The 115,343-nt window shown below is 45.9% G+C and carries 94 protein-coding genes (1 of these 94 cut by a window edge); 80 read left to right on the top strand and 14 right to left on the bottom strand.

What is annotated here, in order from left to right:
• The first annotated feature begins 117 nt into the window (after window positions 1-117).
• From AC58VC_RS02190 to gyrA, 7 genes are all read left to right on the top strand, one after another.
• The gene (locus AC58VC_RS02190; protein WP_497367233.1) at window positions 118-1,953 is read left to right on the top strand and encodes an ABC transporter ATP-binding protein; all 1,836 of its coding nucleotides are present in this window, start codon (window positions 118-120) and stop codon (window positions 1,951-1,953) included.
• A complete protein-coding gene (locus tag AC58VC_RS02185; RefSeq protein ID WP_497367232.1) occupies window positions 1,950-3,797 on the top strand; it encodes an ABC transporter ATP-binding protein in 1,848 nt (615 codons plus the stop codon). The genes AC58VC_RS02190 and AC58VC_RS02185 overlap by 4 nt, the downstream gene beginning before the upstream one ends.
• A gap of 1,255 nt (window positions 3,798-5,052) precedes the next feature.
• Window positions 5,053-5,868: a GDSL-type esterase/lipase family protein gene (locus AC58VC_RS02180; RefSeq protein ID WP_497367231.1), complete on the top strand. Its 816-nt coding sequence runs from the start codon at window positions 5,053-5,055 to the stop codon at window positions 5,866-5,868.
• Between the two features lie 13 nt (window positions 5,869-5,881).
• Complete coding sequence (locus AC58VC_RS02175) at window positions 5,882-6,847, top strand: ABC transporter ATP-binding protein (protein ID WP_497367230.1); 966 nt, start codon at window positions 5,882-5,884, stop codon at window positions 6,845-6,847.
• Between the two features lie 15 nt (window positions 6,848-6,862).
• Complete coding sequence (locus AC58VC_RS02170) at window positions 6,863-7,855, top strand: DUF2705 family protein (protein WP_497367885.1); 993 nt, start codon at window positions 6,863-6,865, stop codon at window positions 7,853-7,855.
• 64 nt (window positions 7,856-7,919) lie between these two features.
• Window positions 7,920-9,887, top strand: a complete 1,968-nt coding sequence (parE, locus tag AC58VC_RS02165; RefSeq protein ID WP_497367229.1) for a DNA topoisomerase IV subunit B — start codon at window positions 7,920-7,922, stop codon at window positions 9,885-9,887.
• A gap of 24 nt (window positions 9,888-9,911) precedes the next feature.
• Window positions 9,912-12,353 carry a DNA gyrase subunit A gene (gyrA, locus tag AC58VC_RS02160; protein WP_497367228.1) on the top strand — a complete coding sequence of 814 codons (2,442 nt, stop codon included), beginning with the start codon at window positions 9,912-9,914 and terminating at the stop codon, window positions 12,351-12,353.
• Here the strand turns inward: gyrA and AC58VC_RS02155 are convergent.
• On the bottom strand, window positions 12,344-12,511 hold the full coding sequence (locus AC58VC_RS02155; protein ID WP_186456217.1) for a hypothetical protein: 168 nt from the start codon (window positions 12,509-12,511) through the stop codon (window positions 12,344-12,346). The genes gyrA and AC58VC_RS02155 overlap by 10 nt on opposite strands.
• 255 nt (window positions 12,512-12,766) lie before the next feature.
• Here AC58VC_RS02155 and AC58VC_RS02150 point away from each other — a divergent pair, with 255 nt between their 5' ends.
• Window positions 12,767-13,171, top strand: a complete 405-nt coding sequence (locus tag AC58VC_RS02150) for a MarR family winged helix-turn-helix transcriptional regulator (protein WP_145655982.1) — start codon at window positions 12,767-12,769, stop codon at window positions 13,169-13,171.
• 27 nt (window positions 13,172-13,198) lie between these two features.
• On the opposite strand, the gene AC58VC_RS02145 is transcribed toward AC58VC_RS02150, so the two are convergent.
• From AC58VC_RS02145 to AC58VC_RS02135, 3 genes are read right to left on the bottom strand one after another with little or no spacing between them, the layout of a single operon-like run.
• A complete protein-coding gene (locus AC58VC_RS02145) occupies window positions 13,199-13,912 on the bottom strand; it encodes an RluA family pseudouridine synthase (RefSeq protein ID WP_497367227.1) in 714 nt (237 codons plus the stop codon).
• Between the two features lies 1 nt (window position 13,913).
• Window positions 13,914-14,780, bottom strand: a complete 867-nt coding sequence (locus tag AC58VC_RS02140) for a class I SAM-dependent methyltransferase (RefSeq protein ID WP_497367226.1) — start codon at window positions 14,778-14,780, stop codon at window positions 13,914-13,916.
• Between the two features lie 54 nt (window positions 14,781-14,834).
• On the bottom strand, window positions 14,835-15,956 hold the full coding sequence (locus AC58VC_RS02135; RefSeq protein ID WP_497367225.1) for a peptidylprolyl isomerase: 1,122 nt from the start codon (window positions 15,954-15,956) through the stop codon (window positions 14,835-14,837).
• Between the two features lie 180 nt (window positions 15,957-16,136).
• On the opposite strand from AC58VC_RS02135, the gene glgB reads away from it, so the two are divergent.
• The 6 genes from glgB to cls all read left to right on the top strand — a co-directional run bounded on the left by glgB (window position 16,137) and on the right by cls (window position 23,756).
• Complete coding sequence (gene glgB, locus AC58VC_RS02130) at window positions 16,137-18,095, top strand: 1,4-alpha-glucan branching protein GlgB (protein ID WP_497367224.1); 1,959 nt, start codon at window positions 16,137-16,139, stop codon at window positions 18,093-18,095.
• Window positions 18,085-19,233, top strand: coding sequence for a glucose-1-phosphate adenylyltransferase (locus AC58VC_RS02125; RefSeq protein WP_497367223.1), 1,149 nt, complete (start codon window positions 18,085-18,087; stop codon window positions 19,231-19,233). The genes glgB and AC58VC_RS02125 overlap by 11 nt, the downstream gene beginning before the upstream one ends.
• Window positions 19,234-19,239: 6 nt before the next feature.
• Window positions 19,240-20,349: a glucose-1-phosphate adenylyltransferase subunit GlgD gene (gene glgD / locus AC58VC_RS02120; protein ID WP_497367222.1), complete on the top strand. Its 1,110-nt coding sequence runs from the start codon at window positions 19,240-19,242 to the stop codon at window positions 20,347-20,349.
• Window positions 20,350-20,439: 90 nt separating this feature from the next.
• On the top strand, window positions 20,440-21,870 hold the full coding sequence (gene glgA, locus AC58VC_RS02115) for a glycogen synthase GlgA (RefSeq protein WP_497367221.1): 1,431 nt from the start codon (window positions 20,440-20,442) through the stop codon (window positions 21,868-21,870).
• 126 nt (window positions 21,871-21,996) lie between these two features.
• Entirely contained in the window at window positions 21,997-22,191 is a 195-nt protein-coding gene (locus tag AC58VC_RS02110; protein WP_497367220.1) for a hypothetical protein, read from the top strand.
• A gap of 110 nt (window positions 22,192-22,301) precedes the next feature.
• Window positions 22,302-23,756, top strand: coding sequence for a cardiolipin synthase (gene cls / locus AC58VC_RS02105; protein ID WP_497367219.1), 1,455 nt, complete (start codon window positions 22,302-22,304; stop codon window positions 23,754-23,756).
• Between the two features lie 69 nt (window positions 23,757-23,825).
• Here cls and AC58VC_RS02100 read toward each other — a convergent pair whose 3' ends face one another.
• Both AC58VC_RS02100 and AC58VC_RS02095 read right to left on the bottom strand, forming a co-directional pair.
• The gene (locus tag AC58VC_RS02100) at window positions 23,826-24,254 is read right to left on the bottom strand and encodes a VOC family protein (RefSeq protein ID WP_497367218.1); all 429 of its coding nucleotides are present in this window, start codon (window positions 24,252-24,254) and stop codon (window positions 23,826-23,828) included.
• 99 nt (window positions 24,255-24,353) lie between these two features.
• Window positions 24,354-25,547, bottom strand: a complete 1,194-nt coding sequence (locus tag AC58VC_RS02095; RefSeq protein ID WP_497367217.1) for a helix-turn-helix domain-containing protein — start codon at window positions 25,545-25,547, stop codon at window positions 24,354-24,356.
• A gap of 160 nt (window positions 25,548-25,707) precedes the next feature.
• Between AC58VC_RS02095 and uidA the strand changes: the two genes are divergently transcribed.
• The 18 genes from uidA (at window position 25,708) to speD (ending at window position 55,072) form a co-directional block, all read left to right on the top strand.
• Complete coding sequence (gene uidA, locus AC58VC_RS02090) at window positions 25,708-27,504, top strand: beta-glucuronidase (RefSeq protein ID WP_497367216.1); 1,797 nt, start codon at window positions 25,708-25,710, stop codon at window positions 27,502-27,504.
• A gap of 62 nt (window positions 27,505-27,566) precedes the next feature.
• Window positions 27,567-28,184, top strand: coding sequence for an MFS transporter (locus tag AC58VC_RS02085; protein ID WP_497367215.1), 618 nt, complete (start codon window positions 27,567-27,569; stop codon window positions 28,182-28,184).
• 1 nt (window position 28,185) lies between these two features.
• Entirely contained in the window at window positions 28,186-28,305 is a 120-nt protein-coding gene (locus AC58VC_RS02080) for a hypothetical protein (protein WP_497367214.1), read from the top strand.
• Window positions 28,306-28,692: 387 nt separating this feature from the next.
• Entirely contained in the window at window positions 28,693-29,178 is a 486-nt protein-coding gene (locus tag AC58VC_RS02075; RefSeq protein WP_497367213.1) for a DUF6530 family protein, read from the top strand.
• Between the two features lies 1 nt (window position 29,179).
• Window positions 29,180-30,379: an MFS transporter gene (locus AC58VC_RS02070; protein ID WP_497367212.1), complete on the top strand. Its 1,200-nt coding sequence runs from the start codon at window positions 29,180-29,182 to the stop codon at window positions 30,377-30,379.
• Window positions 30,380-30,535: 156 nt separating this feature from the next.
• Window positions 30,536-31,402 (top strand): AraC family transcriptional regulator, encoded by an 867-nt coding sequence (locus AC58VC_RS02065; protein ID WP_497367211.1) that lies wholly within the window; start codon window positions 30,536-30,538, stop codon window positions 31,400-31,402.
• Between the two features lie 159 nt (window positions 31,403-31,561).
• Entirely contained in the window at window positions 31,562-33,364 is a 1,803-nt protein-coding gene (locus AC58VC_RS02060; RefSeq protein WP_497367210.1) for a sensor histidine kinase, read from the top strand.
• A 9-nt stretch (window positions 33,365-33,373) separates the two neighbouring features.
• Entirely contained in the window at window positions 33,374-34,702 is a 1,329-nt protein-coding gene (locus tag AC58VC_RS02055; protein ID WP_497367884.1) for an ABC transporter substrate-binding protein, read from the top strand.
• A 16-nt stretch (window positions 34,703-34,718) separates the two neighbouring features.
• Window positions 34,719-35,498, top strand: coding sequence for a response regulator transcription factor (locus tag AC58VC_RS02050; protein ID WP_497367209.1), 780 nt, complete (start codon window positions 34,719-34,721; stop codon window positions 35,496-35,498).
• Between the two features lie 133 nt (window positions 35,499-35,631).
• Window positions 35,632-36,990 (top strand): ABC transporter substrate-binding protein, encoded by a 1,359-nt coding sequence (locus AC58VC_RS02045; RefSeq protein WP_497367208.1) that lies wholly within the window; start codon window positions 35,632-35,634, stop codon window positions 36,988-36,990.
• Window positions 36,991-37,059: 69 nt separating this feature from the next.
• Window positions 37,060-37,986 (top strand): carbohydrate ABC transporter permease, encoded by a 927-nt coding sequence (locus AC58VC_RS02040; protein ID WP_497367207.1) that lies wholly within the window; start codon window positions 37,060-37,062, stop codon window positions 37,984-37,986.
• 7 nt (window positions 37,987-37,993) lie between these two features.
• Window positions 37,994-38,809 carry a carbohydrate ABC transporter permease gene (locus tag AC58VC_RS02035; RefSeq protein WP_497367883.1) on the top strand — a complete coding sequence of 272 codons (816 nt, stop codon included), beginning with the start codon at window positions 37,994-37,996 and terminating at the stop codon, window positions 38,807-38,809.
• A 27-nt stretch (window positions 38,810-38,836) separates the two neighbouring features.
• Complete coding sequence (locus AC58VC_RS02030) at window positions 38,837-39,865, top strand: S-layer homology domain-containing protein (RefSeq protein ID WP_497367206.1); 1,029 nt, start codon at window positions 38,837-38,839, stop codon at window positions 39,863-39,865.
• A 47-nt stretch (window positions 39,866-39,912) separates the two neighbouring features.
• The gene (locus AC58VC_RS02025) at window positions 39,913-41,085 is read left to right on the top strand and encodes a cohesin domain-containing protein (protein ID WP_497367205.1); all 1,173 of its coding nucleotides are present in this window, start codon (window positions 39,913-39,915) and stop codon (window positions 41,083-41,085) included.
• 237 nt (window positions 41,086-41,322) lie between these two features.
• Complete coding sequence (locus tag AC58VC_RS02020) at window positions 41,323-47,229, top strand: GH92 family glycosyl hydrolase (protein ID WP_497367204.1); 5,907 nt, start codon at window positions 41,323-41,325, stop codon at window positions 47,227-47,229.
• 89 nt (window positions 47,230-47,318) lie between these two features.
• Window positions 47,319-50,480 carry a GH92 family glycosyl hydrolase gene (locus AC58VC_RS02015; protein WP_497367203.1) on the top strand — a complete coding sequence of 1,054 codons (3,162 nt, stop codon included), beginning with the start codon at window positions 47,319-47,321 and terminating at the stop codon, window positions 50,478-50,480.
• Entirely contained in the window at window positions 50,477-54,115 is a 3,639-nt protein-coding gene (locus AC58VC_RS02010) for an immunoglobulin-like domain-containing protein (protein ID WP_497367202.1), read from the top strand. The genes AC58VC_RS02015 and AC58VC_RS02010 overlap by 4 nt, the downstream gene beginning before the upstream one ends.
• A gap of 144 nt (window positions 54,116-54,259) precedes the next feature.
• A complete protein-coding gene (gene speD / locus AC58VC_RS02005) occupies window positions 54,260-55,072 on the top strand; it encodes an adenosylmethionine decarboxylase (protein ID WP_477502785.1) in 813 nt (270 codons plus the stop codon).
• 64 nt (window positions 55,073-55,136) lie between these two features.
• On the opposite strand, the gene AC58VC_RS02000 is transcribed toward speD, so the two are convergent.
• Window positions 55,137-56,318: an MFS transporter gene (locus AC58VC_RS02000; RefSeq protein WP_497367201.1), complete on the bottom strand. Its 1,182-nt coding sequence runs from the start codon at window positions 56,316-56,318 to the stop codon at window positions 55,137-55,139.
• A 186-nt stretch (window positions 56,319-56,504) separates the two neighbouring features.
• On the opposite strand from AC58VC_RS02000, the gene AC58VC_RS01995 reads away from it, so the two are divergent.
• The 10 genes from AC58VC_RS01995 (at window position 56,505) to AC58VC_RS01950 (ending at window position 65,750) form a co-directional block, all read left to right on the top strand.
• Window positions 56,505-57,392 carry a LysR family transcriptional regulator gene (locus AC58VC_RS01995; protein WP_497367200.1) on the top strand — a complete coding sequence of 296 codons (888 nt, stop codon included), beginning with the start codon at window positions 56,505-56,507 and terminating at the stop codon, window positions 57,390-57,392.
• A gap of 228 nt (window positions 57,393-57,620) precedes the next feature.
• The gene (locus tag AC58VC_RS01990) at window positions 57,621-58,829 is read left to right on the top strand and encodes a M20 family metallopeptidase (protein WP_497367199.1); all 1,209 of its coding nucleotides are present in this window, start codon (window positions 57,621-57,623) and stop codon (window positions 58,827-58,829) included.
• Entirely contained in the window at window positions 58,826-60,238 is a 1,413-nt protein-coding gene (locus AC58VC_RS01985; RefSeq protein WP_497367198.1) for a YfcC family protein, read from the top strand. The genes AC58VC_RS01990 and AC58VC_RS01985 overlap by 4 nt, the downstream gene beginning before the upstream one ends.
• Window positions 60,239-60,627: 389 nt before the next feature.
• Complete coding sequence (locus AC58VC_RS01980) at window positions 60,628-60,867, top strand: type II toxin-antitoxin system HicB family antitoxin (RefSeq protein ID WP_497367197.1); 240 nt, start codon at window positions 60,628-60,630, stop codon at window positions 60,865-60,867.
• Between the two features lie 35 nt (window positions 60,868-60,902).
• A complete protein-coding gene (locus tag AC58VC_RS01975) occupies window positions 60,903-61,628 on the top strand; it encodes a hypothetical protein (RefSeq protein WP_497367196.1) in 726 nt (241 codons plus the stop codon).
• Between the two features lie 109 nt (window positions 61,629-61,737).
• The gene (locus tag AC58VC_RS01970) at window positions 61,738-62,004 is read left to right on the top strand and encodes a DUF8617 domain-containing protein (RefSeq protein ID WP_497367195.1); all 267 of its coding nucleotides are present in this window, start codon (window positions 61,738-61,740) and stop codon (window positions 62,002-62,004) included.
• A 107-nt stretch (window positions 62,005-62,111) separates the two neighbouring features.
• On the top strand, window positions 62,112-62,579 hold the full coding sequence (locus AC58VC_RS01965) for a hypothetical protein (protein ID WP_497367194.1): 468 nt from the start codon (window positions 62,112-62,114) through the stop codon (window positions 62,577-62,579).
• Window positions 62,580-62,776: 197 nt separating this feature from the next.
• A complete protein-coding gene (locus AC58VC_RS01960) occupies window positions 62,777-63,157 on the top strand; it encodes a hypothetical protein (protein ID WP_497367193.1) in 381 nt (126 codons plus the stop codon).
• Window positions 63,158-63,192: 35 nt separating this feature from the next.
• Entirely contained in the window at window positions 63,193-63,549 is a 357-nt protein-coding gene (locus AC58VC_RS01955; RefSeq protein ID WP_497367192.1) for a hypothetical protein, read from the top strand.
• A gap of 125 nt (window positions 63,550-63,674) precedes the next feature.
• Window positions 63,675-65,750, top strand: coding sequence for a thioredoxin domain-containing protein (locus tag AC58VC_RS01950; protein ID WP_497367191.1), 2,076 nt, complete (start codon window positions 63,675-63,677; stop codon window positions 65,748-65,750).
• Window positions 65,751-65,891: 141 nt separating this feature from the next.
• Here AC58VC_RS01950 and AC58VC_RS01945 read toward each other — a convergent pair whose 3' ends face one another.
• The 3 genes from AC58VC_RS01945 to AC58VC_RS01935 all read right to left on the bottom strand — a co-directional run bounded on the left by AC58VC_RS01945 (window position 65,892) and on the right by AC58VC_RS01935 (window position 68,679).
• A complete protein-coding gene (locus tag AC58VC_RS01945; RefSeq protein WP_157324647.1) occupies window positions 65,892-66,050 on the bottom strand; it encodes a DUF1540 domain-containing protein in 159 nt (52 codons plus the stop codon).
• A gap of 425 nt (window positions 66,051-66,475) precedes the next feature.
• A complete protein-coding gene (locus AC58VC_RS01940) occupies window positions 66,476-66,784 on the bottom strand; it encodes a hypothetical protein (protein ID WP_497367190.1) in 309 nt (102 codons plus the stop codon).
• A complete protein-coding gene (locus AC58VC_RS01935) occupies window positions 66,757-68,679 on the bottom strand; it encodes a glycosyl hydrolase family 18 protein (RefSeq protein ID WP_497367189.1) in 1,923 nt (640 codons plus the stop codon). The genes AC58VC_RS01940 and AC58VC_RS01935 overlap by 28 nt, the downstream gene beginning before the upstream one ends.
• Before the next feature lie 181 nt (window positions 68,680-68,860).
• Here AC58VC_RS01935 and AC58VC_RS01930 point away from each other — a divergent pair, with 181 nt between their 5' ends.
• The 9 genes from AC58VC_RS01930 (at window position 68,861) to AC58VC_RS01890 (ending at window position 79,551) form a co-directional block, all read left to right on the top strand.
• On the top strand, window positions 68,861-69,394 hold the full coding sequence (locus AC58VC_RS01930) for a DUF309 domain-containing protein (protein ID WP_497367188.1): 534 nt from the start codon (window positions 68,861-68,863) through the stop codon (window positions 69,392-69,394).
• Entirely contained in the window at window positions 69,391-70,119 is a 729-nt protein-coding gene (locus AC58VC_RS01925; protein WP_497367187.1) for a response regulator transcription factor, read from the top strand. The genes AC58VC_RS01930 and AC58VC_RS01925 overlap by 4 nt, the downstream gene beginning before the upstream one ends.
• Complete coding sequence (locus tag AC58VC_RS01920) at window positions 70,112-71,566, top strand: sensor histidine kinase (protein ID WP_497367186.1); 1,455 nt, start codon at window positions 70,112-70,114, stop codon at window positions 71,564-71,566. The genes AC58VC_RS01925 and AC58VC_RS01920 overlap by 8 nt, the downstream gene beginning before the upstream one ends.
• Window positions 71,567-71,666: 100 nt before the next feature.
• A complete protein-coding gene (locus AC58VC_RS01915; RefSeq protein WP_497367185.1) occupies window positions 71,667-72,269 on the top strand; it encodes a hypothetical protein in 603 nt (200 codons plus the stop codon).
• Between the two features lie 15 nt (window positions 72,270-72,284).
• A complete protein-coding gene (locus AC58VC_RS01910) occupies window positions 72,285-74,012 on the top strand; it encodes an efflux RND transporter periplasmic adaptor subunit (protein ID WP_497367184.1) in 1,728 nt (575 codons plus the stop codon).
• Between the two features lie 27 nt (window positions 74,013-74,039).
• The gene (locus AC58VC_RS01905; protein ID WP_497367183.1) at window positions 74,040-74,759 is read left to right on the top strand and encodes an ABC transporter ATP-binding protein; all 720 of its coding nucleotides are present in this window, start codon (window positions 74,040-74,042) and stop codon (window positions 74,757-74,759) included.
• The gene (locus tag AC58VC_RS01900) at window positions 74,756-75,934 is read left to right on the top strand and encodes an ABC transporter permease (protein WP_497367182.1); all 1,179 of its coding nucleotides are present in this window, start codon (window positions 74,756-74,758) and stop codon (window positions 75,932-75,934) included. Before AC58VC_RS01905 ends, AC58VC_RS01900 begins: the two co-directional genes overlap by 4 nt.
• 22 nt (window positions 75,935-75,956) lie before the next feature.
• On the top strand, window positions 75,957-78,146 hold the full coding sequence (locus tag AC58VC_RS01895) for a hypothetical protein (RefSeq protein ID WP_497367181.1): 2,190 nt from the start codon (window positions 75,957-75,959) through the stop codon (window positions 78,144-78,146).
• 826 nt (window positions 78,147-78,972) lie between these two features.
• The gene (locus tag AC58VC_RS01890; protein ID WP_497367180.1) at window positions 78,973-79,551 is read left to right on the top strand and encodes a nitroreductase family protein; all 579 of its coding nucleotides are present in this window, start codon (window positions 78,973-78,975) and stop codon (window positions 79,549-79,551) included.
• A 242-nt stretch (window positions 79,552-79,793) separates the two neighbouring features.
• On the opposite strand, the gene AC58VC_RS01885 is transcribed toward AC58VC_RS01890, so the two are convergent.
• Together AC58VC_RS01885 and AC58VC_RS01880 are read right to left on the bottom strand one after the other, a co-directional pair.
• Window positions 79,794-80,363, bottom strand: coding sequence for a beta-class carbonic anhydrase (locus AC58VC_RS01885; protein ID WP_497367179.1), 570 nt, complete (start codon window positions 80,361-80,363; stop codon window positions 79,794-79,796).
• Between the two features lie 52 nt (window positions 80,364-80,415).
• Window positions 80,416-80,739 (bottom strand): iron-sulfur cluster biosynthesis family protein, encoded by a 324-nt coding sequence (locus tag AC58VC_RS01880; protein WP_497367178.1) that lies wholly within the window; start codon window positions 80,737-80,739, stop codon window positions 80,416-80,418.
• Between the two features lie 155 nt (window positions 80,740-80,894).
• On the opposite strand from AC58VC_RS01880, the gene AC58VC_RS01875 reads away from it, so the two are divergent.
• From AC58VC_RS01875 to AC58VC_RS01795, 17 genes are all read left to right on the top strand, one after another.
• The gene (locus tag AC58VC_RS01875; RefSeq protein WP_497367177.1) at window positions 80,895-82,415 is read left to right on the top strand and encodes a carboxypeptidase M32; all 1,521 of its coding nucleotides are present in this window, start codon (window positions 80,895-80,897) and stop codon (window positions 82,413-82,415) included.
• Between the two features lie 146 nt (window positions 82,416-82,561).
• A complete protein-coding gene (locus AC58VC_RS01870; protein WP_497367176.1) occupies window positions 82,562-83,575 on the top strand; it encodes an ABC transporter substrate-binding protein in 1,014 nt (337 codons plus the stop codon).
• Between the two features lie 44 nt (window positions 83,576-83,619).
• Entirely contained in the window at window positions 83,620-84,390 is a 771-nt protein-coding gene (locus tag AC58VC_RS01865; protein WP_497367175.1) for an ABC transporter ATP-binding protein, read from the top strand.
• A complete protein-coding gene (locus tag AC58VC_RS01860) occupies window positions 84,387-85,229 on the top strand; it encodes an ABC transporter permease (RefSeq protein WP_497367174.1) in 843 nt (280 codons plus the stop codon). The genes AC58VC_RS01865 and AC58VC_RS01860 overlap by 4 nt, the downstream gene beginning before the upstream one ends.
• Window positions 85,230-85,297: 68 nt before the next feature.
• A complete protein-coding gene (locus AC58VC_RS01855) occupies window positions 85,298-86,257 on the top strand; it encodes an aromatic acid exporter family protein (RefSeq protein WP_497367173.1) in 960 nt (319 codons plus the stop codon).
• A gap of 114 nt (window positions 86,258-86,371) precedes the next feature.
• Entirely contained in the window at window positions 86,372-86,938 is a 567-nt protein-coding gene (cotE, locus tag AC58VC_RS01850) for an outer spore coat protein CotE (RefSeq protein ID WP_497367172.1), read from the top strand.
• Between the two features lie 108 nt (window positions 86,939-87,046).
• On the top strand, window positions 87,047-88,516 hold the full coding sequence (locus AC58VC_RS01845; protein ID WP_497367171.1) for a putative amidoligase domain-containing protein: 1,470 nt from the start codon (window positions 87,047-87,049) through the stop codon (window positions 88,514-88,516).
• Between the two features lie 206 nt (window positions 88,517-88,722).
• Complete coding sequence (gene mutS, locus AC58VC_RS01840; RefSeq protein ID WP_497367170.1) at window positions 88,723-91,350, top strand: DNA mismatch repair protein MutS; 2,628 nt, start codon at window positions 88,723-88,725, stop codon at window positions 91,348-91,350.
• Window positions 91,351-91,400: 50 nt separating this feature from the next.
• Entirely contained in the window at window positions 91,401-92,840 is a 1,440-nt protein-coding gene (locus tag AC58VC_RS01835) for a S41 family peptidase (RefSeq protein ID WP_497367169.1), read from the top strand.
• 6 nt (window positions 92,841-92,846) lie between these two features.
• Window positions 92,847-94,862 carry a DNA mismatch repair endonuclease MutL gene (mutL, locus tag AC58VC_RS01830; protein WP_497367882.1) on the top strand — a complete coding sequence of 672 codons (2,016 nt, stop codon included), beginning with the start codon at window positions 92,847-92,849 and terminating at the stop codon, window positions 94,860-94,862.
• A gap of 109 nt (window positions 94,863-94,971) precedes the next feature.
• On the top strand, window positions 94,972-95,643 hold the full coding sequence (locus AC58VC_RS01825; protein WP_497367168.1) for a class I SAM-dependent methyltransferase: 672 nt from the start codon (window positions 94,972-94,974) through the stop codon (window positions 95,641-95,643).
• A complete protein-coding gene (gene miaA, locus AC58VC_RS01820; protein ID WP_497367167.1) occupies window positions 95,637-96,605 on the top strand; it encodes a tRNA (adenosine(37)-N6)-dimethylallyltransferase MiaA in 969 nt (322 codons plus the stop codon). Before AC58VC_RS01825 ends, miaA begins: the two co-directional genes overlap by 7 nt.
• Window positions 96,606-96,671: 66 nt before the next feature.
• On the top strand, window positions 96,672-96,911 hold the full coding sequence (gene hfq, locus AC58VC_RS01815) for an RNA chaperone Hfq (protein WP_127451633.1): 240 nt from the start codon (window positions 96,672-96,674) through the stop codon (window positions 96,909-96,911).
• 142 nt (window positions 96,912-97,053) lie between these two features.
• A complete protein-coding gene (locus AC58VC_RS01810) occupies window positions 97,054-99,645 on the top strand; it encodes a transglycosylase domain-containing protein (protein ID WP_497367166.1) in 2,592 nt (863 codons plus the stop codon).
• Between the two features lie 47 nt (window positions 99,646-99,692).
• Window positions 99,693-100,400 (top strand): peptidylprolyl isomerase, encoded by a 708-nt coding sequence (locus AC58VC_RS01805; RefSeq protein WP_497367165.1) that lies wholly within the window; start codon window positions 99,693-99,695, stop codon window positions 100,398-100,400.
• A 54-nt stretch (window positions 100,401-100,454) separates the two neighbouring features.
• Entirely contained in the window at window positions 100,455-101,156 is a 702-nt protein-coding gene (locus tag AC58VC_RS01800) for an alpha/beta hydrolase (protein ID WP_497367164.1), read from the top strand.
• Entirely contained in the window at window positions 101,128-101,835 is a 708-nt protein-coding gene (locus AC58VC_RS01795; RefSeq protein ID WP_497367163.1) for a YdcF family protein, read from the top strand. Before AC58VC_RS01800 ends, AC58VC_RS01795 begins: the two co-directional genes overlap by 29 nt.
• A 280-nt stretch (window positions 101,836-102,115) precedes the next feature.
• On the opposite strand, the gene AC58VC_RS01790 is transcribed toward AC58VC_RS01795, so the two are convergent.
• Window positions 102,116-102,985: an SDR family oxidoreductase gene (locus AC58VC_RS01790; protein ID WP_497367162.1), complete on the bottom strand. Its 870-nt coding sequence runs from the start codon at window positions 102,983-102,985 to the stop codon at window positions 102,116-102,118.
• A 38-nt stretch (window positions 102,986-103,023) separates the two neighbouring features.
• Window positions 103,024-103,824 (bottom strand): GNAT family N-acetyltransferase, encoded by an 801-nt coding sequence (locus tag AC58VC_RS01785; RefSeq protein WP_497367161.1) that lies wholly within the window; start codon window positions 103,822-103,824, stop codon window positions 103,024-103,026.
• 156 nt (window positions 103,825-103,980) lie between these two features.
• Between AC58VC_RS01785 and AC58VC_RS01780 the strand changes: the two genes are divergently transcribed.
• From AC58VC_RS01780 to glnA, 12 genes are all read left to right on the top strand, one after another.
• Window positions 103,981-104,460 carry a GNAT family N-acetyltransferase gene (locus AC58VC_RS01780; RefSeq protein WP_497367160.1) on the top strand — a complete coding sequence of 160 codons (480 nt, stop codon included), beginning with the start codon at window positions 103,981-103,983 and terminating at the stop codon, window positions 104,458-104,460.
• Window positions 104,461-104,476: 16 nt separating this feature from the next.
• Entirely contained in the window at window positions 104,477-105,478 is a 1,002-nt protein-coding gene (lplA, locus tag AC58VC_RS01775; RefSeq protein WP_497367159.1) for a lipoate--protein ligase, read from the top strand.
• Window positions 105,479-105,510: 32 nt separating this feature from the next.
• Window positions 105,511-106,137 carry a histidine phosphatase family protein gene (locus AC58VC_RS01770; RefSeq protein ID WP_497367158.1) on the top strand — a complete coding sequence of 209 codons (627 nt, stop codon included), beginning with the start codon at window positions 105,511-105,513 and terminating at the stop codon, window positions 106,135-106,137.
• A 26-nt stretch (window positions 106,138-106,163) separates the two neighbouring features.
• Entirely contained in the window at window positions 106,164-106,475 is a 312-nt protein-coding gene (locus AC58VC_RS01765; protein WP_497367157.1) for an antibiotic biosynthesis monooxygenase family protein, read from the top strand.
• A gap of 137 nt (window positions 106,476-106,612) precedes the next feature.
• Window positions 106,613-107,581, top strand: coding sequence for an AAA family ATPase (locus tag AC58VC_RS01760; RefSeq protein ID WP_497367156.1), 969 nt, complete (start codon window positions 106,613-106,615; stop codon window positions 107,579-107,581).
• Window positions 107,582-107,753: 172 nt separating this feature from the next.
• Window positions 107,754-109,235 carry an FTR1 family iron permease gene (locus AC58VC_RS01755; protein ID WP_497367155.1) on the top strand — a complete coding sequence of 494 codons (1,482 nt, stop codon included), beginning with the start codon at window positions 107,754-107,756 and terminating at the stop codon, window positions 109,233-109,235.
• A gap of 31 nt (window positions 109,236-109,266) precedes the next feature.
• The gene (locus tag AC58VC_RS01750; protein ID WP_497367154.1) at window positions 109,267-110,427 is read left to right on the top strand and encodes an imelysin family protein; all 1,161 of its coding nucleotides are present in this window, start codon (window positions 109,267-109,269) and stop codon (window positions 110,425-110,427) included.
• Between the two features lie 28 nt (window positions 110,428-110,455).
• Window positions 110,456-111,727, top strand: coding sequence for an iron uptake transporter deferrochelatase/peroxidase subunit (gene efeB / locus AC58VC_RS01745; protein ID WP_497367153.1), 1,272 nt, complete (start codon window positions 110,456-110,458; stop codon window positions 111,725-111,727).
• A gap of 183 nt (window positions 111,728-111,910) precedes the next feature.
• A complete protein-coding gene (gene hflX / locus AC58VC_RS01740) occupies window positions 111,911-113,233 on the top strand; it encodes a GTPase HflX (RefSeq protein ID WP_497367152.1) in 1,323 nt (440 codons plus the stop codon).
• Window positions 113,234-113,268: 35 nt separating this feature from the next.
• Window positions 113,269-114,489 carry a methionine gamma-lyase family protein gene (locus tag AC58VC_RS01735; protein WP_497367881.1) on the top strand — a complete coding sequence of 407 codons (1,221 nt, stop codon included), beginning with the start codon at window positions 113,269-113,271 and terminating at the stop codon, window positions 114,487-114,489.
• 97 nt (window positions 114,490-114,586) lie between these two features.
• Window positions 114,587-114,997 carry a MerR family transcriptional regulator gene (locus AC58VC_RS01730; protein WP_145655132.1) on the top strand — a complete coding sequence of 137 codons (411 nt, stop codon included), beginning with the start codon at window positions 114,587-114,589 and terminating at the stop codon, window positions 114,995-114,997.
• A 38-nt stretch (window positions 114,998-115,035) separates the two neighbouring features.
• Window positions 115,036-115,343: the 5' end (the start) of a type I glutamate--ammonia ligase gene (gene glnA, locus AC58VC_RS01725; RefSeq protein ID WP_328803597.1), read on the top strand. Its footprint extends 1,033 nt past the window's final position; only the first 308 of its 1,341 coding nucleotides appear in the window; its start codon is at window positions 115,036-115,038; its stop codon lies off the right edge, out of view.

The raw sequence follows: 115,343 nt of genomic DNA, 5'->3' as shown, positions 1-115,343 counted from the left end.
GAATATATCACGCATTCTTCTGATTGCCCGCATATAGGGATGGTGTTAAGATTCATTAAGTATTAAAACGCTTACCTAGCTTTTCCAAATTCACCTTCTTGAGGAGGGGTCACCAAAGTGGATGTATTCAGGCAACTGAAGCCCTATTTTTGGCCAGAGAAAAAACTGTTTTTTTTAGCAATTCTATGTTTAGCTTCAGCAACTGCATTAGGTCTCGTTTATCCGAATTTACTCCGGTATCTGATCGATGACGTGATCGCAAAAAAGCAATTTGAACTCGTTCCGAAATTAGCGATTGTTGTTGTGATTGTCGTATCGATTAAGGGGATGCTTCAATTCCTGCATGGCTTGTGCGGGGGCCGATTGGGCAACCGAGTTGCGTATCATTTGCGGAATGCGCTCTACAACAAGCTGCAGTATTTGTCCTTTCAGTACTACGATCAAGCAAGAACAGGGGACTTGATGTCCAGATTGACAGCTGATTTGGAAGCAATCAGGCAATTTATCGGCTTTGGTTTCGCTCAACTGCTAAACGTGCTACTTATGCTGATTTTCGGCATGAGCATGATGTTCTCGATCAATTGGAAGTTAGCCTTATTAACGATGATTTCGATGCCATTTCTGGCGTTTACGGCAATTCGTTTTGAAGGTAAGATTCATCCTGCTTTCCGGATGGTGCGCCAATCGCTTAGCTCGATGACAACCGCGGTACAAGAAAACATTACAGGGGTTCGGACAGTCAAATCGTTCGCGCGTGAGGCTCATGAGGTGGATAAGTTTTCAGCTCGTAATGAGGACTATAAGGCGATGAACATTGAAAGTTCCGGGATCTGGGCGAAGTATTTCCCAATCATGGAAATTCTGGCGAATCTGAGCGTCGTTATGCTGCTTGGTGTCGGGGGTTACATGGTTATCCAGAATACGATTTCTCTTGGTGAGCTAGTGGCTTGCTTCAGCTTAATCTGGTACATCATCGGCCCGATGTGGGGACTTGGCTTCCATATCAACAACTTTACGAATACGAAAGCTTCTGGTGAGAAAATTCTTGATATTTTGCATCAATATTTACATGTGAAAGATCAAGCTGATGCAACCATCTTAAAAAGCAGTGAAGTGCAAGGAAATGTACGTTTCGACAATGTTACGTTTGCTTATCCAGAAAAGCAGCCAGCTTTATATGACTTCAGCTTGGATGCTAAGCCAGGCTCCGTAATCGGACTGCTCGGCAGCACGGGTTCAGGTAAAACAACAGTGATTTCACTGCTGATGAGAGCGTATAACGTGAAAGACGGCCGAGTGATGCTTGATGGCAAAGATATTCGCTCCTTAGAGCTTGAAAGCTACCGTAATCAGATTGCGACTGTTTTCCAAGAAACGTTCTTATTCTCCTCCACTATTCTTAACAATATCGCATATGGACGCAAAGATGTCACGATGGATGAAATTATTCGGGCAGCGAAACTGGCTAAAGCGCATGATTTCATTTCTGAGCTGCCAGAGGGCTATGACACGGTTGTCGGTGAGCGAGGATTAGGTTTATCAGGTGGTCAGAAGCAGCGTATTGCCATTGCTAGAGCACTGATCAAAGATCCCAAAATTCTGGTGCTTGATGATGCAACTAGCGCTGTTGATATGGAAACAGAACACGAGATTCAAGCAGGTTTTAGTGAGGTCATGCAGGGAAGAACGACATTCATTATAGCCCATCGGATTTCATCCTTGAAGCATGCTGATGAAATTATCGTACTCGATAAAGGAAGAATCGTTCAAAGAGGCAAACATCATGAGCTTCTGCAGCAGGGCGGCCTTTACCGTCAAACTTACGATATTCAATATGCTGATCAGCCTAAGAAAGCGGTTCAAGATGATCAAGTAGCTGCAGCCAAAGATACAGAATTAGATGCGAAAACGCGAAACCATTCCTCTTTGCAAGAAAGAAGGTTAGCACATTGAGTACGAAATCGAATCAAGCCGAGGCGTCAGCCAAGATCGAAGATTCTCAAGTCGGACAGCGATTTGTCTACCAAGACGATGAGTTGATCGATAAGCCCTTCGACTGGGGGCAATTGAAACGTTTATTTAGTTATATGAAGCCGTATAAGAAACAAATGCTCCCGATTATCATCATTATGATGTTAGTTGGAGCCATTACCAAGCTGACGGTACCGTTACTGATCAGAGAAGCGATTGATAAAGCTATTATACCTAAAAGTACAAACTTACTGTTAATCATTGTTGGTATCATGCTAGGTGTATATATCATTCAATGGCTGGCAAATACGTTCCGAATTAAGTATACGAATATGATTGGACAACGTGTTATCTATGATTTACGGCACGATTTGTTCAGCCACATTCAAAAGCTATCATTCCGATTCTTCGATACGCGTCCAGCAGGATCTGTTCTTGTTCGTGTAACGAACTATGTGAACTCACTGCAAGATTTGTTTACGAACGGGGTCGTCAACCTGTTGATTGATGTCGTGCAGCTGGTTGGGATTATTATTATTTTGCTGACCTTTAATTTTAAATTAGGTGCAGCCATTATTGTGACGGTTCCTATCATGTTCATGATCTCTACCAAGCTGCGCAAAAAAATTCGCCATGCTTGGCAGGATGTAACAATGAAGCAATCGCGGCTTAATGCCCATTTGAATGAGTGTATTCAAGGGATTAAGGTCACCCAAGCTTATTCGCAGGAAAAAGAAAATATTCAGTTTTTCACCAAAATGAATATGATCAACCGTATGTCATGGAATCGCGCTTCCATGCTCAATCAGTCGTTCGGTCCCCTCATCGAGATAACTGGAGCTATCGGTTACTGCATTCTATTCTGGCTGGGTGCTTATTTAATCCAAACGGAGGAAATTTCAGTCGGGTTGCTAGTTGCCTTCGCTACTTACATAGGCTATTTCTGGGAGCCAATTACGCGCCTAGGTCAAATGTATTCCCAATTGCTCATTGCGATGGCTTCTGCTGAGCGGATCTTTGAGTTTATCGATGAGAAGCCATCTGTCGCTGAACTTGAAGGTGCGAAAGACCTGGCTAACATCCAAGGAAATGTGAAGTTTGAAAATCTCGTATTCGAGTACGAGGCTGGTCGTCCGGCTCTTAAAGGTTTTAATCTGGATGTGCATGCAGGACAATCTATTGCCTTAGTAGGGCATACGGGATCTGGTAAAAGTACGATTATGAATTTGCTTTGCCGATTCTATGATCCCACAGAAGGTCGTATTATGATTGATGGCGTAAACATTCGGGATGTTACGATTCAAAGCTTGCGTTCGCAAATAGGCGTCGTACTACAGGATACGTTTATATTCTCGGGGACGATTCGAGATAATATCCGTTTCGGTCGGTTAGATGCAACAAATGAAGAGGTTGAAGAGGTTGCTAAAGCCGTTCATGCTCATGATTTTATCGTCAGCTTACCCAATGGTTATGACACAGAAGTACAGGAACGCGGTAATGTGTTATCAATGGGGCAACGTCAGCTGATTTCCTTTGCGAGGGCACTGCTAGCGAATCCGCGAGTGCTCATCCTGGATGAAGCGACAGCTAGTATTGATACGGATACGGAGCTGAAAATTCAAGAAGCTCTCAAAACGCTCCTTGCAGGCAGGACGTCCTTCATTGTGGCACACAGGCTGTCGACGATTCGGAAAGCGGACAAAATCGTTGTCCTGGATCATGGCCGCATGATGGAAATCGGCAATCATGATGAATTGATGAAGGAGCAAAAAATTTATTACGGCTTGATTCAAGCGCAGTATAAGTTTTTGCAGGATGCTGTTTAGTTTTTGTTCTAACAACGATAACCTGGCGGTGATGTTCATACCGCTAGGTTTATTTTATTAGGTTAAAAGCGGGGAGGTGCATGCCCAAACCTTCGTACTACGATTAGGATCAGCATGGTGGGTGAAAGTTTTCAGCAGTAACCACTACACCGCCATGACAACGTAAGCTTTCGGCACGACTGCACCTCAACAACTGAACCCCGTGATACGTCACATTCGACAAACTGAGCCCCGTGATACGTTACATTCCACAAACTGAGCCCCGTGATACGTTACATTCCACAAACTGAGCTCCTTCTGGTACTCTACATCATCTGCTAACGGACTCACAAGCCGCTATTCGTCCAAATTAGCCCATTTTGAGAATCTAACGGACCTAGGAGCTGTTATTTCTGGAATTTACAGCGGTTTTAACTAGTTTCATGACGATTAGGGTTCCCTGTGTCCGTTAGAGCTCAAATTAACTCTAAAAGTAACCAATAGCGGCACCTCAGTCCGTTAGAGCATTGTATCCACAACAACATGGACTGGCGCCATTCGTAAGTTGAAAACCACGAACTCCACCAACAGTAACCCCGCGACCCAACCAACAGTAATACCGCAACACCACTAACAGTAACCCCGCGATGCAACCAAAAGTAACAATGCGACATCAAGACACAAGCCACCAACAGAACCCCCGCGATAAGAAACACACTATCAAAATTAACCTGCAGCAGGCCACACTCCACGAACTGAACCCGTCCCGCACTCTACATCTTCTGCTAAAGGACTCACGAGCCGTTATTCGTCAAAACTAGCTCATTTTGAGAATCTAACGGACCGAGGAGCTGTTATTTAAGGGATTAACAGAGGTTTTAACTAGTTTCATGACGATTAAGGTCCCCTGTGTCCGTTAAATTCCAAATTAGCCCTAAAAGTAACCAAAAGCGGCACCTCAGTCCGGTTAGAGCATTGTATCCGCAACGACATGGACTGGCGCTACTCTTAAGTTGAAAGCACGAACCCCACCAACAGTAGTACCGCAACGCACAACAGTAACCTCGCAACACCAACAACAGTCACAAAAGGGCGACCACCCCCACACCAGACAAACATAATTGAGGCTGTTTGAATGATGGCCAAGTATGTTATACTAAAAAAACGAACATATGATCGATTTTTACGAAGCGCAAATTTGCAACGTTTGCAAATTTATTCTAGAAGCTATACTCTTAGTATGAATTATGCCATTTATTCGCAGGAGGGGACATTCTTGAGATCATCTCGCTTCATATGGGGGACAATTGGCTTAACCGCATCGATTACGACGATTGTTTTCGCTGTAGGATTTGCATACGCGGCGAATCAGATATGGTTTCCGAAAGCTTCTGGAACGCTTCAATTGGCGACAGAGGCTCCGAAGAAGGAATCGATGATTGAAAGCAAAGCCAAGCTGCAAATTGTTGCGCTCGGCGATTCATTAACGGCAGGAACGGGCGATAATACAGGCAAAGGTTATGTGGGCCGCGTCCGTGAAAAGCTGGAAAAAGAGACAGGCAAACCAGTATTTGTGCTTAATAATTTAGCTATTCCAGGCTACAAGAGCGACCAGCTTTTAGCTGATCTGGCGCTAAAGAAGACACAGGATGCGCTTGCGCAGGCAGATATTGTGTTGCTCACCATCGGCGGCAATGATATTTTTGCAGGTGGAGATGGACTTTTTACAGGCGATAACCAGACCGAGTTTAACCCTGAAGCAGCGGTAAGCCGTGTGGCTCCGGCGCTTGATAAAATGCAGAAAATTCTCGAAACTATTAATAAGGCCAACCCTAAGGCTACCGTGATGTACGTAGGCTTGTATCATCCATTCCTAGATTTGGATCCCAAACAAGAAGGATCGCTCATTGTACAGCGCTGGAATAATGGTGTTTTCGAGATGATCAATCGTTATCCGCAAATGGTCATTGTCCCGACTTATGATTTGTTTGAACAAAATTTGATTAAATATTTGTCTTCGGCTGATCATTTTCATCCTAACGGGGATGGTTATGAGCGGATTGCAGATCGAATTTTACAAATTCTGAAGTAATGGGGGCAGCAAAGTGACAGAAGCAGTAATCGTTCCTGAGACCGTATTGTCCGTGAAAAATTTGAAAAAGAAAATTAAAAATAAAGAGATTATCAAAGGAATTTCCTTCGATGTTTATGCCGGAGAAATCTTCGGTTTCCTAGGTCCCAATGGATCAGGGAAAACAACAACAATTCGGATGCTCGTTGATTTAATTCGACCGACGGAAGGGACCATTCACATTTGTGGATTCGACGTCCGCAAAGAGCATAATCAAGCCATGCGTCACGTTGGCTGTATTGTTGAGAACCCTGAGCTGTATTCGTACTTGACAGGATGGGAAAATCTCGAGCACTTTGCAAGAATGCTGCCAGATGTTGACGAACAGAGAATTCAAGAGGTCGTTGAAATTGTTTCCATGGATGGGCGAATTCATGATAAAGTACGCACATACTCCCTTGGAATGAGGCAACGGCTTGGTATTGCGCAAGCGCTTCTTGGTCGACCTAGTTTATTAATATTGGACGAGCCCACCAATGGACTTGATCCGCAAGGTATCAAGGAAATGAGGGAATTTATTCAGCGTTTGGCGGCTGATGGATTGAGCTTGTTTGTATCAAGTCACCTTCTGAGCGAGATTCAGCAAATGTGTGACCGTGTAGCGATTATTAGCCATGGACAAGTCATTCAAGTAGGAGCGGTAGATGAGTTGATTGCGCAAGGCGGTAAAGTGGTTTGGTCCGTGTCTCCGGCCGATAAGGCTGAGGGGCTTCTCGATGCGTCGCCACTTGTGAATGCGATTGAGGAAGTTGGACCCGTAGATGCTATACATACCCATTCTTCGGTGAGACAAATTGTTACCCAAATGGATAAAGAGCATGTCCCGCAAATAAGTAGGCAATTGATGGAAGCAGGAATTAGCCTCTACGCTGTAGAAATCAAGAACCCAACGCTGGAAGATTTGTTCTTGAGCCTAACCGAGGGTGAAACCATACAATAGGGGACGGTGAAAGAAATGCGTATTCTGTATGAACTCGTCAAAAATGAATGCATCAAAATGATCAAGAAAAAACGATTTTATGTGATTATCCTGATTCTGCTTGCCCTTATTCCTATGTTTACTTATGCACAAATGCGTGTGGCTCAAAATACACAAAAGCAATTTGGAACGACAGACTGGAAGGCGGATCAGCGACAGAAAATTATTGATTGGGAGAAGCGTTTAAGCTCTGCTCGTACACCGGATGAATGGAAACAGCAGCTTAAAGTGCAGATACAGATTGCTAATTATTATCTGGAGAAGGATGTTGATCCAAGCTCACCGAATGCCGTTACTTTCACGCGCGAGTTTGTCAAAAATGCCGTCTCTTTATTCATTCCGCTGATCATCATGGTCATTTCGGCAGATATCGTATCATCCGAGCATTCTACGGGGACTATTAAATTATTGTTGACAAGACCGGTCCGGCGATGGAAAATCCTATTGAGTAAATTAATAACTGTTATTTTCTTTACTTCGCTTACGGTTCTGTCGACTGGCGCGCTGTGTTACTTGATTTCTGGCCTTGTTTTCGGCTATAACGGATGGACAATGCCAATTTTTACTGGCATTCAGATCAATGGCACAGATGTCGATTTCAGTCTGGTAAGAGCAGTTGATCAGTGGTTCTTCCTCTTGATGGAGTTTGGATTAGTATGGTTTGCGGCAATTGTCGTCGCACTCATGTCGCTAATGATCTCAGTTCTCATTCGATCAACAGCTGCTGGTATGGGGGTCATGCTTGCAGTCTTAATTTCGGGGACGATTCTTTCGAACATGGTGTCATCTTGGGAAACAGCGAAATATTTGTTTATGGTCAACTTGGACTTAACCAAGTATCTTACGGGAGGTTTGCCACCGATAAAAGGTATGGATTTAGCCTTCTCGCTAAGTGTTCTAAGCGTCTGGGCCGCAATTTCGCTGATTGTTTCCTTTACTGTTTTCTCTCGCAAGGATATATTGAATTAACAAGATACAAAGGAGTCGCGGAACTCCTATCAAAGAACCCTATATTAGAAAAAGGAGGGCTTCAATGACTGAGCAACTAGAATTTGCTAATGGAAAAGCCCCAACATCGGATTATGATGTCGATGATATTCAAGTACTGGAAGGGCTTGTCGCTGTTCGTAAAAGACCAGGGATGTATATCGGCAGCACGAGTTCTTCTGGTTTGCACCATTTGATTTGGGAAATTGTCGATAATGCGGTAGATGAGCATCTTGCCAAACACTGCTCCAAAATCAGTGTGACCATACATAAAGATCAGTCCATCACAGTGCAAGATAACGGTCGAGGTATTCCGACAGGTACGCATAAAACAGGAGTTCCTACACCGCAAGTTGTTTTTACGATTCTTCATGCCGGAGGCAAGTTCGGAGGTTCTGGGTACAAGAAATCCGGAGGATTGCACGGCGTTGGTGCTTCGGTTACGAATGCTCTCTCTGAGTGGCTGGAAGTTGAGATTTACCGTGACAGCAAGATTCACAAAATGCGCTTTGAATACCGGGTTGATGATGCAGGTATCGAGCATGTTGGTGAACCTGTTACCAAGCTTGAAGTCATAGGCAATACGAACCGCACAGGGACCAAAGTTACGTTCAAGCCGGACAAACGCGTATTCCAAGGCGGGACTACCATTTCGTACGATACTTTATCTGAGCGATTGCAGGAGATTGCCTTCCTGAATTCAGGTTTACTCGTTAATTTGAAAGATGATCGCACGGACAAACAAGATTCGTTCCAGTATGAAGGCGGCGCAAGCCAATTCGTTGAATTCCTGAATGAAGAGAAGACGGTGCTTCATCCCGTGATTCATTTTGCTTCTGAGAAGGACGAAATTGAAGTGGAAGTGGCTCTTCAGTACAATGATGGCTACACAGAAACGATTGCTTCATTCGTGAACGCGATCCCAACCCGCGGCGGAGGTACGCACGAAACGGGTTTCAAGACGGCATATACGAGGGTCATGAATGAATATGCACGTAAAGCGGGCATTCTCAAAGAGAAGGATAAAAATCTTGACGGTACCGACCTAAGAGAAGGTATGATGGTCGTGATCAATATTAAGATGGGCGATGTCGAATTCGTCGGTCAAACGAAGGATCAGCTTGGAAGCGCTATTGCAAGAAGTGCGGTTGATGCGGTTGTTTCCGACAAAATGACGGTGTTTCTGGAAGAAAATCCGCAAATCGCGCAGATGATGCTGAAGAAGGCAGTTCAAGCCTCCAAAGCACGTGAAGCTGCTCGCAAAGCTAGGGAAGAAATTCGCAGCGGGAAAAAAGGGAAGAGCGAGAGCTCGAATCTAGGCGGTAAGCTAACCCCTGCGCAATCCAAGGATTTGCAGCGTAACGAATTGTTCGTCGTTGAGGGAGATTCTGCCGGAGGTTCTGCGAAGCAAGGCCGTGACTCCAAGCATCAAGCTATTTTGCCGCTGAAAGGGAAGCCAATGAATCCCGAAAAGGCAAAACTTCTCGACATTATGAAAAACGACGAGTATAAAGCGATCATCGCAGCGATCGGAGCAGGAGTCGGCTCTGAGTTCGAAGTTGAAGAAATGAACTATGGTAAAATTATCATTATGACGGATGCTGATACGGACGGTGCGCATATCCAAGTGCTGCTCCTGACGTTCTTCTACCGCTACATGAAGCCTATGATTGATGCAGGTAAGGTGTACATTGCACAGCCGCCGCTTTATAAAGTGACTAGAAAAGGCAAAAATGGCGGATATAAATATGCATGGACCGACGAACAACTGCAACAAGTTGTGAAAGAGCTTGGCAAGAATACCGAATTACAGCGGTACAAAGGACTAGGTGAGATGAATCCGGAGCAGTTATGGGAAACAACCATGAACCCCGAGAGCCGGCAGCTGCTGCAGGTTCAAATTGAAGACGCAGCGAAGGCGGAACGCCGAGTAACAACCTTAATGGGTGATAAAGTTGATCCGCGTAAACGTTGGATTATCGAGAACGTCGATTTTACCGAATATGTAGAGTAGACCAAAAAGAGTGGTGACTGAAAGTTGGGTATTTTAGAAGAATTTTTACCAGCCTATCTAGAGGAGATCGTTGGCGATCGATTCGGGCGTTATTCCAAATACATTATCCAGGATCGTGCGATCCCGGATGTTAGAGACGGCTTGAAGCCTGTACAACGACGTGTTCTGTACGCGATGTACGATTCAGGGAACACCCCTGATAAACCTTACCGCAAGTCCGCAAAAACCGTCGGTGATGTGATGGGGAACTATCATCCACATGGAGATGCCTCTATTTATGATGGCATGGTTCGTATGGCACAGCCATGGAAAATGGGTCATACACTTGTGGATGGCCATGGCAACTGGGGATCTCTTGATGATGATCCGCCGGCAGCAATGCGGTATACCGAAGCTAGGCTCTCTGAAATTGCGATGGAGCTGCTTCGTGACATTGAGAAACGTACAGTTATGTTCAAAGATAATTTCGATAACTCAACGAAGGAGCCTGTTGTGCTCCCGGCGCGTTATCCGAATCTGCTTGTAAACGGTGTAAGCGGCATCTCGGCAGGTTTTGCGACTGAAATTCCGCCGCACAACTTGCGTGAAATTATTGATGCTTGCACAGCGATGATCGACAAGCCTGAGATTACAGTTGACGAGCTAATGATGATCGTCAAAGGTCCGGACTTCCCTACCTCTGGTATCATTATGGGGGAAGACGGTATTCGTGAAGCTTATCGCACTGGCAAAGGTCGTATCTACATACGGTCCAAAACAGCGATCGAAGACATGCGCGGTGGAAGACAGCAAATTGTGATCACTGAAATTCCGTATCAGGTCGTGAAATCTCGCCTCGTTACTGCCATGGAGAACATCCGCCTTGAGAAGAAAGTTGAAGGCATCGCGGAAGTTCGAGACGAAAGTGGACGTAATGGTTTACGGATCGTCATTGAGCTGAAGAAGGAAGCGGATGCGCAAGGGATTTTGGCTTACTTGCTGAAGAAGACGGATTTGCAAGTAACCTACAATTTCAATATGGTTGCTATTGTTAACAAAGCGCCGCGCCAATTGGGTATTCGTGAAATTCTGGAAGCTTACATTGGGCATCAAAAGGAAGTTGTCACTTTCCGTTCCCAATATGAGCTTGAGAAAGCGGAAGACCGCGCTCATGTGCTGGAGGGGCTTGTCAAGGCGCTTAACATTTTGGACGAAGTGATCGCAACGATCAAAGCGTCCAAAAATCGCCAGGATGCTCAAAACAACCTGGTCGAGAAATTTGGCTTTTCTGAGCGTCAAGCGGACGCCATTCTAGTCTTGCAATTATACCGGTTAACGAACTTAGAAATCACAACCCTTGATAAAGAGTTGAAAGATGTTGAAAAAACAATTGCTTATTTGCGCGGCATTTTGGGCAGCTTAAAAAAGCTGTTAGGTGTCATTAAAGATGAAATGGGCGAAATCCGGAAGAAGTACGGGATCGAGCGCCGCTCGGCCATTCAGGGCGAGGTTGAGGAGCTGAAAGTTAATCTCGAAGTGCTCGTCAATCCGGAAGATGTCTTCGTAACGCTTTCTAACGAAGGTTACTTGAAACGTACTAGCAAGCTTTCGTTTACGCGATCAGGCGGAGAACTGGAAAATACAGGTCTCAAAGAAGGCGACTACTTGCGCTTCTTGCTCGACGTAAATACGATTGAGAGCTTGTTGATCTTCACGAAGAAAGGCCAGTATTACTTACTGCCTGTCCATCAAGTGCCAGAGTACAAGTGGAAAGAAAATGGTACCGCGATCGTCAATGTCATCCCAATCGCCAAGGAAGATCGCATCGTCAATGTGATTCCGATCAAAGGGTTTGATGATCCAACGAAATCACTTGTGTTCGTCACCCGCAAAGGCCAAGTGAAGCGTACGGAGCTCAAAGAGTACATGACGAATCGTTCCAATGGACTTGTCGCCTGTAAGATTGCTGAGCAAGATGAAGTGCTTCATGTGCATCTCAGCGACAATACGAAGGAAATCTTGCTTGTAACGAAACTCGGCATGAGTATTCGCTTCCGTGAGGAAGAAGTAAACCCGATGGGCCGTGCGGCCGCCGGTGTGCGCGGCATCCAGCTCAAAGAAGACGATGATGTCGTCTCGGCTGAGTGGATTTACGGGGATGAAGGGGAAGTACTCGTCATTTCGGACCTCGGGTATGCGAAGCGATCCCTTGTGGTCGATTATCCGATTCAAGGGCGTGGAGGAAAAGGTATTTTAACCTTTGAGTTTAAGGAAGGCAAGCGTGTGAGACCGAATGGAACAGGTTTAATCCGAACATTCATTGTGAAAATGGATTATCAGATTACAGCTGTGATGAGTAATGGAGAGAAGCTTCGCTTCTCAACGGAGACAGCGCCTCTGGAAGATCGTAAAGCGCAAGGCAAGCAGCTTATACCTGTTACCAAAACAGAATCCATTATAGATATATTGCGGTTCCCTCAGTCATAACTGATTGAAGGTGGATCCAGCTTCTCCATCAGATTAAAAGCTAACTCTAATAAGACCCACAGGGGCATCGGTTCGTCTAATCGATCCAGCCACTGTGGGTCTTTTAGCATGCCGGCCTCGAGTGCCTTTTTGCCAAGCTCCATTTTCCAATCATCCACTTTGAACCACTCCTTAACCTGATCTGCAAAACTAACTGCTTCACAGTATATGTCAGATGTGGGCGGAATGTTAAAAAGTAATGAAGTCATTCTTCAAGTTCGGACAAAGTTGTGGACGACTCGACAACATGCCACAGCGTGTCCCTGAAATGTGCAGCTTTTGTAGGAAAGTATTAACGGCATTAACCTTTTAACCATTGAAAATGCGTGCTATACTTGCGTTATAGTAGATGTTGGAAGCGAGATGATGTGAGGTTGTATTCCGATGAGTTTGGAAAGCTGTGGCTGAAATTGTCTAAGGAATTGAAGAGCCAGATGGAAGTAGGATTAGCACCTACGATTACAGAAGGGCAACTTAACGTATTAGAATTACTTATGACGAACGAGCGAATGAAGCCTTCAGATCTAATCGAATATGTATCTACAACACCTGCAGCGGTTACAACGCTATTAGATCGTATGGAGAAAAGTGAATTAATCGTGCGGGTGCGGGATGAGAAAGACCGCCGTATCGTTTGGGTCCACGTAACAGACAAAGGAAAGACGGAATGCGAGCGAGGTACGTTAGTCCGAGAACAACTGCTGGACACCTACCTGAGCCGCGTTTCCGCCCATAATCAGAAACTGCTTATTTATTTGTTGGGGAAGGTCGCCAATTAATTGCAGAGGCGGCTCCCAGGGTTGAATTTACAATTCTGGGATTGTAAATTCACTCCATGGCCGCTGCACAGGTGGCAGCGACCGAAAGTGCATCGTCTCTTTGAGTGTTGGATGCTCAAAGGACAGAGCCGTCGCCCAGAGCGCTAGCTGCTGGCCGGGCTTGTTGACCGCGCTACCGTAGCGCTGGTCGCCGTACAAGGTGCAGCCGATGGCAGCCAGCTGCACGCGGATTTGATGCGGCCGCCCGGTGTGCAGCTTGATCTGGATCAAGCTGAGACCGTCTTGGCTGCCGAGCAGCTTATAATCCAGCACAGCCTCCTTGGCTTCGTGCTGGCCCGGTTTGACAACGCTGACGGTATTCGTCCGCGTGTCCTTCCAGAGCCAGTGACGCAGCGTAGCGGTCGGCTGTGGCGGTTTGCCATGCACAATAGCGACATACGTTTTGTCGAGATGCCTAGTTCTTACCGCGTCAGACAGCCGTGATGCGGCTTTTGACGTTTTGGCGAAGACCATTACGCCGCCTACAGGACGGTCAAGCCGGTGGACAAGCCCGAGGTACACATTGCCAGGCTTGTTGTGCCGGTGCTTGAGATCTGCCTTCAGGACGTTCAGCAGATCAGGATCACGCGAGTCGTCCTCTTGCGTTGGCATGTTCACGGGCTTCTCTACAACGAGAATGTGGTTGTCTTCGAAAAGTATCGGAATTTGCGATGCTCCCGAACCATCTTTCGCTCCAGTCATCTTACGACTCCCAGCGTCCCAGAATACCGCAAGGGAGCATTAAACCGGAGTGAGTGATCGGCAGGCCGATTTCGCCACTTGAGATCGTACCGCCATGTTTGCTTTTCATCGCCATCGTTAAGATATTTTGGAGTACGGTAGCCGAGATACCTGTTGTATAAGAGTTAATTAACAGGAATAAAGGATTATCGGTCAAAATGGTCTGGCAGGTTTGAATGAAAGGGAAGAGGTCATCTTCAAGTTTCCAAGTCTCGCCATTAGGTCCGCGCCCGTATGAGGGAGGATCCATGATGATCGCATCATATTTGCTGCCGCGGCGCTGTTCTCTTTGCACGAATTTGAACACATCATCCGTAATGAAACGTACGGGGCGGCTGCCCATATTGCTGAGATGCAGATTCTCCTTCGCCCATTGTACAACACCTTTGGAGGCATCAACGTGGCAAACCTCTGCTCCTGCATAAGCGCAGGCTAGGGAAGCTCCGCCTGTATAAGCGAACAAGTTCAATACCTTGATCGGTCTTCCGGCGTTTTGGATTTTATCCATCATCCATTTCCAGTTGACGGCTTGCTCAGGGAATAGGCCTGTATGCTTGAAGCTAGTTGGTTTAATATAAAATGACAGCTTCTGGTCATAGGTGATGGTCCAGCGTTCCGGCAGTTCAGCATTCTGCTGCCACTGTCCGCCGCCGCTGGAGCTGCGGTGATAATGAGCATCGGCTTGACGCCATGCAGGTGTTTCTTTTTCCAAAGGCCAAATGATTTGCGGATCCGGTCTTCTAAGTACGATCGTGCCCCAGCGTTCAAGCTTTTCGCCGCCGCCGGTGTCGAGAAGTTCGTAATCTACCCAGTCTTTTGCATAAAACATGTTGCATTCCATCCTTCAACTTGTATACTTTAACAAACATCCATTGTACACCATTTATTCACTTAAATCGATCTTTTCAATCAAACCGGGTAATTCTTTTTCTACAAATTGCTGGTACAGCGCTTGTTCCAGTGATCCTCTTAACGAGTCCTTGACGGAATCGAAAGATTTCACAGATCTGGACTCGACTTTGATTACATGATAACCAAATGTTGTCTCAACAGGGTCGCCTACAACTCCAATCGGTTGCTCAAGCGCAGCTTTCTTGAATTCAGGCACCCAATTGCCAACTTCTGCATCTGCATAAAGTCCGCCCGTTTCTTTGGAACCAGGATCGTCTGTTAGTTCTTTAGCCAACTTCGCGAAGTCTTCGCCATTCTTAAGTTTTTGTTGTGCATCCTTAGCAAGCTTAAGCGCTTCTTCTTTCGTACGGTTCACGGTCTTGTCCTCGTTTGTTAAACCAAACAAAATATGGCGGACGGAAGCAATCGTATAAAAATCTTTATCTTGTTTGAGGTTGTCATCATATTTGGCTTTCACTTGTGCATCGGTGACGCTGGACTTGATATAGTTTTCTACTGTTAATCTGCCGACGAGGTAGTATTGGAGTTCAGTTTCAGCGACTTTGAAGTTTTTCAATTCTTCTAGAAACTTGGCTTCGCCATTTTGGGCTTTCCAAGTCGCCATTTGAGCAGATGCTGTACCTTTAGCCGCTGTCTGATCAGCTTCGGAAGATTTACCGTACAGAATTCTATATTGAATTAATTGGGATAAAACACTTTTTTGATACTCAGGGTTATCCTTTGAAGCCGTATGGTTAGGATTGAAAATGGCCTGCATCGCAAAGAAAGTATCAAACTCACCTTTTGTTACCGAACCGCCTTTATAGGTTGCAACGACTTTTTTCGGATTGGTTCCGATCCAAATGGTTTCATTTTCTTCATCCCATTCGACTTTTTTTCCTAGCGCTTCGCTAACGAAGCGAAGAGGGACGTAAGTAGAACCTTCATAAACAAAACCTTTTCCATCTGTAGGCACTTTTTCGACACCATCAAACATATATTTGATGCTGCGGAAGGCCACTTCAATTTGACTGCTAGCCGCAAAAGCAGCTGTACCGCTAATTAACGAACCGATCGTTAAACCTACGATTAGTCCTTTCACCTTGTCTTTCATAATCTGGTTTCCACCTTTCAATTGACTGTCACTTAAGTAATTCACCTAGGATAAAGGATTTTCCTTTTTTTAATATGAGGGATTGAAGGATTTCTCGACCTGCTTGTTGTATTTGTACTGTATGTGATTAATTGTTACATCCATATTTTGAAGAAAAAGGTCGATTATGGGAGGGATAACATGGGGGCAAATGTTGGTACACCCAGCTCAGAAGATTTGTTTCTACTTCATGAAGGATCCCTGTATCACAGCTATCGCATTCTAGGGGCGCATGTTAGCAAAAGAAAAGGTTATGAGGGAGTTCGTTTCGCTGTATGGGCGCCTAATGCCAAACAGGTCAGCTTGCTCGGGGATTTCAACCAATGGCAGTCCGGTAAACACCGCATGGAGAAATTCAGCTCACTCGGGGTTTGGATGCTTTTTGTTCCTGAGGCAAGTGAAGGTGATCATTATAAGTACGAAATTCAAAGCGAGACAGGTCAAATTTTGTTGAAAGCTGACCCTTACGCCTTTTATTCGGAAGTACGCCCAGGTACAGCGTCTCGTATTGTCGATCTGGAAGGCTACGAATGGCAGGATGAGGCCTGGCAAGAGCAGAAGAAATCGGCTCCCGCTTATAACAAGCCTTTGTCGATTTATGAGGTGCATCTAGGTACGTGGCGCAAAAAAGATAGACATAGCGAAGAATTATATACCTATGACCAGCTTGCGGACGAGTTAGTCGATTATGCCGTGGAGATGGGTTATACACATATTGAGGTTATGCCGCTAGCTGAGCATCCGTTTGACCGCTCATGGGGCTATCAAGCGACAGGTTATTTCTCTGTAACCAGCAGGCACGGTTCGCCAAAGGCATTCATGCATTTCGTCGATCGTTGTCATCAAAAAGGGATTGGCGTCATCATGGACTGGGTCCCCGGTCACTTCTGCAAGGATGCTCATGGCTTGAGGCAGTTTGACGGAAAGCCGCTTTATGAATATCAAGACCCGCGCAAGGCCGAGAAACTGGAATGGGGGACACTTACATTTGATTTTGGCAGGCCGGAAGTGCAAAGCTTTCTTATTTCAAACGCCATATTTTGGATGGACATGTACCATATCGATGGTATCCGGGTTGATGCTGTAGCATCCATGCTGCACTTGAATTTCGGTAGATGGAATGAGAAGCCCCTTAAGAACCAATGGGGCGGGGATGATAATCCCGAAGCCGTCGCTTTCTTAAGAAAGCTGAATCAAGTTGTCTTCTCTTATTATCCAGATGCCCTAATGATGGCAGAGGATTCCACAGATTGGCCACTCGTTACAGCACCTGTGCATGATGGTGGGCTTGGATTTAACTATAAATGGAACATGGGCTGGATGAACGATATGCTGCGCTATATGAAGCTGGATCCCATTCATCGCAAATATCACCATAAACTGATTACTTTCTCCTTTATGTATGCCTTTAGCGAAAATTATGTTTTACCGTTTTCTCACGATGAGGTTGTCCATGGGAAACGTTCACTCCTGCATAAGATGCCAGGCGATTATTGGCAGAAATTCGCCAACCTGCGCGTTTTATACGGATATATGTCAGGTCACCCAGGCAAAAAGCTGCTGTTCATGGGCAGCGAATTCGGTCAATTCGACGAATGGAAAGACCAGGAGGAAGTGGATTGGTTCCTGCTGGACGGTTATGAGAAGCATGAGCAGATGCATGTTTATGTGAAGGCGCTCAATCAATTTTATTTGGACCAGCCGGCTTTATGGCAAAAGGATCATAGTCCAGACGGTTTCAAATGGATTAATCCGCATGATGAGAGCCAAAGTGTTGTTACTTTCATGCGTAAAGGAAACATGGCTGAGGATGATCTGATTCTCATCTGTAATTTCACGCCAGAGGTCCACCCTGATTATCGAATCGGTGTTCCACGCTACGGGATGTACGAGGTTGTTTTTAACAGCGATGCGCCTGAATTTGGCGGTTCTGGCCAAGGAAATAAGCTGCCAATCACAAGTGAAAAAAGAAAATATCACGAACAGCCTTATAGCTTATCTCTGTGTATTCCGCCGCTTGCGGCTGTTTATATAAAATGTGTGAAAGAATTCCAACTAGAGAAAACGAAGTTGAAGGGGGAAATCAGAGATGCGCAGTAAAGAATGTGTTGCCATGCTCCTCGCTGGTGGAGAAGGACGAAGACTAGGCGTGCTAACGAATAATTTGGCCAAACCAGCTGTTCATTTTGGCGGGAAGTACCGTATCATTGATTTCACCCTTAGCAATTGCACGAATTCAGGTATCGACACCGTTGGTGTCTTGACGCAATATCAACCTCTCGTGCTCAACACGTATATTGGAATCGGCAGTTCGTGGGATTTGGACCGCAAATATGGCGGTGTCACTGTATTGCCTCCGTTCATGGAGCAAAAAGGCGGAGATTGGTATAAAGGAACCGCGAATGCGATCTACCGCAACATTGGATTCATTGAGCAGTATGATCCGGAGTATGTACTGATCATCTCGGGTGATCACATTTACAAAATGGATTATGATAAGATGCTTTCCTACCACAAAGAGAAGAAAGCTGACGCAAGTATTGCCGTTATTGAAGTGAAATGGGAAGAAACCAGCCGTTTCGGAATTATGAGTGTGAACGAAAATCAGGAAATAACTGAATTTGCCGAAAAACCAAAAGAAGCGAACAGTAACTTAGCTTCGATGGGTATTTATATTTTTAACTGGAGTGTTCTAAAATCGTATTTGATTGCGGACGAGGAGAATCCGGATTCCAGTAAGGATTTCGGGAAAGATATTATTCCGATGATGCTGCAAAATGAAGCCAGATTGTATGCCTATCCATTCGAGGGGTATTGGAAAGATGTCGGTACCATCGATAGCTTATGGGAAGCAAATATGGATCTGCTCGATGATAATAACGAGCTGAACCTTAATGATAAAGATTGGCGTGTGTACTCCCAGAATCCATACCAGCCTGCTCAGTATGTGGCGCCTACAGCGAATATCAAGCGTTCACTCGTGAATGAGGGCTGCGCGATTTTTGGAGATGTCGATCATTCTGTCTTGTTCTTCGGTGTCCAAGTTGGGGAAGGCAGTCAAATTCGTGACTCGGTTATTATGCCGAATGCGAAAATCGGCAACAATGTAACGATTAACAAAGCGATTATTGGTGAAAACACGGTCGTAGAAGATGGCGCTGTTGTAGATGGTCACGGTGAAATTACACTCATAGGCGGCAATGAACGAGTACTAGCTACTGCCAAACAGAAGGGATGATCTCAGATGAAACATGTAATGGGTGTAATTAATTTAGTGAATGAACCGGACGATTTGGAAGAACTGACCTATTTCCGGTGCCCTGCTTCAGTACCATTCGGCGGACGCTATCGGTTAATTGATTTTACATTGTCGAACATGGTGAATTCTGGGATTGATAATGTAGCCGTATTTACACAGCACAAGTACCGTTCCTTGATGGATCACCTTGGATCCGGGAAAGAGTGGGATTTGGACAGAAAGCGTGGAGGATTGTTCGTGCTTCCATCCGTCATGGATGAGCCGACGGGCATTTCTCGCGGAGATTTGTACCAATTCTACAGCCATCGGGATTATTTCTACCGCGGTAAAGAAGAGCTGGTTATTATTTCTCGCAGCCATATGGTATGCAACCTTGATCTGCGCGACGTTATCCGTCATCACGAGGACACGCAAGCAGACATTACTGTCATCTATAAGCAAACGGATGAGGATATTCAAGGTAAGTTCCGCCGCCTGGCCGTCAAAGATAACGGACAAGTGACGCTTATGGAAGATCACACGGGAAGACTGCGGACAAATAACATTTCCATGGAAATGTATATTATGAGCAAAGCGTTGTTACTCGACATGGTAGAATCTTGCTTGGCTCAAGGTTATGACCACCTGGTTCGTGATGGCATCATGAAAAATATTGATAAGCTTAGCGTGTATGGCTATAAATTTGAAGGACATGTCGGCATCGTGAACTCGATTCAAGGCTATTACAAGCACAGCATGCAGCTGTTGAATCCCGTGATCTGGAGAGAATTGTTCTTCCAGAAGAATCTGATTTTCACGAAAGTAAAAGATGAGCCGCCTGCGAAATATTTGGAGTCTGCCGCAACCAAAAACGCGCTGATCGCGAACGGTTGTACGATTGAAGGTAAGGTAGAGAATAGTATTTTGTTCCGCGGGGTGAAGATCCGTAAGGGTGCCTACGTGAAAAACAGTATTATCCTCCAAAACTGCGAAATCGAGGAGAATGTTATTATTGAGAATGCGATTCTCGATAAGGATGTTTTCATCTCACGCGGTCGCGTTCTTACTGGAGACAACAAAGCACCGTTCATCGCGGCAAAAACCAAAGTGATCTAATCGGTATCGTTCTTGCGCAGATAACTAGATATAATCCGAAAAGCCTGCCTCCCCAAAGGCGGCTTTTCGACTATCAGGAGGAGTGGAAAGATGAAAGTACTCTTTGCAGCTTCAGAGGCTGTTCCTTTTATCAAAACAGGAGGTCTAGCTGACGTGATCGGTTCACTGCCTAAGGAGCTCACCCAGCAAGGACTGGATGTGCGGGTTATTTTGCCTAAATATGGCGGGATTCCAGCCAAGTACCGGAATGCGATGACAGCGGCCGTGAAGCATGATATCTATGTCGGTTGGAGAAAGCAATATATCGGAATTGAAGTCCTGCAGCAGGATGGTGTCACTTTTTATTTCGTGGATAATGAATATTATTTCAACCGTCCTGGCATTTATGGGTATGGCGATGAGGCAGAACGGTTTGCTTTCTTCTGTAAAGGCGTTATCGAAACATTGCCGCTGCTCGACTTCCAGCCGGATGTCATCCACTGCCACGATTGGCAAACGGGTATGATTCCTGTACTGCTGAAGGCTCATTATCAACATCTTCCATTCTATAGCGAGATCAAAACGTTAACGACCGTTCACAATTTAAAATACCAAGGTGTGTTTAGTCAATCGTTGTTTAGAGAGTTGTTTGGTCTATCTGACGATCACTTTACGGGCACAGCGCTTGAACTGCATGGAGGGGCCAGCTTCCTCAAGGGTGGGCTTCTATACTCGGACGCTATTACAACAGTGAGCCAGACTTATGCCGAAGAAATACAAACACCCTATTTTGGTGAAAATTTGGATAGCTTGCTGCGCCACCGCAAGGATCAACTGACGGGCATCGTGAACGGTATTGATTATGACGTATTTGATCCCATGAATGATCCTCATCTGGTGTCTACGTACCGAGATTCGCTGCCCAAAAAGCAGTTGAACAAGACAGCACTCCAGGAGCGCTTAGGATTAGAAGTGAGAGATGATGTGCCGATGATTGCCTTGGTAACCCGTTTGGTGCAGCAAAAAGGGCTAGATCTCATTCAGCATGTTCTCACGGAAATTCTGTCGTTAGACATCCAGCTTGTCGTGCTTGGGACTGGCGAATACGACTATGAGGAGATGTTCAAGCAAGCGGCTAAAAAGCATCCTGATAAAGTAGCGGCTCAGATCTGCTTTGACGAGGCTTTGGCGCATCAAATCTATGCATCTTCCGACTTGTTCTTAATGCCCTCTCAATTCGAGCCTTGCGGTATTGGACAGCTGATAGCACTGCGCTACCGCTCTGTGCCGATCGTTAGAGAAACTGGCGGGCTGAAGGATACTGTTCTGCCCTATAATGAGTTTACAGGCGAAGGCACGGGCTTCTCCTTCCGCGATTACAATGCGCATGATATGCTGCATACGATCCGCCGAGCGGTCTTTTTCTACAAAAACGATCGAGACGCTTGGCTGAAAATTCAGCAGAACATGAAAAAAGGCGACTTTAGCTGGAAGAAATCCGCGCAGCAGTACATCGGACTTTATAAGGAAATGGTCAAATAAATGAAAAAACAGGACTGGAGGCTCATAGCTTCCAGTCTTTTTTACCTATTTCCTCTTCATTTATCATTTACAAATGACGATAAGTATGTTGTCAGGTGAAAATGGTGAGGGAGGCAGTTGTTAATAATGAGCCGGGCTACAGATTGTTTAACAGACGCAGATATGTATCTTTGCATGTTATTTCAAACACCTGTTGAGGTGTGGTTTGACGATGAATTAGAAGACTCAGGAACACTCATAGAAGCGTATTCGGATGATGTCATTAAAGTAGGCGGCGTTTACTATCTAAGGAAGCTATGCCTAATTAAAAAAATAGCATAATGCAAGAGCAACCTCGTATTCTTAGTTAGAATACGAGGTTTTTTTCGAAATTGCCGAAAATAAGGTATAATATTCCTGATCCACCGACATCAACGGTTAGGAGTGGCAAAATGGATTGGATATCGCACGCGCTTACTGTACTTTTTATCGTTAATATTTTACTTGCTCTTACGGTTGTATTCTTAGAACGCCGGAACGTGGCTGCTACTTGGTCATGGCTGATGGTGCTTCTGTTCATTCCAATTCTCGGCTTTCTGCTCTACGTGATGCTAGGACAAAATCTAAGCCGCAGGAAGCTGTATAAATGGAACCAGCGCATGCAGGAAAGAATGCAGACCGTCATCTCTGAGCAGCGGGAGCAGCTGATGAATGGGACGATGACTTATCTAGATCCTATGGTCAACGAATACCGTCATTTGATTTATTTGAACGTGTCCTCCAATGACGCATTTCTGACCCAGGATAACGGCGTCCATATTTTCACGGATGGCATAAGCAAATTCAGCGATTTACTCTTGAAAATCGAGGAAGCGAAAACGCATATTCATATGCAGTATTACATTGTGAAGAATGATGCGCTTGGGAAGAGAATCATTCAGGCGTTAACGAGAAAAGCGGAACAAGGTGTCATCGTTCGTTTTTTGTATGATGATATTGGTTCACGATCTTTGAAAGATTCCTTTTTTCGTGATTTTCTGAAAGCCGGGGGGCATAAAGCTGCCTTTTTCCCATCCCGAATACCTTATTTGAACTATCGGGTGAATTATCGCAATCACCGGAAATTGGTCATTATTGATGGCCAAATTGCTTATATGGGCGGGTTCAATGTGGGGAATGAATATCTCGGCATGGATCCTAAGTTTGGGTTTTGGCGAGATACCCACTTGCGTCTAACGGGAAGCGTGGTTCGCGCGCTTCAGTCCCGTTTCATCCTGGACTGGAATTTAGCCTCTGCGATGCCAGTCGAAGTCGATCCGTGCTATTTTCCAGAACGTGGAGAAAGAAGTGCTTTGCAGCAGGTGCCTATGCAGATAGTAGCCAGTGGGCCTAATGAAGAATGGCCGCATTTTGTGTATACATTTCTCAAAATGATTCACATGGCCAAAAAGCGGATCCTGTTGCAGACGCCGTATTTTATTCCAGAAGAGAGCATGCTCAATGCTTTGCGCATTGCAGCGTTGTCAGGAATCGATGTTCGTATTATGATTCCAGAGAAAGCAGATCACTTGTTTGTGCATTGGGCTTCTCTGTATTATGTGGGGGAATTGCTTCGTGCCGGAGTGAAATGTTACCTCTATGATTATGGGTTCTTGCATGCGAAGACGATTATTATCGATGGGAAAGTGGCATCAGTAGGGACGGCTAACTTCGATATTCGCAGTCTGCGGCTTAATTTCGAGACGAATGCGCTTATGTATCACGAGGAAACAGCGAAAAAGCTGGAAGCTACGTTTTGGAAGGACATGGAAGGGTGTATGGAACTGACGTTGAAGGAATATGAGAAACGTTCCCTACGGATACGATTCTTGGAGTCCATTTCGAAATTGATCTCTCCCATTTTATGAACTAAAAAAAAACACCTCATTCTTCCTAGAAGGAGAAGAGGTGTTTTTTTGCATGCGATTGCTATGTCATTAATACACGGTTTCACCGCTATCATAATTAAACTGCCATTGGATGCCAAATTTGTCTTCCAAGCTCCCATAGCATTTGCTCCAAAAAGTTTCCTGTAATTCCATTCCTACTTTGCCGCCTTCTTTTAGCTTATGGAATGCGGACTTGATTTCTTCGACATCTTTGCTAACCATGGATAAGGAGATATTGTTTCCAGCTACAAAAGGCATGCCTGGGAATACGTCAGAGAACATCACTGTACTGCCGCTAATCGTAAGTCTAGCGTGCATGACTAGGGATTTCGCCTCTTCTGGGAGAGGGTATGCTGGGTCTGATGGCGTATCGCCAAAGGCCATGATTTTCGGTTGCTCTGTACCAAATACTTCTGCATAATACTCCACCGCTTCACGACAATTTCCATTGAAATTCAAGTAAAAATCTAATGCCATTTGTATCACTCCTCATATTTGTTTATTTTCATATTATTCCCATATTGTATCATTTAACTTGTCCTTAATCCAACCTAAAGAAGGCAAAGCAGGCTGGATTCAGCTTTTTTGAAATTGCGTTGGTGTCACTCCCGTGATTTTTTTGAAAATACGAGTGAAGTAGCCGGCATCATCGAAGCCAATAGATTCGGCAATCCATTTGATGGATAATTCGCCATTTCTCAGTAAAGGCTTTGCTTCTTCAATCCGCTGTTTCTGCTGGAAGTCTGTCACTGTCATTCCTGTTTCCTTCTTGAATTGCCTTGAAATATGTGCCGGATGTGCGTGGCACTCCTCGGAAAGTTCCTCTAAACTTAATGGTTTATTGTAACGCAGGGAAACGAATTGAATGACTTTTTGAACGAGGGGGGAATACCCCTTTACAGCATGCAGGCGTACCAGCTGACAATATTCGTCAAACAGGAGTGTCATTAATTTATCAAGCGTTTGGATCGTTTCGGTCCGTTCGATTTGTTTGGCGAATTTCTCAGAGATCTGATTCAAGAAAAAGGGTTGTACATTCGCATTTCTTGCGGCTACTCGCAGCAATGTATTTAAAATAATGAGTGCATTTCTTAAGGCTCTAACCGGCCTGTTTGGAAATCTTTCGGAGAAGTCATACAGATTTTTCATTTTGAAGCGCACTTTTTGCAAAGTTTCATGATCGCCATGCTGAACGGCTTGGATCATTTCTTGTTCAATTTGATAACGTAATTCAATCAGGTCGATATAAACTTCATCGGATTGCTGCAGCATGAGTTCGACTTTTCTCTGACGGGGGGATGGGTCGGGCTGCGCTTGGTGTTCTAATTCCCGTATATCGGCTTGCGAAATGCCTTCGATTTGCTCGAAAACATTGGCCATGCTTTGAACCCTCGCACCGCTAATTAATTTCATCCCTCGGTAAAAAACTTCTAGTTCAATTCGTTTTCCTTGATCCAGTTTGAATTTCGCGTATAGTCGATTGACATCTGGAACCTGCAGTAAGAAAGGCCCAGTGACTACGATCTTGGTGCGTTCCTCTTGGATTCGAAAAGCTTTGGCTAAGTAGGTAAATCCCCATGTATTCGTGTATTTGCAGCATTGTCCAGGGGATTGTTGGGCTTCCGAGCAAAGGAAAGCGATGTCCTCCTTCAGCCACTCACTTAGAAATTCAGGGGTTCGATCATGCTCATGACGCAACAAAACGGTTCCGCTGCTGGTCAGAACGATGGTATTGATATCAGTTAAGTGAAAAAATGTAGTACTTATCACTGACAGGTGGAGTGGTTGTACGGTCATAAGATTCTCCCTACTTTGAAATAGAGTGTTAAAATAATCCCTTAAATGCATTTTACGTCCTACTGTGTATACGATTCTCTTAGTATAATCTTATTGGTTGAGTTTGAAAATCAGATGAAAAGGAGCGGGTGTTATGTTATATCCAATCGCATCAGAGTCTCGGGGAATAATAGATCTTAGTGGGATTTGGAAATTTAAGCTGGATTTTGGAAAGGGCTTTCAAGAGAAGTGGTTCGCTACTGCGCTTACGGAGACCATCCCAATGTCAGTGCCGTCGTCCTTTAACGATGTAGGTGTTACAGCCGATATACGAAACCATGTTGGCTGGGTCTGGTATGAGCGTGATTTCACCGTATTAAATTTGCTGATGTCAGAGCGTATTGTCTTGCGCTTTGGTTCAGCTACTCATCAAGCCATGGTTTATGTGAATGGTAAACCTGTTATGGAGCATAAAGGCGGTTTCACACCATTTGAGGCGGAAATCAATTCTTTTTTAACAACTGGGCATAATCGGTTAACGGTTGCTGTGAACAATATCGTGGATGAGACAACACTGCCTGTTGGCATCTACAGTGAGCAGGAAGTTCCAGGACGTGGTATTGTCGCGAAAAACAGCCCGAATTTTGATTTTTTTAATTATGCAGGCATCCATAGACCGGTGAAGATTTATACGACACCACATGTATATGTGAGAGATGTGACTATTCTAACCAATTGGAACGAACAGAAGGGGATTGTTCAGTATGAAGTGGACATAACGGGGAAAGGGCAAGTGAAGGCAACCGTAGTCGATCAGTCGGGCGTTGTCGTAGGAGAAAGCAGTGGATATCAGGGGATAATCGAAATCGATGAGGTGACCCTGTGGGAGCCTCTGAAAGCCTATTTGTATACGCTTAAAGTTGAGATTAGCGACAATGGACAGCTTGTCGACGTGTATGAACAGCCTTTCGGTGTAAGAACGGTTGAGGTGAAAGACGGGAAATTCCTGATTAATCATAAACCGTTTTATTTCAAAGGGTTCGGGAAGCATGAGGATTCTGCGATACATGGAAGAGGATTTAATGAAGCGGTTAATGTTCTCGATTTCCGCTTAATGAAGTGGATCGGTGCCAATTCGTTCCGTACAGCCCACTACCCTTATTCCGAAGAATTAATGAGGCTAGCTGACCTGGAAGGGCTCGTTGTGATTGACGAGACGCCTGCTGTCGGACTGCACCTTAATTTCATGGCTATGTTCGGCAATGGTCCGAAACGGAAAACATGGGAGGTCCTTCAAACAAAGGAGCATCACCAGGAAGTTATTCGGGAACTCATTGCGCGGGACAAAAATCACGCTTGTGTCGTTATGTGGTCTATTGCGAACGAGCCGGCCTCGGAAGAAGAGGGAGCGGATGCTTACTTCAAGCCGCTTGTCGAGCTTGCCAAAGAGCTTGATCCGCAAAAAAGACCTGTGACCATAGTCACACACCTTATGTCAACACCGGATACCTGTAAAGTGGCAGAGCTTGTTGATGTGCTTGCGCTCAATAGGTATTACGGCTGGTATGTGCAAAGCGGTGATATGAAAGCAGCCAAGATCAAGCTGCGCGAGGAATTGAGCGGCTGGGGCAAACGCTGCCCAGGTAAGCCGATTATGATGACCGAGTATGGCGCAGATACGGTTGCTGGCTTGCATGATGTTGACCCTGTGATGTTTACGGAGGAGTTTCAGGTCGAGTACTTGCGTGCCAACCACGAAGTATTTGATGAATTTAACACCTTCGTCGGCGAGCAGGTTTGGAATTTTGCAGATTTTAACACGTCCCAAGGGATTATGCGGGTTCAAGGAAATAAGAAAGGCATTTTCACACGGGATCGGAAGCCGAAATATGCCGCTCACGAGCTGCGCAAAAGATGGCTGGCTATTCCAGAGTACGGGTATAAGCAATAGCATCCGAGCATAAGCTGGGTTATTTGTTCGGCGATTTCGGGAATGATTTCTTCTTTATCCTGGTGAGCTCATTCTTAATGGTCTATTACACGGACATTTTCAAGATTCATGCGGCGGCGATAGGTCTAGTATTTGTAATCGCAAGACTTTGGGATGCTATTGCAGATGTGCTATGGGGGCGGTTCATCGACACGAGAAAAGCGGGGATTCAAGGCGAATTTCGGCCTTGGATCTTCCGAATGTCTTTTCCGCTTGTCTTATCAGGTATTCTCATGTTCGTGAAAATTCCAGGGATGTCTGATGATTTCTACATGGCCTATGCGTTTGTCACTTATCTGGTTTGGGGCACGCTATACAGCACAGTCAATATTCCGTATGGGTCCATGGCGTCTGTGATTACGAGCGATTCGGTCGAGCGCACAACATTATCGACATTCCGGACGATGGGGGCTATGCTCGCTAGTCTAAAGCAGATTCTAACAGGTTCATACTGGCAGCCATGGGTACACAAATTTGGTAAGAAGGAGATTGCCGCAGCTGGTATGCTGCTTTCATCTGTCGTCTACCTTACTTTGTATTTCCTGCCTAATTTGACGACGTGGCAATTCGTGATCATTTCCGCTGTTGGGATGTTTGGCTTTGCTTTCTTCAATTTAGTCGTATGGGCTTTTTGTCACTGATGTGATTGACTATCAGGAGTATGTGACTGGCGTGCGGGAAGATGGCACCGTGTATGCCGTTTATTCCTTTGCCCGCAAGGTTGGCCAGGCGCTTGCTGGCGGGATCGGCGGCGGCACATAGCGGAACCTGAGGGCACTATTTGTGCCTCGGGCCTGTTCGAGAGCTTTTCGGGGAACTGTAGGGCCTTATTTCTAAGTAGTTGGCGGAATATCAGCCAAATACTTAGAAATAAGGGACCACAGTTCCCCTTCGGTGCATAAAGGGGCTATTTCACAGAAATAGCGCCCCGTAGTTCCCCACAGCCGTGCGTCAGCCTCGGCTTGAGCAGAGCCGCCAAGTTGGCAGGGGGCTGGCGGCGGCAATAGCGGAACCTGAGGGCACTCGTGTAAAAATTAACAATCCGCTGCTACATATTGACTTTTTCCAAACATCGGGATAGAATTTGGTTTGTGAATTAGTAAATTACTAATTTACTAAATTACTAAATGAAAACGAGGAGATAACCAAATGAAAATACCTACATCGTTAAAACATAAGCCCGTTATTGTTTCCGAAAACTATGAGCAAGTGGATGGCAGATACGCCGCCGGTACGTCCGATGCGAAAGGGCTCTCTTTAGGACTAGCCCAATGGAACGACAGAGGGAAGGTCGACATTTCGGCCAAAGTCTGGAGATACACAGGGGAGAAATGGTCCAGACAATCGGAAGAACTGCCACTGCATCGCGTCCTCGACCTGGCCATACTTGTAACAAGAAGCATGCTCTATTTCCGCGAAGAGGCGTATCGAAATAAGAACTTGTACGATCCTGAGAACCCGGTGATTGACCGTGTCGGTCTGCAAGGAGATGCGATGACTGTAGCGGTCTGTACAGATAACGAAAAAATCAATGAAGACATTCAACTATTCAGCCAAGCGCTTAGTGAAGATGATGAGCTTAATGGCGAACGTCTGCGTACGCTGTCTAGAATTTTAAAAGATATGGGGTATTAACGTGTTTACGAATCGATATGTGCGAACGATTATCCTTTCGCGGGTGTTCCTGCAATTAGGTGTTTGGATAAGAAATTTTGCCGTACTTTTATATGTTACTGATATTACGAACAATGATCCTAAGTATGTGTCACTCATCTCCGTCGTTGAATTTGCTCCTATATTTTTATTCGCGATCATCGGAGGGACATTTGCAGATCGCTGGAAACCCAAACGAACGATGGTTTGGAGTGACTTTTTATCAGCGGTTTCCGTGGTAGCCGTGCTACTCGCTCTTGTGATGGGTGAATGGAATGCGTTATTAATTGGAACACTGATCTCTGCGAGTTTATCTCAATTTTCGCAGCCCTCCGCGATGAAGCTCTATAAGAAACATGTTGCAGGTGACAAACTGCAAAGTGTGATGGCGCTATCGCAATCCTTGATAGGCATCTTTACTATTGTGGGTCCGATCATTGGTGTCTTTGTTTTCATGCAGTTTGGTATAAAGGTTTCCCTTCTGTTGACGTTTTTATTTTTCCTGACGTCTGCCATTATCCTATCGTTCTTGCCTCGTGACACAGATGATGTGAAGGCTAATCATACAGGTAGTTTTGTGTCCGAGATGAAAGCTGGAATAAGTTATGTATGGTCTAACCGTTCTTTACGAACCCTAGGTGCAACATTTGCTGCTTCAGGGCTTGCGGCGGGAATGATTCAGCCCCTTATGATTTTCATCACGATTGAAAACTTAGGTCAGGATAAAGCATTTATACAGTGGTTTCTTATGACGAATGGCGCGGCAATGCTGATTGGTGGAGCCTTCATCATGACTGTAGCCAAGAAAGTAAAACCGCAAGTGTTGCTTGCGATAGGCTTGATGGTTAGCGCCATATGCACCATTGCAGTCGGAGCATCGAAGATATTGCTTCTATCCTTTGCGCTCCAAGCACTCAGCGGATTATTTTACCCCTGCGTCCAAGTCGGCATTCAAACACTTCTGATGAAAAACACAGAAGCCGCTTATATGGGAAGGGTCGGAGGCGCCATAACCCCCATTTTTATGGGAATGATGGTGGTGGGCATGTCGATTTCTGGGTATTTAAAAGATCTGTCCTCACTTTTTGCGGTCTATGTGCTTAGCGGCTGTCTGCTCATCGTTGGAGCTTGGCTGTTATTGCCGATCATGAAGGAGAAACAGGCGCGGGCACAAAGTTTTTGATGTTCTTTCCAACTAGGCTGTCCGGGCGGGTTATTAAACCTGAAGGCAGCCTCTTCTTCTTTTAGTCAAGAACCCTGCCGCATTGTACACGAAAAGTCGGACGTAGACTTCGGACTTTTGCTATTTTATAGATAAGAGAGGGAGGTGAGTTTGAAGATGCTTGAGAACGTGAATGGTGCATTGTCTTATATCGAAGAAAATCTGACGGATGAGATTGATTTCAAAGAAGCAGCCAGATTAGCGATGTGCTCGGAGTTTCATTTCAAAAGAATGTTCTCGTTCCTCGCAGGTGTCTCGCTATCGGAATACATTCGCCGCAGAAGGCTTACGCTTGCCGCATTTGAGCTTAACCATAGCCCCATAAAGATCATTGATTTGGCGGTAAAATATGGCTATAACTCGCCAGACTCGTTTACCAGAGCCTTTCAAAGCCTGCATGGGATAACGCCGACGGAGGCAAGAGAGACGGGGCAAACGTTAAAAGCTTATCCGAGACTGACCTTCCAACTCACGATTCAAGGAGGAGATGTCATGAACTACCGGATTGAGGAAAAAGAAGCTTTTCGCATCGTTGGACTTAAGAAAAGAGTGCCCATTATTTTTGATGGTGTGAATCCAGAAATCGCAGCCATGTGGGGAAGTTTAAACGCGGGGCTGATTCAAGAGCTCAAATCGCTTTCGAATGTGGAGCCAAAAGGGCTAATTAGCGGGTCCGCAAACTTTTCAGAAGGGCGGATGGAAGAGAAAGGAGAACTCGATCATTATATCGGAGCAGCAACCACGTTGGAATGCCCGGATCATCTAGCTTCTCTTGAAGTTCCTGCCTCCTCGTGGGCTGTATTTGAGGCTGTAGGTCCTTTTCCAGAAACACTTCAACAGATATGGGGTCGCATCTATTCCGAATGGTTTCCATCGTCGAGTTATGAACAGTTGGATGGTCCAGAGATATTGTGGAATGAAAGTAAAGACGTAACATCCCCTAATTTCAGAAGTGAAATATGGATTCCTGTTTCGAAAAAGTAAGATGGGCTGAATGGTCTAACGTGTAGAGGTGGTGCTTCTTAAGCATCATTTCTTTTTTTTTGCAACATTTTATTATTTTTTATGTGATCTTTCACTTGTTTCGACAAACATTTCAAATTGAACGTGATAGATTATTCGTGTATTTAAACGGTGGAAAGGGTGAGCGCTTTCAATAATGTCAGCAAACTGATCTCTATTCGCACAATCTTGCTGTCTGTTTTTCTTTTGCTCATGATTCTTCCGCTAGTCGTAATTACCTATATTACCTATAAAAAGGAAAATGAATTATTCCAAAAGCAGGTTAGTCAGTACTTGCTGCAGACGGTGGGGCAGACTCAGCGGGCTTTGGATGCTAATCTCTCCGAGATTGATCGGCTTACTTGGACGTTGTTGTATGAACAGTCGCTTGATTTCTTAAACGGCCCCTTGGACTCCGCTTATCCGTTGTTCGAAGCCAATCAAAAATTTAAAAATATGGTGTATTCCAATTTATTTCGTGGCAGATTGGAGCACATCCGAGCCATCTATTTTATTACTGCAGGACATGAGGTTCTTTCGACAGAAAATTTATTTTACACGTATGAGCAAGTGGATCGAGTCAATATTCAATTTGTTATGGATCAGATTGAACGTCAGCCATTAAAGATGAACTGGTTTAGTGATAAAAGGTCAATTTACCGGCTAAAGGACGGTTTCGAAACGCCAGTTCGCGCGTCCGTCACCGCTGCCAGGCGGCTCATTGACAGTAATACAGCAAAGCTTAGAGGTTATTTATTTGTTCAATTTAACGACCGTTTTATTAGTGAGCATTTGCGAAACGTTCAAATTGGTTCAACAGGCTCGCTATTAGTCACGGACGCATCTGGCGATGTGATTTATCAGCAAGATCCTCAGCTGTCTCATAATAATAAAATAAGCCAAGCCATAAATGCCTTGCCATCTCAAGGCCAAGGGCTGCAGATTGTCGATGGCAAATGGCTTCTCGCCTTCGACACGTCCCAAATAAGTGGATGGAAGATGACGGCGGTCGTTCCCATCAATGAATTAATTGGCCCCAATCAGAAAATATTGCGGTACTTGTTGATGATGTCGGCAATCGGTGCGTTAGTCGCGGTAATCGTCTCGTTTCTCTTAGCTACAGCCATTTCTAAGCCCGTTATTAACCTTGCCAGATTAATGACATTCGCTGCGAAAGACAATCTTCATGTGCGGGATACGTTAGGACCCATTCAAGAGATCAGCATCTTGCAATTTAGTTTTAACCGGTTGATGGACCGAATTCAAACGTTGATTCATGAGAATGAAAAGCAGCAGAAGGAAAAACGCGAGGCTCTACTTCAAGCGCTGCAAATGCAGATCCATCCTCATTTTTTATATAATACGCTGGATATGATTTATTGGATGGCGAAGAAGCACAAAGCAGAATCCATCAGCAAGCTGGTTACGGCTTTGGGACGTTTTTTCCGGTTCACTTTAAATGCCGGCCAGGAGTGGACACTACTAGGGAAAGAACTTGAGCATGTGGAGAACTATTTGCAAATTCAATCCTTTCGGTACAGAGACAAGCTATACTACGAAATTGAGATAGATCCTGAAGTTACCTATGTAAGGGTGATGCCGCTTATTCTGCAGCCGCTAGTTGAAAACGCTTTAGAACATGGCATATCCAAAAGTCAGGATGGCGGGAAGGTAAGGATTAAAGCCTTTCGAAGCGAAGAGAAGGTGCTTATTGTCATATCGAATACGGGCAGGCAAGTTGATCTGGAGCATGTCCGGTTTTTGCTGCAGAATGCTGCTTCAAACGCCCATGTGGGGCTGCGAAATGTGCAACAAAGAATTCAGACAGCTTTCGGAACAGAATATGGCATTGAGGTAGCAGCTGGTGAGGATCAAGGCGCGTTGGTAACGGTTACAATCCCTTATCGATTGTCTTCGTTCCAGGAGGATCAAGAGGGGGCATAGCATTTGAAAATGCTGCATTTCAATAGATTGATGTTGGTATCGTTCGTCTTGCTTCTAGTCTGGGCGCTGAGCAGCTTGCTATTGCTGGATCGGGTCACAGTGGACTCTCCTAAAGCAGTAGCGAACCCCCAAAAAATAAAAGTGTTGATTCGTACGGGTACGGAATCTACCGCGATGCGGCAAATTTCCCAGACGTTTGAAGCGGATACGGGCATTCAGGTGGAGTTTATCGAATTGGGGAGAGATGTGTATTTTACCTCCGTTGGCACGCAGCTGCTCGCAGGAACAGAGTCGTTCGATATTGTCTCTATTCCCAATACATCGATTGCACAATTCGCGGCGGTACATGCCATTCTTCCACTAGATTCCTTCATGAATGATAATAATTTGACCGATATCCAGTCGTTTGATGTTAGCGATTTTTTGGCCACGTACAAATATCAAGATACGACATATGCACTGCCAACGGATATTAGCACGCACTTCCTGTATTATCGAAGCGACTTAATTCCAAGTCCACCAGAAACCTGGGACGAATTGTTCGAATTAGCCAATACGTATACCAAAAGCAAGAACCCCACTTCCCCCACGAGATGGGGCCTGGCAATGCCTGCTGTAGTGCCGGAAGAAAGATCCAAGATCTTCGCTTCTTTGTTATGGTCATACGGCGGCGATGTGCTGAATGAAGAGGACGGGAACGTCTTGTTGGATCGAGAGGAATCGATTCAAGCCGGTAAATATATAGAGAAGCTGGTCCAAGAGAAGGTAGTTCCACAGGATTTGCTAAGCTGGGATTTTACCAGAACTCGTGACGCTTTAATAGCTGGGGAGATCGCCATGGCCGCTCCATATTGGAATGCGGCGTATCCCATGATCAAGCAAAATAACGATCCGAATAAAGACGCAATCAAAATTGCGTTAATCCCTGGCACCAAGGATCAGCTTGGCCATATTAAGCGTGTGCCGTTTCAGCATGGCTGGACGCTCGCCATTAATGCAAGTTCCAGAAATTCTGTGGACGCCTGGAAATTTCTCCAGTATGCAACTGGAAAGCGCGGTGGAATGATCTATGCCCAGCAGGGGGGAGTTCCCGCAAGACGCTCTATACTAGCCGATCCATCCTTTGAGGTGACAAGACCAGACTTTGCATTAATTTTGAAAAGCATGGATATGGCCAAAATTGAGCCTTCGATCAGTTATTATCCAGCAATGGTGGAAATCGAAGAAAGGGCTTTGGCCAAAATCATTACATCTTTTGCCAAGCCGGAAATATCTTTTAAAGATGCAGCTAATGAGTTACGTCAGCTTTCTATGAAAATGAATGGAAATTTGAAGTAGGATGGAGGATGACTCGATGAACGCGACCGTTTGCCGTGCCGTGATTATTGATGACGAAACCTGGATTCGTGAAGGCTTAAGCGAGCATATCAATTGGGAACTGCTGGGGATCGAGCTGGTTCAAGTCTTTCAAGACGGCCTCGAAGCTATCCGCTATATGGAGGACCACCCCGTCGACATTCTGTTGTCGGATATTCGGATGCCTAATATGACTGGTCTTGAATTAGTTGCTAGATTGCGCGAATTAGAAAAAGAAAGTCGAATGCTGTCGAACACGAAGGTTATTTTCCTTAGCGGGTATGGTGATTTTAAATATGCCCAAGAAGCACTTCGTTTAGGAGCTGTGGATTACCTGCTTAAACCTTCGGATGTGGAAGAGATTGAGGTAGCTTTGCAGAAAGCAAAGATGCTGTGTGCGAATGAGGCAGCTGCGCCAGACAAAAATTCACAGGATCAGAAGGTCGCTGAGGAGCCCAGCTCTTATTTGATCAAGAAAGCACTTCAAATGATGGGTGCCAGGTTCACAGAGGATCTGCATCTCAATCAGATTGCCGATGAATTGTTCGTGACCTCGAATTATTTGAGCAGGCTGTTCCGCCAAGAAACAGGCAAATCGTTCAGTGATTATTTATCCCAGCTGCGGATAGAGAAAGCCTGTGAACTTCTTGGCAGCAGCAACCTCAAGATTTATCAGATTGGGGAGTCTGTCGGTTATCCTAACCCCCGCTATTTCAGTGAATGGTTTCAAAAGCAAAAGGGGATGTCGCCTGGCGATTACAGGTCAAAGCATGCCTAATTAACAGGGATTGCGTTTTGTGCAAAAAAACAGAATAAAAGATAGATTTACCTCATTAAAAGTATTTCCTCAATTGAGTAAGATAATTTTGTAAAGCGGTTTCATACAAAAGCGATCTGAAAGGGGAAGTACTGTGAAACGTAAATTATCTTTGATTCTTTCGGCTGTAACATTAACAAGTTCACTTCTTACGGCATGCGGCTCCAACACCAATGAGGCGACTAACAGTCCGGCTCCAACTCCGGCTGCGGCCGCAAACACGCCTGCCGCATCAGCAGCGCCCGCTACTCCGGCTCCGGCTGCTACCAAGAAGCAAGTGGAAATCTTCAGCTGGTGGACAGGTGCAGGTGAAGAAGCGGGTCTTCAAGGACTTATTAAACTGTTCAAAGATAAATATCCGGACATTGAAGTGATTAATGCGGCTGTTGCCGGCGGTGCCGGAACCAATGCCAAAGCTGTTCTCGCCAGCCGCATGCAGGGCGGAGATCCGCCTTCAGCGTTCCAAGTTCATGGCGGAGCAGAGCTGAATACAGGCTGGGTGGCTGCCGCTAAAGTCAGCCCATTGAACGACCTGTACGACAAGGAAGGCTGGAAGGATAAGTTTCCGAAGGACCTGATCGAGATGGTCAGCAAGGACGGCAACATCTATTCGGTACCGGTTAATATTCACCGGGGGAATGTTATTTTCTATAACAAGAAAATTTTTGACCAAAATGGTTTGAAAGCGCCTACGACTTTTGATGAATTTATTAAGGTAGCGGACGCCTTGAAAGCGAAGGGCATCACGCCTTTGGCACTCGGTGATAAAGAACCGTGGACTGCTACTATGTTGTTCGAAAACGTGTTGCTTGGCGAATTTGGTGCTGACGATTACAAAAAGCTGTGGACTGGCGAGATTCCGTTTGATGATGCTCGCGTGAAAAAATCACTCGAAACATTTAAAAAGATGCTCTCTTATACGAATAAGGACCATGCAGCACGTAACTGGCAGGATGCCGCCCAGTTGGTAGCCAAAGGTGAAGCCGCAATGAACAACATGGGAGATTGGGCAAAAGGATATTTCACGACGGATTTGAAATTGAAAGTGAACGAAGATTTTGGATGGGTTGCATCCCCGAATACAGACGGTACTTTCATGGTCGTGACGGATACGTTTGCATTGCCGAAGGACTCCAAAGATCAAGCGACGGCTAAAGAGTTTCTGAAGGTTCTTGGCTCGGTAGAAGGTCAAGATGTATTTAACCCGCTGAAGGGCTCCATTCCGGCAAGAGTTGATGCGGATGTTTCCAAATACGATATTTATGGGAAAACGACGATTGAAGATTTTAAAAAGAGCAAGCTTACTCCAAGTATGGCCCACGGCTCAGCAGCGCCTGAAGGTTTTACGACACAAGCCAACCAAGCGATTAATATCTTCGTGACTCAAGGCGATGTAGAACAAGCGGCAAAAGCACTTAAACAAGCACAAACTGCCAATGGCATGAAGAAATAGGTTTGAAAAATCGACAGGGCCAGATGTTGAATTTAGGCATCTGGCCCTGTTTTTCTGGAGTGTGAGTAGATGAACGCTTTTCGTTGGAAGTCGGAAAAGCTTGTGCCTGTCGCAATGCTGCTGCCGTCTTTAATTGCAATCGCCATATTTGTGTATGGTTTTATCGCCTGGACCGGTTACGTATCGCTATCCGAGTGGAACACACTTGTTAAGAACCTGACTTTCGCTGGATTCAGCAATTATGCTTTTCTATTTCAAGATTTCCGGTTTCAATCTGATTTAAGAAATACGGTGATGTTTACCGCTCTATTCATCGCAGGCGGGATGTTTGTCGGCTTGTTTTTGGCGGTCATGGTAGACAGGAAGATAAAAGGGGAAGCTTTTTTTCGAAACATATTCGTATTCCCAATGGCACTTTCTTTTGTCGTAACCGGGGTTGTGTGGCAATGGATTTTGAACCCAACGACGGGGGTTAACTTACTGCTGAAGTCGCTTGGCGTTACGAATGTGCCCAATTGGTTCATTAGCACAGAGATTATACCCAAAATCTCAATGGGCCAGATCGATTTTGGCCTACCAGTAGCCATTATCGCTGTTGTTATTGCGGCCATCTGGCAAACGTCGGGATTCGCAATGGCTATGTATTTGGCTGGATTAAGGAACATATCCGAAGAACTTCGCGAAGCAGCACGGGTGGATGGTGCAACGGAATGGCAGGTGCTTCGGAAGGTGATCTTGCCGCAGCTGAAGCCAATTACGATGAGCTTGATTATTATTTTGGCGCACATATCCTTAAAGATTTTTGATCTCGTCTATGCCATGACTGGACCTGGTGCGATGTTTGTTACGGATGTACCGGGCGTGTACATGTTTGAAACGACATTCCGCGGAAATCACTATGCCCAAGGCGCAGGAATCGCCATGATTATGCTGCTGCTTGTCTCTTTGTTAATCATTCCTTACTTAATTTCCAACTTGCGCAAGGGGGAGGATTAAGATGTCAATGGAGCGCGTGAATCGTTCGCTGTTATATGTAGCACTAATCGTTCTGGCGATTCTTTATCTGGTTCCGGTTTATGTCATGCTGATTACGAGCGTCAAGGGACTGAACGAAATTACACTCGATAAAATGTGGGCGCTGCCTGAGTATTTTAACTTGAAAGGTTATCAAGAAGCGCTCAAGAAGCTGATCCCGAATTTGATGAACAGCTTTTTGCTGGCTATCCCAGCTACGTTGTTATCTTCCCTGTTAGGGTCATTAAACGGCTACATCTTATCAAAATGGAAGTTTAAAGGATCAAACTTTTTATTTTCACTGATGTTATTTGGGATGTTCATCCCTTACCAAAGTATTCTTATCCCATTAATTCAGTTCTTGCAATCCATTAAGTTATACAACACGATTCCTGGATTAATTCTCGTTCATGTCATCTACGGTCTGCCCATTTGCACGTTGATGTTTCGCAACTTTTATGTGGGAATCCCAACGGAAGTGCTGGAGTCAGCCAAAATCGATGGAACCGGATTTTTCGGTATTTATCGGTATATCATGATCCCTCTTTCATTAACGGGATTTGTTGTAGTAGGGATATGGCAATTCACTAGCGTTTGGAACGAATTTCTGTTTGCCGTTACACTGACAACTCAGAAGCAGCAACCGATCATGGTTGCACTGCAAAATCTGTCAGGCAGCCAAATCGTGCAGTGGAACGTACAGATGGCAGGAGCAATATTGGCCGCATTACCCACGCTGCTTGTTTATATTTTCTTGAGCAAGTATTTTATTCGAGGGCTCCTCGCAGGTTCGATTAAAGGATAATAGAAGGCTCAGAAAGGAAAGATCTGCATGAAACGTAAATTGCTTTATATCCATCTGATTCTCATCTTTTGTATATTGTTGGTTCCGATGTCCACTTGGGCGGCAGACCTCAATACGTACACGCTAACCATCAGTAATGATAAACCTGAGGTAGGGAAAGACAAAGAACTGAAAGTTACGGTCACAGGGGATAATCTTCAGGATATTTACGCTTATGAAGTGAATTTTGTCTATGACACCAACCAACTACGATTTAAGGATGCGAAAAGCGCAATCACCGGTTTTTCCATTCCTGCTATCGTGAAAGATAATCAGATTCAATTTGCAAGTACCAAAGTTGGTAAGGTTGCCGGGGAAAGCGGGAAGGTTCCTCTATGCACACTCACTTTCGAACCGATTGGCAAAGGTCAAGCAGCGGTAGAACTTACAGACGTGAAGCTTGTCACCAGCAAAATGGTTTCCACGAAACAAAATGCGAGCACACAGATCGCTATGGATATCAGAAACGACAATGCGGCTATGTTTCGTGATATTGCAGGGCACTGGGCGAAAGAGGCGATTGAAAAAGCAGCGAAACTGGGCTTTGTCAACGGTTACGAGGATGGCACCTTCCAGCCGGATGGACTTGTTACACGCGCAGAGTTCGCAACAATGCTAGCTCGTGCGATTCATTTGCCGCTAAAGGACAATGCACAGCTTGCCTTTGCAGACCAGTCTTCCATACCGGCGTGGGCCAAATCAAGCATCTCCTCAGCAGTAGACGCCGGCATTGTGTCGGGGTATGAGGACAACACGTTCCGTGCAGGCCAAATGATCTCCCGAGCCGAAATCACCACAATGATCGTGCGTGCTTCAGGTATTCAGGCAGACGAGAATCAAATATCGACTTTTGGCGATAAAGATCAAATTCCTGCGTGGGCCAACGCTTACATAGCAGCTGCTGCTGAAGCTGGGTTGATCCAAGGCAAGGGAGATAACCTGTTCATGCCGAATGACAATGCGACCAGGGCAGAGGCGGTCACACTCATTCTATCTTTGCTTGATTATAAGAAGTGACATGCAGCTATTGATTCATACATAAAGCCTAGAGAGGATATTAGGCAATGAGAAAAAGGAAAAGGTATAGGACGTATCTTGTATATGCGCTTCTCATTCTTTTATCGGCTAATTGGTTCGCAGATCGCTCACTTGCCAAAGCCGAGGAAGCCATCCATGCCACCTTGTCCGGTGAGGACAAGGTGCAGGCTGGTCAAGCCTTTAATCTGACCTATGGATTGAAGGGTGTCACAGATGATGTCTACGCCCAGGATATAACCGTCATTTATGATGCTGAGCAGTTGGATTTTAACGGTGTGGACTCATTGAAGGATAATTTCTCTATAGCTGGTCTGTCCGAAACGCCTGGACAAGTCCGGATTATTGCGGTAAGTCATGGGGCGAAGTATGCCATTCACGAAGATAGTGAGTTGCTAACGCTTCGCTGGACTTCTATATCGCTTAATCATGCTGCCATGACCAATGTGACTATAAGCAATGCAGTCGTATCAAATGGCGACGGCGTGGAAATCAACGTAAGCGGAGCGACACATACGGTTTCCATCCGTAACTCCCAGCCTGAGGATTTGAATGGAGACAACAAATTCTCGATTGGAGATTTGGCGATTGCAGCAGCTTCGTATGGTAAAACATCGGCTGACTCCGATTGGGCAAACCATGTGAAGGCAGATCTCCATGCCGACGGCAGGATTGATATTTTGGATTTGGTTGTCATAGCCAAAGCCATATGGAATAGCTTGCCGAATACACCTGTGCCTCCAGAATGGACGGCGGAAAAACGGCTTGACGTATCCGATGTATCGTGCACAGGAGTGACGTTAAATTGGTCTGGGGCGACCGATCCAGTCGGATTAACCGGCTATCAGGTCTATCAGGATGGAGAAGCTTTAGGCACCGTGACGGGAAGTGTTTATCAATACACGATTACGGCTCTGAAGCCGAATACGATGTATACCTTTAAGGTGGAAGCGGGTAATGCATCCGGGCTGTGGAGTACAAATGGTCCAAGTGTTACTGTCACCACACAGGCAAATTCATCATCCAGTGACTTAAATAGTGACAACAGAATTTCTGTGGGAGATCTGGCCATAGTTGCGGCGTCTTACGGCAGTTCGTCAACCGATGACGATTGGGCGAAGCACGAGCGAGCGGACATTAGTCGAAACGAGAAAGTGGATATCGAGGATCTGGCCATGATAGCTAGTGAGATTTTTCGTTGAAGGCACAAAATGAGGGGAGAGGCGGTTCGCTGCCCCCCTTTTTGTTTACTTGGATGACGCTGGAATAGAAATGTGATTATTTTATCGGAAGAAAAGATAGATTTACCGCATAGTTAAAGCCAGGCTCTTTCAGTAAGATATGTATGGGGAAGCGCTTACAGGTGATCATCGAAAGGAGGCTGCTTGAGTCTTAAAGGTTAGGATGGCTTTGAAAACAATAATGGGAGGTTTTCTGGAATGGGTAACCGGAAAGCTAGGAAATTTCTGGCTATGGCAACAAGCTTTACACTTCTAGCAGGGTCATTGTATCTGCCTACGAATCAACGGGCATCAGCTGCTCCTGCTGCAGAAGGAACCGATTTCGCCTCATCATTCGAGGCTAGTGATCCCCTTGTATCATGGGAAAATACAGTGGAGTCAGACATCGATGGGAATCCTTTGAAATCCGGTATTGATGGGAACACGCCTTTTGCGGGAATTCCGGGCAGCATTACGAATAAGGTCGTTGAAGTAACAGCAAGAGGAGAGTTCGCGTCATCAGGTGAAGTAGCAGGCAATTTGATTGATTCAAACACGAATTCCAAATGGCTGGATACAAGCGCGACTAGCTGGGTAAGATTCAAGCTTAGCGAGGCGTCTGCAGTCGTGAGATATGCCTTGACCTCAGCGAATGATTCGGCTGGAAGGGACCCTAAAAACTGGCAGTTTGAAGGCTCCAATGACGGCAGCACCTGGACGGTACTTGATACGAGAACCAACCAGACGTTCAGCGAACGTTTTCAGACGAAAGTATATGACTTCGCGAATGAAATACCTTTTACCTATTACCGGTTAAACATTACAGCGAACAGCGGCGATTCTTACATACAAATGTCCGAGTTCCAGATTTCCAATGGCATCATTCTCCCTCCACCTCCACCAGCAGATATGAAGTCGTATGTCACGAACGGACCGTCAGGCCTTTATAATGCGAAATCCAACGTAGGGTGGACTGGGGCAAAAGCTTTTACCTATTCCGGAACCCACTTGGTTGATGGCAGAGCTTACTCCTACAATAAAGTTTATGATGCTAATATTACCGTGACGCCAACTACAGAACTTTCCTATTATATTGCTCCTGAATTTACGGATAAAGCTCAGATGGATTACTCCAGCACTTACGCAGCGGTTGATCTCGCTTTCTCAGATGGCACTTATCTGCATAATCTTGGTGCACTGGATCAACATGGCATTAAACTTAATCCCCAAGATCAAGGAAATTCCAAGACACTGTACAACAATCAATGGAATTTCAAAAAATCCAACATCGGGGCTGTTGCCGCCGGAAAAACAATTAAACGCATTCTAATTGCTTATGATAACCCGACAGCGAAGGTGGGAACAGGCTTCAAAGGAACGATTGATGATGTCAAAATCGAGGGCACACCTACAATTGCCAATTATAACCGACTCTCCGATTATGCCAACATCCTCAGAGGCACGCAGTCCAACGGAACTTTCTCCAGAGGAAATAATATTCCAGCCGTTGCCGTACCGCACGGATTTAATTTCTGGATACCCAAAACAAATGCAAGCTCGGATTGGGCTTATTATTACAACCAAAGCAATAACGCAAACAACTTACCTACGATTCAAGCTTTTGCATTAAGTCATGAGCCAAGTCCTTGGATGGGAGATCGCCAAACGTTCCATGTGATGCCTTCCGACACCGTGGGAACTCCGAATATTAACCGCACGACACGGGCATTACCTTTCAAGCATGAGAACGAAATTGCGAAGCCTTACTACTACGGCGTTACTTTTGAGAACGGTCTCAAAACAGAGTTTACGCCTACTGATCATGCGGCTATGTTCCGATTCACGTTTGCTGGAGATTCGTCTAATCTGCTTTTTGACAACCAAAGCAATAGTGGCGGTATTACGCTGGATGCTGCTAACAACGCAATTTCTGGCTACTCCGATCAAAAAAGCGGTCTTTCTACAGGCGCAACACGCATTTTCATCTATGCGACCTTCGATAAGCCTGTAACCGCAAGCGGCAAACTGACGGGTAGTGGCGGTGGTGGAACGAATGTGCAGGCCTACTACAAATTCGATACCACGACGAATAAAGTAGTCACCATGAAGATTGCAACTTCCTTAATCAGTCTTGATCAAGCCAAGAAAAATCTTGAGTTAGAAATCAGCCCAACCGATACATTTGAAACGATTAAAGATAAAGCTCAGACACAGTGGGATCAACAAATGGGCATTATCCAGGTTGAAGGTGCTTCTGAGGATCAACTGATCACTTTATACTCCAACATGTACCGTTTATTCTTGTATCCGAACTCAGCGTTTGAAAATGTTGGTTCGAATGAAGCGCCGGTATACAAACATGCGGATCAAACGCCGATTACGACATGTTCAACAAGTACAGCAACAACATCATGCGCCAAAATTAATGATGGCAAAATTTATGTCAACAATGGTTTCTGGGATACGTACCGCACGGCATGGCCAGCGTATTCCTTGCTGGCGCCGACGAAGGCTGGAGAATTCATTGACGGTTTCGTTCAGCACTATCGGGATGGCGGATGGATTTCCAGATGGTCCTCTCCTGGTTATGCCAACTTGATGGTAGGAACAAGCGCGAATGTTGCTTTTGCGGATGCCTATTTGAAAGGTGTTACGAACTTCGATGTTCAGAGCTTCTATCAATCCGCGTTGAAAGACGCTGCGGTTACTCCGCCGAATGCCAATGTGGGCAGAAAAGGGATGGCAACTTCCGTTTTCGATGGCTATACAAATACGGATACAGGCGAAGGATTGGCTTGGGCCGTGGATGGTTACATCAATGATTACGGTATTGCAAACCTGGCCGATGCGCTAGCTAAGAAAAATGATTCGAGCGATGCTTATAGCACTCACTACAAAGATGACCAGCAATATTACATCAATCGGGCACAAAATTATATCAACATGTTTAATCCGAATTTAGGATTCTTCAACGGCAGAACCGCAAGTGGTGCTTGGCGATCCACGCCTGCGAATTTTGATCCTAGAAATTGGGGCAGCGATTATACGGAAACGAATGCTTGGAATATGGCTTTCCATGCTCCGCAGGATGGCCAAGGTTTGGCAAATCTGTACGGCGGCAGAGGGAAGTTGGCTGACAAATTGGATCAATTCTTCAGCATACCGGAACCCGCTTCCAGCTCCAATGCTGGTTCCTATGGCGGTGTCATCCATGAAATGACAGAAGCCAGAGATGTCAGAATGGGGCAGTACGGGCACAGCAATCAACCGTCACACCATATTATGTACATGTATAACTACACTGGGCAGCCTTGGAAAACTCAAGAGAAAGTTCGCGAAGCGTTAGACCGGTTATACCTCGGCAGCCAAATCGGCCAAGGGTATGCAGGCGATGAGGACAATGGTGAAATGTCTGCATGGTACATTTTTGGAGCGTTAGGCTTCTATCCGCTCAAAATGGGTAGTCCTGAATATGCCGTTGGCGCACCATTGTTCAAAAAAGCAACGATTCAACTTGATAATGGAAAAAAACTCGTTGTCAATGCGCCGAATAACAGCAAAGAGAACAAGTACGTTCAAAGCCTGAAAGTGAATGGTGAAGCGTACACGCAAACATCGCTTCCGCATGCTGTAATCGCAGCAGGAGCTACGCTTGACTTCGAGATGGGACCTGCACCTTCGACATGGGGAAGCGGCGAAAATGACGTGCCGACATCCATTACCCAAGGTTCGGATGTACCTGCTCCACTGAAAGATTTGACAGATAAATTGGTTGCTCAAGGATTTGCGAAAGTGACCGACAGTACGAATAGCTCCACAATCGGTAACTTGTTCGATAATAGCTCGAACACCCGAGCTACCTTAAACAGCACGACGCCATGGATTCAGTATCAATTCCTTGGCTCGAAAAAGCAGGCCGCCATGTATACCCTGACTTCAGGCAATACAGACGGCGATGCGAAAAGTTGGATGCTGAAGGGTTCGAATGACGGCCAAAATTGGACCGTATTGGATCAAAGAACGAATGAAACTTTTGCATGGCGTTCGTATACCCGGCCTTTTGCCATACAAACTCCAGGGAAATACGAATTCTACCGATTAGAGGTCACAGAGAATTCGGGAACGCTCTCCACTTCACTAGCTGAAATTGAGCTTCTGGGTTATCCGACTCCACCTGTAAACGATGAAACGGCAGTAGCGGAGACAGTTAAAGGCCTAGATTTAGGCAACACCAGCGCTGTGACTAAGAAGCTGACATTACCTAGCGGCAACTTTGAATTTGGCACAACCATTACTTGGGTAAGCTCCAATCCAGCCATTGTCTCTAACGAAGGGAAAATCATCAAGCGTCCTGATTTTGGACAGCCGAATGCAAGCCTAACGTTGACGGCAACAGTCAATAGGGGCAGCGTAAGCGCGACGAAGGTCATAACGGTTACCGTGCTTGCTCTAAATGAAACGGATTTAAGCTATGAAGCTGGCGTCGATTTCAAAACGGGGCTTGAACCAGGCGATGTCATGCCGACTTGGGAAAACCGTACGATCGAGTCGAAGAACATAGGCGAGTTCTGCTGTGGAATCGGCGGTATTGAAACAAAAGCTGGCACACCAGGACGAAATAGCAGCACAACTGCAATTCTCTATTCCGGCAATGCGACAAACGCTGAAGAGAACTATGCTTATAATCAAATGTTTGATGCTGATTTTGACATTAAGCCGTCAACTGTCCTTTCTTATTGGATTAATCCAGAAGGCAGTGCAGGAACCGTCTTACCTGGCAATGCAAGAACAACAAGCCAGCATTACGCAGTAGACTTGCTGTTCACTGATGGTACGTACTTGCATAACTTAGGTGCCGTCGATCAAAACGGTGTCGGTGTTAATCCGCTCGCACAAGGAAATGGCGGTAAACTTGTTTCTGATCAATGGAATTTTGTAACGTCCAATATCGGAGCGGTGGCAGCTGGGAAAAGGGTAGATAAAATTCTCATTTCCTTTAATGCAACGGTTAAAACGGGATATTCACGTGGATACTTCGATGATATTTCCATCGAACACGGCAAGAGCGAGGCAAGTGCATTCTTAGCCGGCAGCTCGGCCGTTTCGGCTGGTCAAACGTTTGATTTGACGTATGGATTAGGTGGAGTGACACAAAACGTATATGGTCAAGATATGACATTTACGTATAACTCGGACATCTTTGAACTGATTTCTGATAAATCGGTGAATGAAGAAGAATTCGTTATCGTGAGTAAGAACGCAGTTCCCGGTCAAAGCAGATACCTTGCCGTTCATCTTGGGGCCAGAGCTTCCCAGCCAAACGGTGCACTGTTGACGCTTCAATTCAAAGCGAAGACTTCTGAGCTTGGCGCAGCCGGCACAATCGCTGTATCCAAACTTGTTGTTGCCGACGGAGAAGGTAAAGAGACGGAAATGCCTAACGTTTCGAAATCGATAAGCATTAAAGCTGTGGATAAAACAGCTCTGAATAGCCTGATCACAGAAGCGCAAGCGGTACATGATGCGGCTGTGGAAGGAACCAAATACGGCCAATATCCGATAGGTTCCAAAGCTATTCTGCAAGCAGTTATCGATACGGCGAAAGCAGCTGCAGCGAACATGCAAGCTACACAGGATGAAGTAGAATTAGCAAGAGCGCAGCTGAGCACAGCTTTGCAAACGTTCAAGAATGCAATCAATAGCACAGTGGATAAAACAGCGCTTAATACATTGATTGCAGAAGCACAATCCAAACATGATGCAGCCGTAGAAGGCACCAAAACCGGCGAATATCCTGCAGGCGCTAAAGCACTTCTGCAAGCGGCCATTCACACAGCTAGTCAGATCGCAAGTGATGCAGCTTCTACGCAATCTCAAGTAGATCAAGCTGTGACAGAACTGAACTCGGCTCTGCAAGGCTTCCTTGCGTCCGTGAATACACGCGTGCCAGAGGATATGAATGGCGACGATAAGTTTACCATTGGTGACTTGGCCATTGTGGCTTCTTATTATGGTAAAAATCATCTGGATGCCAATTGGAACCTGTACAAAAAAGCGGACTTGAGTGGCGATGGCGAAATTGATGTCGCAGATCTTGCGATCATTGCCAGCAAAATTTTAAATTAATATCTACATGTCGGGAGGATGGCGGGCGGCAAACGTCTTCCTCCCGATTTTTCACATGGTCACATGGAAAAAACTTGGAGGTGATCGAAATGATAAGAAAGACGGTCAGGAAATCGTGCAGTCTTTTGCTTTGTTTTGTGCTGCTGTGGGGCATTATGTTCATCCCGCCGACATTCGATCAATCTGCAGAAGCTGCGGCACCAAGCTTTTATGCAGGATTTGAAAGCAAAGAGGCTACACAGCCAAACTGGGAAGATGAAAGCGAATCGAGCAACCAGGTGAGTCAAGCAGTATCCAGAATTTCCAACGAGTTGCACCAATCTGGTAAAAAAGTTTTGCTTTATGCGGGTAAAACAACCGGTACTAAATCGGCTTACGCTTACAATAAAATGTTTGAAGTCAACATTCCTGTTAAATCCAATACTACTTTGTCCTATTGGATTTATCCTCAAAACCGCACAATGTTAGACGGAACTGAGCAGAATCATGGGAAAAACAGCACCTATGTCGCTGTAGATCTTGCTTTTGAAGATGGAACCTATCTGCACAGTTATCAAGCATTAGATCAGCACGGCATTGCAATGAGCCCCGAAGAACAAGGCAAAGGCAATCAATTAGCGTTAGACACATGGAATTTCATTACTTCGAATGTTGGTTCAACTGCAGCGGGGAAAACGATTAAACGCATCCTCATTTCATACGAACAAAGTGGAAATGCAGGAACATATCGAGGGTTTATCGATGAAATTCAAATTCGTAACTCCGAATTCGATCCGTCGGCCTATGCCAATCCGTTGTTAGGATCACAAAACAATAAGCTGGATATTGTCGGCTTCGGAGGCAATCGGGGAAATACATTTCCAGGTGCGGTAGTGCCATTCGGTATGATCCAATGGAGTCCAGACACCGGTTACAACGACCTTGGTTCTGGCAAATCGCCTTTGGGTTCGGGATATGATTATGATCGCAAATCAATTGCAGGATTCAGTTTGACGCATATCGACGGACCTGGCTGTGATATTGCGCAGAACATCCCTTTTTTACCTGTAGTAGGCAAAATGGGAAAATCTCCAGCAACGCATTTCGAGGACTATGCCTCACCTTTTCAACGTGAAAATGAAATCGCAATACCCGGTTATTACAGCGTTTTGTTGGATAAATACAACATAAGATCGGAATTTACAGCAACCGAGAGAACGAGTATCGGCAGATTCACCTATCCGGCCTCTACGCAGGCGATGATGCTAATTAATACGGGTATTAACGGCACGGGCGTTAGGGATGCCAATATCCAAATTGATAAAAATAGCAGCATGGTGACTGGGTATGTGAATGCTGGCGGATTCTGCGGCACCAAGGGGAGCGGCACATTAGCTGAAAATACGAACAACTACACCGTTTATTTTGCTGCAGAGTTCAGTCAACCGTTCACAGAGGTCGGTACCTACAAAGGTTCTCAAATTACGAAGGATAAGCCATCCGAACAATCTGAAATTCCCAATAATCGTAAGGTAGGCGGGTATGTCAGGTTCGATACATCCGATCAAAAAGAGGTTTATGTCAAGGTTGCGATTTCCTATACCGATATGGAGCATGCCAAGATGAACCTAAGAACGGAGAATCCAGGCTGGAACTTCGAATCTGTCAAACAAACAGCGCAGGCCAAATGGAAAATGGCGCTCAGTAAGATTGAAGTCACTGGAGGGACTGAGAAGCATAAACGGATGCTTTACTCCTTTCTGTATCATTCCTTGATCCACCCGAATGTGTTCAGCGATGTGAACGGCGATTATAGAGGGTTCGATCAAAAGATTTATAATACGGGTGGAAAATATACCCATTATTCAACGTTTTCCGGATGGGATGTTTATCGAACACAGATGCAGTTAATCGGACTTCTGTATCCGGATATAGGATCAGATATTGCGCAATCCTTCGTCGATGATGCGAAAAGCAGAAGCGGGTTTTTACCGAAGTGGAGTATTGCCAATTCTGAAACGAATGTGATGAATGGGGATCCCGCTTCGATTACGATCTCCAACATGTACGCTTTTGGAGCAAGAAATTTTGATTTACAAGAAGCTTTGAAGGTCTTGGACTTTCATGCATCGACTCCATCTAGCTTAAATGGACGGTTTAATCTGGCTGACTATTTGCAGCTGGGCTACATTCCCATTGAAAGAGGCGGATGGGTGACTGGATATATTCCGGAATATAATAATGCGGACTTCGCGATCGCGCAGTTTGCCAAAGCGTTAGGCGATGAGGAGAAATATAATACGTATTCGAACCGCTCGCAGAGCTGGATGCTTTCGTTCAAAGATGGCTATCTTCAACCGCGACTGGCAAACGGAAATTTCGAGAGCAGCTTTGATCCGGCTAGTGAGCACGGCTTCCAAGAAGCCAATTCAGCTCAATACACATGGGTGCTTCCTTTTAACTACAAAGGATTATTCGAGAAGATGGGCGGTCTGGAAGCAGCAAGAACACGGCTCGATTTCTTCTTCCAGAAATTGAATGCAGGTTCGACTGAGCCGCACTCATTCCTTGGTAATCAACCGAGTTATGGTATTCCTTGGGCTTACAACTTTGCCGGGCAGCCTTGGAAAACCCAGGAGATCGTGCGCAAGGGCATGTTTGAGCTGTTCCATGATGGACCTGCGGGTCTGATCGGCAACAATGATTTGGGAGCGGGCTCTGCGTGGTTCGTTTTGGCAGCACTTGGGTTGTACCCTTCGATTCCGGGGATCGGTGGCTTTTCGATGCATGCCCCCCTATTCGAGGAAACGATCCTTCATTTAAGCGATTGCAAACAAATCAGGCTGATCGGTAATCAGGCTTCAGAAGAAGCGAAGTATATCCAGGATTTAAAACTGAACGGCCATAACTATGACAGCACCTGGCTGCCATACGATTATATCAAGGACGGTGCTGTTCTTGACTTTACGCTCGGCACAACGCCAAATACAAGCTGGGGTACGAATCCGCCAGATCCGTTAGCACCGACTTCCAAGGGAGATTTCGCCGCTCAAGTCGCAGTTGCTTGTACAAATTACACACCAATAAACAATACCGCTCAAAAGGCGCCAGATTCGAACCATTCGGACGACACGGAGTCATTGGTTTCCGTGTTGAACACTAAAGTTGCAGCTACCGAAACTACAGCCGGATTTAGCAGCGTGGCACATCAGTGGAAGCTTGTCCAGATGCCTAAATCAAACGCCAGGTACAAGGGGGTTTCTGGAAGATGACGAAACGGCTTTTTAGTATTTGGCATGTTCTGATTTGCAGCCTATTGATGGTCTGCCTGCTTCCGATTGTAACCGTGCAAGCTGCTCCAGGAGATTTGATCAACGTCGCCCTAGCTAACAATATGACTGTTAAGTTCAGTAAAGAAAATCAGCCTAGTGAAACAGCTGTGAAATTATTCGATAACAATGTCAATACGAAGTGGCTTGCTGTGCAAACAACGAATGTTTGGGTGCAGGCGCAATTCAATTTCGGGGACACGCAAGCGATTAGAAAGTATGCCATGGTGTCTGCCAACGATGCCCCGACAAGGGACCCGAAGAACTGGCGAATCGAAGGTTCGAATGATGGCATGAACTGGAACGTGCTGGATGAGCAAAGCAATCAATCCTTCAGCGCACGTTTACAAACGAAAGAGTATACGATTGCAGATGGCAAAGTGAAGGAGTACGCCTATTACCGGTTATTCATTCTGACGAACAACGGTGAGTCGACGAATACGCAATTAGCAGACTGGAAATTGTACGCTGCCGAGCTTGATGACAATACTTCTGTTTCATCAGCAGTTGCTGCGCTCGACTTAGGAGATACAACGGCTTTGACGAAAGGAGTCATCCTTCCAACAACGTTTAGGAAAGGCACAACCATCACGTGGGAAAGTTCGAATCCCGGCGTAATCAGCAACACGGGAAAAATCGTGAAGCGTCCGGATCTCGGCCAGCCGAATGCTCAGCTCACACTGACAGCAACAGTGAAGAAAGGCTCTGCGTCGCAAACGAAGCCGTTTTCTGTGAATGTACTGGCGATGAGAGAGGCCGATTATCAATATGATGCGGGGATTGATTTTGATTCAGGCTTTGAATCGGAGGATATCGCTCCAACGGATACCACGGGTCCGGCTAACACGTACAGGATATTATCGTTGACGCAAAATGTTGGTGAGTTTTGCTGCGGGATCGGCGGCATGGAATCAAAAAAAGGAACTGGCGCGCACAATGGCGCAGCTGCGCTCCAGTTTTCTGGAAATGCTTTGGATGCTGATCAATCCAATGCTTTCAATCAAATATTTGATACAGAGATTCCAGTTAAGGCTTCGACTGCCTTATCTTACTGGGTGTTTCCGGAGAAGGAGTCCGATGTTCTGTCGAATTTGACTAGAACAACAAGCAAATACGTGGCACTTGATCTCTTGTTTACGGATGGCACTTATCTGCACGATTTGGGTGCTAAAGATCAGAATGGCATTGTCCTGCATCCGAATGCCCAAGGGAAAGGGGGCTTTGTCCTCGAAGATCAATGGAATTTAATCACGACCAACATCGGAGAAGTAGCGAATGGGAAAGTCATCGATAAAATTTTGTTCGGATTTGATTCCAGCGGTACTGTACAAGGATTTTTTCGCGGTTCTGTTGATGATATCACTATTGATCACAATTCGACGGTTGGAGAAAGGGATACCATCGCAGTTCATGCCGCGAAAGCAGCACTTAGCTTAGGCGATACGTCCGGAGTTTCACATGACTTGAGTCTGCCTGTTGCAGGCGAACAGCAAACAAGGATCACATGGGAAAGCTCGAATTCGCTTCTCATGAGCGATACGGGGCATATTGTAGGCAGACCTATTCAAGGTGAGCCAAGCGCTGAGTTGAAACTGACGGCTACCCTGATAAAGGGTGACTCGATCACGACGAAGGTTTTTCTCATTAAAATACTTCCCTTGGACGACGCAGAAGCGGTGGACTTGGATAAAACTGCACTCGAATTAGGAGATATGAGCGCAGTGGCTGATGATTTGATTCTGTCGACAAAAGGCAAATATCGATCGGCTTTCTCATGGCACTCATCAAATCCAACTGTGATTGACGATGCTGGGCATGTTTCTCGACCGCCCGCTGGTCAACCGAACGCGGTGGTCACATTAACGGCTACAATCACCAGTGGAGGAGTAGCGGCAGACAAACCGTTCGTCATAACGGTGGTTGCCCTAGGAGATAGCGGAGATGTAGCGGCAGACAAGGCGGAGCTTGAACTTAGCAGCAACAATACGGTGACCAGTAATGTGTACCTGCCAAGCATTGGACGTTTCGGTTCGAAGATTAACTGGGTAAGCTCCAACCCTGCTGTACTTAGTGAATCCGGGCAAGTTACACGACCCGGTGTTGGGCAGCCGGATGCTGGGGTCATGCTGACAGCCACATTGACCAAAGGTGCAGATAGCGTGGCGAAGGCATTCACCCTAACGGTTAAGGCATTAAGTGCTGATGAGGAAAGTGTGATATCGGCTGCAGCAGCGCTTCATTTGGGGAATACGAATTCAGTAGAGAACGATTTGTTCTTGCCGATCAGTCTAGATGTGATGCCAGAAGTAGTCATTACGTGGTCAAGTTCAGATCCGGGAGTGATTGATTTCCATGGTAATGTCGTGCGGCCTTGTTATGGTGATCCGAATGTAACGGCAGTGCTGACGGCTAAGATTAGCAGGGGTTCTTCAAGCATCACGAAATCTTTTAACATCACAGTCAATGCACGGGGTGACGTCGAAGAACCTTTAAATGACGATGCGGCCTTAAGCAGCATCACAATTGACGGGGATTCATTATCCGGGTTTAATCCAAATACGTTAGCCTACACGGTTGAACTGCCGGAAGGCGAAGGCCAAGTACCAACGGTTGCAGCAACAGTAGCAGATCCGAATGCAACGTTGGTGGTGACTCAGGCTGATAAATTACCGGGCCAAGCGATAATCGTGGTTACGGCAGAAGACCGATCAACACAGAAAACGTATACGGTTGATTTTAAAATTAAAGAAGCTCCTACCGGAAACATAGCGTTTTTATTCGGTGTTGATCAAGTCAATTCGGGTGCAACTTTTGATCTTACTTATGATTTGAGCAGCGTGAGCCATAACGTCTATGCGCATGACTTGATCTTCACGTATGACGCTGCGGCAGTGGAGTTTATCTCCGCAAAATCGTTACAAGAAAATTTCCTCTTCGTAGATAAGAAGGAAACCTTAGGTCAAGTCCGTGTTCTTGCGGCAAAAATGGGAACAGATAAAGATCCTCTTGTGAACGGTTTGATTAGTCTGCAATGGAAAACCAAACCTTCCTTGTTATCTGTATCCACAGCTATTACACTGACTAATGTCATTATTTCAGACGGTGAGGGTGTCGAAGTCAATGTAGCTGGCGCTACACATCTAATTCAAATAAACAGCGTAGATAAATCCGTGCTAAATGGACTTATTGAGCAAGCGAAAGCAAAGCACGATGCCGCGGTAGAAGGCACAAATGTCGGCCAATATCCGGTTGGCTCGAAGGCAGTTTTACAAACTGCAATTATTACAGCAAAGGCCGTAGCAGATAACGCGGCAGCAAGTCAAAGCCAAGTGGATCAAGCCTCAGCCGAGTTGAATGTTGCGATCCAAGTATTCATGGCATCCATGCATACACAGACGCCAGGTGACTTGAACGGAGATAACACTTACAGCATTGGTGATTTGGCAATGATGGCAGCGTATTATGGTAAAATGTCCGATGATCCGAACTGGCAGCTGTACAAGAAAGCTGATCTCACGAATGATGGGAAAATTGATATAGCTGACTTGGCGATTGTCGCAAATATGATTCTAGGCTAGAAGTTAATCCTGAGGTGGTGTCTCCGTGACATCATCTCTTTTTTTACCTGTCTAAAAATGGAATAGAAGCTGCGCAGTGATCACATCCTAAGGCTAGCTATATAACAATATCAGCGAAAACCATCATTAGAAGGGGGAGTATCGGTGAAATTAACATCAGAGCAGCGCATTACCTTGCATGGTTTTAATAATTTGACCAAATCGCTAAGTTTTAACATGTACGATATTTGTTTTACGAAAACCAAGGAAGAGCGTGAAGCCTACATCGCTTATATAGACCAGCAGTACAATGCAGATCGTTTGACAGCGATATTGAAGTCTGTTGCCGACATTATCGGCGCCCATGTGCTGAACATCTCCAAGCAGGACTACGATCCGCAAGGATCAAGTGTAACCATGCTGGTGTCGGAAGGCCCGATTGAGAAAGAGCCGAATGAGTCCTTCGAGGAATCACCGGGGCCGCTCCCAGAAGCCGTTGTCGCACATCTCAACACTAGTCACATCACCGTACATACCTATCCGGAATACCACCCTGACGAGGGGATTAGCACATTTCGAGCCGACATTGACGTATCCACCTGTGGAGAAATTTCGCCGCTCAAAGCGCTGAACTACCTGATTCGATCCTTTGACACGGACATTATGACGATGGATTATCGAGTAAGAGGTTTCACACGCGACATCGTAGGGCACAAGTTATTTATTGACCATGAAATCAGCTCCATCCAGAACTACATTCCGAGTGAAATCCAAGAGATGTACCAAATGATTGATGTGAACGTGTATCAGGAAAATATTTTTCATACGAAATGTAAGCTTCGAGAGTTCGATTTGAACAATTATTTGTTCGGCTACACCAAGGATTCACTGAGCAAGGAAGAGCAGCTGGAAATTGAGAAGAGCGTGAAGTGGGAGATGGACGAGATTTTTTACGGTAAAAATATGGTCTTTACTTGATATAAATATAAAAACCGCTCATAAGGGAATATCCCGATGTGAGCGGTTATTTGTTTTTATCCAGCTAGTCTGGTTGAATAAGCTTCGACTTTTTATTGCCGATTTTAAACTGGATTAAAATCATTACGGCTACCAATATCGACATGCCCATAAGTGCAGGAGGAAAGCTGCCAGCATAATCATGGATAGAGCCTACAAAAAAGGGACCCATAGCAGCAAAGATGTACCCGCCTGATTGCGTCATTGCTGATAACGCGCTTGCTTCCTCCGTAGTGGATGTTTCATCAATAGGCAGCATTAACGCCATTGGGAACAGTCCACCTGCGCCGATACCCAGAAAAATACAGGTTAGCCACGGGGTCACGGGAAGCTGGAGCATAATGAGCCCGATTAGCTCCATAACCGAGCAGCCAATCAGCCAGAGCATTCTGTGTTGAAAGCGGCTGACCAGAATTGGAATGACGAAGCTGACTGGCATTTGCACGGCAGTAAATAAGGTTAAGATCATGCCAGCCGTTTGTTTCCCGTAGCCCATTTCCTGCACCATGGGGGCCAGCCAGGCGGTAAGTGAGTAAAAGATAAAGGCCATCAACCCGAAAAAGCAAGTCAGTAACCAAGAACGTTTATTCGATAATGGAAGCTTCAATCTAGTTGATTTGGGCATGGGCCCAGGCTCCATAGATTCAGGTAATGTCGGGGCTTTCCGGACTGGTCTCCACCAGAAGCATAAAGCTATGAAAGCCAGAACAGACCAAGATGCGACGGAAGCCTGCCAGGAATGGTTAAACAAAGTCTGCAGAGGCACGGACAAAGCGGATCCAAGAGCGGCACCGACAACAAGTGCCATAGAATAGACCCCGACGATAGAGGGTGGGTTGGCAAAATTTCCTTTGATAAACCCGGACAACAAAGGCCCAATTATGGCAATCCCGATGCCGGCCAGGAAGGCAGTCACGAGCATCAACCATTCAGAGCTAACCAAAAATCTAGCGGCAGTAGCAAGGCCAATGAGCAGGAGACAATAGGCAATTGTCCTTTCAATGCTCCATCGATTGCCTAATTTGACGGCTGCAGGAGCAAAGAATCCCATACAGAGTACTGGCAGGGAGGTCAATAGACTAGCGCTGGAGCCGCTCATGCCAAGCGCATCCTGAATCGTTCCAAGTAGAGGAGAAACAGAAGTGATGACTGGACGCAAATTAAGTGAAGCGAGAAATAGGGCAGTGATCAGAAAAGTAAAGCGCATTATCCGTCATCTCCATGATTCGTTAAAGATTAATCAGCTTAGCCTACTACACGTGTGCAACGCTAAAGACTGTTTCCTTATTATGTATTTAGGCAAAGTGTAATATGTGTTTCGTATTTTGGCATTAACTTTGTTAGTATGCTAAGCTTCAGAGATAGGCAAAAAAATCCCAAAGGAGGGTGATCTTTGAACGAGAAGGATTGCATTATGCTGCAGTATCTTGCAGAGGAACAGAGCTTGACGAAAGCGGCGGAACGCCTTTACATCACGCAACCCGCGCTGTCCTATAGGATTCAGCAGTTAGAGAAAGACTTCGGGGTTTCCATCATCGTGAAATCCTCTAAGGGGACCAGGCTTACCCCAGAAGGTAAATACCTGGTTTCTTATGCAAAGAAGACGCTAGTAGAATTGAATAAAATGAAGGATAACATTCTTAGCTTGCGAAATGAGGTTAAAGGGACATTAAGACTGGGAGTTGCCAGTTACTATGGGCTATATAAGCTTCCGCCGCTGCTCAAAAGGTTCAAAGAGTTTTGTCCAGACGTACAATTCAATGTGACATCCGCTTTAAGTCCGGAGATTCTAGAGCTGCTTCACCAGGAAGAAATCCATGTGGGTGTCATTAGAGGAGACTACCCGTGGTTTGATGCCAGATGTCTCCTGCATGACGAACATATTTACATCATTTCCAAAGATGACATTGATTTAGATAACCTTCCGAACTTGCCTCATATCTACTATAAAGAACCTAGAATTAAAACAATGAGTTCCATGCAGTCACCCTTTAGCGAAACAATTCAAGCCTGGTGGCATGAACGATATAGCTCGCCGCCTACGATTACAATGTGGGTAGACTCCTATGAAACTTGTAAGGAAATGGTGAAGCAGGGGCTTGGCTACTCGATTGTTCCTGGTGTTTTTGTCACACCGCAAGATGGATTGAAAACCATTGATCTAGTTCGAAAGAGTGGAGAACCAATCAAACGAAACACATGGATGATCTACCGGGAATCAACGCTAGAACTTGCGATTGTTGATAGATTTGTGCAATTTATGAAAAGCCAATATGTTTAAGCTTAAATACAGTGCCACTCGGCAGTGTATTTTTTTGCGTTCTATTGTCTCTACTTCAATGGGTCATAAAAAAATTTAAGGGGTTGGCCAAAAAACAATCGATTGTACTTATATATTTGAAGCCGATAAAATAATATTCATTATGTTACATAATTATTCATTTATTCAGTGGTTTTATCCGTGCAGATAAGTAGATCATCATGTGGATTTGATAGGGGGATTAGAATTATGCAAGAGAATTTGGATGTAATCAAGAACAAACAACAGATTGAACAAGCGGTAGATTCGCTAGACGAGCAGCTGCGCCGTATATCTATGCAAATTCATACGAATCCGGAACTCAGCTTTCATGAACATAAAGCGAAGATGTGGTTGGTTGAACCGTTACTAGAAGCGGGATTCGAGGTAGAGCAAGGAATTGCGGGCCTAGAAACTTCGTTTCGCGCTACTTGGGAAGGACAAGCTGGAGGTCCAACGATTGCCCTTCTAGCCGAGTATGATGCGCTTCCTGCGATTGGCCATGCTTGTGGTCATAACTTAATTGGGACTGCATCCGTAGGTGCCGCGCTGGCTTTGAAGGCAGCACATCCGGATCTACCGGGAAAAATCGTTGTTTTAGGGACACCTGCGGAAGAAGAGGGCGGCGGTAAAATCATCATGTGCAACGAAGGGATTTTCGATGACATCGATGCTGTGATGATGTGCCATCCGCAGAATAAAACGATGGTTCTGCGCGGAGCCCTAGCTTGTGTGGATGCGACGTTCACCTTTCATGGCAAGCAAGCACACGCTTCGTCCTCGCCAGAGAAAGGAATCAGTGCGCTGGATGCACTAATCAATGCCTTCGTGGCGATCAACTCGATCCGTCAGTTTGTGAAAGAAGATGTGAGAATTCATGGCATTATCACCAAAGGCGGAGATGCTCCGAATGTCGTACCGGAGTTGTGCGAAGCTGTATTCATTTTAAGAGCGTCGACGGTCGAAGAATTGGAAATTGTAAGAGAAAAAGTATACCGGGCCGTTCGCAGCTCGGCAGAAGGCGTTGGAGCTACCGTTGATATTACGGAAGGGTTAATTTATGCGGAGCGGAACAACAATAAAGCTTTGGCTCAATTGTTTCAAAACAATCTGGAGCAGATGGGCATCGAAGTATCCGAACCGCCACTTAAGGGAGGCGTCGGCTCCTCCGATATCGGAAATGTGAGTCAGATGACGGCAACTATTCACCCGTACATTCGACTTGGAGATGCCACGACGCATACGCCGGAGTTCGCTCAGTTGGCGGGCTCGGAAGAGGGCATGATTGAGCTAAATCGAGCGGCTAAGGCGCTAGCCCTTACCGCGTATGATTTATGTGTCGACAAGACGGCTATGCAGCGCGTGCGCAGCGAGTTTACGCTTTGGAAGCAAAATAGAGAGGGGGGTAACGGGCAGTGAATAGTATAACAAAAGATAGTTCTCGCAAATGGTTTAAAATGCCTCATACCTTTGTCATCTTATTTATCCTTGTTTTCGTAGCAGCAGCATTAACGTATACAATTCCTTCGGGGAAATTTGAACGTGTAAAAGATCAGGCGACTGGAAAATCCTTGCTAGTAACAGGGTCGTATCATCAGGTTGATTCGAGTCCCGTTAGTCTGATTGAGATTCCGAAGGCAATCGTCCACGGATTGGTGTCTTCAGCAGATGTCGTTTTCTTTATTTTCATTATTGGCGGGGCGTTTCAAATCATTTCGTCGACAGGCACGATTGAGGCGGTAACTTCCAGGGTGGCAAAAACGTTTGCCAATAAAGGCAGATGGGTGATTCCGATCTTCATTACCCTGTTTTCCGTTGGCGGCTTTACCATGGGGATGTCCACCGAAGTCATGGTCTTCGTACCTATCGGGATCGCGATTGCCCGTGCGCTCGGTTTCGATGCTTTGACAGGCACGGCGATGATATCCTTGGGGGCATCTTGTGGCTTTACAGCTGGGATCCTGAACCCATTCAATGTTGGTTTGGCTCAGGCTATCGCGCAAGTTCCGATGTTCTCAGGGGCTTGGCTGCGAGTTATTTTACTGATTTGCTTGATTACAGTGACAAGTCTTTATTTGATTCGATATGCAGGCAAAGTAAGAAAAGATCCGACCAAAGGGCTTGTTTATGATTTGGAACAGTCCGTATCGGGCGAGAAAGTAGACTTATCCAAGCTGCCAAGCATTCAGCTCAAGCACTACCTTACAATTGCTGCTGTGATCATAGGTTTCGGTCTCGTGATTTGGGGTGTTTCGAAAAAAGGCTGGTGGATGGAGGAACTCGGTGCGTTATTCTTGACCATGGGGATTGTCTCCGGCTTCTGTGCAGGTTATGGTCCAAGTCGTATCGCCAGCGAATTCGTCAAAGGCGCAAGCAGCATTACCTACGGCGCGTTCATCATTGGTATTGCCAGAGGCATCATGGTCGTACTTGAACAAGGAAATGTCATTGACAGCATCGTGAATGGCTTGTCTATTCTAGTAGGTGACTTGCCAAGTTCGATTCAGGTGCTAGGGATGTACGCTTTTCAAAATATTATGAACGTCTTCATTACCTCGGGAACCGGAATGGCTGTTACAACTATGCCGATTATGACTCCATTGTCCGATTTGCTAGGCGTTACGAGACAAACATCCGTACTAGCCTTCCAATTAGGCGATGGCATCACGAACATGATCCTTCCTACCTCTTCCGCTTTGATGGGCAGCTTGGCTGTATCGGGGATTGCTTATCAGAAATGGGTGAAATTTTTCTGGCCGTTGATGTGTATGTGGCTGATTATTGGAGCTGTTTTTATCATCGTGGCGAATGTGATTAAGTATACGTGAGTAAAGGGATATGAAACTTTTTCTTTTGGGAAAAGTTTCATATTTTTTTTTGTGAGCTAAAAGATTTTATACCCTTGGGGTGGGAACTACAGGTCGTTATTCCTCTGAAAAGGTACGTATTCCGTAGGAAGGGGGAACTACGGTCCGTTAATATGCCGTTTTACACGATAAAAATAGCACGGAGGCAGAAATAAGAGCTTGGAGTTCCTCTCAAAGTGGAAATAGCTTGATTTCCTCGAAATAGAGGACGCCAGTTCCCTTTGAGGTAATTTTTAGCGGGATTCTGGGTAGAATCGTGCGAGATTTCGAGGTTTCTTTTGATGGGATATGATAAACTTAATTATTGATCATTTCCTAAAATAAACCATTTTTTCGAGGAGTGAAGACTGATGACTAATAAGGATATTGAGTATTACATGAAATTAAATTATACATACAGATTCCGTTTTATTTCTAATGATCCCAGCTACCCGGAAGGTTATTATTACGGCGGGTTCGAGGAGTTACAAGGGTGCAAGACGGATGGAAAGACGATTGAGGAGTTTCTCGCGGATTTAGAAGTAGTCAAACGTATGTGGATTGAGGTAAAGCTAGAATATGGAGAGCTGATTCCGGAGCCGTTAGGTTGATATGTTGGGATGTATTAATTACAGGAGACACTCGAATGAATTCTATATTAGAAATCAATATTAACAACTTAAATTTTCAAATAGCATGCAGTTTATTTGATTATTGGAGAATGGTTGATACAATAACTAATCTAACTGTCACACTTAAGAGTGGTAATATATATGGTTTTGTAGGCAGTCTTGGTTCAGGGGGATGGGCACTGTCATACTTATTGGCTGGTAAGCAATTACTAGATGATAAGTCTCAAAATTCACTACAAGTAAATGGTGAAATAGCCAATTCTGAATTGCTTCGTAAAATATCCTGTTATATCGGTGAAGGAGTCTCAGAACATCATTATAGTCCGAGACAAAATTACCCAAATAAATTAACAAGAAAACTCTTGGGCATTAAAACTGTTGCAGAACAAATTCAACTAGGAATTAAGAGTAGCCGAAGCAGCTATACGCTACACGAGATTTCAGAGATGTTTGATTTGTCAGGATTTAATGAAAATAATGAAAGGCATGGAAGGATACACAGACCATTAGAATTTCAAAGTGGTGAAGTATGGAGGGCATCAATGGCAATTGGTTTTGCATATGGTAAAAAGCTGTTTACTGTACCATGGATGCAAACTAATGGCTGGATGGATTACATAATTGGCGAAAATAACAAAAAATATCTTGAAATATTAAGGTATCATAATGCGATTGTAATAGTTCCAGTTCACGATGAAAAGTACTTAGGAAACTTAACGGATGATGTAATATATATGTAACAACGGATTGAACGCAGGATTTTATTTGGAGAAGTCAAGGTTGAATAGATGAACAGATGCTGATAATGCTTGTCCTTTAGAAGGTATTAAGAAGGCTTGGGAGTATTGATTGATTGGGGGTAATGTTCTGGCTACATTTAAGTGTGATTGTGGCAAAGTTCTAGCTAATTCAAGTTGTCCTAATGACGTACAGCTAATTGTGTTTACAGACAGAGAATGGGAAGAGATTCAAGAGAAAGTTAGAGACGGTTTTGACATTTACGATGCTGTGCCACAAATTGATGTTTGGCGATGCACAGATTGCGAAAGAGTCTATGTGTTTAAAGGTAAGAAAATGGCTCTGAGCTACGCAATTGAGCATGACGGCAGGAAATAAAACATGGAATTTCTTAGAATGGAAATATTCAATTGATTAAAGGAGTAGGTCATATTTAAATCGCAATAAAAGGATGATTATATTTGATGGAGGAAAAGGGAAATTAGATGAAATTCGTATATGAGTTAACAGGTAGCGGTTGGGCAGACGGATTTATTGAAATTGAATCTAATAATGTTCGTTTTACTGCAAGTTATCTATCCGATGCTTTAGATGATTTGCTGCGTTGTCTAATTTCCATAATTCCAGAGTGTGTACCGTATCCTCATAATAAAACAGTTTTTGAGTTTGATGAAGAACCTGCTGGAACAGAATGGGCATTTGAACGCATAACGAAGGATACTGTCTCTGTTAAAATTGTGCGTTATGAGGATTTGTCACTAAAAGAAAGTCCAGTTTTAGTGTTGGATTCCATATGCCCTCTTAATGATTTGGCGAGGGCAGTTCTATTTGCATTAGACATACTACTTGAGAAACATGGAATAGAGGGTTACAAGAAAAGATGGGTTTTGCATGATTTTCCTATGAGTCTTTATTTGAGATTAAAATGTTTCTTGGAAGCCAGTGGAGAATAAAAGCATACGCTAAATTAGACTATCCTCAATATGAAAATGGATTTACAACGTAAACAATAATATGTTTTACATCTACATAAGCAACCAATGGTTTTTAATCTACATAAGCAACCAATGGTTTTTAATCTACGATAACAGCTAAAGAATATTGATGTAAAGTTGGAGGATATCCAGTAAAAGAGCAATTTCTTTTTATCATGATTAAGGTGGTCGTAGCATTGAAACTAAACGGTAGCATGACAGAACAGAGTTATCGAGCTGAATTGTTAGCTTCACACCGATCATTATTTTGTAATGAAGTTAAACATAGATTGTTAAATGTATTACAAGTACGTTTCAATGACATGAAGACTGCCTATATTTTAGATTGGGTTCCGGATCAAGATGAAGACAGTTACTGGATTCTTATTGATGATAAGTTTGTTGTGCGGATTGAATTAGAACGTGGTGCATCTAAAGTAAGAGATGATGATGAATTTATTTCTTTGAGTGAGTACAAGAAAGGTCTCAGTAAGACAAGACAAATTAAGCTTGCAGTTGCAATGGATTTGGCAAAAAAGGACATTGGCTCTAAATAAAACATGGATTTCATTTAGTACCATTAGGAGAAATAATGAAGAAAATATTAATTGGTATTTCAATGCTCGTAATAATTATCGTCAGTAGTTTTGCTCTTTTTCAATTCAATCAACCAATGCTAACAAAAAGTCAAGCCATCGCAAAAGCAGGTGGCTACCTGACTATTGCAAATAAAAAAATGGGTCTTCCTTACAATACAGTTAATGTTGAAGTAGAAAGTTGGTACATCGAAGATGATTTTTGGAAAAAAATATTTGGGAATGCAAGATGGAGTGGTATGATTGATGGAGTCGGTATCGACTTGAAGGCGGATACTGGAGAGTTTATTAAGATGATTTTTCCTTTAGATGCAGTTCTGACCAAGAATGAACACCCAGATTGGTTTAAATAAAAGAGAAGTTTTATTTATAAATAGAAATTACTTGCTCTTTGAATTGAACGCCGTGCTGGGCGTTTTTTCATTTCTATAGCTAAAAAAAATAATGAAAATACTAAAATGTAGGAAGGGAATATAAAATGTCAGAACGCAAACAAAACTTGCTCATAAACGAAAAATCCCCCTATTTACTTCAACATGCTCACAACCCGGTTGATTGGTTCCCTTGGTCTGAAGAAGCGTTCGAGAAAGCAAAGCAAGAAAATAAGCCAGTCTTCCTATCTATTGGTTACTCAACTTGTCATTGGTGCCACGTCATGGCACACGAATCCTTCGAAGACCAGACCGTAGCCAACATGCTGAATAAAGATTTCATCTCGATCAAAGTAGACCGTGAAGAACGCCCAGACATCGACCACATCTATATGGCGGTATGCCAAGCAATGACGGGACAAGGCGGCTGGCCGCTTACCGTGTTCCTGACGCCGGAGAAGAAGCCATTCTTCGCGGGAACGTATTTCCCACGCAGCCGAAAATACAATCGAGCCGGTATGGTGGAAGTGGTCGCACAACTTGCAGGGAAGTGGCGGGAAGATGCCGATCACGTTCGCGAAGTCGGGGAACAGATCATCCAAGAGACAACAAATCGGCTGTTAGAGCACCAATCTGGCGGTGAATTAACGGAAGATACGCTTCATGAAGCGTTCCGTTTATATGAGAGCACGTTCGACCCTGAGTTCGGGGGATTCGGCAGTTCACCGAAATTCCCAACCTCACACAATTTGTCATTCCTGCTCAGATACTATAAGAAAACGGGGAACGAACGTGCCCTTGAGATGGTCGAAAAGACGCTAGATGCCATGCATCGCGGGGGCATGTATGATCATATTGGATTTGGTTTTTCACGATATTCCGTTGACAACAAATGGTTGGTGCCTCATTTCGAGAAAATGCTGTATGATAACGCGCTGCTCATCATGACCTATACGGAAGCTTGTCAGGTTACTGGCAAAGCCAAGTATGCTGAAGTAGCGGAGCAGATCATCACCTACATACTGAGGGACATGACCGATGTTGGAGGCGCTTTCTATTCGGCAGAGGATGCGGATTCCGAAGGGGAAGAGGGCAAGTTCTACGTATGGACACCAGATGAGGTAGAACTCGTCCTTGGTATCGACGAGGGGGATCTCTTCTCCGAGTTGTTTGATATTACGGAGTCGGGTAACTTCGAAGGGCACAACATCCCGAATCTGATCCAAACGACGCTCGCCTCATTTGCCAAGCGGAAGCAGATCCCTCTGGATCAGCTGAAGCAGCGGATGGAAGAAGCCCGCGCCAAGCTCTTCGAGCACCGCGAGAAGCGCATCCATCCGGGCAAAGACGACAAGATTCTGACCGCGTGGAACGGTCTGATGATAGCTGCGCTGTCCAAGGCGGCCCGAGCCTTGGACAAACCTGCTTACGCGGAGGCTGCCGCGAAAGCAGCGGACTTCCTGCTTCGCGAGCTTCGCCGCGAAGATGGCCGTTTGCTCGCCCGCTACCGCGACGGCGAGGCAGCTTTTCCAGGCTACGTGGACGACTACGCGTTCCTCGTCTGGGGACTGATCGAGCTGTACGAGACCACGTTCGAGCTTCGCTATCTCCGTGAGGCGGTCCAGCTGAACGCAGAGATGCTTCGTCTCTTCGGCGACGAAGAGAAGGGCGGGCTCTTCTTCTACGGCAGCGATGCCGAGCAGCTGCTCACCCGCCCCAAAGAGATCTACGACGGCGCGATGCCGTCGGGCAACGCCGCAGCCGCGCTGAACATGCAGCGGCTGGCAAAGCTGACCTACGACGCGAAGCTGTCGCAGGCCGCAGATGAGCAGCTCCAGGCCTTCGCGGGCGCTGTCGCGTCGTACCCGCCGGGCCATGCGCTCATGCTGGCCGCGCTCGATTTCGCTTACAGTGAAGCTAGCGAAATCGTCATCGCGGGCGATCCGGCTGAGCCGGAGACGCAGATCATGCTGCGCGCCGTACAGCGGCAGTTCTTGACGAATGCGCTGCTGATTCTTCACCCGCCAGGGGCGGTGGGAGAAGAAGTGCGCAAGCTTATCCCGCTTGTGCAGGACAAATTGCCGCTAGGAGGACGCGTGACGGCCTATGTGTGTCACAACTTTGCCTGCCAAGCACCGACACAGGATCTTGAAGATCTCGAAAATCTTTCTAATATCCGATGATAATAATTATCATTATTGGTTACAATAACAATAGAAAGAAAAAAGAGGCCCGAAAGGGCCTCCATATACATCTCTATACTATTGTGGAATTGAACTGTTGTTGAACTGATTTAACCTGTTGCTGAGATGTGTATCTAAAAACTAAACCTTAGGTTCAAACGTTTTGCAGTCTGTTTCTTCGGAGTTGCGCGCTTGATTGCTGCCGTGGTGGCTCACGACATAAATCGAAGACGCGTTGCATTTATTGCCATTTGCCCAGTTTTTGCAGGAATTTACTTCGCAAAGTACATCTTTTGCCATTGGTTATTCACCTCCTTTACTTCATAGGGTGGGGTAAAAAGGCGAGTTTTTATACATAGCTAGGCATGAAAATGGAAAAAAGTATGAAGATTAGGATTCACCATTCGTCTGAATGTCTTCATATACTTGGAGTAGAGAACCTACTTCAAGAAGGTGAAGCTATGGCTGAGAAGGAGTTACAGCAATGTGTCAGGTGCAAGTATGTGGCGGAGAAAGAGGAAAGATATTGTATTAAGTGCGGAGCTCCACTCAAAAACCGCTGTACAAAGGAAAAGACCTTGCTCCACAAGGGATGCTCGAAGGTGAATAAGCCTGACGCTAAGTACTGTGCAGACTGCGGAACGGCAACGATATTTAACGAATGGAATTTACTGTGAAACTGAGCGATTCAAAAGGGAACTATAATCCGCTATTTTCCTGAAAAGTCACATTTCCCACGTGTAAGGGGAACTACGTTCCGCTATTTTGCCGATTTCAGCCAAAAAACGTGCTATGAGGCCAAATAGGGCCATATAGTTCCACTTTGGTAGGAAAAACTCGGTTTTCCTCGAAATAGAGGACTCAGTTGCCCAAAAAGTAGGACTTAGCGGAATTTCTGCAAGATTTTGGTCGTTTTCGCGTAAAAATTGTGGTGGAACCAAGCACCCAGAAATAACTAAAAGCACTGTCAGGAGTTTCCCTGACAGTGCTTTTAGTTCTACGTAAATCACTTGTTTTGCAAAATCATCGTCCACAAGTCCGATGGATCATAGCCAAGCCGCCAAGCTGCGACACCAGCGATGTCATACTTTTTCGCGACATCCAATCGGGCCTTGACGGTAGCAGTATCCTCTAACCAGAACACATAAGTAAAGCCGCCTTCTTGGTACTCTATGCGATATTGCCCGTAAGTCGTATCCCAAGTTTGTTTGACAGTTTTGGAAGCTAGTAATGCTGGAATATCCTTCAACAGCACTGTCCGGTTACTTTGCAAGGCGCCGGCTGCGTCTAGTTTCCATTCCCTCACATAATAAGGGATGCCAAGGATGATTTTGTCCCGGGCGATGCCATAGGATAGGAATTCTTGAATCCCACCGTCTGTCCAGGGAAGTCCGGCAACGGATCCAGCGGAGGTACTCCCGCGATAGAACTGGTCATAGGCCATGATGACGATGTAATCGACAATGCCGCCGAGCTTCTCATGATCAAAAGCGGAAAGATGATTCCATTTGACGCTGCCGCGCGGGAGATCGATGGAAATAACCAAGCCGAGTGAGTGCGCGTAAGTTGTTAATTTGGTAATGAAAGCTGTAAATGCATTGCGGTCTGATCCTGCAAGGCTTTCGAAGTCGACGTTGATACCAGGAACACCAAGCTGCACGGAACGATCGACCAAAGCTTTGATGAATTTATCCTGAGCAGCACTATTGGCAAGGAATTGCGTAGTTAAGCTGGCATTGAATTGATTGCTGACAAGAGGGTACACGGTATAACCGCTTTTTTGCAGCCATTGAACAGTTTCGGGATTAGAGCTGTCTTTGAGATTACCGGCAGCGTCCGCTAGCTCGAAATAGCTCGGTGAATCAACATCCAGCCCAACTGTGTTCGTCACCTGAGACTTAATTACATCGCTGCCGGATTGGCCATTCCAACCCCACACCTGTAGTTTCTTGAAATTATCCCACAATATTCGGTGTTCAAGTGTTTGAATGGAGCTGTTGTTGTACTGAACGCTATAGTTAAGCGCATCGGGAAGATTGGTGTATTCGCCAATAAGAGAGGCGTTCTGGAACACTTGGTATGAGGCATAATTGTTCCAAATTTTGCGGCCATCCATGAATATGGCGGCGTGTCCCCATAGTTTTGCATAGTCAACGGCTGCATCTAATGAAGTGAAATCTTGAAGGAAGGCATCATTCTGGTATACTTTATAGGATTTAAGATTGCTGTAGACCGTTTTTTTGGAGTTCTTATTCATGACAGTCGAGTTTCCCCATTTCAGGGCTTCTTTTACCGCATCCTCGAGCGAAGCGAATTCCCAGTTGTCAGCTGAAAATGTTCCTTGATAGACTTTGTATAGGGGATCTCCAGCGCGCAGTGATGTCTTATCGTCACTAGAGATGTTGTCCCAGACCCAACCTCGGCTGTTTAAATCAATGATATGGGAACTGCCCCATTTCTTCGCTTCGGTGATGGCTTCATTCAGCGTTTGAAATCTCCACGAATCTAAGGTAATTTCATTTTGATAGACTTGATAACGAGGGTAGTTGTCCCACACCCAGCCCGTGGATGCTAAATCGCGAACACTGGCATTGGACCATTTTTTTGCTTCAGCAATAGCAGCATCTAGTGTAGAGAACTGCCATTCAGGGAGTGTAGCGTCTAATTGATAAACCTGATAACGAGGGAAGTTGTTCCACAGCCACTTGCGTGTGCCAATCTCCTCCACATAACTATTGGAAAAGCCTTTGGCAAAAGCTTCGGCTTGATTATAAGCAGCAAATTCCATGAGCACTTGATTATACTGATAAACGCGGTATTTCGTTGTTTTGTCAGTAGTTCCGTTTGAAGCTCCTGCTGCTTGTACAGCCTGCGGTATCGTCATTGACAACAAAAGGGTACTCGTCAGCAGCCATTTTCCAACTTTCATAGATCACGCCTCTTTCTCTTAATCTACTTAATAAGACGTACGGAATGATAGATTGGTTGCGCTGGCAAAAGGTAGAAATACACGGGGAAAGCAAGGCGATGTTGGACGATGGAACAACTTTCGAGTAACATGAGGTATACATAGTCATTATCGTGATCAGAACAAGGTGGAGGAACGATTTATGAAGCAATATCCGGAAGCATATATCGAATATTTATTGCATTTTCATGCGGAGCGAGATTATTTTGAATGCCATGAGGTTATGGAAGAATTTTGGAAAGAGCATCCAGGGGATGAGCGTAGCAGAACGTACGTCGCTTTAATTCAAATAGCTGTGGGAATGTATCATATTCGGCGTGGAAATCGTATGGGTGCCGTGAAAATGCTGCAAAGCGCAGAACGTAATGCGCAGGCTGAGCATGTTACTTCTTTGGGGCTTGATCCTGAGGAGCTGGGACAGTTAATTGGACATACTTGGGCTCAAATCGAGCGAGATGGTTATTTGTATCAAGATATCAATCTGCCGATCGTAGATTTGGAGTTAATTGCGCATTGCCAGTCCGAATGCGAGCAAAGAGGGTTGATTTGGCATGCACCAAGCCGAATGGCCGATATTGAACTCATTCAAAAGCATACGCGAAGAGACCGGACAGACGTCATTGAAGAAAGAGTAAGACAACAGCAAATTCGTAAGGAAAAGGGTGGCGCCAAGTGAACTCGGAAGGAAAAGTACTTGTCGTAGATGATGAGCTGAATATTGCGGAAGTGGTCAGACTGTATCTGGAGCACTCCAATTATGAACCGATTCTGCTGCCGCGAGGTCAGGAGGTTCTTCGTACAATTATAGAAGAGAAACCCAATTTAGTTCTACTGGACATCATGCTGCCGGATATTTCCGGTTACGAGCTATGCGAGATGATTCGGAAAATGGAAGCTCCATTTCACCAGACGCCGATTATTTTTCTAACAGCCAAAGGCGAGTCCATTGACAAGCTGAGAGGATTTAACTTAGGTGTCGACGATTATTTAGTCAAGCCATTCGATCCTAATGAGCTTATTGCCCGAATTAAGGCTGTCTTGCGACGTACGGTTCAGGTACCAACGGATCTGTCCGCATCTCAAAGTTCGTCTCGTAAAATATTGGAAATCGGGAATATTGTCATTGATTTGGATCAGTACCGGGTAACCGTGGGAGGGAAGCGTATTGATCTCACGCCGAAGGAGATTGAACTGCTGCATTTCCTGACCAGCCACCCGAGCCGTGTCTTCACTCGCGAAGATTTGCTCGGTTATGTATGGAATTTTGATTTTACGGGCGGTACGCGTACGGTTGACGCTCATGTGAAAAATTTGCGTAAAAAGCTTGGACAGCATGATACGTGGAACATTCAAACGCTATGGGGAATTGGTTATTCGTTTGAGGTGGTCCAGCATGTTTAAGATTTGGCTAAAGGGAAAATATAACAGCCTTTATCTGAAAATCTTCTTGTCCTTTCTGGCAACCTGCGTGCTTTTTTTTGCGGGATTGTTTCTATTCTGGAACTATTATTTTACGGATTTGTTTTACAAGGATAAAGTTGAACTGCTGGAGAAACGGGTCGTCGAGGTGACCCGTTTAATGAATTCCGTTCAAGACGGCACCATCTCCACGAGGGAATTGAAGTATACCGTGCGCATTTTAGCGAGAAGCATTAATGGCCAGGTATGGCTCGTTGATGACAAAGGGAATATTCTCAACGGTTCCTCTGATAGTGAAGGTCGCACGATACCCAAGCAGATGGATGCGCAGTTTATCGACGGGTTGCATGGCCATAGCGGCTATGGGATGGTAAACTTAACGGCGCCGGACGGAAGAATTATTAATTTGTTTACGTATCACGCGCCTTATCAATTAAACGAGCAGCCCATGGTCTTCATTTTGCATTTCCCTGCCGGGGACATTAGTGAAGCTATTTCTGCTGTACGAGTAAACATTCTGGTTCCGCTTTTGTTCTCTCTTCTGGCTGTAGGGTTCATTCTCTACATTATTTCGCGAAAACTCGCCGGCCCGCTTCAGCAAATGAATCGTGCGGCGCTTGAACTAGCGCATGGCGATTTTACGACTCGTGTTCCGGTCACTTCACACGATGAAGTCGGGCAGCTTGCCACCAGCTTCAACTTCATGGTTGAGCAATTGGAAGAATGGGAGGGTACTCGGCAGGAGTTTCTGACGAATGTGTCACATGAGCTGCGTTCACCGCTTACGACACTGCGCGGTTTTATCTTGGCAATGAACGATAAGATCATTCCTGAAGAGAAATACTCGCATTACCTGCGCATCTGTGATCAAGAGGTTCAGCGCTTGCAGCGTCTCGTGACCGATTTATTAGACCTTGCGCAGATCCAGAATGGCTTCGATGTGTTTCGACTCAGACCTGTCATTATGATAGAAGCATTGGAAGAATCGTTGGAATTATTGAAGGCACCGATCGCTGTTAATGAGATCATGCTGCATCTTATCTTACCTGATCCGGATAAGGAGCCTGCTCAAGTACCTCTAGATCCTGATCGATTTGCTCAAATCGTACATAATTTAATTTATAACGCTTTAAAATTCACGCCAAAGGGCGGGACACTAACTGTGGCGCTAGAAGAGGCGGAGCACGAAGTCCATCTATTCATTCGAGATACTGGAACAGGGATGACGGATGCAGAGTTAGCACGTATTTGGGATCGTTTCTATAAGGCGGATGAAGCAAGAACATCAAGCTCTGACGTGCCGACGGGGACGGGGCTTGGACTCACGATTGTGAAGCATTTAGTCACAGGTATGGATGGCACTATCCAAGCACGCAGCCGTTTAGGCGAAGGTACCGAATTTCGTGTTACATTTCCTCGGATTTCGTAGAGTTTCACAGATTTTTTACAACTAAAACAAACTTCTTTCATGTTTGAAGCGTATCCTGATCCTATTGGACAGGATTTTTTGTCTTGGAGGTGTATGTTAGATGAAGTACACTTGGAAAGCAGCAATAGGTTTGACGCTTATTTCCTTCCTATTGGGTGGTTGTCAGACGCATTTGCCAGAACTGTCCTTAACGCAGGCAGTGGTCTCTTCGCCCCCAACAACCGAGCAAGCTCTCCCCGAGGAAAGCCCCGCAGAAGACGTCCAAAATGTAAAGGAGATGCAGCTGGTCATGCTCTCTCAAGAACTGCTTCGTATGGACCGGCATGCCAATTTGTCGATTACTGCTAAGCAAGCAGAGACGATACTTCCATTAGTCCGTAAAAGCATAGATGAAGGAAGCATGAACGAATCCGAACGCAAGCTGGTGCTTGGCGGTTTGACTTTAGAGCAAATTGCTTATCTTGAGGAACAGTCCAAGGAAGAAAAGGCACGATTAGCTGAGCGCATGGGCAATCAGGGGGATGAGCTCTCCTCAGAGGAACGAGAGAAGCGAGTTAGAGCTTTTATGCAAAAAAGAAAGACCGATCGACAGACAGAGTCAGGCTTCATTGACCGTGAGCATGGAGAAAACCAGGTTGATCCCAAAAACATGGGGATCAGCGTAGAGCAGCAGTTAATGGAATTACTCATGTCCAAACTCTAAGGAGGAAGTTACTTCATGAAATGGTATCGCAGTAAGTGGTTTATAGTATCAATCGCGGTAATCATCTGCGCAGGTGGCACTTATGTTTATTTAACAAAAGGGAAGAAAAGCACTGCAGCGGATGTGAAAGAAGTTACTTATGAAGTCAAAAAAGGCAATATCCGTTCTTCCGTATCGGGAACAGCACAGTTCGAACCTAAAGATACACAAACGATCTCCATTCCGGTTGAATCGAATATTAAATCCATTAATCTGAAACGGAACCAAGCGGTAAAAGCTGGGGATGTTCTTCTGGAATTGACGAGTACGAGCCTAGAAAGTGATTTGCAGGATGCACAGTTGACTTACGAGCAAACACAGAAGGACTTGGATTCTTTAATGGAGCAGCAAGGATTAATGTCCGTTAAGTCCCCGGTTTCCGGGAAACTTACGTATGCAACGAACCTAGAACTCGGAGCTACGATTAATAAATCGACCAAAATTGCAACAATCTCTGATGTGAGTAACTTGACGGTGACGCTGCCATTCTTTGTGGAAGACGCTGCACAGCTGCACAAAGGTGATCCGGTTGATATTACGATAGATGGCTATATGATTACGAAAACGGGTACGATTCAAAGCATCTCGAAAGACCCGAAATCAGATGGGAAAGGCGGCAAAGTAGTCGATATTGATATTGACGTCCCCAATGACAATTCCATGGATGCAGGCACGAATGTACTGGGCAGCGTGACGATCGGCGGACGTGCGGTTGATTCGCAAGCGAAAGCTGCGCTTCAATATCTGAAAGTCACAACAGTTCTGGCCGGGACAACGGGTACGGTATCCACGATGCCTCTGAAAACAGGCAACATGGTTCGTCAAGGAGATACACTCGCAACCTTTGCGAATGATACGATTGGTGATGATATTCTCACAAAACAATCTGCTCTTGAGCGTGCGAAGTTGAAAGTGGATTCGGCGCAAGACAAGGTTAACGGGCTTAAAATATTAGCGCCATTTGATGGCGTGTTCTCAACGGACTTTGTTAATAAACGCAATGACATCCTTAGTCTTTTACAAGTTGGAACCAAAGTTAGCAGTGGTATGCAGCTAGGTGCCGTTGCCAGCATTGCCAAAATGCAGCTTCCGGTGCAGGTGGATGAGTTAGATTTGCCTAACATCAAGCTTGGCATGAAGGCTGAAATCAAAGTCGATTCTTATCCTGGACGCATTTTCCCTGCTGAAGTTACGCAAATTTCTACAGTTGGTACGACAACAAACGGTGTGACGGCTTACGACGTCGTATTGGCTGCGGATAACAAAGATAATGTATTGAAATATGGGATGACAGCTACAGGTGAAATTTTGATTCAAGACAAGAAAGATGCGATTTACATACCGCCTGAAGCGCTGCAATTGCAAAAAGGCAAGCGTATTGTCACATTGAAAAAAGCGGATGGTACAGTAGAAGCTGAGCACGAAGTAAAAATCGGTATTCGCTCAAAAACTCAAATTGAAATCACCGAAGGTCTAAGTGAAGGGGATAAAGTTGTTCTTCCTAATGCTGTGAAAAGACAACAGAACCTTAGTCAGGACGAAATTAATCGCTTAAGACAGCAGTTTCAACAAAACGGCGGCGCAGGTGGAGCCGGCGGATTTGGCGGCGGAGGAGCCGGTGGATTCCAAGGCGGCGGTGGTGGCGGCGCAGGTGGCGCTGTACGGACTAACGGCGGTGGTGGCGGCGGTGGCGGTAACAGATAATACTGCCGGGAAAGGAGTTATTGCGGTATGAATATCATTGAGCTAAAAGATATTGTCAAAACGTATAAGCGCGGTTTAGAAGATCTACCTATCCTGCGCAGCATCTCGCTTGCTGTAGAAGAAGGCGACTTCGTAGCTATCATCGGGCCCAGCGGATCCGGTAAATCAACGCTTATGAATACCATTGGGCTCCTGGATGTTCCGACGTCGGGAAGTTATATCCTAGACGGTGTCGTAACCGAACGCATGAGTGATAATGAGCTCGCTGCGCTTCGTAATCAGAAGATCGGATTTATTTTTCAACAATTTAATCTCTTGCCCCGTTTATCTGCGATGGAAAATGTGGAGCTTCCGATGATCTATGCCGGTATTCCAAGAAAAGAGCGGCGAGAGCGTGCGCACGAAATGCTCAAAATGCTCGGAATGGGCGAGCGGGGCCATCATAAGCCTAGTGAGCTATCCGGTGGTCAACAACAACGTGTTGCGATTGCCCGGGCCCTTGCGATTTCGCCATCGCTCATTTTGGCGGATGAACCTACAGGAGCATTGGATTCCCGAACAGGGGAAGAAGTTTTGGAATTAATTCTGCAATTGAATGCGCAAGGCAATACGATTGTTCTGATTACCCATGATCATCACATTGCCGATAATGCCAAGCGTGTCGTTGCTCTCCGTGATGGCATCATCATTGATGATTACCGGAATAACGCTGACAAAAGCGATGCAAAGCAAGAGGTGAGCGTATGAAGGTAAATGAACTGCTCAGAATGTCGCTGCAGACGATTGTCTCCAGTCCGCTGCGTACTTTTCTGACGATGCTGGGGGTTATTATCGGAGTTAGCTCGGTCGTTACACTAGTGTCGATTGGGCAAGGAACTTCGGAACAAATCGCCAAGCAGTATGAAAATATGGGGACGAATCTTCTCGTTGTTACAGCGACAGGCAACGGTCGCGCCACGCAGCTGGATTACAATGAACTGATGAATTTCGAGAATTTCGAGGAATTCAAATCCATTGCGCCGACAATGACGAAAAATGGTTCCAATATTAAATATGACAGAACGCAAGAGAAGTACAACGTGATAGGAACCAACGATCGATACATGGATATTATTAAAGCGAACGTCGATAAGGGTCGCAACCTATCACCGACGGATCTGGAGTTTCGTTCTAATGTGGCGATTCTGGGGAGCGAAGTGGCGAAGACCTTTTTTGGCACTTTGGACCCAGTGGGAGAGGAAATCAATATTGACGGCGCTGTTTTTAGTGTCATCGGGACTCTCCAAGCGAAAGGTTCTAACATTGGAGGCGCTTCGGTAGATAGCTCTATTATAGTGCCGTTGGAATCAGCGAGACGTGTGTTTAAGCTAGGGCAAATTCGTACGACCTACGTAGAGGCACCTACCAAAGAAGATATCTACACGGCTCAAGAAACGATGAAGCAATATTTAACTTATAAATTCAAAAGCGATACAGGCTTCGTGCTAACGAATCAGGATGAGCTGCTCAAGGCACGGACTGAAGCAACGAACACACTTACGAATCAATTAGTAGCTGTTGCCCTTATATCCTTGCTCGTTGGCGGTATCGGGATTATGAACATTATGTTGGTTACGGTCAGTGAACGTACGCGAGAAATCGGGATTCGTAAATCCATTGGTGCCAAAAGGCGCAATATTTTGCTCCAATTTCTAGTCGAAGCTGTCGTCATCAGTGGACTTGGCGGACTTATCGGACTAGGGTTAGGGGTCGGAATATCCTACGCACTGCCATATTTCAGCCCGAAACAAACGACAAGCCTTTCCTTTGATATTAGCATGTATGCCTTTTTATTTTCCGTCTTGGTCGGGGTTATCTTCGGTTTATATCCGGCCAACAAAGCTTCCAAACTGCGTCCGATTGACGCCTTACGATCTGATTGATGAACTTAGAGGAGGACTACCTGTGAAGCAACATCTTAAAATGAAACGCTTGCTCAGCCGCTCAGCGCTTATGTTAACGGCAGCAAGCTTCCTGACACTACCTCTGGCCACATCGGCTTTCGCTGGGAAGGAAGGCGTGTTCCTGAACGATTCCGTCTACTTTACATTAGACAAGGTTTCCCTGTCATCAGGAGCCGAGGACGGGTCGCTTCGTTTCTCCCTTGGGCTGAATAACAACAGCACCACACCTGTGGATTTTAACAATTATGGTGTCAAAGTCATGGATACGAATGGGGTCTCCTATACGGCCAAACTGAGTGAGAAAGTAAACGCTCGTGTGCAGGCAGGGGAAACGGGTACTTTCAAATTTAGTTCCGAAATACCAGCGAATCTGACACCAGGTCAGCTTAAAGTGGATATCTTCGAATGGAGCTACAATACGATGCATGATGTTGGGGCCTTATCCGTAGAAGCCGCCATGGGTGAAGCGGGACAATCCGTGCTTCAGGAAGCCGCCATCAATCTCCAGGAGGTAGACACTACCTTCGCGGATGATGCGCTAGTGACAGCTCAGCTTGGCAACAGCTACAAAGTTTACAAAGATGGTGCATGGTTGGTTTATACAGACTTAACGTTGGAAAATCTAAGTAACACGACGATTAAGCTTCCGGATGCGCTTGAACTTAATTTGCAAGATGCCAAAGGATTGACTTACGGTTCTCAGTTTATCTCGGGGTCAGGTCAAACATTGCTGCCGCAGCAGCCTGTTAAGACAACGATTCAAACGGCGGTTCCGGCTTCCTTAGAGGTAAACGGGTTATCACTGCTTTTCTCACCGAAAGGCCAAGTGAAAACGACAGTGCTGGGATCATTAAATGTAGCGAAATCATTCGTGGTTGGTAAAATCGGCGACGATACACAATATCCGGACGCAGATTTAGAGGGTCTACATATTACGACATCGTGGGCCGCGTCTAGCAAACAATCAGATGGGCTGCATCTGCAAGCCAATGTCACGCTGACGAACAAAAGTGATGGCATCGTAACGATTCCAAACTTGTCTGGTTCGTTTCAAGCGCTTCGCAGCAGTGTGGCAGTCACGTCTACGGATAATGCCGTGCGCACATCCTACTTATCGCCCAATGAATCGACTACCTTCCGCTTTTCCGGTATTTTGCCTGCCGGTCTGAACACAGATGCCTTGCAGCTGGTAGTTTCTGAGAAACAAGGTGCGGCGAATAGTAACACGCAAACTAACACTGGAAATAGTACAGATACGGGTACTGGTTCCGGTTCCGGTTCTGCTGATACAGGTAATACAGGCAATACGGGTAATACAGGTAATTCAAACAATACAGCTAATAGCAAAACGGCATCACTGCCTGTTTCAATCACGACTCTCGCGGGAGCTGGACAAGGTGGAGAGGTGTCCTCTTATACTTCTGCGGAAGATTACACGGTCGGTACGCCGTTTAGGCTCACGTCGAATAATCTCATTGACTCGAATATAGATGTATCGCTTGTAGAGCTTGGAATGAGCGAGAACGCGGACTTCGGCTTTAAAACCATCGTTGCCAAATATAAGCTGACGAATAAAGGAACGACATCATTGAATCTTCCGGATTTCCAAACCGATTTGACCAATGATGAAGGCTACACGTATTCGGGTGCTCGTCAGTCTACAGTAGCGAAGTCCATTGCACCGAATACCAGCTATGTGTTGAACTATTCCTACATGGTTCCTGGTACTGAAACAGCAGATAAGCTAGCGCTTAACTTATATGATGCAAATCGCTTAGCCATTGGTTCGTACAAAACAGCTGTTCAGCCAGTTCCAACAACGGGTGCTGTATCCTTGTATCCGTTTAGTATTGCTATCAACGACTACACAGTAAGTGCTACGTATAGCAAGGATCAGTCTTACGCGTATCGTCTGCGCTTGGACCTCGATGTGAAGCGTCAAGAGCAGGTCATTACGGATGCTAACTTCTCATCCCTCGTCTTCGAAGTTGTCGATTCCGAAGACCGTCTACTTAGTACGAAGGCCATGAGCTTCATCGGCCAGGACAAAATTATGTCCGGCATACAGTTTATTGATTTCGGTTCAATTAAATCCGAACAACTAAACACGAATGTTAAAATTAACCTTTACGAAGTTGTTACTACTCCGAATGGTGACGCGAAACGTTTGGTAAAAACATTGATTATGTAAGGTTAAAGAAGGTGCTCATCCCTTAGGGATGGGCATTTTTTTTTGATAAACTTCGCTTACCCTTATTTATATTCGTTGGGGAGTAACTGTGGTGCGGAGTGGGACTTTGATGAAATAGCTGGAGCTTGTGAAGGTAAATCAGTCGATTCGCCTCATTTTGACGAAACTGGAGGAATTAGCAGGAGAATTTCCATCTGATGGACCAAGAGAATTAGAAATGAACAAATTAGCAGCACTTTTTCCCGTTAAAAATTAAGGGAATGGTGATGAGTGATGGGTCATGGGTCATGGGTGATGAGTGGTGAGTGAAGGGATGGGAAGGGATGGGCATAAGGATGAGGTGATGTCGGGACGGCTGGGCAGCCAAGTCAAAGGCTTACGTTGCATTTTATACAACATAATGGTGTGGTCTGACCTCGAATGCGTTCTTTCGTTGCATAAAATACAACCATTTGTCGCGAAAGTAGTGATGTAAGCGGTTTAGTGCATGAATCGTTGTACAAAGTACAATCTAGTGGAGATTTGAAGCCCAATTACAGCCAAATGGTTGCACAAAGTACAACATAGAATGTTGTTGCAGTCGCAACTTGGTGATGAGTGAATGCAAATACAATAACTGCTTCAAAACACGGATGTCCCTTCGAGGAAAGGTTAGCTCTAAGTAAAATCAAATGGAAGGGAATGGCATGAAAGGATTGACAGTTAGATAACCATTTGCGAAAATGAGAATGATTATCATGATCGTTTACTCAGATTAAGTAGGCGAATAGAACTTATTATTGACATGTTGAAGTAATAATCTAACGAAATTGGAGGCACACGCACGATGAATACAATGCAGAATCAGAAAGTAGGCGCAATCAGCGAACTTATTAAAGACAGACGTTCCGTCCGGTCATTTAAAAACGACCCCATCGATACTGAGCTCATCACTGAACTGCTCAATGTAGCGGTATGGGCGCCAACACACGGTCTAAGGGAGCCTTGGCGGTTCATTCTTTACAAAGAAGAGGCGCGTAAGCCGCTTGCCGAAGCAATGATTCGCACCTACACGGCGGAGGAGAAAGAGAGGCTCGCTGCGCAGAAACTGGACTACTTCATGCAAATCCCCGCCCATCTTGTTGTGGTCATGAATGAAGATCCGAGGCAGAAACAGTGGGAAGAAGATTTTGCATGCGTCTGCTGCTTAATTCAGAATTTTCAACTAGCTGCGTGGGAAGCGGGGGTTGGCGTTGTTTGGAAGACGAATCCGTTTATTCATAGTCCGAACTTCCGTGAGGCGGTAGGCGTTAAGCCGGGAGAGAAAATTGTAGGTTTGCTCCATATTGGTTACCCGGAGCATGTACCAGCCGTGCGGCCGCGGACGGATGCTAGAGAGAAACTGATTATTAAAGAATCGGTATAGATGAATTAGTCTTCTGACTTCGGAGAGAAGTTTCGTACACTTTTCTCAGAACCTTTCATTTCAAGTTCAAGGCACATGACTATCCATTAACAGGAGAAATTCCATTTATTCATGCTAAAGCTGCGTTACTTCAGTAAATAGTGGTAGTATTTCCGCTAATCTGTAGCGGTGGTCCCATAGACACAAAAAAGAGGCTCTCCCGAGGTCATTTGATGACTTTGTTGGAGAGCCTCTTTTATTTGCTATTCAACCGTTTGATAACCGTCTTTAATTAAATCTAGTCTCCCGGTCTGCGGGTCAATAATCAGACCGTGAACAGGCAAGTTTTTGGGAAGAAGGGGATGATTGCGAATAATATTTACGCTTTTCTCGATCCCTTCACGGACATGGTCAAAGCCCGTTAACCAGCCTGACAAATCGATGCCGGAATGGCCCAACGTTGCAATAACATCGTCGGAAATACCGCGTTTCTTGGCACTTGAGATCACTTTGTCAGAATTTAGCCCTGTCATCCCACAGTCATAATGGCCAATAACGAATACTTCATCTGCATCGAGCTCATAAACAGCTACAATGATACTGCGCATAATACTGCCGAAAGGGTGGGAGACAATGGCGCCAGCATTTTTGATGATTTTAGCATCACCATTGTGCAAATTCATCGCCTTAGGCAACAGTTCGACTAAACGTGTATCCATACATGTCAGAACGACCATTTTTTTGTCCGGAAACTTCGTAGTCAAAAATTCTTTGTACTCCTCTTTTGCGACAAATTCTTCATTGTAATTCAAAATTTCACTAATCAAAGACATGGTTTCTCCTCCAGGTAAGTTAATGTGCTGCTTATCTATGGTTCATGCAGCTTTATCTTTTGTCGACTAAGCTCATACCCGCATTGTAAATCTGATTATTACTCTTCAGTATATAGGATTTGCTTCCGTCGGAAAAGTCGATTTTCATATTATTTTCATAAAAAATTTCATCATTGCTGCTATAGATCAGCTTAAGGGCATTCGTTTCAGCCGTTAAATCATTGTGACTCTCCTCAGAAACTAGCCAGAGCGTAGGCACTCCGTTAACGGAACAGCCACATCCCTCTGTATCAAAAACAAGCTTCAACAGGGCATCACCTTGGCCAATATATGGGGTTAATCGCTCAATGGCTGAATCAGTAAACATAATTTGCATGGATGTCATCTCCTCAGAATGTTGTTAGTATAATGGATTTGCCTAGCATTAAGAATAATAGCTTGTCATTATTTTACCACAAGTTTAATAAATTTGATTCTGTGGAAGGGACGAAGTATGATGAAAATAGAAACTTATGGGAGGAGATTTGAAGCATGAGTGTGCAAATAGCCACAGCTAAGCTGGAATCATTCAAGGCCTATGTTCGTAAAATGAAGCAATACGAGGAGGCCATCGCCTTAATATATTGGGATATGCGAACTGGCGCCCCGAAAAAAGGGATTGGAACACGCTCTGAAGTTGTAGGAGAGCTCTCCACCGAAGTATTCCGCATGTCCACATCTGATGAAATGGGCGAATATCTTGCGTTTTTCACGCAGCCTGCTGAGCTTGACCAGCTTGACGTCATTTCGAGAAAGATGGTCGAAGAGTGTAAAAAAGAATATGATCGCTCCAAAAAGATACCTGCTGAGAAGTATCAAGCCTATGTCGTGCTGACGTCTCAAGCCGAATCCGCTTGGGAAGATGCCAAGCATAATTCCGATTGGGCTTCGTTCCAGCCATATTTGGAGAAGATTGTGGCGACAACACAAGAGTTCATTGAATTATGGGGATATGAAGGCCACAAATATAATACGCTCCTCGATATGTACGAGCCTGGCATGACGGTCGAGAAGTTAGATGAGGTATTTGGGACCTTGCGCGAGAAAGCAGTTCCACTGCTGCAGCGTATCCAAGCTTCGCCGAATCAGCCGGATCGCTCATTCCTGGATCAACAATTTGAGATTAGCAAGCAGAAACAATTTTCTCTATCGATTTTGAAACAAATGCATTACGACTTCGAAGCGGGTCGTTTGGACGAGACAGTGCATCCATTTGCGACGGCACTGAATCCAGGGGATGTGCGGATTACGACGCGCTATTTGCCAAATGACATCACTTCCGCCTTATTCGGAACGATTCATGAAGGCGGACATGCGCTGTATGAGCAAAACATTTCCGAAGATTTGGTGGGCACTAATCTGTGCACCGGAACGTCCATGGGCATTCACGAGTCACAGTCCCGTTTCTGGGAAAATGTGATCGGCCGCAGTAAAGCTTTCTGGGACAGATACTATGGTGAGCTGCAAACGACGTTTTCACCGCAGATCGACCAAGTTGATGTCGGTACGTTTTATAAGGCGATTAATCACATCGAACCGTCGCTTATCCGCATTGAAGCCGATGAACTAACGTACAACTTACATATCATGATTCGTTATGAACTGGAAAAAGGGTTGTTTAACGGAACCATCGCTGTAGCGGATCTGCCTGCGGCCTGGAATGCCAAATATGAAGAATATTTGGGTGTAACACCAGCGAATGATGGTGAGGGTGTCCTGCAAGACGTGCATTGGTCAGGCGGGGCGTTCGGTTACTTCCCATCTTACGCGCTTGGCAACATGTACGCAGCGCAATTTACGCAAACATTACGTCAAGAGCTGCCTGCTTTCGATAGTTTGATAGCTGAAGGCAATCTGGCGCCAATTAAGGAATGGCTGACAGAGAAAGTGTATAAACATGGAAAACTACTGACTCCGAATGAAATTATTCGCGAAGTAACGGGAGAAGAGTTGAATCCAGAGTACCTAGTTCAGTATTTGGAAGAAAAGTATAAGTCGGTATACGGCATATAATAGCATAAGAGCAGCATCCTTCGGCAGTATCAACTGTCCAAGGGTGCTGTTTTTTTACGCTGCAAACGGTTTATTGCAAAGTTGGCGTTAACCGTCTTCTGGGCTCCTGCATAGGATAGATTACTACTTTATCGGAGGGACGTCTTATGAAGATTCGGAAGAAATGGGGAGTTGCTTTATCCGTGGTCCTGCTGCTCAGCAGCGTCATTTCGGCTTGCGGAACGAAAAGCACGGAAATAACCAAGGTTCGCATTGGTGAGGTAACGCGTTCTTTATTTTATGCACCACAGTACGTGGCGCTGTCACAGGGCTTTTTCAAGGATGAAGGCCTTGATGTAGAGCTAACGACAACACCTGGCGGTGACAAAACCATGACGGCATTGCTTTCGGGTGCCATTGATGTGGCGCTGGTTGGCTCGGAAACGTCCATTTATGTGTCGCAGCAAGGTTCAGATGATCCCGTTATTAATTTTGCTCAATTAACGCAAACAGACGGGACTTTCCTGGTAGCTCGCAAGAAAGTGGATCAATTTGACTGGAATTCACTCAAAGGCTCCGTATTCCTAGGCCAAAGAAAAGGCGGCATGCCGCAAATGGCCGGGGAGTTCACACTCAAGAAGCACAATATTGACCCGCAAAAAGATCTTCAGCTGATTCAAAACATCGATTTTGCCAACATCGCATCGGCCTACGCATCGGGAACCGGGGAATACGTGCAGTTGTTTGAACCGCAAGCATCGATCGTCGAAAAAGAAGGAAAAGGGTATGTGCTTGCTTCCTTTGGCGTCGAGAGCGGTCACCTGCCATACACCGTATTTATGACCAAACAAAGCTTCATGAAGCAAAACCCGGAAACCGTTCAAAAGTTTACGAATGCGATTCAACGCGCACAGCTATGGGTTGCGGCGAAAAGCGTAGATGAAATCACGACTGCGGTTCTGCCTTATTTTAAAGATATCGATGTAGAGATTGTAAAAAACGTCGTTAAACGTTATAAAGACCAAGGTTCATTTGCAACAGATGGCATCGTCGATGAGCAGGAATGGAACAATTTGCTCGATGTTATGACTTCCGCAGGTGAGTTGAAGGAAAAAGTGGCTTGGAAAACGCTAGTGAACAATACGTACGCTGAGAAAGCCAAATCAACTGTAAAACCATAAGAAGCACTTGGGAAGGCAATGAACAACGAGAGGGGAGTACGAACATGGATTCAGCTGTAACGGTTAAAAATGTAACACAAGTCTACGTGACCGAAGAGAGGGCGACACTTGCTGTGCAAGGGATCGATTTTGCCATAGCACGCGGCGAATTTGTAAGTCTCATCGGGCCAAGCGGCTGCGGGAAGACGACTCTCTTGTCGATCATTGCCGGCCTTATTCGGCCGACAGTAGGCACGGTGACGGTCGCTGGGAACCCTGTGAATGGTCCATCGACAAGGGTCGGCTATATGCTGCAGCAGGATTACCTGTTCCCATGGCGGACAATTGAAGCAAATGCCTGCATGGGATTAGAGATAGCAGGTCAGTTGACCAAAGAGAAGAAACAAAGCGTGCTTCACTTGCTGGAGGAGATGGGGCTGTACAGCTTTAAGGATTATTATCCTTCACAGCTTTCCGGAGGCATGCGCCAGCGGGTCGCTCTGGTTCGTACATTAGCAACTGAGCCTGAGCTGCTGCTGTTGGATGAACCATTCTCTGCACTGGATTACCAAACGAAGCTTCAGCTGGAAGATTTGGTTGTGGAAACGCTGCAAGCTAAGAAGAAAACAGCGCTGCTTGTAACACATGACATTTCCGAGGCTATTGCCATGAGTGACCGTATTATTGTGCTAGATCCTAACCCGGGACGGATGCGGCAAGAATTTCATATTCCGGAAGAAATTCGCAAATCAGTGCCTTTTGAAGCAAGGGAATTGCCAGGGTTCCATGCACTCTTTCGATTGATTTGGCAGGAGTTTGGAGGGCATGACGCATGAGAGAAAATCAACGCCAATCGGCTAAACATATAGCAAGAGAAGATTCTCTGACCAAACAGGTTCATGAGCAGTTTGCTCAAGCAAAGAAGAAGGAAACGAAGCAAGTAAGACTTGTTCAACTCATCATTCTACTTGTGTTTTTTGCTCTATGGGAAGTGGCGGCCCGGTTAAAATGGATTGATGTGCTCCTTTTCAGCTATCCATCGAAAGTATTTGAGCTGCTGTGGGATAAACTGCTTGACGGGAGCTTGCTTCCTCATGTGGGCGTTACGGTTGTGGAGACAATCATAGGTTTCGTGCTGGGCACATTATTTGGCACTCTACTCGCTGTCATCATCTGGTGGTCTCCGTTTCTTTCCAGGGTGCTTGATCCTTATATCGTCGTTTTAAACAGTATGCCGAAGGTTGCGCTGGGTCCGCTGTTTATTGTAGGACTGGGACCTGGACTGCTATCCATCATCGCAACTACCCTTTCGATTACGGTTATTATTACTACACTTGTCGTTTATGGCAGCTTCAAAGAAGTGGATCAGAATTACGTAAAAGTTGTGTCCTTATTCGGGGGGACGAAGAGGAAAGTATTCCAAAAAGTTATTTTACCCGCCTCTTTCCCAGCCATTGTTTCGACTCTGAAAGTGAATGTAGGGTTGGCATGGATCGGTGTCATTGTAGGGGAGTTCCTAGTCTCCCAAATGGGTCTCGGGTACTTAATCATATACGGGTTTCAAGTCTTCAATTTTACTTTGGTTATCTCGACGTTGTTCGTTATTGCGATTGTTGCGACATTCATGTATCAGATCGTATCCAATTTAGAAAAAAGATTGACAAAACATCGGTAAGACTTGCCACTTTGTAATCAAAGTGAAATAATGGGCCCATAGTACAACCAACTAAGAGGTGAGACGCTATGGGCTTTCGTGTACTCAAAACAGCCATTGCGGTCGGTATAGCGATGTATCTTGCTCATTTATTTGGGATCAAAACGCCTGCCGCCGCAGGGCTACTAGCTATTCTCGGAATAGAAGTAACCAAGAAAAAAGGCATACAAAGCGCGTTTCACCGCATAGCTTCATCTATGCTCGCACTTCTGATGGGGACTTTGTTATTCAGGTTCCTGGGCTTTCATGTTTGGGTAGTCGTTCTTTTCATTCTGCTGGTATTCCCGGTGATGCATCGCTTGCGGATTACGGAAGGAGCTGTGACTGGAGCGGTTGTTTTGCTGCATCTTTATGCTTATCAAGATGCTGGATGGGCAGCCGTATGGAATGAAATGATTGTGCTCCTGATTGGCTTAGGCGTTGCGACACTCATCAATATTGCTTATATGCCGAAGGCGGATAAAGCGATGGCAGCGCAGAAAAAAAGAGTAGAGGACTTATTTTCAGTTATTTTTCTCAATATGGCCAAGCATCTGCGGGATAATTCCATCGTTTGGGACGGGAAGGAACTTTTGGAGGTCAGTGAACAAATTGATCTAGGTGCTGCTCTGGCCAAACGCTCGTTAGATAATAGGCTAATTTTCGGAGGAGAACCCTACTGGCGGGTTTATTTCTATATGAGGGGCGAACAGCTGGAGTCGGTTAATCGAATGATCGTACTAGTCGCCCAAGTGTATCAAGCTGTACCGCAGGGAGAACTTCTCGCAAAGATCCTTGAAGATATTAGCCAATCTGTGAAGGAAGACTATTATACAGGCGAAGCGGAGAAAGAATTGCAAGAGCTGGATGCCCGATATAAAATGATGGGTCTGCCGCAAAGCCGCGAAGAATTCGAGGTCCGATCCGCGATTTTACTGCTAAACAGAGAGCTCAAGATGTACTTATCGATTGCCAAAAAGCAAAAAAAACACCGCGCGGGGGCAGGTTGACTCTAACAGATATCCATATTTTTAAACAGTAAAAATAATATAAAATAATTGTCACTCTAGACTACTGTCCTGCATACACTTGTAATGAATGATTGTATGGAGGAGGTTGAAAGGATGTCATTAGATAAAGATTTGCAAAGCAGAGAGATCATTACCAAAGCTGTCTGCGGTAAAGGTCGCAAATTTTCACATGTAAGTCATACCGTGACTCCGCCCTTTTCTCCGACCAGTATATTGGGCGCTTGGATTATTAATAATCAATTCGAGTCGATCCAATCTGGAGAGGGCGTAGAGGTAGTTGGTACTTATGATATCAACATCTGGTATTCTTACGATCGCAACACGAAAACAGACGTAGCAAAAGAAACCGTTTCTTATGTAGAAGTCGTTGGACTAAGCTATCTGGACAAAAAACATAAGCCAACGACAGCTGAAGTATCCGCTGTCGCAACGCAAGAGCCAAACTGTGTGGAAGCCAGTATTGCTACAAGCGGCGACAGCGTAGTGATTCGGGTAGAGCGCGAGTTCCAAGTCGAGCTCATTGCCGAAACGAAAGTGTTTGTCATTGTGAGCCCGTATGGTCCGGGAGATTTCGATGACAAACATGTGGACTTCGATGATAGTGGCGATGGAGATTTCGAGGATCTCGATGCCGAACTTCTTGAGGATGAATTAGATTAATGAACCCTATACGCCAGTGTATGCTGGCGTTGCAGGTTCGGCAGAGGGCATTTGCCCTCTTTTTTGTTTTATAGACATATTTGGGCGTAACGAGAAGGGGCAATCTCGATGGAATCATTTTTACTGCACGCACAGGAGAAAGAAGCACTGGAGCTGGCTGATCATATTCAGATTCCGAGCGGTACGAAACTTCCGGATGATTGGCGTGGACGCATCATTATACACTGGGGAGCGGCTCATGATGAATGGCCTCAGAAACAGGCGCTGCAGCCGATTAGAGCGATTCTGAGAGCTAAGTCAAGCACAAAGCGCGACGAGCAGCTAGCCATGCATGGGCTCAAGACCTTAGCATCTCTGAAGAAACGTGGTTTGATGAAGGATGCCCCGCTGACTTTCACCCACAAATATAAGGTGGCTGTCTTTCATTTGCAAACGCTTATTGTCTATGAGAAAAAAGAAACGCTGCTGCTGTCTGAGAAAACGCTGTTTAACCAACGTCAAGCAAGCGCAAGTACCGCCTACATAGAAGTCCTGCCGGAGAGAGCCAGCTTTCATGTTCGCCGAGCAAGCCGTGAGGCGGTAAAAGCCATTTATGCGCTAGGGTTAGATTATGGCTTGGTGACTATTGGTATTCTTGCCTCTGGTCATACCGTCGTTTTGGATGTGGATCCTGTACCGAAGCTTAACGGCAAGCTGACACAGTTGTTCGCACAGGCCATCGATCGATATGAACTTGCACTCTCGAAGGAAGTGCAGCGCAAGGAGCGGGTCATGCTTGGAACGGATCCCGAGTTCCTGCTGCTGAACCCGCAAGGCCAAGTCGTCTTCGCCGACCGCTTCTTGACGCGGAAAGGCGAAGTCGGCTGCGATGCCATCGTGCTCAGCGGGCATCGCCTGATCCTGCCGCTGGCGGAGCTGCGCCCGCAGCCTAGTGCAGACCCGCGCGAACTGGCGAGGAACCTGCTGTCTGCGATGCAGCTCGCCGCGCGGGTCATCCCTGACGAGAGCCTGGCGTGGCTCTCGGGCGGCATGCCGGTGGGGGGCTTCCCCCTCGGCGGACATATCCACTTCAGCCGCTGCTGGCTGAATGGCCATCTTCTGCGCGCGCTCGATAACTACCTCGCGCTGCCTTTGATCTTGATCGAAGGCGACACGACGGGTCAGCGTCGCCCCAGGTATGGCTTTCTCGGCGACTTCCGCAAAAAGTCGCACGGAGGCTTCGAGTACCGCACCCTGCCGAGCTGGATGCATTCGCCTTTAATCACGCGCGGGGTTTTCGCGCTTGCTGCGCTCATTGCGGATAACTACTGGCTGCTTACAAGGCAGCCGCTGCAGGATCCGGATATTCAAGCGGCCTACTATAGCGGAGATAAACAGCGGCTCTACGGTGTGGTTGCCAGGCTTTGGCAGGATCTTGAGCAATTGAAGGGCTATGAGGTGCACGCAGCCGTTCTAGACCGCTTCCGCGTGCGAATTCTATCCATGAATCCTTGGGATGAGAGAGAGGATATTCGCAAAGCTTGGAAAATTGCTCCGTACAACCGTAAAGAAGCAATTGAAGAAGGAATCATGTTATAATAGATTATCAGTACGAAGATGGAAGATTGGCTAACGCTAGAGGCTCGTAGATCGGTGTACGCTCTGTCCAACAGGCTGGCTGTACCCGACGAGTGGGGCCTTTAGCGGTTACTGCTTTTACTATTTTGTGAGTCTATGAAAATGAACAATGGTAGTTTCAAAGAAGCGTTGTTTGCGAATAAAGTGATTGGTTGGAGGAACGCAAGGTGGCCCAATATACGCCGATGATTCAGCAATACTTGGCCGTGAAGGCGCAAGTACCGGACGCATTTTTGTTTTTTCGTCTGGGGGATTTTTATGAGATGTTTTTTGAAGATGCCATTAATGCTTCCCGTGAGCTGGAAATAACTTTAACCGGAAGAGAGGGCGGCGCAGAAGAGAAAATTCCGATGTGCGGCGTGCCCCATCACTCGGCTGAGAATTATATGTCTCGTTTAATCGAGAAAGGCTACAAAGTTGCGATTTGCGAGCAGGTCGAAGATCCTGCAGAAGCCAAAGGTGTTGTCCGCCGTGAAATTGTAAGGATTGTGACGCCTGGTACTGTCATGGACAGCAAGTTATTAGGTGAATCCAGCAATAACTACATAGTTTCACTGGTGAACCGTGAAGAAGGTTATGCGTTTACAGCATGTGATATATCAACGGGCGAGTTGTATACGACGAAGCTGGCTCCTTCCTGGGAGCTCGTTGTTGATGAGCTTAACGTGTATAACCCCTCCGAGATAATTACGGATGCTGCACTGTTAACGACAATTCGTGAGTCTGGTATTACATGGGGACGGAGCACGGTATTAACGGAGTGGACGCAATCGGACGAGAAGCTGCTGGATGAGCATTTTGCTGATGATACCGCGCTCCCTGGTTTATCGTCTCTTAATCGTAATGGCGTGTCTTTACTGCTGGCCTATTTGAAAGAAACGCAGAAACGTGCACTTACGCACGTGAAACATATTAGGGTCTATGAGCCTGATCAATTCATGACGATGGATCCATTTACACGTAGAAATCTTGAACTCGTAGAAACGGTCCGCGAACGTGCGAAAAAGGGTTCCTTGCTTTGGCTGCTCGACAAAACCGTAACGGCAATGGGTGCCCGGATGCTGCGCCGCTGGATCGAGAAGCCCTTGATGAGCGTCTCGCGCATTGAAGAGCGTCTGGAAGCTGTTGATTTGCTTTACAATCAGTTAATTGTTCGTGATGACTTGAAACAAGCATTGAAGGAAGTCTACGATTTGGAGCGTCTCGTTGCGCGCATATCGTATGGCAACGCGAATGCCCGCGACATGGTCGCTTTGAAGCACTCCCTTCAGCAGGTGCCTTTGCTTCAGGAAGTTTGCGCACAATCCGGTTCGGCAACACTGCGTAAGCTTGTTGAGAATATGGATGCATGCGACGACGTTATGTCGTGGATAGCTGGCGCGATTGTAGACGAGCCTCCGGTATCGATTCGGGATGGCGGAATGATCCGCGAAGGCTATCAGCCTTATTTGGATCAACTGCGTGAGGCGAGCACCAACGGGAAGCAGTGGATTGCGGAGCTGGAGCGCCAGGAGCGCGAAGCGACGGGCATTAAGTCGCTCAAGATCGGCTACAACAAAGTATTCGGTTACTTTATTGAGGTGACCAAAGCGAATATGTCGGCGCTTCAAGAAGGCCGCTATGAACGCAAACAAACGCTGGCGAATGCGGAGCGCTACGTCACGCCAGAGCTGAAAGAGAAAGAAGCGCTCATTCTGGAAGCGCAGGATAAAATGATCGATCTGGAGCATGAGCTGTTCACGGAGCTTCGCGACCGGATTTCCCAGCATATCTCCAGACTGCAGAAGCTGGCGGAAGTGATTGCGACCGCCGACGTGTACCAATCCCTGGCCGCTGTCAGCGCGGCGCAGCATTTCCGCAAGCCGGAGATCGGCGAAGGCTTCGATCTCCATATTGAAGAAGGCCGCCACCCGGTGGTGGAGGCGGTGATTCAAGACGGCTCGTTCATCGCGAACGATACGCGCCTTGAAGGAGAGCAGGGTCGCATTCTGCTCATTACCGGGCCGAACATGGCCGGTAAAAGTACTTACATGCGGCAAGTCGCCGTGATCTGCCTGATGGCGCAGATTGGCTGTTTCGTTCCTGCCAGAACGGCGCGCATTCCGGTCACGGACCGGATCTTCACGCGGATCGGCGCGGCGGATGACTTGATCGGCGGACAGAGTACGTTCATGGTCGAGATGATGGACATCCAAGTAATGACGGAGAAAGCGACAAGCAAAAGTCTCGTCATCATTGATGAACTCGGACGCGGAACCTCAACAGGAGAAGGCATGGCGATTGCGCAGGCCGTTATCGAGTTCTTGCACGACCGGATCGGCTGCAAGACGCTTGTATCGACCCACTTCCATGAGCTTGCGCACCTGGAAGAAAGCCTTCGCCATCTGCGGAATCATTGCATGGCGGTCAAGGAAAGCGGCAGGCAGGTGACCTTCCTGCGCAAGCTCATTCCTGGGGCAGCAAGTACGAGTTACGGCATCTATTGTGCCGAAATCGCAGGGCTGCCGGATGCGATCATTCAGCGCTCCTATGAGCTGCTGAATGGCTTTGAAGAGCGAGCGGCGGGCTCTGCCCAGGTCGCCGCAGCGGCTGTGCCGGTCGCTGTTCCTGCGGCCGCTCCGATTCAGCAGCTGTCCCTCTTCGAGGAGGACAGCACGGCGGCTGTGTCCGGCAAGAAGAAGCCAGACGCCAAGTCTCAGCTGGTGCTTGATCAGCTGAAGGGAATTGACTTAATCAATATGACGCCACTGCAGGCGCTCAATTTAGTATACGAATGGAAACAAAAACTGCAATAATACGGATGCTATGCCTCTATTTATTTTATAAAACCCAAGGAGAGACGCACATGAAAAACCAGCCTAGATTGAGAAAAATGAAAGTAACCTTAGCCCTCGTCTCTGCTCTAATGGCAGTAATACCTGCAAGCGCCGCTCTCGCTCAAGAAGATTTGCAAACCATGCAAGTCAGAGAGATCATTGGAAAACTGCATGTGAGCGGCGTGACGGAAGAAGCATTAGCGGGTCAAAGTATTAAACAAATGATCGATGGATTGAAAGATCCTTATACGGTTTTCTTTAGCCAAGAAGAGTATGGACAGTTCTCCAGTTCTTTGGAAAATAATTATGTAGGTATGGGTGCACGCATCGGAATTGACGAAAAAGGCGTCTACTTATCTGAAATTTTTGCTGGCTCAGCTGCCGAAATTGCCGGTTTACAGCGGGATGACTATGTCCGTGCCGTAGATGGTGTGCCTGCCTCGACAACTTCCATTGATGAAGTTCGTGACAAAATCATCGGCGTGGAAGGCTCGAAAGTTAAGGTAACGGTCGCTCGTGGAGATAAGGAACTGACGGTTGAGCTAACGCGTAAAGGGGTTAACGTGCCCGAAGTGTATAGCAGCAGCTTTACTAATGGAGTTGGTTATATCCAAATTACAGATTTCTCCAGCGATGCGGATGAGGATTTTGACAAACAGCTTGCCGCGCTTCAAACAAAAGGCTTGAAATCATTGATTTTGGATGTGCGCAATAACCCAGGGGGCCTTGTGGACACGGCGCAGAACATTGCCAAGCATTTCGTGAAGGACGGCGTGCTCATTCATACGAGAGACCGCGATGGCGTGGATGATCCCGTATTAATCCAAGGCGGGAGCGAGCTATCGATCCCTGTTTATATTTTGGCCAATGAGAATAGCGCCAGCGCATCGGAAGTGCTTTCCGGCGCTTTGCAGGATTATAACGTTGCGAAAGTAATCGGCATGCAGACATATGGCAAAGGCAGCGTACAGCAGTTGTACCAGCTAGATAATGACACAGCGCTGAAAGTAACGATTGAAGAGTATCTAACGCCTAACAAACGTAAAGTGAATAAAGTTGGCATAACGCCGGATATGAAGGTAGATGGTCCAGCCGCGCAATTCATTACAGCGCTGCATACAGTAGGTATCTCTGATGTTCAAGTTGACATTTCGAATCATTTGGTAACGTTCAATGGGGTAGAAATAAGCAGTGGTTTTGGAAACTTCCATGAGAATGGTAAATTGTTTGCGACTTCACGCGGGTTAGCAGCCTTAGTTGGGGCGACGATCACATGGAATGAAACGAACCACACGGTTGATATTTCTGACAGTAAAGGAACCCATGCTATTCCGGTTGAAGATGACAAGCTAATTATCGAAAATGGGACAAGCTATGTGAATGTTGACCTGTTCGCGCAATATTTTCCACAGCTGCAAGTGAAGGATCAGGGAGAGCGTGTTTCCATCCGAGCTGTAAAGGGGAACTAACGTATGATGGGTAAAATCCAGCTTTTAAGCGAACATATCGCGAACCAGATTGCAGCAGGGGAAGTGGTGGAACGCCCTTCTTCTGTCGTCAAAGAGCTTGTTGAGAACTCGGTCGATGCAGAAAGCACACGGATTGATGTGACCATCGAAGAAGGTGGACTGCAGCTGATTCGCGTGTCCGATAACGGGACCGGTATGGCGCTGGAAGACTGTGAATTAGCCTTTCAGCGGCACGCGACGAGCAAAATTGCGACAAGTAAAGATTTGTTTTCGATTCGTACATTGGGTTTTCGGGGCGAGGCCCTGCCAAGTATAGCGTCTGTCTCCCGACTCGAGTGTGTTACGAGCTCTACCAATGATGGTTTAGGGCGGAAAATCTCCATCGAAGGCGGAACCATTCGTACGGTCGAAGAAACAGCGGCTTCACGCGGAACCGAAGTGACGGTAAGGGATTTATTTTATAATACACCTGCGCGTCTCAAATATATGAAAACGATCCAAACCGAGCTCGGCCATATTTCGGACTATATGTACCGATTAGCACTAGCTCACCCTGGCATTGCCTTTTCGCTCAAGCATAACGGCAATATGCTGCTGCAAACGCTGGGCAACGGCGATTTGCTTCAAGTGATCGCCGGCATATATGGCACAGCCATCGGCAAGCAAATGCTTCCAATCCAAGTGGATAGCTTGGATTACACCATCTCGGGCTTCGTTGCGAAGCCCGAAATGACGCGCGCGAATCGCGGCGGCATATCGACCATTGTGAATGGTCGATACGTCCGCAATTTCGCGCTGAATCAAGCACTGCTGCAGGGGTATCACACCCTGCTGCCGATCAACCGCTTCCCGGTTGCTGTGCTGCAAATCGGGATGGACCCTGCCCTGGTGGATGTGAATGTGCATCCATCCAAGCTTGAGGTCCGCTTCAGTAAAGAAGCGGAGTTGACGGCTTTAATCGAGACGGAGGTCAAACGTTTATTCGGCCGCCAGGTACTGATTCCTACGGGCAGCAAGCCATCAGCGCCGAAAGGGGCCTACGTTCAGGAGCAGCTTGATCTCACGCGAACGGTTGAACCGTTAACGCCACCGAATGCTAGCGCTCAGAAAGCACTGGAAATCCCTGTGGAAACGGAGTCTCCGCGGATTCAAATTAAAGAAAGCCTGTCTGCTTACATGCCTGAGCAGCAGAAATCAGCTTTTGAGGCGCCGCCGGCAAGAGTGGCAGAGCCTAGAGCATGGTCTCCACCTGCGGAGGCTCAGAGACAAGCTCCGAGTCCGTCCTATGCCAATCGGGCCACATCGCCGATGAACAACTCGTATTCGCCGGCAGCGGCAAATCCAAGAAATGTTTCCATTCAGCAGCAGCGCCGTACGAATGAAGCATTCATGGATTTGCTGCCATCGAATGAGGAGAACGAGCAGCCAAAGCTGCCTGTTTTTCCAAGCTTAGAACCAATCGGTCAAATGCATGGCACCTATTTGATTGCACAGAATGCCGATGGTCTATATTTAATTGATCAACATGCTGCACATGAGCGGATTAATTATGAATATTATTACGAGCGTTTTGGCAATCCTGCTGAGGCAAGCCAAGAATTGCTTGTTCCGATTACATTGGAGTTTACGCCTTCAGAGGCAGGTATTCTCTCGGATCGATTGTCTCTTTTTGAACAAGCTGGCGTGTTTATGGAAGCATTTGGCGGGAATACGTTCCTCGTTCGTGCTCATCCACACTGGTTTCCTTCAGGGGAAGAAAAAGGGATCGTTGAGGAAATATGCGAATGGGTACTCAGCGAGAAGAAGGCGGTTGATATCGCCAAACTGAGGGAGAAAGCTGCGATTATGTGTTCCTGCAAAGCCTCCATTAAAGCGAATCAAGGGCTTAGTGTCCTGGAGATGGAGACGCTCATCGACCGACTTGCTGGCTGCCGAAATCCATATACATGTCCGCATGGACGACCTATTGTTGTGAGTTTTACTACCTACGAATTGGAAAAAATGTTTAAGAGAGTGATGTAACCCTGTGATAGTAACGACTTCATTTGACCCTTCGAGCGAAATAGTAAGCAAAGCAGGACGGTTGGCTGCGGAGTACGGTGGCCGATTCGTCCCTCGAAGGAAGTATTCTTTGGAACATCTTAGGAAAAATAATAAGGATTCATCGCTCCTGCTTGTGACCAGGGATGAGATCAGGTACTATGAAGATGACCATCCTGCAGCTTTTTTCCATCCCAGTATGGCACTCGTTCGCGTGAAGCGTATGCTCAAAGGTGAATCAGACCTATTAGTTCAAGCCTCTGGTGCAGCACCTGGCGATGTCATTGTGGATTGTACAGCAGGATTAGCGTCAGATTCGATCGTGTTCTCCTTCGCCGTCGGTGCGCAAGGAAGTGTCACTGCCGTAGAAAGCGAAGACATTCCAGCCATGCTGATTCATGAGGGTTTAGCACTCTACGAATCAGAGGTTGTGGAGCTTAACGAGGCTATGAGGCGCATATCCGTCAAAAAACAGCATCATCTTGCCTATTTGCAACAATTAGGTTCGAAAAGTGTTGATGTTGTTTACTTTGATCCGATGTTCCGCAGTCCAATCGAAGAATCTCAAGCGATTTCTCATCTGAGAAGAAATGCGAACGATGAGGCAGTTACGCTGGATTCAATCGAGGAGGCAAAGCGTGTTGCACGCAAAAGCATCGTGCTCAAAGAAAACAAAGACAGCAAGGAATTTGCACGTCTTGGCTTTGAGCATGTATTACGATCGACGACCAAAACAACGTATGGAGTGATTCGACTGTGTTAGCCCCATCAGCCAAGCCGAAATTACTCGTGCTTCTTGGTCCCACGGCAGTTGGCAAAACCAAGCTTAGTTTAGAAATTGCCCAGAAGTTCGGGTGCGAAATTATTTCCGGAGATTCTATGCAGGTATACCGGGGGATGGATATTGGAACAGCCAAAGCGAGCGAAGCTGAACAGCTCCTTGTTCCGCATCATTTAATTGATATTCATAACCCTTCTTATCCTTTTTCGGCTGCGGAATTCCAAGAACGTGTGAAAGCTTTAATTCTTGATATCCACGCGCGTGGAAAGCTTCCTTTTATTGTTGGCGGTACAGGCTTATATATTGAATCCGTCTGTTATGACTACCAGTTTACAGATGTCAGTATGGATGAAACGTTCCGCCTCGAGCAGGAGGCTTACGCTATTCAGCACGGCGACGAAGCTCTGCACCTAAAGCTGCGTGAAGTTGATCCCGAAAGCGCAGACCGCCTGCATGCAAATGACCGTAGGCGGGTGATCCGGGCTATGGAAATATATCATGTCTCCGGAGAGACGATGACTTCTCATTTGGCCGCCCAGAAAAAAGAATCCCCGTACGAACTATGTATCATCGGACTGACGATGGACCGCGCGCTTCTATATAAGCGCATTGAAGAGCGCATCGACGAGATGATGCAAGAAGGACTCGTCCAAGAAGTTCAGTCGATTTTGTCCGCAGGATGTCCGAAGCAGGCTATTTCCATGCAAGCACTCGGCTACAAAGAAATCGTCAGCTATTTGGAGGGGGAGCTCACTCTTGAGGCAGCAGTGACGCTGCTGAAGCGGGATACGCGCCGTTTTGCCAAGAGACAGCTGTCCTGGTTCCGGCATATGAAAGATATCCACTGGGTGGATGTAACGGAGCCGGCAAATTTTTCTGCCCATTTCGAAAAGATTAGTGATATACTAGCAGGAAAGTTTGTACATAAAATTGAATATAACTAACAAATATGACCACTAGAAAATAGCGCCGTCAGGCGATAGTTTCATTCCATTAAGGGGGACCTACTGATGAACCGATCCATTAACATTCAGGACAACTTTTTAAATCAACTTCGCAAAGAAAGCATTCCCGTAACCGTCTATCTAACGAATGGGTTCCAAATCAGAGGGCTAATCCGTGCTTTTGACAATTTCACGATCATCATTGACAGCGAAGGCCGTCAGCAAATGGTGTACAAACATGCCATTTCGACGTTCACGCCGCAACGCGCTGTTTCTTTAATGGCTGCTACGGAAACAACGGAATAATATTCCTTTCCTCGTTTGGTTTTGCAACTTTTTAATGGACTGAACCGTCTAACCGAATAGAAACTTGTGGGAGCAACCTTGTTTAAGGTTGTTCTTTTGTTGGTTAATAGATAAAGAATTGTACACGAGGGAGTCGGTGGATTTGGAGAGACCTACAAACAAACAGTCAACAACGAATGCCAAAACGAAACCACAAGGCAAGAAGAAAGGTCCTAAAAAGAAGAAGTTTAATTTTCGTAAGTTAATTTTAGGTTCTATTATAGCAACGATTTTGGCAATCATTTGTGCAATGGCTATTTATATTGTTGTTATTATGAACGGTTTTAAGATTTTGGAATTGAATATTGATAAAATCGAGACGACAACGGAATCGACCCTTATTTATGCGCAGGAAGAAGGCAAGGATGCACAGGCTAAGGAGATTGCCAAGATTTATAAAGGCGAGAACCGGGAGAGCGTGAACATCAAAGATGTTCCGGAGCGTTTGAAGCAGGCTTTTATTGCGACAGAAGATCGCCGATTTGAGCAGCATTCCGGTGTCGACTTCTGGGCGATTGGCCGAGCGCTAGTCACGGACGTTATTCATATGAGCGCTGTTGAAGGCGGAAGTACGATTACCCAGCAGTTAGCGAAGAACGTGTTCCTCAGCTCAGAGAAAACAGCCTTCCGTAAAGGAACGGAAATGTCTATTGCCTTTGCTCTGGACGAAAAGTATACCAAGGATGAAATTCTTGAACGTTATTTGAATCGAATATTCTTTGGTAGCAATGCCTATGGGATTAAGGCGGCAGCCAAGGTTTACTTTGGTAAATCCAATTTAAACGATCTGAAGGTTTGGGAAATGGCGACTCTCGCTGCTTTGCCCAAAGCGCCATCGAGATATTCACCGTTAGCGAACCCGGATCTGTCCAAAGAGCGTCGAGCAGTCGTACTTAGATTAATGGCGGATCAAGGGTATATTACGGAAGCCGAGCGCGCAGAAGCTGCAGCTGTGGATTACGTCCCGCCTGCTGCGGCAGCTACAAACACGAAAGATTACGCCAGTTATGTGGATTATGTGATGAATGAAGCGGAAGAAATGTATGGCATTGATGAAGATGAATTGCTGACGAAGGGTTACCGTATTTACACAACAATGAATCCGAAAGCCCAACAAATCATGGAGACAACCTACGCGAATCCGAGCTTTTTCCAAAAGGATGCTGCGGATGGACAGAAAATTCAAAGCGCCATGGTCATTGTTGATAATAAAACAGGCGGTTTAATGGCGATGATCGGTGGCCGTGATTACAAATCGCGAGGATTCAGCCGTATTTATTCCAAAAGGCAGCCTGGATCTTCTTTTAAACCGATTGCTGCATACGGACCTGCCCTGGATAGCGGGGACTACACCCCTTATTCCATGATGGATGATTCTCAAACAAGTTTCGGGAATGGAACGTATTCACCACGAAACTATGACCGTGTGACGCATGGTCAAGTAACGATGCTTGAAGCCGTGAAAAAATCATATAACTTGGCTCCCGTGTGGCTGCTTGAGAAAATCGGTGTTAGAACCGGCATCGAGTTTGCCAAAAAGCTGGGCATTCAGCTGAATCCCCAGAAAGATGTCAACTTGGCTATCGCTCTTGGTGGTCTTACGGATGGGGTTTCACCTCTCCAAATGGCAACGGCTTACTCAGCCTTTGCGAACCAAGGGTCTCTAAACAAAACCCATGCAATTCTTCGCATTACGGATACGCAAGGGAAAGAAATCGCTGCCTATAAGCAGGAGAAGAAACAAGTGATTCAACCGAAAACCGCTTATTATATGACGCTTCTTCTTCAGGGAGTTGTCGAAACCGGCGGTACAGGTACGAAAGCTAAATTCAACCGTCCAGTTGCCGGTAAAACAGGTTCTACAGGGCTGGATATCAAGGGAATTGAACAATATGACCGTGATGTCTGGTTCGTTGGGTATACACCTGAATGGACGGCGGCCGTGTGGGAAGGATTCGATAAGGTAGATTCAAAGCATTATGTGACGGTCGGTAGCGGAAGCACGGCGGCTCTTTTCAAAGAGATCATGTCCAAGTCGCTGGATGGCGTTCCTATCACGAATTTCGTCAAGCCTGCGAATGTTCCTACACCCACAGAGACGCCTACTGGTGTTACCGATCTAGCGGCTGTTTATGAGATCGATAAGAAATCTGTTAAACTAACATGGACACCGCTTGGCGAGAAGACGGGTTATAATGTGTACCGCAAAGGTTCCAAGGATGCGGATGCTAAATTGCTGATTCAATCACCATCAGCAATTGTGAATGATTCGTCGGTATTCAGTGGAGAGACTTATCAATATTATGTCGTTCCATTTAACGCAGACACGAATGTGGAAGGTGCGAAGTCGAATGTGGCTTCTGTGGAAATTCCTAAGGACGACACGCTTCCAGATGGAACGAAGCCAACTCCATCACCAGGAGTGTCGCCTACACCTTCACCAGGTAATGGGAATGACCCGACGAATCCGACGCAATCTCCAGGAGGGAAGCCGACACCTACGCCAACACCGGGTAATACGGTTAAGCCAAGTGGGAGTCCGAGCCCAAGTCCAACTCCGAGTACGAGTCCGAACTCAAGCAATGGTCCAAGTCCGACACCTACGCCATCTAACAAGCCGGGGAATGGAACGCCGGATAAACCGAAGGATGGCAAGCCGGATGGGGAACAAGTAATTGTGCCCAAAACGCCGTAATGGAAGATCCGCAATTTGAAACCCACGACTAGACGGAGGAATTTACAATGAACCTGCTTAAACCAGCGAAACTATTGCCGCTCACACTGATCGCACTCACGATGCTTGCTTCGGCTTGCGGCAACAAACCAGCTGAAACCGCTGGCGGTACGGCTACACCGAAAAGCGGCGCGACAGCGCCGGCTGCTTCTGCTGCAGCATCACCTGCCACTTCAGCAGCTAAACAATGGAGCAAAGCTCCAGACATGGCGATTGATACAAATAAAAATTATCAAGCGGAAGTAACGACGTCCAAAGGCTCGTTTACAATTGACCTTTACGCCAAGGAAGCTCCCAAAACGGTGAACAACTTCGTGTTTTTATCTAAAGAGGGCTTCTACAATAATGTGACGTTTCACCGTATTATCAAATCATTCATGATTCAAACTGGGGACCCGCAAGGGACAGGAATGGGCGGACCTGGCTACAAGTTCGCTGACGAGCTCAAAACTTCACACAAATATGAGCCAGGTACGGTTGCAATGGCGAATTCCGGTCCGAATACAAATGGCAGCCAGTTTTTCATTTGTTCCGGTGATGATTGCACGAATTTGAACAAACAGCCGAACTACACCATTTTCGGAAAAGTGACGCAGGACGGCATGGCAACAATTGCGAAAATTGCTGAAACACCTGTTGAGATGGGTGGAGAAGCTACTCCAAGCAAACCGAAAGAAAAGGTAACAATTAACGCCATCACGATTAAAGAAAAATAGAATAAATTAAATTGTACGTCATTACACTGGAAAGATTGACGGGAGGGATGCCGGGTGAAACAGGTGAAACAACCCTGTTTATTGTTCCACGGATTTACAGGTGGGCCCTATGAAGTTGAGCCGTTAGCTCGGCATTTGCGTGAACGCGGTCAACTTTGTAACGTGCCGGAGCTCCCCTGGAATGGGGATTCCAATAACCAATTGAAAACTTCCCGCTGGGAAGATTGGGTAAGGGCTGCCGAGGAGCAGGCGGAGAAAATGACGCGTGAATACGGCGAATTCGACATGGTGGGCTTCTCGATGGGTGGTTTGTTAGCTGCGTATTTATCCGTGAGATATCCGATTCGCAGGCTCATATTATTAAATACGGCAGTGATTTATGTAAGCCCAGGCCGAATGCTTGAAGTAATCCGGGATGAATGGAAATTTGAGAGGAAAATTTCGCTCGACAAGGCCAAAGCAACACCTTTGAGAGCGACTTGGCAGTTTACTCGGTTAGTTCGCAAACTAAAGCCAGAGCTAAGTCATGTGAGTATTCCTACCCTAATTGCACAGTCGGAGAAGGATCAGGTGATTCATCCACAAAGTGCGCGTTACATTTATAGCAAAGTGAAGGGACAACGCGAGCTCCACTGGCATCCAAGATCCAATCACCTCATTTGTCATAGTGATGATGCGGCTTTATTGTTTCGGCAAGTAAGCGCATTTTTGGATAAGGAGTATGTGGATGACAGCAAAAACCAACATGAACCATAAGCAACAAACGGTTTCCCCGAAACCGAGAAAGGCTTCAAAACCTACTTCTAAATCTATGCCGAAGTCGAAATTCCGCCGGACTTTGGCCAACCTATTTCGAACGTTCATCGTTCTGTTTCTTCTTGGCGTGGTCTGGATTGTTTATATCCAGTGGAAGGTTCAAGTTGCTCCAGATCAAGATTTGCCTAAGCAAGTGGATGTCGGCATTGTGCTAGGAGCCTCCTTGCGTCAAGATATTCCAAGTCCAGGACTTCAAGAGCGGTTAGATTTGGCAGTTAACTTATATAAACAAGGCAAGTTCAAGCAACTTATCGTAAGCGGCGGTCTGGATCATAATGGCTCCAAGCTGACTGAAGCAGAAGGCATGCGAGATTATTTGATTAAAAAGGGGCTTCCTGTCAAAAGTATTCTGATTGAACCGAGGGCCACAAGTACATACGAGAATTTGTTGTTTTCCAAGCAAATTATGGACGAGCAGGGCCTTGTGAGCTCCATCATTGTGACGCATTCCTACCATGGCTCGCGATCGCTGGATATTGCGGAAAGCATAGGACTGAAAGAGCCGCTTGTTTCATCAATCGATTCCGAAGTACTGTTCATGCCGTATCATGAAGCAAGAGAAACGCTTGCTTATACGAAGTGGATATGGACGAAGCTGCTGCTCAAGGCGGGTATCTAAACGGAACAAATGCTATGACCTGTGTGTTTGAGAGAACTAAAGTCCGCTATTTCCCTGAACAGGTATGGTTTTCACATGCAAAGGGAACTACGATCCGCTATTTTGCCGATTTCACCCCCAAAATGCATCATTTGCGACAAATAAGTGCCTGTAGTTCCGTTCAGATGGAACACTGTGCTTGTTTTTCTCCAAATAGCGGACTACAGTTCCTCTGATAGGGGTCGATGTTCGTCAAAATGAAAAGAACCGTCAGGATTTCCCTGACGGTTCTTCTTGTGATTTATCCGTTAACAATCGTTCCGCCATTCACGTGCAGCACCTGACCTGCCATATAAGAGGAGTCCTCGCTGGCCAGGAAGACGTAACTCGCTGCAAGCTCAGCTGGCTGCCCTGCACGCTTCATTGGCGTCGTTGAGCCAAACGTAGCGACTTCCTGCTCCGTGAAGGTAGAAGGAATCAGCGGTGTCCAGATCGGGCCTGGAGCAACGGCGTTCACGCGAATTCCTTTGGCATTCAGCTGCAAGGAAAGGGATCGTGTGAAGGTAACAATCGCACCTTTCGTTGCGGAGTAGTCGATCAGCTGCTCATGTCCATGATAGGCTGTGATGGAAGCTGTATTAATAATGGCGCTTCCCGATTTGAGATGGGGAAGGGCAGCTTTGGTTAAATAAAAGAGTGAAAAGATGTTCGTCTTAAATGTTCGTTCGAGCTGCTCTGAGGTAATATTCGCGATGCTTGGCTGCGGATGCTGCTCGGCGGCATTGTTCACGAGAATGTCTAGCTTCCCGAAATGTTGAACGGCCTGCTCGATCATCTTCTTGCAAAAGTTCTCATCGCCAATATCACCAGCGACATGCAGACATTTGCGTCCAGCCTTCTCCACATGGCGCTGCGTTTCTTCCGCATCTCCGTGTTCATTGAGGTAGACGAGCATCACGTCAGCGCCTTCTTTGGCAAAGGCGACCGCAACCGCGCGGCCTATGCCGCTATCGCCTCCGGTAATTAGCGCGACTTTGTCTTGCAGCTTGCCAGCTGCTTTGTAGGCAGCGTTGTCAAATTCAGGACGCGGGTTCATCTGTGACTCAACGCCTGGCTGCACGTTTTGATGCTGAGGTGGGAAAACAGGTTTTGGCGTAGTAGCTGTTGCCATGAAATTAAGCTCCTTTCGTATCCTTGACAAATTCTTAGTTAGGATGACGCAAAGGGGCGTAAATCATACTTGATTCGGTAATGATAGCCATATTTGGTGTGGTAGCCAAGTTTTTCATATAACGAAACAGCGGCTGTATTGGAAGCGACAACTTGCAGATATTGCTGAGCAGCACCATGTTCCAGACTCCAAGTCGAGAGGGCGTGTATAAGGTTGTAACTCAGACCTTTACCACGCTCCTTCTCACTAACAACAACATTCAGGAATCCAGCCCATTCGCCTTCAACAATAGCCGTGCCGACAGCGATGATTTGATTATCCTTTATAATTTTTACAAATCCTTTGGTCTTGGAGATCCTATCACATATTCCTCTGTAGCATTCTTTGAGCGATTTATCGTAATTCTCAAGCGTAAGAAAGGCATCGAGCCACTCATCATCCACTTCGTTCACCCATTTGGTCGATAGTGGTGCATGTGGTTTCAACAGGAGTTTCTGCTGTGCTAAAGCGGCCGCTTTTTGAGCGTCAGCAAACATCATGAGACATGGTAGGTCACGGACATATCCTAGCGTATGTAACTTCGCATCCAGCCCAGGCGGCGAGGCATCGCTGATTTGGAAAATGGCAGGAAGGCCTTTGTCGGCATAGAATTGTTCGATAAGAGGCAGCCAGTTAGCGGTTTGCGGATATTCACCGATTGCAAGCACACTATTTGCCCGCTTCGTGACACCCTGGGTGGCTCGCAACTGCCAGTTATCGATAAAGGCGGAAATTTCAGCAGGCCATGTGTTGGAGGCAATCCTATCGAGTTCGTTGTAAAAGGTGATTAAATCGTTCATCAAAAGTAAACTCCTTTCGATTCTTCATAAGCATTTTAAATAAATATACATATTAATGCATAAAAATACAATATCAAAAGTGGAAAAATATTGTCCATTGATGTAAGCTATGAAACAAAGGAAAGAAAACTGCAAACTGCAACAGGAGTGGAGAATTTGGAACTTATCATACGACGAGCACGTTCCGAAGACTATGAAGCGGTGAATGCCATCATTCGTTTTGGTCAAGAGGAGCATGCATCTGCTTTGCCTAATCATTTTGCAAGATTGGATCGCGTAGTTGCCATGGGCTGGTACCGCAGCTTTTCAGATCAGATGAATAAGGTGATATGGGTCGCTGAGTATAGCGGACAAGTGGTAGGTGTGGCGATGCTGGAGATGAAGAAAAGCCCTTCGTATGAAGCGCTAGTTCCACGCCTTTACGCCTATTTGAATGAACTTGCGGTGTCTCCAGACTTTCAGCGGCAAGGCGTTGGAACGCAGCTTTATCATGCATCTGCAGCGTGGGCGCGGGAACAAGGGGCCACCTCCCTTGAGCTTAATGTTTGGGAATTTAATGAGAGCGCTAGAGCTTTCTACCAATCTTTAGGCATGTCAACACTCAATCGAACGATGGCGTCCGATTTATCTATCTAATTAAAGGAGCATACGCATGCGATTTATTGATAACGAAGGAATAACAGATCCACGGATTAACTTAGCGATTGAGGAATACGCGTTAAGGCACTTGCCTGATCAGGACAGTTACCTGTTATTTTATATGAATGAACCCTCCATTATTATCGGCAAAAATCAAAACACGTTGGAAGAAATCAATCCAGAATATGTGAAAGATCACAACCTGCATGTTGTTCGCAGACTTTCCGGCGGCGGTGCCGTCTATCATGATTTAGGCAATTTGAATTTTAGCTTTATTACCAAAGATGACGGAAATTCTTTTCACAATTTTCAAAAGTTTACAGAACCTGTCGTAGAAGCCCTTCGTAATCTTGGCGTGGAAGCAGCGTTAACAGGGCGTAATGATATTCAGGTCGGTGAGCGTAAAATATCTGGCAACGCGCAGTTTGCAACCAAAGGACGCATGTTCAGCCATGGCACGCTTTTATTCAACTCTGAGATTGAAAATGTCGTGTCTGCACTCAAGGTTAGCCCTGACAAAATCCAATCCAAAGGCATTAAATCGATTCGCAGCAGAGTCGCCAACATCGTTGAATTTCTGGATGCTCCTATAACGATTGAGGAATTTCGTCTAAAGCTGCTAACTTCAATATTTGGGATGGAAGCGTCACAAGTGCCGACATACAAGCTTTCAGAAGAGGACTGGCGCCAAATTCGTAACATATCCGAAGAACGTTATGGAAACTGGGATTGGAACTATGGTAAATCGCCGAAGAGCACCGTGCAAAACTTTAAGCGCTTCGAAGGTGTTGGGAAGTTGGATGTACGTTTAGCGATAGAAGAGGGACAAATTCAAGATATAAAAATTTATGGAGACTTCTTCGGCGCTAGCGATGTCGCAGAGCTGGAAGAGGTGCTGCGCGGCTCCCGTTATGAGGAAACGGCTATTCGAGAGCGGCTGGATGGCGTTGAAATGCGGCGTTATTTCGGCGCCTTGGAGCTTGATTCATTTATTGCTTTATTGATGTTAACTTAACCAAATTGATGCTAGGGGAGGGAAATTTGGTAATGACGAAGCTGTATCTTATCCGGCACGGGGAAACGCTCTGGAACGTGGAGCGACGCATGCAGGGACATTTGAATTCACCGCTGTCAGCTTTAGGCGAGCAGCAAGCTTTATGGTTGTCTTATGCATTAAAAGATGTGCCATTTGAAGCGATGTATGCAAGCACCAGTGGGCGCACGCTACAAACCGCACAGATTATCAAAGGGGATCGCGATCTTGCGATCCAATCTTCAGATGAATGGCGAGAGATGAATTTAGGCGACTGGGAAGGGCGCATTTCGGATGAAATTGAGCAATTAGACCCGGATAATTTCCATGCCTTCTGGCGCAATCCTGAGGCGTATCGCCCAGCGCAAGGTGAAACTTACCCGGACCTACAGGCCAGGGTTACTCTGGCACTTAAACAATTGCTTGCTGCGCATGAAGGACAAACCATTGCACTTGTTTCACACACAGTCACGCTGAAAGTCATCATGGCTTATTTTGAGCAGCGGGCTCTTGCTGAGCTCTGGAATCCGCCATATTTTCATCCAACCTGTCTAAGTATCGTTGAAATCGTAAATAACGAGCCACACATCCGACTTCACGCAGACACTTCCCATTTTGAAGATGAAGCCTTCGGATACTAACATTCATTCATTAGGAGGGACTAACAATGATTCTTGAAGTAGCCATTTTACCTGTAATTGCAGGAAAAAATACGGAATTCGAAGCTGCTTTCCGTGAAGCATCATCCTTTATTTCATCAATGAAAGGGTATGTTTCACATGAGCTTCAGTCCTGTATAGAAGACGCTAATAAATATTTGCTTCTTGTGCAATGGGAGACCCTTGAGGACCACACCGTAGGTTTCCGAGGCTCTGCAGAGTATCAGGAATGGCGTAAACTGCTGCATCATTTCTATGATCCTTTCCCGGTCGTAGAGCATTACACTCTCACACAAGCCTATGGCAAAGGTGTAAAATAAGGTTGAAAAGCTTCCGGCTAAGCTCGGAGGCTTTTTCTGTTTGTTTAGACACTAGTGATCGGTCTAAAAAGCAAGGAATGAGCGTAGGATGGATAGATACCATCCATCGAAACCAACTTGTAAACGAGGTGATCCTCATGAGTGGTCGGAGCTTGCCATCCAGACAGATCAACATCGTCTTGCGGCAGCCAGAGCATCGGCGAGTGGTTGATGGCGCCGGCGACCAGATTCATGCTTCGCCGCTGGCCGATGCAGAACCGCAGCATACCGGGAAAAGGACGCCGCTTGAGGGTCCGTTATCGGATATTTTTAAAGAGTTGAATCAATTGATAGGACTTGATAATGTCAAAGAATTGGTGCATGAGATTTACGCGCTGCTCCAAATTTCACAATTCCGCGCAGAGGCTGGGTTGATCAGCAATGCGCATGTGTACCATATGATTTTCAAAGGGAGTCCCGGAACGGGTAAAACGACGGTTGCCCGGCTGATGGGGCGCATGTTTCACGCAATGGGTGTGCTGAGCAAGGGACACTTTATCGAAGTGGAACGGGGAGATCTCGTAGGTGAATACATTGGACATACAGCTCTAAAGACGAGGGAATTGATGAAAAAAGCGATGGGCGGCATCTTGTTCATCGATGAAGCTTACAGCCTTGCGCGTGGAGGCGATAAAGACTTCGGGAAGGAATCGATTGATGCGCTGGTCAAAGGCATGGAAGATAAGAAAAATGACTTCATACTGATCCTCGCCGGCTACAGTGATGAAATGGAGCAATTCCTTGCAACGAATCCCGGGCTTCCTTCCAGGTTCCCGATTCAAATTGATTTTGAAGATTATCCCATTGAACAACTAATTCAGATTACGGAACTTATGGCCAAAGATCGTGAATATGTGCTTATGCCCCAAACAGTCATGAAGCTTAAGCAGCATTTAATGGAGGAGAAGGCAGCGACTTGGCGGGCTTTCAGTAATGCGAGGTATGTTCGTAATATTCTTGAGAAAGCGATGAGACATCAAGCGGTGAGATTACTTAGTCAATATGTGAATGCTCCTTCCAAATCGGAATTAATGTCGATACGACCAGAAGATATGAAATTTAAATGAACATTAAAGAGGCTATTTAACTTTTTTTTAGGTTAAATGGCTTTTTTTCTTGCATAAATGAATTGACAGGTTCGAAGAACGGAGTAAAATAGACAGAGTAATTAGAACTTGATAATGATTATCAATATTAATTAGATTGGTGGTTAATTATCCAAGGAGGGCTTTTGTTATCATGCCTAAAATGTTTATTGCTAGCTGGATTGCCTTGTTCTTATTTTTAACGGTCCCCTTTTCCGTTTTCGCGAAAGCAGAAGATGACCTCGCTAAGGAAGATGAGAGCATCGTGCGTGCTATTCAAGCTATGGAGAGCGGGAAGGTGGACGAGGCTTCCAAACTGTTCGACACGTTTCAAATGAACTGGTTGTCTTATGAAGGTGGCGTGAAGGAGCGCTCGGTTGCGGCTTATCAGAAGATAGAGCAGGCGATGGGTGAAGTCTCCTTCCAAACCGTAAAGCAGCCCATTGATGAGCCTAAGCTTCTAGCGGGACTGAAAGAGCTACATTCGCTAAATAAGAGCTTCATCGATGGGGATTTGAGTGCTTTTGGTCAAGCTTCTAAGAGCAATGCTCAAGTATCGGTCGCTGATTTGGTCGCCCTTTTGGACAAAGCATCCGGACAGCTCAAAGTGAACGATGTGAACGGGGCTTCGGCAAGTATTCAAACGCTCCGAGATTCTTGGCTGCAAATTGAGGGGATTGTCCTTACACAGTCGTCCACGGTTTACACATCCATGGAAAGAGACATGGTCACAGCCTATGCACAGCTGTCTGCGTCACCTGCTCAAGTCAGTGAAGCTTCAGCAACGATTGCACGTATGCATGCAGATCTGAATCCGTTAGCTGCCAAAACCAGATACACGATGCTGGATGCAACGACGATTTTGCTTCGAGAAGGGTTGGAAGCTTTGTTAGTTGTCATTGCCCTGCTCGGATTTCTAAATAAATCAGGTCATAGTAATAAAAAACAATGGATTTGGTACGGGGTGCTCGGCGGACTACTTGTTAGTATTGCTCTAGGCATCGTAGTTCAGCAGCTGTTCTCAGCGAGCGCTTTTGGCAATAACAACTTTTTGATTGCTGGATGTACCGGCATTTTCGCTGCGGTCATGTTGCTATATATGAGTTATTGGTTACACAGTAAATCGAGTATTTCGAACTGGCAAACATACATAAGGAATCAGAGCGTCAAAGCGCTAGCGACAGGGAGTTTAGTTTCACTAAGTTTACTAGCTTTCCTAGCTGTGTTCCGTGAAGGTACAGAGACCGTTCTCTTCATGATCGGGATGGCGTCTTCGATTTCATTGAGCTCTTTGGTTGGCGGTATCGTGATTGGTGCTGTTATTCTGATCATCGTATCGTTCCTCATTTTGAAGGTCGGCTTGCGTATTCCGATGCGCCCCTTCTTCTTGGTTTCAAGCATTTTCGTATTTTATCTATGCTTTAAGTTTGCCGGTATGGGTGTCCACGGACTACAGCTAGCAGGTTATCTCCCAGCAACGACGGCATCCTGGCTGCCTAGTTGGGATTTCGTTGCGCTGTATCCGACCCTCGAGAGTGCGATTCCTCAATTTATTCTTTTAATAGCAGCATTGTTCGCCGTCATTTGGGAACGTCTTAAATTGATTCAAAACAAAAATCGTGCGGTTTATAAATAATTTTTTTAATCGAAAAGGGGAGCACTAATTCATGAAAAAGAAACTTATTATTTTAGCGGCAGCAACAACGCTACTAGTCGCAGGTTGCGGAAAAACGGAAACAACAGAAGTTAAGAAAGTACCTTTTAAAGAAGGTTCGGCGGCTCTGCTTACAAGCATTGATCAACTTAAAGGTCAATTGGATGCAAACAAAATTAAAGATGCAAAGAAGCTATCCACGCAGTTGGAAGATCAATGGGCCAGCTTTGAGGATGAAGTGAAACCAAAATTCCCAGAACTCTATTTTAAAGTGGAGAAGTTTCTGATTCCATTGGAAGCTGGTTTGAAACAAGACAAGTTAGATTATCCCACATTAACGGCACTAAACACGAACGCTAAAGCAGCTATGACAGAGTTAACGACCTCTTTTACGGATAATAAGGGCGCTGTCAATAAAGATGTCATTGAGGCATCCATGGAACTTCAAGAAGCAGCGAAAGCTTATAACAAATATGTTCAGGATCAAGGGAAACAACTTGTCACTTTATTAGAGCAGCTGGATGCAGCGGTGAAAACTGGCGATTTGAAAAAAGCGCAGGAAGCTTATGGATTATCCCGTATGCCTTACGAAAGAATTGAGCCGATCATCGAAACATTCAGCGAATTAGACGGTGTGATGGATGCTCGTGTGGATGATTTCAAGAATGAAAAAGATCCAGCATTTACAGGGTATCACCGGATTGAGTATTTGCTATTTGTGAAAAAGAATGTGAAAGATGCTGAGCCATTCTCTGCACGCCTAGTAGAAGACGGCAAGAAAATGCAGCAGGCAATCGCATCCACAACGATCGAAGCATCAGACTTTATCGCAGGTGTAGGGGAACTGATGGAAGAAGCGCAATCCAGTAAAATTACAGGTGAAGAAGAGCGTTGGAGCGGGGCTACAGTGCCTGTTATCCGGGCTAATGTAGAAGGTGCGCAAGCGATATATGATCTTGTTAAAGGTGAACTGAAGAAGAAAGATGCTGCTTTGGATGAGAAAATTTCAAAAAGCTTAGCTGTAGTTATTGAAACAATGAACACACTTTCGCCAGCTGGACCAACGTGGAACGATTTTGGGAAACTTGAGCAATCCAAACAAGTTGATTTGAAAAATAAATTGGAAGCCTTAGCAGAGCCTCTTGTGAAAATGCCGGGAACGTTAAGCAAATAAACGAACGGATTGGAGAGGAGAAGCGGCAATGGCGGATAAAATGAATCGCAGAGCTTTTCTGGGGATGACTGCGGCAGGAGCAGCGGGAATCGTACTCGGTGATTTGCTGGGGAAAGCACAAGGAGCGGTTCCAAACGCAGCAGAGCCGAATGCGAACAAAGCCAATGCTGAGAGTGAAACGATTTCTTTCTATGGCTCTCATCAAACGGGTGTCGTGACGCCTGCTCAGAACTTTGCCAACGTAGCAGCTTTCGATATTACGACTGAGAATGTGCAAGAACTTAAGGAGCTCATGCAGCATTGGACGGAAATGGCGGCAACACTTATGGCAGGTAAGCCGCTGGCAGCCGAGCCTCAAGAAGGCAAATTTCCACCCACAGATACAGGTGAGCAGCTAGGATTAGATACAGGGAAGCTTACGATTACTTTCGCTGTAGGCGCCTCTCTTTTTGAAAAGGAAGGCGTTGATCGATTCGGACTTCGTTCACGCAAACCGTCTGGTTTAACGGAGATGCCGATCTTTCATAAAGATTCCTTGCAGGATCAATTAACCCATGGAGATATTTTGATACAGGCTTGCTCGGATGATCCCGTGATTTGCTTTCATGCCATTCGGAATTTAGCTAAGGCTGCACGTGGAGTTGCCCATTTACGCTGGCAGCAAACCGGACAGTTAGGTGTGAAAGCGCAAGGAACCAAGCGAAATTTGTTCGGTTTCAAGGACGGCACGAATAATCCGGCTTTGACGGATGAAGCATTTATGAGAAATAACGTATGGGCTGATAGCGGGGATGGTGCGTCCTGGTTTGCTGGTGGAACCTACATGGTCGTGCGCCGCATTCAAATGCGGATTGAAACATGGGATCAACAAACATACTCCGATCAAGAGGAGATTATAGGACGTCAGAAAGTTTCCGGGGCACCGCTGGATGGTCAAAAGGAAATGGATCAGCCTAATTTCGAAGGGGATTTGGACGGTAAGTTTACACCACTTGATTCCCACATACGTCTCTCGAATCCGCGCGCAGGCGAGAATTCAGAACGTGAACGTATTTTGCGAAGAGGCTATAATTTCATGGAGAATCTGGACAGTGTTGGGCGGTTGAACGCCGGATTGTTGTTCGTTTGTTTCAACCGGAACATTCAAACTCAGTTTGAATCGATCCAGAAGAGGTTGACGAATCCGAAGCTGCCAGATCAAATGCTGGCCTATACGGATACGACAGGCGGAGGTTATTTCGCCGTGCTTCCAGGTGTTCCTTCGAAAGGATCCTACTTAGGTCAAAGTTTATTTGTGTAACATTTGTGGAAAGATACCGGAAGGCCACTGGCCTTTCGGTTTTTTTGACGAGCATTGCTATAATTGAACTTTCCTTCGCAGTAAATTGACTTTCCCAAGCATTTCCTACACAATGATGAAGGAATCCGCCCATTTGAGGGGGATTTCAATCGTGAAAGTGCAAGGTAAAGGAGACTATAACTTATGAAAACAACTTCACATATGGTTGAAAAAGAGATCGATGATCGTGCTGTGCTCGTCAGTCTGGTTACACAGAAGCAGAAACGCAATGAAGAATTAGCTGAGTACTCGCTTCAGGAATTGGTGAAACTGGCTGAAACCGCGGGTGTGCAGGTTCTGGATACCATGACGCAGAACAAAGAGACAAAAGATAGCAAATGGTTTATCGGTAAAGGAAAAGTCGATGAACTCAAAGCAATGCTGGAAGATTTGGGTGGAAACACAGCGATATTTGATCAAGAGCTATCGGGTGCTCAAGTCCGTAATCTAGAGGCTGCACTAGACGTCAAAATCATTGATCGCACACAGCTTATTCTAGATATCTTTGCGCAGCGTGCCAAAACGCGTGAAGGCATTATCCAGGTTGAACTGGCACAGCTCAGCTATTTGCTTCCTAGGCTTTCTGGTCAAGGGAAGAACCTTTCCAGGCTTGGCGGCGGTATCGGCACGAGAGGTCCCGGGGAGTCCAAGCTGGAGACAGATCGCCGGCATATCCGAGGTCGTATAGATGAGCTAAAGGCGCAGCTTGAAGAAGTCGTTCGTCATCGCACCTTGCACCGAGAGCGTCGGAAGAAAACCGGTGTGTTCCAGGTTGCTCTGGTCGGCTATACGAACGCTGGTAAATCAACCTTATTGAAACAATTAACGCAAGCCGACGTCTATATTGAGAACCAGCTTTTTGCTACCCTAGACCCTACATCACGGACGATGGAACTGCCAAGCGGCAAGGAGATCGTTCTTACAGATACCGTAGGATTTATTCAAAACCTGCCGCATGATCTCGTCGCTTCATTCCGTGCTACGTTGGAAGAGGCGAATGAAGCCGATCTCATTCTCCATGTCGTCGACAGCTCTACAGATATGCGCAACGAGCAGATGCGCGTCGTAGGCGAGGTGCTTAAAGAGCTTGGCGCCCATCAGAAGGAACAGCTTACAATTTTCAATAAAATTGATGCTTGTCCCCAGGAAGACCGAGAATTGCTGACTGCCGAAGGGGAGTTTCTGAAGATTAGCGCTTTCGATCAAGCGGATTTGGAACGTCTGAGGATCGCTATTCAAGAAAAGCTGATGGGGGATAGCAAAGAGTTTCGTATTCCGGCTGATAAAGGAGACATCATCTCTTTGATGTACCGAATCGGCGAAGTGCTTGAGACGGAAGTAGACGGTGAGGATATGCTGTTCAAGGTCCGAGTGAACAAAGATGATTATGTAAAAGTAGCTTATCAGCTGGTTGCTTATGATCAGAATCCGCAGCATGAGGTACAAGAGAACGAGGGAGAGATTTAATAATTATGCAATTTGGGGATAAAGTCATGTCTTTGATGGAAAGTGCAGAGCGCCAAGTCGAGAGCGCTTTTCGTCACATTGAAAAAACAATTGATCTTAATCAATGGAAAGTGATTAGCGCTTTTCAGAAGCATAAAGTAAGTGATTACCATTTCGCCTCCTCAACTGGCTATGGGTACAACGATCGGGGCAGAGAGGTGCTCGATCTGGTATATGCGGATAGCTTTGGGGCAGAGGCGGCGCTTGTTCGCCCTCATTTTGTGTCAGGAACGCATACGATTGGGACTGCGCTGTTCGGTGTGCTTCGACCAGGCGAACATCTACTTTACATCACAGGGAAGCCCTATGACACCTTGCATAAGGTAATTGGCAAACCTGGTGATGGTACAGGCTCGCTGCAGGACTTTGGCATAGGCTACGATGAGGTAGCCTTGTTAGAGGATGGATCGCCCGACTGGGCGGCTATCGCTGCAGCCATTCAGCCGAACACGAAGGTGATCGGCATCCAGCGCTCTCGCGGCTACTCCTGGCGGCCGTCGTTCACGATCAAGCAAATCGGCGAGATGGTCCAATTTGTCAAAGAAGTAAACCCTAATCTTATCGTTTTCGTCGATAATTGCTATGGGGAGTTCACCGAGCTGCAAGAGCCGACGCAAGTTGGCGTCGATTTGATGGCCGGTTCACTGATCAAGAACCCCGGCGGCGGCATAGCCCCATCCGGCGGCTACATTGCCGGGCGGCAGGACCTCGTGGACCTCGCCGCCTATCGATTGACCGCCCCTGGTATTGGGGGCGAGGTTGGGGCCATGCTCGGAGCTACGCGAGCCATGTTTCAAGGGCTTTTCCTTGCCCCGCATCTGGTCGGGCAAGCGGTTAAGGGCTCGGTGTTCGCGAGTGCCGTATTCGAACAGCTGGGCTTCGAGAGCCATCCGCGTTGGGATGCGCAGCGGACGGATTTGATCCAAGCGATCCGCTTCACGTCTGCGGATCACTTGATCACGTTCGTGCAGGGCATCCAGAAAGCGGCTGCCGTGGATTCGCACGTGGTGCCTGAGCCGTGGGATATGCCCGGCTATGAGCATCCCGTCATTATGGCGGCCGGGACCTTCATCCAAGGCGGCAGCCTGGAGCTGTCTGCCGATGCTCCGATTCGCGAGCCGTACATCGCGTACATGCAAGGAGGACTTACCTATTCACATTGTAAGTTAGGGGTGCTCACGGCAATCCAACATATGGTAGACAAGGGATTGCTTTGAAAAAATAAGTCTGTGAACAAACCTTACACTCCTTGACACGTTTTTGTTACTTAGGTACAATATAGGAGAGGTACTTAACTTTGCAGGAGTGATTAGCATGAGTGATGATATACGTAGAAATATGGCGTTATTCCCGATCGGGATCGTCATGAAGCTGACGGATCTAACAGCAAGACAAATTCGATATTACGAACAGCATGAGCTTATTATTCCTGCCAGAACAGGCGGCAATCAACGACTCTATTCCTTTAATGATGTTGAACGACTTCTTGAAATTAAAGATTTGATTGAAAAAGGTGTGAACATCGCGGGGATTAAGCAAGTCCTTATCCCAGTCGATAAAGATTCGGAAGATGCTACGATTTTGAACGAGCATACGGAAGTGAAGCGTAAGGAACTAACCGACTCCCAGCTGCACAAAATGCTTAAGCAGCAGTTGATAGGCGGGGGCAAGCGTCCAGATCAGGTTTCCCTCATCCAAGGACAGCTTTCCCGGTTTTATAAATAACACTCCGTAAGCGCTTGTAAAATGAGAGGAGAATGAACGTGACCTACAACAATAACTATAACAAAGAAGATATTTTACGCATTGCAAAAGAGCAAAATGTTCGGTTCATTCGCTTGCAGTTTACGGACTTGATGGGAAGTATTAAGAACGTTGAGATTCCTTTCAGCCAGCTTGAAAAAGCATTAGACAACAAAATGATGTTCGATGGTTCTTCCATTGAAGGTTATGTGCGTATTGAAGAGTCGGATATGTACCTATATCCGGATCTGGATACATGGGTTATCTTCCCTTGGGTAACTGAGAGCAAAGTGGCTCGCTTGATCTGCGATATCTACTTGCCGGATGG

The sequence above is a fragment of the Paenibacillus sp. J22R67 genome (genome assembly GCF_059692175.1).
This window is presented reverse-complemented; position numbering and strand designations above follow the sequence as displayed.

Coding starts and splice junctions, on each gene's coding strand:
- AC58VC_RS02170 (WP_497367885.1), top strand. CDS start 6,863: ATGCGTATTCTGTATGAACTCGTCAAAAATGAATGCATCAAAATGATC.
- parE (WP_497367229.1), top strand. CDS start 7,920: ATGACTGAGCAACTAGAATTTGCTAATGGAAAAGCCCCAACATCGGAT.
- AC58VC_RS02145 (WP_497367227.1), bottom strand. CDS start 13,912: ATGACTGGAGCGAAAGATGGTTCGGGAGCATCGCAAATTCCGATACTT.
- AC58VC_RS02140 (WP_497367226.1), bottom strand. CDS start 14,780: ATGTTTTATGCAAAAGACTGGGTAGATTACGAACTTCTCGACACCGGC.
- AC58VC_RS02135 (WP_497367225.1), bottom strand. CDS start 15,956: ATGAAAGACAAGGTGAAAGGACTAATCGTAGGTTTAACGATCGGTTCG.
- glgB (WP_497367224.1), top strand. CDS start 16,137: ATGGGGGCAAATGTTGGTACACCCAGCTCAGAAGATTTGTTTCTACTT.
- AC58VC_RS02125 (WP_497367223.1), top strand. CDS start 18,085: ATGCGCAGTAAAGAATGTGTTGCCATGCTCCTCGCTGGTGGAGAAGGA.
- glgD (WP_497367222.1), top strand. CDS start 19,240: ATGAAACATGTAATGGGTGTAATTAATTTAGTGAATGAACCGGACGAT.
- glgA (WP_497367221.1), top strand. CDS start 20,440: ATGAAAGTACTCTTTGCAGCTTCAGAGGCTGTTCCTTTTATCAAAACA.
- AC58VC_RS02110 (WP_497367220.1), top strand. CDS start 21,997: ATGAGCCGGGCTACAGATTGTTTAACAGACGCAGATATGTATCTTTGC.
- cls (WP_497367219.1), top strand. CDS start 22,302: ATGGATTGGATATCGCACGCGCTTACTGTACTTTTTATCGTTAATATT.
- AC58VC_RS02100 (WP_497367218.1), bottom strand. CDS start 24,254: ATGGCATTAGATTTTTACTTGAATTTCAATGGAAATTGTCGTGAAGCG.
- uidA (WP_497367216.1), top strand. CDS start 25,708: ATGTTATATCCAATCGCATCAGAGTCTCGGGGAATAATAGATCTTAGT.
- AC58VC_RS02075 (WP_497367213.1), top strand. CDS start 28,693: ATGAAAATACCTACATCGTTAAAACATAAGCCCGTTATTGTTTCCGAA.
- AC58VC_RS02065 (WP_497367211.1), top strand. CDS start 30,536: ATGCTTGAGAACGTGAATGGTGCATTGTCTTATATCGAAGAAAATCTG.
- AC58VC_RS02055 (WP_497367884.1), top strand. CDS start 33,374: ATGCTGCATTTCAATAGATTGATGTTGGTATCGTTCGTCTTGCTTCTA.
- AC58VC_RS02050 (WP_497367209.1), top strand. CDS start 34,719: ATGAACGCGACCGTTTGCCGTGCCGTGATTATTGATGACGAAACCTGG.
- AC58VC_RS02040 (WP_497367207.1), top strand. CDS start 37,060: ATGAACGCTTTTCGTTGGAAGTCGGAAAAGCTTGTGCCTGTCGCAATG.
- AC58VC_RS02035 (WP_497367883.1), top strand. CDS start 37,994: ATGGAGCGCGTGAATCGTTCGCTGTTATATGTAGCACTAATCGTTCTG.
- AC58VC_RS02030 (WP_497367206.1), top strand. CDS start 38,837: ATGAAACGTAAATTGCTTTATATCCATCTGATTCTCATCTTTTGTATA.
- AC58VC_RS02025 (WP_497367205.1), top strand. CDS start 39,913: ATGAGAAAAAGGAAAAGGTATAGGACGTATCTTGTATATGCGCTTCTC.
- AC58VC_RS02020 (WP_497367204.1), top strand. CDS start 41,323: ATGGGTAACCGGAAAGCTAGGAAATTTCTGGCTATGGCAACAAGCTTT.
- AC58VC_RS02015 (WP_497367203.1), top strand. CDS start 47,319: ATGATAAGAAAGACGGTCAGGAAATCGTGCAGTCTTTTGCTTTGTTTT.
- AC58VC_RS02010 (WP_497367202.1), top strand. CDS start 50,477: ATGACGAAACGGCTTTTTAGTATTTGGCATGTTCTGATTTGCAGCCTA.
- AC58VC_RS02000 (WP_497367201.1), bottom strand. CDS start 56,318: ATGCGCTTTACTTTTCTGATCACTGCCCTATTTCTCGCTTCACTTAAT.
- AC58VC_RS01990 (WP_497367199.1), top strand. CDS start 57,621: ATGCAAGAGAATTTGGATGTAATCAAGAACAAACAACAGATTGAACAA.
- AC58VC_RS01980 (WP_497367197.1), top strand. CDS start 60,628: ATGACTAATAAGGATATTGAGTATTACATGAAATTAAATTATACATAC.
- AC58VC_RS01975 (WP_497367196.1), top strand. CDS start 60,903: ATGAATTCTATATTAGAAATCAATATTAACAACTTAAATTTTCAAATA.
- AC58VC_RS01965 (WP_497367194.1), top strand. CDS start 62,112: ATGAAATTCGTATATGAGTTAACAGGTAGCGGTTGGGCAGACGGATTT.
- AC58VC_RS01960 (WP_497367193.1), top strand. CDS start 62,777: ATGATTAAGGTGGTCGTAGCATTGAAACTAAACGGTAGCATGACAGAA.
- AC58VC_RS01955 (WP_497367192.1), top strand. CDS start 63,193: ATGAAGAAAATATTAATTGGTATTTCAATGCTCGTAATAATTATCGTC.
- AC58VC_RS01950 (WP_497367191.1), top strand. CDS start 63,675: ATGTCAGAACGCAAACAAAACTTGCTCATAAACGAAAAATCCCCCTAT.
- AC58VC_RS01945 (WP_157324647.1), bottom strand. CDS start 66,050: ATGGCAAAAGATGTACTTTGCGAAGTAAATTCCTGCAAAAACTGGGCA.
- AC58VC_RS01935 (WP_497367189.1), bottom strand. CDS start 68,679: ATGAAAGTTGGAAAATGGCTGCTGACGAGTACCCTTTTGTTGTCAATG.
- AC58VC_RS01930 (WP_497367188.1), top strand. CDS start 68,861: ATGAAGCAATATCCGGAAGCATATATCGAATATTTATTGCATTTTCAT.
- AC58VC_RS01920 (WP_497367186.1), top strand. CDS start 70,112: ATGTTTAAGATTTGGCTAAAGGGAAAATATAACAGCCTTTATCTGAAA.
- AC58VC_RS01915 (WP_497367185.1), top strand. CDS start 71,667: ATGAAGTACACTTGGAAAGCAGCAATAGGTTTGACGCTTATTTCCTTC.
- AC58VC_RS01910 (WP_497367184.1), top strand. CDS start 72,285: ATGAAATGGTATCGCAGTAAGTGGTTTATAGTATCAATCGCGGTAATC.
- AC58VC_RS01905 (WP_497367183.1), top strand. CDS start 74,040: ATGAATATCATTGAGCTAAAAGATATTGTCAAAACGTATAAGCGCGGT.
- AC58VC_RS01900 (WP_497367182.1), top strand. CDS start 74,756: ATGAAGGTAAATGAACTGCTCAGAATGTCGCTGCAGACGATTGTCTCC.
- AC58VC_RS01890 (WP_497367180.1), top strand. CDS start 78,973: ATGAATACAATGCAGAATCAGAAAGTAGGCGCAATCAGCGAACTTATT.
- AC58VC_RS01885 (WP_497367179.1), bottom strand. CDS start 80,363: ATGTCTTTGATTAGTGAAATTTTGAATTACAATGAAGAATTTGTCGCA.
- AC58VC_RS01880 (WP_497367178.1), bottom strand. CDS start 80,739: ATGCAAATTATGTTTACTGATTCAGCCATTGAGCGATTAACCCCATAT.
- AC58VC_RS01875 (WP_497367177.1), top strand. CDS start 80,895: ATGAGTGTGCAAATAGCCACAGCTAAGCTGGAATCATTCAAGGCCTAT.
- AC58VC_RS01870 (WP_497367176.1), top strand. CDS start 82,562: ATGAAGATTCGGAAGAAATGGGGAGTTGCTTTATCCGTGGTCCTGCTG.
- AC58VC_RS01865 (WP_497367175.1), top strand. CDS start 83,620: ATGGATTCAGCTGTAACGGTTAAAAATGTAACACAAGTCTACGTGACC.
- AC58VC_RS01860 (WP_497367174.1), top strand. CDS start 84,387: ATGAGAGAAAATCAACGCCAATCGGCTAAACATATAGCAAGAGAAGAT.
- AC58VC_RS01855 (WP_497367173.1), top strand. CDS start 85,298: ATGGGCTTTCGTGTACTCAAAACAGCCATTGCGGTCGGTATAGCGATG.
- cotE (WP_497367172.1), top strand. CDS start 86,372: ATGTCATTAGATAAAGATTTGCAAAGCAGAGAGATCATTACCAAAGCT.
- AC58VC_RS01845 (WP_497367171.1), top strand. CDS start 87,047: ATGGAATCATTTTTACTGCACGCACAGGAGAAAGAAGCACTGGAGCTG.
- AC58VC_RS01835 (WP_497367169.1), top strand. CDS start 91,401: ATGAAAAACCAGCCTAGATTGAGAAAAATGAAAGTAACCTTAGCCCTC.
- mutL (WP_497367882.1), top strand. CDS start 92,847: ATGGGTAAAATCCAGCTTTTAAGCGAACATATCGCGAACCAGATTGCA.
- hfq (WP_127451633.1), top strand. CDS start 96,672: ATGAACCGATCCATTAACATTCAGGACAACTTTTTAAATCAACTTCGC.
- AC58VC_RS01805 (WP_497367165.1), top strand. CDS start 99,693: ATGAACCTGCTTAAACCAGCGAAACTATTGCCGCTCACACTGATCGCA.
- AC58VC_RS01795 (WP_497367163.1), top strand. CDS start 101,128: ATGACAGCAAAAACCAACATGAACCATAAGCAACAAACGGTTTCCCCG.
- AC58VC_RS01790 (WP_497367162.1), bottom strand. CDS start 102,985: ATGGCAACAGCTACTACGCCAAAACCTGTTTTCCCACCTCAGCATCAA.
- AC58VC_RS01785 (WP_497367161.1), bottom strand. CDS start 103,824: ATGAACGATTTAATCACCTTTTACAACGAACTCGATAGGATTGCCTCC.
- lplA (WP_497367159.1), top strand. CDS start 104,477: ATGCGATTTATTGATAACGAAGGAATAACAGATCCACGGATTAACTTA.
- AC58VC_RS01770 (WP_497367158.1), top strand. CDS start 105,511: ATGACGAAGCTGTATCTTATCCGGCACGGGGAAACGCTCTGGAACGTG.
- AC58VC_RS01765 (WP_497367157.1), top strand. CDS start 106,164: ATGATTCTTGAAGTAGCCATTTTACCTGTAATTGCAGGAAAAAATACG.
- AC58VC_RS01760 (WP_497367156.1), top strand. CDS start 106,613: ATGAGTGGTCGGAGCTTGCCATCCAGACAGATCAACATCGTCTTGCGG.
- AC58VC_RS01755 (WP_497367155.1), top strand. CDS start 107,754: ATGCCTAAAATGTTTATTGCTAGCTGGATTGCCTTGTTCTTATTTTTA.
- AC58VC_RS01750 (WP_497367154.1), top strand. CDS start 109,267: ATGAAAAAGAAACTTATTATTTTAGCGGCAGCAACAACGCTACTAGTC.
- efeB (WP_497367153.1), top strand. CDS start 110,456: ATGGCGGATAAAATGAATCGCAGAGCTTTTCTGGGGATGACTGCGGCA.
- hflX (WP_497367152.1), top strand. CDS start 111,911: ATGAAAACAACTTCACATATGGTTGAAAAAGAGATCGATGATCGTGCT.
- AC58VC_RS01735 (WP_497367881.1), top strand. CDS start 113,269: ATGGAAAGTGCAGAGCGCCAAGTCGAGAGCGCTTTTCGTCACATTGAA.
- AC58VC_RS01730 (WP_145655132.1), top strand. CDS start 114,587: ATGAGTGATGATATACGTAGAAATATGGCGTTATTCCCGATCGGGATC.